The organism is Aeromicrobium erythreum (genome assembly GCF_001509405.1).
GTDB lineage: Bacteria > Actinomycetota > Actinomycetes > Propionibacteriales > Nocardioidaceae > Aeromicrobium > Aeromicrobium erythreum.
In genome coordinates this window covers 671832-784837 of sequence record NZ_CP011502.1, presented here as the reverse complement: position 1 = coordinate 784837, position 113006 = coordinate 671832, and the positions used below count along the sequence as shown (strand labels likewise).

At 71.7% G+C, this 113006-nt stretch carries 105 protein-coding genes, 4 tRNA genes and 1 pseudogene (2 of these 110 cut by a window edge); 34 read left to right on the top strand and 76 right to left on the bottom strand.

The features are described 5' to 3' along the window. Positions 1-873: the 5' portion of a cation:proton antiporter gene (locus tag Aeryth_RS03820; protein WP_067854845.1), read on the bottom strand. 846 nt of this gene lie to the left of the window's left edge; only the first 873 of its 1719 coding nucleotides appear in the window; it begins with the start codon at positions 871-873; its stop codon lies off the left edge, out of view. A 78-nt stretch (positions 874-951) separates the two neighbouring features. On the opposite strand from Aeryth_RS03820, the gene Aeryth_RS03815 reads away from it, so the two are divergent. Then, positions 952-1368, top strand: coding sequence for a hypothetical protein (locus Aeryth_RS03815; protein WP_144433652.1), 417 nt, complete (start codon positions 952-954; stop codon positions 1366-1368). Positions 1369-1377: 9 nt separating this feature from the next. Here Aeryth_RS03815 and Aeryth_RS03810 read toward each other — a convergent pair whose 3' ends face one another. After that, positions 1378-2025, bottom strand: a complete 648-nt coding sequence (locus tag Aeryth_RS03810; RefSeq protein ID WP_067854841.1) for a response regulator — start codon at positions 2023-2025, stop codon at positions 1378-1380. Further along, entirely contained in the window at positions 2022-3272 is a 1251-nt protein-coding gene (locus Aeryth_RS03805; RefSeq protein ID WP_067854839.1) for an ATP-binding protein, read from the bottom strand. Before Aeryth_RS03805 ends, Aeryth_RS03810 begins: the two co-directional genes overlap by 4 nt. Before the next feature lie 134 nt (positions 3273-3406). On the opposite strand from Aeryth_RS03805, the gene Aeryth_RS03800 reads away from it, so the two are divergent. After that, positions 3407-4699 carry a PspC domain-containing protein gene (locus tag Aeryth_RS03800; RefSeq protein WP_067854836.1) on the top strand — a complete coding sequence of 431 codons (1293 nt, stop codon included), beginning with the start codon at positions 3407-3409 and terminating at the stop codon, positions 4697-4699. 41 nt (positions 4700-4740) lie between these two features. Then, positions 4741-5037 carry a hypothetical protein gene (locus Aeryth_RS03795; RefSeq protein WP_067854833.1) on the top strand — a complete coding sequence of 99 codons (297 nt, stop codon included), beginning with the start codon at positions 4741-4743 and terminating at the stop codon, positions 5035-5037. Positions 5038-5040: 3 nt separating this feature from the next. On the opposite strand, the gene Aeryth_RS03790 is transcribed toward Aeryth_RS03795, so the two are convergent. Together Aeryth_RS03790 and Aeryth_RS17270 are read right to left on the bottom strand one after the other, a co-directional pair. Beyond that, complete coding sequence (locus tag Aeryth_RS03790) at positions 5041-6066, bottom strand: glycerophosphodiester phosphodiesterase family protein (RefSeq protein ID WP_083516235.1); 1026 nt, start codon at positions 6064-6066, stop codon at positions 5041-5043. 27 nt (positions 6067-6093) lie between these two features. Continuing rightward, a complete protein-coding gene (locus Aeryth_RS17270) occupies positions 6094-6735 on the bottom strand; it encodes a hypothetical protein (protein ID WP_083516234.1) in 642 nt (213 codons plus the stop codon). A 125-nt stretch (positions 6736-6860) separates the two neighbouring features. On the opposite strand from Aeryth_RS17270, the gene eat reads away from it, so the two are divergent. From eat to Aeryth_RS03770, 4 genes are read left to right on the top strand one after another with little or no spacing between them, the layout of a single operon-like run. Further along, complete coding sequence (eat, locus tag Aeryth_RS03785) at positions 6861-8291, top strand: ethanolamine permease (RefSeq protein WP_067854829.1); 1431 nt, start codon at positions 6861-6863, stop codon at positions 8289-8291. Beyond that, positions 8288-9697, top strand: a complete 1410-nt coding sequence (locus Aeryth_RS03780; protein ID WP_083516233.1) for an ethanolamine ammonia-lyase subunit EutB — start codon at positions 8288-8290, stop codon at positions 9695-9697. The genes eat and Aeryth_RS03780 overlap by 4 nt, the downstream gene beginning before the upstream one ends. Continuing rightward, positions 9694-10485, top strand: coding sequence for an ethanolamine ammonia-lyase subunit EutC (gene eutC, locus Aeryth_RS03775; RefSeq protein WP_067854827.1), 792 nt, complete (start codon positions 9694-9696; stop codon positions 10483-10485). The genes Aeryth_RS03780 and eutC overlap by 4 nt, the downstream gene beginning before the upstream one ends. 29 nt (positions 10486-10514) lie before the next feature. Then, on the top strand, positions 10515-11354 hold the full coding sequence (locus Aeryth_RS03770; RefSeq protein ID WP_067854825.1) for an EamA family transporter: 840 nt from the start codon (positions 10515-10517) through the stop codon (positions 11352-11354). Between the two features lie 44 nt (positions 11355-11398). Here the strand turns inward: Aeryth_RS03770 and Aeryth_RS03765 are convergent, their stop codons facing one another. The 8 genes from Aeryth_RS03765 to purS all read right to left on the bottom strand — a co-directional run bounded on the left by Aeryth_RS03765 (position 11399) and on the right by purS (position 18867). Next, positions 11399-12253: an Fpg/Nei family DNA glycosylase gene (locus tag Aeryth_RS03765; protein WP_470207143.1), complete on the bottom strand. Its 855-nt coding sequence runs from the start codon at positions 12251-12253 to the stop codon at positions 11399-11401. Between the two features lie 41 nt (positions 12254-12294). Continuing rightward, complete coding sequence (locus Aeryth_RS03760) at positions 12295-13374, bottom strand: alpha/beta hydrolase (RefSeq protein WP_067854821.1); 1080 nt, start codon at positions 13372-13374, stop codon at positions 12295-12297. 760 nt (positions 13375-14134) lie between these two features. Next, positions 14135-15352, bottom strand: coding sequence for an Nramp family divalent metal transporter (locus tag Aeryth_RS03755; RefSeq protein WP_067854820.1), 1218 nt, complete (start codon positions 15350-15352; stop codon positions 14135-14137). A 60-nt stretch (positions 15353-15412) separates the two neighbouring features. Then, positions 15413-16927 (bottom strand): DEAD/DEAH box helicase, encoded by a 1515-nt coding sequence (locus Aeryth_RS03750; RefSeq protein WP_236749810.1) that lies wholly within the window; start codon positions 16925-16927, stop codon positions 15413-15415. 198 nt (positions 16928-17125) lie between these two features. After that, the gene (locus Aeryth_RS03745; RefSeq protein WP_067854813.1) at positions 17126-17677 is read right to left on the bottom strand and encodes an NYN domain-containing protein; all 552 of its coding nucleotides are present in this window, start codon (positions 17675-17677) and stop codon (positions 17126-17128) included. Between the two features lie 45 nt (positions 17678-17722). After that, on the bottom strand, positions 17723-17941 hold the full coding sequence (locus Aeryth_RS03740; RefSeq protein ID WP_067854811.1) for an SCO4848 family membrane protein: 219 nt from the start codon (positions 17939-17941) through the stop codon (positions 17723-17725). A 1-nt stretch (position 17942) separates the two neighbouring features. Continuing rightward, positions 17943-18614 carry a phosphoribosylformylglycinamidine synthase subunit PurQ gene (gene purQ / locus Aeryth_RS03735; RefSeq protein ID WP_067854809.1) on the bottom strand — a complete coding sequence of 224 codons (672 nt, stop codon included), beginning with the start codon at positions 18612-18614 and terminating at the stop codon, positions 17943-17945. 10 nt (positions 18615-18624) lie between these two features. Further along, entirely contained in the window at positions 18625-18867 is a 243-nt protein-coding gene (gene purS / locus Aeryth_RS03730) for a phosphoribosylformylglycinamidine synthase subunit PurS (protein ID WP_067854807.1), read from the bottom strand. Positions 18868-18956: 89 nt separating this feature from the next. Here purS and Aeryth_RS03725 point away from each other — a divergent pair, with 89 nt between their 5' ends. Continuing rightward, a complete protein-coding gene (locus Aeryth_RS03725) occupies positions 18957-19814 on the top strand; it encodes an NAD(P)-dependent oxidoreductase (protein WP_083516232.1) in 858 nt (285 codons plus the stop codon). 7 nt (positions 19815-19821) lie between these two features. Further along, entirely contained in the window at positions 19822-20547 is a 726-nt protein-coding gene (locus Aeryth_RS03720; RefSeq protein WP_067854805.1) for a CPBP family intramembrane glutamic endopeptidase, read from the top strand. A gap of 78 nt (positions 20548-20625) precedes the next feature. On the opposite strand, the gene Aeryth_RS03715 is transcribed toward Aeryth_RS03720, so the two are convergent. The 6 genes and pseudogenes from Aeryth_RS03715 to Aeryth_RS03690 form a co-directional block, all read right to left on the bottom strand. Next, a complete protein-coding gene (locus tag Aeryth_RS03715) occupies positions 20626-22194 on the bottom strand; it encodes a long-chain-fatty-acid--CoA ligase (RefSeq protein ID WP_067854803.1) in 1569 nt (522 codons plus the stop codon). Between the two features lie 98 nt (positions 22195-22292). Further along, positions 22293-23144 (bottom strand): annotated as a pseudogene (locus Aeryth_RS03710) (phosphoribosylaminoimidazolesuccinocarboxamide synthase); the annotation flags it as partial. Between the two features lie 546 nt (positions 23145-23690). Further along, complete coding sequence (purB, locus tag Aeryth_RS03705) at positions 23691-25157, bottom strand: adenylosuccinate lyase (RefSeq protein ID WP_067861305.1); 1467 nt, start codon at positions 25155-25157, stop codon at positions 23691-23693. A gap of 39 nt (positions 25158-25196) precedes the next feature. Continuing rightward, positions 25197-25952, bottom strand: coding sequence for a DUF6891 domain-containing protein (locus Aeryth_RS03700; RefSeq protein WP_067854798.1), 756 nt, complete (start codon positions 25950-25952; stop codon positions 25197-25199). Next, positions 25952-27223, bottom strand: a complete 1272-nt coding sequence (purD, locus tag Aeryth_RS03695) for a phosphoribosylamine--glycine ligase (RefSeq protein WP_067861304.1) — start codon at positions 27221-27223, stop codon at positions 25952-25954. The genes Aeryth_RS03700 and purD overlap by 1 nt, the downstream gene beginning before the upstream one ends. A 53-nt stretch (positions 27224-27276) precedes the next feature. Next, on the bottom strand, positions 27277-28575 hold the full coding sequence (locus Aeryth_RS03690; RefSeq protein WP_067854796.1) for an adenylosuccinate synthase: 1299 nt from the start codon (positions 28573-28575) through the stop codon (positions 27277-27279). Positions 28576-28786: 211 nt separating this feature from the next. On the opposite strand from Aeryth_RS03690, the gene Aeryth_RS03685 reads away from it, so the two are divergent. Then, positions 28787-29701, top strand: a complete 915-nt coding sequence (locus Aeryth_RS03685; protein ID WP_067854793.1) for a diacylglycerol/lipid kinase family protein — start codon at positions 28787-28789, stop codon at positions 29699-29701. 43 nt (positions 29702-29744) lie between these two features. Here the strand turns inward: Aeryth_RS03685 and Aeryth_RS03680 are convergent, their stop codons facing one another. From Aeryth_RS03680 to Aeryth_RS03665, 4 genes are all read right to left on the bottom strand, one after another. Next, complete coding sequence (locus Aeryth_RS03680) at positions 29745-30146, bottom strand: DUF3151 domain-containing protein (RefSeq protein ID WP_067854790.1); 402 nt, start codon at positions 30144-30146, stop codon at positions 29745-29747. A 710-nt stretch (positions 30147-30856) separates the two neighbouring features. Further along, on the bottom strand, positions 30857-33763 hold the full coding sequence (locus Aeryth_RS03675; RefSeq protein WP_067854787.1) for an FAD-binding and (Fe-S)-binding domain-containing protein: 2907 nt from the start codon (positions 33761-33763) through the stop codon (positions 30857-30859). Then, the gene (locus tag Aeryth_RS03670) at positions 33760-35067 is read right to left on the bottom strand and encodes a hydroxyacid-oxoacid transhydrogenase (RefSeq protein WP_067854785.1); all 1308 of its coding nucleotides are present in this window, start codon (positions 35065-35067) and stop codon (positions 33760-33762) included. Before Aeryth_RS03670 ends, Aeryth_RS03675 begins: the two co-directional genes overlap by 4 nt. 10 nt (positions 35068-35077) lie before the next feature. Continuing rightward, positions 35078-35818, bottom strand: coding sequence for a GntR family transcriptional regulator (locus Aeryth_RS03665; RefSeq protein WP_067854783.1), 741 nt, complete (start codon positions 35816-35818; stop codon positions 35078-35080). A gap of 164 nt (positions 35819-35982) precedes the next feature. Between Aeryth_RS03665 and Aeryth_RS03660 the strand changes: the two genes are divergently transcribed. After that, on the top strand, positions 35983-37104 hold the full coding sequence (locus Aeryth_RS03660) for a hypothetical protein (protein WP_067854780.1): 1122 nt from the start codon (positions 35983-35985) through the stop codon (positions 37102-37104). A gap of 40 nt (positions 37105-37144) precedes the next feature. On the opposite strand, the gene Aeryth_RS03655 is transcribed toward Aeryth_RS03660, so the two are convergent. Continuing rightward, on the bottom strand, positions 37145-37639 hold the full coding sequence (locus Aeryth_RS03655) for an NUDIX hydrolase (RefSeq protein WP_067854777.1): 495 nt from the start codon (positions 37637-37639) through the stop codon (positions 37145-37147). Positions 37640-37678: 39 nt separating this feature from the next. Here Aeryth_RS03655 and Aeryth_RS03650 point away from each other — a divergent pair, with 39 nt between their 5' ends. Beyond that, positions 37679-38761, top strand: coding sequence for an acyltransferase family protein (locus Aeryth_RS03650; protein WP_067854774.1), 1083 nt, complete (start codon positions 37679-37681; stop codon positions 38759-38761). A gap of 507 nt (positions 38762-39268) precedes the next feature. Here the strand turns inward: Aeryth_RS03650 and Aeryth_RS03645 are convergent. From Aeryth_RS03645 to Aeryth_RS03570, 16 genes are all read right to left on the bottom strand, one after another. After that, positions 39269-43114: a DNA-directed RNA polymerase subunit beta' gene (locus Aeryth_RS03645; protein WP_067854771.1), complete on the bottom strand. Its 3846-nt coding sequence runs from the start codon at positions 43112-43114 to the stop codon at positions 39269-39271. Between the two features lie 88 nt (positions 43115-43202). Further along, positions 43203-46688 (bottom strand): DNA-directed RNA polymerase subunit beta, encoded by a 3486-nt coding sequence (gene rpoB / locus Aeryth_RS03640; protein WP_067854770.1) that lies wholly within the window; start codon positions 46686-46688, stop codon positions 43203-43205. A 325-nt stretch (positions 46689-47013) separates the two neighbouring features. Continuing rightward, positions 47014-47913 carry a hypothetical protein gene (locus Aeryth_RS03635; RefSeq protein WP_067854769.1) on the bottom strand — a complete coding sequence of 300 codons (900 nt, stop codon included), beginning with the start codon at positions 47911-47913 and terminating at the stop codon, positions 47014-47016. After that, positions 47910-48506 (bottom strand): hypothetical protein, encoded by a 597-nt coding sequence (locus Aeryth_RS03630; RefSeq protein ID WP_144433650.1) that lies wholly within the window; start codon positions 48504-48506, stop codon positions 47910-47912. The genes Aeryth_RS03635 and Aeryth_RS03630 overlap by 4 nt, the downstream gene beginning before the upstream one ends. Then, positions 48476-49690, bottom strand: coding sequence for an MCE family protein (locus tag Aeryth_RS03625; protein ID WP_067854767.1), 1215 nt, complete (start codon positions 49688-49690; stop codon positions 48476-48478). The genes Aeryth_RS03630 and Aeryth_RS03625 overlap by 31 nt, the downstream gene beginning before the upstream one ends. Then, a complete protein-coding gene (locus Aeryth_RS03620; protein WP_067854765.1) occupies positions 49687-51162 on the bottom strand; it encodes an MCE family protein in 1476 nt (491 codons plus the stop codon). The genes Aeryth_RS03625 and Aeryth_RS03620 overlap by 4 nt, the downstream gene beginning before the upstream one ends. Further along, complete coding sequence (locus Aeryth_RS03615) at positions 51159-52334, bottom strand: MCE family protein (RefSeq protein ID WP_067854763.1); 1176 nt, start codon at positions 52332-52334, stop codon at positions 51159-51161. Before Aeryth_RS03615 ends, Aeryth_RS03620 begins: the two co-directional genes overlap by 4 nt. Next, entirely contained in the window at positions 52331-53281 is a 951-nt protein-coding gene (locus Aeryth_RS03610; RefSeq protein WP_067854762.1) for an MCE family protein, read from the bottom strand. Before Aeryth_RS03610 ends, Aeryth_RS03615 begins: the two co-directional genes overlap by 4 nt. Further along, positions 53278-54381, bottom strand: coding sequence for an MCE family protein (locus Aeryth_RS03605; protein ID WP_083516230.1), 1104 nt, complete (start codon positions 54379-54381; stop codon positions 53278-53280). Before Aeryth_RS03605 ends, Aeryth_RS03610 begins: the two co-directional genes overlap by 4 nt. A 37-nt stretch (positions 54382-54418) precedes the next feature. Further along, the gene (locus Aeryth_RS03600; protein ID WP_067854758.1) at positions 54419-55882 is read right to left on the bottom strand and encodes an MCE family protein; all 1464 of its coding nucleotides are present in this window, start codon (positions 55880-55882) and stop codon (positions 54419-54421) included. Between the two features lies 1 nt (position 55883). Then, positions 55884-56714 (bottom strand): MlaE family ABC transporter permease, encoded by an 831-nt coding sequence (locus Aeryth_RS03595; protein WP_067854755.1) that lies wholly within the window; start codon positions 56712-56714, stop codon positions 55884-55886. Positions 56715-56716: 2 nt separating this feature from the next. Beyond that, on the bottom strand, positions 56717-57436 hold the full coding sequence (locus Aeryth_RS03590) for an MlaE family ABC transporter permease (RefSeq protein ID WP_083516566.1): 720 nt from the start codon (positions 57434-57436) through the stop codon (positions 56717-56719). Between the two features lie 53 nt (positions 57437-57489). Further along, positions 57490-58449 carry an ABC transporter ATP-binding protein gene (locus Aeryth_RS03585; protein WP_067854749.1) on the bottom strand — a complete coding sequence of 320 codons (960 nt, stop codon included), beginning with the start codon at positions 58447-58449 and terminating at the stop codon, positions 57490-57492. A 691-nt stretch (positions 58450-59140) separates the two neighbouring features. Further along, positions 59141-59533, bottom strand: coding sequence for a 50S ribosomal protein L7/L12 (gene rplL / locus Aeryth_RS03580; protein WP_067854746.1), 393 nt, complete (start codon positions 59531-59533; stop codon positions 59141-59143). A gap of 56 nt (positions 59534-59589) precedes the next feature. Further along, positions 59590-60195: a 50S ribosomal protein L10 gene (gene rplJ / locus Aeryth_RS03575; RefSeq protein WP_067854740.1), complete on the bottom strand. Its 606-nt coding sequence runs from the start codon at positions 60193-60195 to the stop codon at positions 59590-59592. Between the two features lie 232 nt (positions 60196-60427). Continuing rightward, positions 60428-61246, bottom strand: coding sequence for an SCO4651 family lipoprotein (locus tag Aeryth_RS03570; RefSeq protein ID WP_067854737.1), 819 nt, complete (start codon positions 61244-61246; stop codon positions 60428-60430). Positions 61247-61375: 129 nt separating this feature from the next. On the opposite strand from Aeryth_RS03570, the gene Aeryth_RS03565 reads away from it, so the two are divergent. From Aeryth_RS03565 to Aeryth_RS03540, 6 genes are all read left to right on the top strand, one after another. Continuing rightward, complete coding sequence (locus tag Aeryth_RS03565) at positions 61376-62548, top strand: sensor histidine kinase (protein ID WP_067854735.1); 1173 nt, start codon at positions 61376-61378, stop codon at positions 62546-62548. A gap of 121 nt (positions 62549-62669) precedes the next feature. After that, complete coding sequence (locus Aeryth_RS03560) at positions 62670-63197, top strand: TasA family protein (RefSeq protein WP_067854733.1); 528 nt, start codon at positions 62670-62672, stop codon at positions 63195-63197. 166 nt (positions 63198-63363) lie between these two features. Then, entirely contained in the window at positions 63364-63984 is a 621-nt protein-coding gene (locus tag Aeryth_RS03555) for a signal peptidase I (protein ID WP_067854726.1), read from the top strand. A gap of 70 nt (positions 63985-64054) precedes the next feature. Further along, the gene (locus Aeryth_RS03550; RefSeq protein WP_144433649.1) at positions 64055-65905 is read left to right on the top strand and encodes an Ig-like domain-containing protein; all 1851 of its coding nucleotides are present in this window, start codon (positions 64055-64057) and stop codon (positions 65903-65905) included. Between the two features lie 26 nt (positions 65906-65931). Next, positions 65932-66630: a response regulator transcription factor gene (locus tag Aeryth_RS03545; RefSeq protein ID WP_067854724.1), complete on the top strand. Its 699-nt coding sequence runs from the start codon at positions 65932-65934 to the stop codon at positions 66628-66630. Then, positions 66623-67483 (top strand): histidine kinase dimerization/phospho-acceptor domain-containing protein, encoded by an 861-nt coding sequence (locus Aeryth_RS03540; RefSeq protein ID WP_067854719.1) that lies wholly within the window; start codon positions 66623-66625, stop codon positions 67481-67483. The genes Aeryth_RS03545 and Aeryth_RS03540 overlap by 8 nt, the downstream gene beginning before the upstream one ends. 88 nt (positions 67484-67571) lie before the next feature. Here Aeryth_RS03540 and rplA read toward each other — a convergent pair whose 3' ends face one another. From rplA to Aeryth_RS03515, 5 genes are all read right to left on the bottom strand, one after another. After that, positions 67572-68288 (bottom strand): 50S ribosomal protein L1, encoded by a 717-nt coding sequence (gene rplA, locus Aeryth_RS03535; protein WP_067854716.1) that lies wholly within the window; start codon positions 68286-68288, stop codon positions 67572-67574. Positions 68289-68369: 81 nt separating this feature from the next. Next, the gene (gene rplK / locus Aeryth_RS03530) at positions 68370-68798 is read right to left on the bottom strand and encodes a 50S ribosomal protein L11 (protein ID WP_067854713.1); all 429 of its coding nucleotides are present in this window, start codon (positions 68796-68798) and stop codon (positions 68370-68372) included. Positions 68799-68871: 73 nt separating this feature from the next. Further along, positions 68872-69696, bottom strand: coding sequence for a transcription termination/antitermination protein NusG (nusG, locus tag Aeryth_RS03525; RefSeq protein ID WP_067854710.1), 825 nt, complete (start codon positions 69694-69696; stop codon positions 68872-68874). A gap of 30 nt (positions 69697-69726) precedes the next feature. Further along, a complete protein-coding gene (secE, locus tag Aeryth_RS03520) occupies positions 69727-69948 on the bottom strand; it encodes a preprotein translocase subunit SecE (protein WP_067854707.1) in 222 nt (73 codons plus the stop codon). 45 nt (positions 69949-69993) lie between these two features. Then, positions 69994-70069 (bottom strand) — tRNA-Trp (locus Aeryth_RS03515). 521 nt (positions 70070-70590) lie between these two features. Between Aeryth_RS03515 and Aeryth_RS03510 the strand changes: the two genes are divergently transcribed. The 4 genes from Aeryth_RS03510 to Aeryth_RS03495 are packed head-to-tail and all read left to right on the top strand — an operon-like array spanning position 70591 to position 73870. Further along, positions 70591-72030, top strand: a complete 1440-nt coding sequence (locus Aeryth_RS03510; RefSeq protein WP_067854704.1) for an NAD-dependent malic enzyme — start codon at positions 70591-70593, stop codon at positions 72028-72030. 27 nt (positions 72031-72057) lie between these two features. Next, positions 72058-72555 carry a hypothetical protein gene (locus Aeryth_RS17815; RefSeq protein WP_067854697.1) on the top strand — a complete coding sequence of 166 codons (498 nt, stop codon included), beginning with the start codon at positions 72058-72060 and terminating at the stop codon, positions 72553-72555. After that, entirely contained in the window at positions 72552-73562 is a 1011-nt protein-coding gene (locus tag Aeryth_RS03500) for an adenosine deaminase (protein WP_067854691.1), read from the top strand. Before Aeryth_RS17815 ends, Aeryth_RS03500 begins: the two co-directional genes overlap by 4 nt. Next, a complete protein-coding gene (locus Aeryth_RS03495; protein WP_067854688.1) occupies positions 73559-73870 on the top strand; it encodes a hypothetical protein in 312 nt (103 codons plus the stop codon). Before Aeryth_RS03500 ends, Aeryth_RS03495 begins: the two co-directional genes overlap by 4 nt. A 43-nt stretch (positions 73871-73913) precedes the next feature. Here Aeryth_RS03495 and Aeryth_RS03490 read toward each other — a convergent pair whose 3' ends face one another. The 10 genes from Aeryth_RS03490 to Aeryth_RS03445 form a co-directional block, all read right to left on the bottom strand. Continuing rightward, on the bottom strand, positions 73914-74939 hold the full coding sequence (locus Aeryth_RS03490; protein WP_067854686.1) for a UDP-N-acetylmuramate dehydrogenase: 1026 nt from the start codon (positions 74937-74939) through the stop codon (positions 73914-73916). A 133-nt stretch (positions 74940-75072) separates the two neighbouring features. Beyond that, positions 75073-75243, bottom strand: a complete 171-nt coding sequence (rpmG, locus tag Aeryth_RS03485; protein ID WP_055964149.1) for a 50S ribosomal protein L33 — start codon at positions 75241-75243, stop codon at positions 75073-75075. 44 nt (positions 75244-75287) lie between these two features. After that, a tRNA-Met gene (locus Aeryth_RS03480) sits at positions 75288-75361 on the bottom strand. Between the two features lie 27 nt (positions 75362-75388). After that, a tRNA-Thr gene (locus tag Aeryth_RS03475) sits at positions 75389-75461 on the bottom strand. A gap of 73 nt (positions 75462-75534) precedes the next feature. After that, on the bottom strand, positions 75535-76566 hold the full coding sequence (locus Aeryth_RS03470) for a quinone-dependent dihydroorotate dehydrogenase (protein WP_083516226.1): 1032 nt from the start codon (positions 76564-76566) through the stop codon (positions 75535-75537). A gap of 148 nt (positions 76567-76714) precedes the next feature. Next, entirely contained in the window at positions 76715-78061 is a 1347-nt protein-coding gene (locus Aeryth_RS03465) for an NAD-dependent succinate-semialdehyde dehydrogenase (RefSeq protein ID WP_067854683.1), read from the bottom strand. An 85-nt stretch (positions 78062-78146) separates the two neighbouring features. After that, a complete protein-coding gene (locus Aeryth_RS03460) occupies positions 78147-78947 on the bottom strand; it encodes an ABC transporter permease (RefSeq protein ID WP_067854680.1) in 801 nt (266 codons plus the stop codon). A 9-nt stretch (positions 78948-78956) separates the two neighbouring features. Continuing rightward, on the bottom strand, positions 78957-79877 hold the full coding sequence (locus Aeryth_RS03455; RefSeq protein ID WP_236749809.1) for an ABC transporter permease: 921 nt from the start codon (positions 79875-79877) through the stop codon (positions 78957-78959). A 1-nt stretch (position 79878) separates the two neighbouring features. Further along, a complete protein-coding gene (locus tag Aeryth_RS03450; RefSeq protein WP_067854677.1) occupies positions 79879-81054 on the bottom strand; it encodes an ABC transporter substrate-binding protein in 1176 nt (391 codons plus the stop codon). A gap of 36 nt (positions 81055-81090) precedes the next feature. Further along, a complete protein-coding gene (locus Aeryth_RS03445) occupies positions 81091-82122 on the bottom strand; it encodes an ABC transporter ATP-binding protein (protein ID WP_067854675.1) in 1032 nt (343 codons plus the stop codon). Between the two features lie 185 nt (positions 82123-82307). Here Aeryth_RS03445 and Aeryth_RS03440 point away from each other — a divergent pair, with 185 nt between their 5' ends. After that, positions 82308-83051 (top strand): FadR/GntR family transcriptional regulator, encoded by a 744-nt coding sequence (locus Aeryth_RS03440; RefSeq protein ID WP_067854672.1) that lies wholly within the window; start codon positions 82308-82310, stop codon positions 83049-83051. A 4-nt stretch (positions 83052-83055) separates the two neighbouring features. Continuing rightward, the gene (locus tag Aeryth_RS03435) at positions 83056-83739 is read left to right on the top strand and encodes a cache domain-containing protein (RefSeq protein ID WP_067854669.1); all 684 of its coding nucleotides are present in this window, start codon (positions 83056-83058) and stop codon (positions 83737-83739) included. Here Aeryth_RS03435 and Aeryth_RS03430 read toward each other — a convergent pair. Further along, the gene (locus Aeryth_RS03430) at positions 83723-84631 is read right to left on the bottom strand and encodes a LysR family transcriptional regulator (RefSeq protein ID WP_067854666.1); all 909 of its coding nucleotides are present in this window, start codon (positions 84629-84631) and stop codon (positions 83723-83725) included. The genes Aeryth_RS03435 and Aeryth_RS03430 overlap by 17 nt on opposite strands. A 140-nt stretch (positions 84632-84771) precedes the next feature. Here Aeryth_RS03430 and gabT point away from each other — a divergent pair, with 140 nt between their 5' ends. The 4 genes from gabT (at position 84772) to Aeryth_RS03410 (ending at position 89147) form a co-directional block, all read left to right on the top strand. Continuing rightward, entirely contained in the window at positions 84772-86109 is a 1338-nt protein-coding gene (gabT, locus tag Aeryth_RS03425; protein ID WP_067854664.1) for a 4-aminobutyrate--2-oxoglutarate transaminase, read from the top strand. A 23-nt stretch (positions 86110-86132) separates the two neighbouring features. After that, the gene (locus Aeryth_RS03420) at positions 86133-87377 is read left to right on the top strand and encodes a Glu/Leu/Phe/Val family dehydrogenase (protein ID WP_202967704.1); all 1245 of its coding nucleotides are present in this window, start codon (positions 86133-86135) and stop codon (positions 87375-87377) included. A 71-nt stretch (positions 87378-87448) separates the two neighbouring features. Beyond that, positions 87449-88864, top strand: a complete 1416-nt coding sequence (locus Aeryth_RS03415) for an NAD-dependent succinate-semialdehyde dehydrogenase (protein WP_417864592.1) — start codon at positions 87449-87451, stop codon at positions 88862-88864. Positions 88865-88904: 40 nt separating this feature from the next. Then, positions 88905-89147 carry a hypothetical protein gene (locus tag Aeryth_RS03410; RefSeq protein ID WP_067854660.1) on the top strand — a complete coding sequence of 81 codons (243 nt, stop codon included), beginning with the start codon at positions 88905-88907 and terminating at the stop codon, positions 89145-89147. A gap of 60 nt (positions 89148-89207) precedes the next feature. On the opposite strand, the gene Aeryth_RS03405 is transcribed toward Aeryth_RS03410, so the two are convergent. Both Aeryth_RS03405 and Aeryth_RS03400 read right to left on the bottom strand, forming a co-directional pair. After that, on the bottom strand, positions 89208-89411 hold the full coding sequence (locus Aeryth_RS03405) for a DUF4177 domain-containing protein (protein ID WP_067861297.1): 204 nt from the start codon (positions 89409-89411) through the stop codon (positions 89208-89210). Positions 89412-89714: 303 nt separating this feature from the next. After that, positions 89715-90248, bottom strand: coding sequence for an Lrp/AsnC family transcriptional regulator (locus Aeryth_RS03400; protein ID WP_067854658.1), 534 nt, complete (start codon positions 90246-90248; stop codon positions 89715-89717). Between the two features lie 113 nt (positions 90249-90361). On the opposite strand from Aeryth_RS03400, the gene ald reads away from it, so the two are divergent. Further along, positions 90362-91477 (top strand): alanine dehydrogenase, encoded by a 1116-nt coding sequence (ald, locus tag Aeryth_RS03395; RefSeq protein WP_067854656.1) that lies wholly within the window; start codon positions 90362-90364, stop codon positions 91475-91477. Positions 91478-91554: 77 nt separating this feature from the next. On the opposite strand, the gene Aeryth_RS03390 is transcribed toward ald, so the two are convergent. Together Aeryth_RS03390 and Aeryth_RS03385 are read right to left on the bottom strand one after the other, a co-directional pair. After that, positions 91555-93180, bottom strand: coding sequence for a RecQ family ATP-dependent DNA helicase (locus tag Aeryth_RS03390; RefSeq protein ID WP_067854653.1), 1626 nt, complete (start codon positions 93178-93180; stop codon positions 91555-91557). Positions 93181-93281: 101 nt separating this feature from the next. Continuing rightward, the gene (locus Aeryth_RS03385; RefSeq protein ID WP_067854650.1) at positions 93282-93647 is read right to left on the bottom strand and encodes a MerR family transcriptional regulator; all 366 of its coding nucleotides are present in this window, start codon (positions 93645-93647) and stop codon (positions 93282-93284) included. Positions 93648-93702: 55 nt separating this feature from the next. Here Aeryth_RS03385 and Aeryth_RS03380 point away from each other — a divergent pair, with 55 nt between their 5' ends. Beyond that, entirely contained in the window at positions 93703-94569 is an 867-nt protein-coding gene (locus tag Aeryth_RS03380; protein WP_067854647.1) for an alpha/beta fold hydrolase, read from the top strand. 91 nt (positions 94570-94660) lie between these two features. On the opposite strand, the gene Aeryth_RS03375 is transcribed toward Aeryth_RS03380, so the two are convergent. Continuing rightward, positions 94661-94742: transfer RNA gene (locus Aeryth_RS03375), tRNA-Tyr, on the bottom strand. Positions 94743-94868: 126 nt separating this feature from the next. Here Aeryth_RS03375 and Aeryth_RS03370 point away from each other — a divergent pair. The 3 genes from Aeryth_RS03370 to Aeryth_RS03360 all read left to right on the top strand — a co-directional run bounded on the left by Aeryth_RS03370 (position 94869) and on the right by Aeryth_RS03360 (position 96315). After that, on the top strand, positions 94869-95243 hold the full coding sequence (locus Aeryth_RS03370; RefSeq protein WP_067861295.1) for an ArsR/SmtB family transcription factor: 375 nt from the start codon (positions 94869-94871) through the stop codon (positions 95241-95243). 1 nt (position 95244) lies between these two features. After that, positions 95245-95730 carry an SRPBCC family protein gene (locus Aeryth_RS03365; RefSeq protein ID WP_067854644.1) on the top strand — a complete coding sequence of 162 codons (486 nt, stop codon included), beginning with the start codon at positions 95245-95247 and terminating at the stop codon, positions 95728-95730. Between the two features lie 93 nt (positions 95731-95823). Then, positions 95824-96315: a YajQ family cyclic di-GMP-binding protein gene (locus Aeryth_RS03360; RefSeq protein ID WP_067854641.1), complete on the top strand. Its 492-nt coding sequence runs from the start codon at positions 95824-95826 to the stop codon at positions 96313-96315. An 18-nt stretch (positions 96316-96333) separates the two neighbouring features. Here the strand turns inward: Aeryth_RS03360 and Aeryth_RS03355 are convergent, their stop codons facing one another. From Aeryth_RS03355 to Aeryth_RS18250, 4 genes are all read right to left on the bottom strand, one after another. After that, complete coding sequence (locus Aeryth_RS03355) at positions 96334-96699, bottom strand: hypothetical protein (RefSeq protein WP_067854638.1); 366 nt, start codon at positions 96697-96699, stop codon at positions 96334-96336. A gap of 119 nt (positions 96700-96818) precedes the next feature. After that, complete coding sequence (locus Aeryth_RS03350; protein WP_067854635.1) at positions 96819-97181, bottom strand: hypothetical protein; 363 nt, start codon at positions 97179-97181, stop codon at positions 96819-96821. Between the two features lie 81 nt (positions 97182-97262). Beyond that, positions 97263-97991 carry a YwaF family protein gene (locus tag Aeryth_RS03345; protein WP_083516224.1) on the bottom strand — a complete coding sequence of 243 codons (729 nt, stop codon included), beginning with the start codon at positions 97989-97991 and terminating at the stop codon, positions 97263-97265. 18 nt (positions 97992-98009) lie between these two features. Continuing rightward, positions 98010-98408 (bottom strand): class I SAM-dependent methyltransferase, encoded by a 399-nt coding sequence (locus Aeryth_RS18250; protein WP_236749862.1) that lies wholly within the window; start codon positions 98406-98408, stop codon positions 98010-98012. A 422-nt stretch (positions 98409-98830) separates the two neighbouring features. On the opposite strand from Aeryth_RS18250, the gene rarD reads away from it, so the two are divergent. Further along, the gene (gene rarD / locus Aeryth_RS03335; protein ID WP_236749808.1) at positions 98831-99742 is read left to right on the top strand and encodes an EamA family transporter RarD; all 912 of its coding nucleotides are present in this window, start codon (positions 98831-98833) and stop codon (positions 99740-99742) included. Between the two features lie 23 nt (positions 99743-99765). Here rarD and Aeryth_RS03330 read toward each other — a convergent pair whose 3' ends face one another. The 11 genes in view from Aeryth_RS03330 to nuoE are tightly spaced (at most 25 nt apart) and all read right to left on the bottom strand, a layout consistent with a single transcriptional unit that may run on beyond the window. Then, complete coding sequence (locus Aeryth_RS03330) at positions 99766-100752, bottom strand: polyprenyl synthetase family protein (protein WP_202967703.1); 987 nt, start codon at positions 100750-100752, stop codon at positions 99766-99768. 25 nt (positions 100753-100777) lie between these two features. Next, a complete protein-coding gene (gene nuoN / locus Aeryth_RS03325; protein ID WP_067854629.1) occupies positions 100778-102388 on the bottom strand; it encodes an NADH-quinone oxidoreductase subunit NuoN in 1611 nt (536 codons plus the stop codon). Further along, entirely contained in the window at positions 102388-103968 is a 1581-nt protein-coding gene (locus Aeryth_RS03320; protein WP_083516222.1) for an NADH-quinone oxidoreductase subunit M, read from the bottom strand. The genes nuoN and Aeryth_RS03320 overlap by 1 nt, the downstream gene beginning before the upstream one ends. After that, a complete protein-coding gene (nuoL, locus tag Aeryth_RS03315) occupies positions 103965-105845 on the bottom strand; it encodes an NADH-quinone oxidoreductase subunit L (RefSeq protein ID WP_067854626.1) in 1881 nt (626 codons plus the stop codon). Before nuoL ends, Aeryth_RS03320 begins: the two co-directional genes overlap by 4 nt. Positions 105846-105854: 9 nt before the next feature. Beyond that, a complete protein-coding gene (gene nuoK, locus Aeryth_RS03310; RefSeq protein ID WP_083516221.1) occupies positions 105855-106148 on the bottom strand; it encodes an NADH-quinone oxidoreductase subunit NuoK in 294 nt (97 codons plus the stop codon). After that, entirely contained in the window at positions 106145-106978 is an 834-nt protein-coding gene (locus Aeryth_RS03305; protein WP_067854623.1) for an NADH-quinone oxidoreductase subunit J, read from the bottom strand. The genes nuoK and Aeryth_RS03305 overlap by 4 nt, the downstream gene beginning before the upstream one ends. Then, on the bottom strand, positions 106975-107565 hold the full coding sequence (gene nuoI, locus Aeryth_RS03300) for an NADH-quinone oxidoreductase subunit NuoI (RefSeq protein ID WP_067854620.1): 591 nt from the start codon (positions 107563-107565) through the stop codon (positions 106975-106977). Before nuoI ends, Aeryth_RS03305 begins: the two co-directional genes overlap by 4 nt. Then, positions 107562-108815, bottom strand: a complete 1254-nt coding sequence (gene nuoH, locus Aeryth_RS03295) for an NADH-quinone oxidoreductase subunit NuoH (protein ID WP_067854617.1) — start codon at positions 108813-108815, stop codon at positions 107562-107564. Before nuoH ends, nuoI begins: the two co-directional genes overlap by 4 nt. After that, a complete protein-coding gene (locus tag Aeryth_RS03290; protein WP_067854614.1) occupies positions 108812-111304 on the bottom strand; it encodes an NADH-quinone oxidoreductase subunit G in 2493 nt (830 codons plus the stop codon). Before Aeryth_RS03290 ends, nuoH begins: the two co-directional genes overlap by 4 nt. Continuing rightward, entirely contained in the window at positions 111301-112611 is a 1311-nt protein-coding gene (nuoF, locus tag Aeryth_RS03285) for an NADH-quinone oxidoreductase subunit NuoF (RefSeq protein ID WP_067854611.1), read from the bottom strand. Before nuoF ends, Aeryth_RS03290 begins: the two co-directional genes overlap by 4 nt. Continuing rightward, positions 112604-113006, bottom strand: the end of a protein-coding gene (gene nuoE, locus Aeryth_RS03280; protein WP_067854609.1) for an NADH-quinone oxidoreductase subunit NuoE. It continues 461 nt past the right edge of the window; the window shows 403 of its 864 coding nt (coding positions 462-864); its start codon lies beyond the right edge, outside the window — the gene reads right to left on this strand; it ends in the stop codon at positions 112604-112606. The genes nuoF and nuoE overlap by 8 nt, the downstream gene beginning before the upstream one ends.

Genomic DNA, 113006 nt, shown 5'->3' with positions numbered 1-113006 from the left:
GTCGAAGTCGGCGAGGAGCGGACGCAGCTCCAGGCCCATCACCAGGAAGACCGCGCCCTCGAGGAGGAACGCGATGGTGCGCCAGTTCACGGCCTCGGCGATGCGGTCGTCGGCGCGCAGCTCCACGAGCGAGCGCGACCCGATCACGAGCCCGGCGACCACCACGGCGACCAGGCCCGACCCGCCCAGGTGCTCCGACGGCGCGTACGCGAGGAACGGCACCACGAACGAGATGGAGGTGGCGACGGTGGCGTCCTCGACGAGCGAACGGACGAACAGGCTGACGACCGCCACGAGCACTCCGACGACGACGGCCACGCCGACGGCCTGCACGAAGTCGAGGCCCACGTGCCAGAACGACACCGAGGCGCCGGTGGCGGCCACGGCGGTGCGCAGCAGCACGAGCGCGGTCGCGTCGTTGAGCAGGCTCTCGCCGTCGAGCACGGTGACGAGCCGGGGCGCGACCCCCGTCCGGCGGACGATCGACGTCGCGACGGCGTCGGTCGGGCTGACGATCGCACCCAGCGCGAACGCCTCGGCGAACCCGATGCCGGGGATGAGCCGCGGCAGCAGCCAGCCCAGCGACAGCGCGGACACCAGGACCAGCACCACCGACAGGCCGCTGATGGCCTTGAAGTCGCGCCGGAAGTCCATGGCCGGCATGTTCACCGACGCCGCGTACAGCAGCGGCGGCAGCACGCCCGCGAGGATCGCCTCGGGGGGCACCTCGATGCGCGGCATGCCGGGCAGGAAGGAGATGCCGACGCCCGCGACGACGAGCAGCAGCGGCGCCGCGACCCCGATCCGCCCCGCGACCGACGTGACCGTGACGATGACGAGGACACCGGCGACGGCGAGGAGCAGGAGGTCCATGCGGACCATCGTGACACCGGCGACCCATGGCGCACGGTTCCCAGGACCGGACCCGCGGTGTGGGCCTACGATCCGACCATGCGTCGCCTCACTGTGCTGCTCGTGGTCGGCCTCCTGCTCGGAGCCTGCGCGCAGGACCCCGAGCCGCCGCGCTCCTTCCCCCCGATCGGCGAGCGCGTGTGGCAGCGCTTCGACGGCACGGGCTCGGTCAGCGAGACCGCCAGGACCAACGAGCCGGTGCGCGTCGTCAGCGTGCAGCTGGCCTGCACGGGCGACAGCGGCGACCAAGAGCTGACGGTCACGACACCGCTCGGCACGGCTGGACAACCGTGCCCCAACACCTCGCGGGACGGATCGATCAGCCAGAGCCTGGACGAGGCGACCGAGCCCTACCCTGCAGGCGCCCTCCCCGTTCGCGTGGACGCCCCCGACGGAGTTCGCTGGTCCGTCGCCGTGACCGTGAACGCGGGGGACGCGGCCGACATCGTTCCGTGACGCCGTCCCTCAGATCAGTCGTCGGTCGCTCGCCCACTTCGTGAGCTCGTGCCGGCTCGAGAGCTGCAGCTTGCGCAGCACGCTCGACACGTGGGTCTCGACGGTCTTGACGGAGATGAACAGCTCCTTCGCGACCTCCTTGTAGGCGTAGCCGCGGGCGATCAGGCGCATCACCTCACGCTCGCGCTCGGTGAGGCGGTCGAGGTCCTCGTCGACCTGCGCGACCTCGATGGTGCCGGCGAACGCGTCGAGCACGAAGCCGGCGAGCCGTGGGCTGAACACGGCGTCGCCGGACGCCACCCGGTGCAGGGCGTCGACGAGCTCGGCGCCGGAGATCGTCTTGGTCACGTACCCGCGGGCGCCGGCGCGGATGACGCCGATGACGTCCTCCGCGGCGTCGCTGACCGACAGGGCCAGGAAGCGCACCTCGGGCGCCTGCGGCAGCACGCGGCGGATCACCTCGGCCCCGCCGCCGCCCGGCATGTGCACGTCGAGCAGCACCACGTCGGGACGCGCGGCCAGCACGGCGGGCACGGCCGTGTCGACGTCCTCGGCCTCGCCCACCACGACGACGCCCGGGTCCTTCTGGAGCTCGGCGCGCACGCCCGTGCGGAACATGGCGTGGTCGTCGACCACCAGGACGTGCAGGGGACTCATCGGGGCTCCTCGGGGCCGGCGGCGGGCGGGGGGGACAGGGGCATGGTGAGCGCGACCTCGGTGCCGTCGGGGCCGCTGCGCACGCGGGCGGTCCCGCCGTGGTTCTCGACGCGACCGATGATCGAGCCGCGCACGCCCATCCGGTCGTCGGCGATCGCGTCGGGGTCGAAGCCCGTCCCGCGGTCGCGGACGTAGACCTCGACCACGCCCCGCCCGACCTCGGCGTACACGTCGACCCGGTCGACGCCGGCGTGCTTGGCCGCGTTGACGACCGCCTCCCGCGCGGCGCGGACCACCGCGACCAGGCCGGCGTCGAGCGGCACGTCGCCGACGACGACCAGCTCGACGGCGATCCGGTGCGTCTCCTCGACGTCGGCCCGCACGTCGCGCAGCGCCGCCGCCCACGAGTCGCCGGGCAGCTCCTCCTCGCCGTACAGCCACGACCGCAGCTCGCGCTCCTGGCGCCGGGCGAGGGTCGCGACCGCGGCCGGGTCGGACGCGTTCTTCTGCAGGAGCGCGAGGGTCTGCAGCACCGAGTCGTGCAGGTGGGCGGCGACGTCGGCACGCTCCTGCGAGCGGATCCGCTCGCGACGCTCGCTGCCGAGGTCGGTGACGAGCGAGACGATCCACGGGCCGAGCAGCAGCAGGAAGCCGAGGACGGCGACGAGCAGCGCGACGCCGACGTCGCCGACGCCGGACAGGCCCCGCTCCTGCGTGATGAGGTAGAGGACGCCGAAGCCGACCAGGGCGAGGCCGGCAGCGACGCGCAGCACGAACCCAGCACCGGTGGTGCGCGTGAACCACGACTGCCACGACGCGTCGTCGATCTGCCGCCACACGACGGCCACGCCGACCACCACGACGAGCAGCGGCAGCACGGGCGACAGGCCGAAGGGACCACCGCCGTGCACGAGCAGCAGCACCCCGGCACCCACGGCGACGACGGCCACCGTCTGCAGCACCTCGACCGGTCCGGGACGGCCGACGGGACGCAGCCCACGTCGGGTGGCCGACTCCAGGCCGGGCGACAGCTCGGGCCGGCGCAGCGGCAGGAACCTCCAGAGCAGCAGGTAGGCGACCACCCCGGCCCCGTTCAGCCAGGTGGTCACGACGAACCCGACCCGCACCCACAGCACCGGCACGTCGAGGTGCTCGGCCACGCCCGCGGCGACCCCGCCGACGACGCGCCGGTCGGCCGGGCGGAACGCTCGGCGGGCGGGGCGCGACGGCGCGACGGTCTGGCTCACCTCGGCATCGTCACACGCGCGCGTGAGCCGCCGCCACCAGGTGACACCCTCGCTCCACCCGGGTCCGCGCACCAGGGTCGGACCAGGGTCTCGCCCGATGGTGGTGGGCGCGGCCTCCGACCGACGATGGGTCCATGAGCACCACACCACCGTCCAGCGGACCCACCGGCCCCGACGTCGACTCCGGTTCCGGCACCGACGCCCGCACCGGTCCCGACCACGACACCGACGCACGGTTGCGCCGCAGCCTGCAGTCCGTGTCGTCCGTGCGTCGCTCCAGCGACGAACGTCTGGTCGCCGGGGTGTGCGGCGGGGTGGCCCGCCGCCTCGACGTCGACCCCGTCCTGGTGCGCGTGCTCGCCGTCGTGCTCTGCTTCGTGGGTCTCGCCGGCCTGATCCTCTACCTCGCCGGCTGGCTGCTGCTCCCGTCCGACGACGAGCCGCGCAGCCTCGTGGGCCACTGGTTCTCGCTCGGGTCGGCCGAGGCCCAGGTGCGCGACCTCGGTCTGGTCGTCGCGGCCGTCCTGGCGCTGCTGGCCGTGGTCGGCGACGGCGGCTGGGGGCTCGGCAGCAGCGGTCCGTTCTGGCTGCTCGTCGTGGTGGGCGTGCCGGTCGCCTTCGTCGTCTGGCTCGTGCGCCGCGGTGCCGCCGACGACACCCACGACACCCTCGGCCCCGACGGGCCGCCACCGGCACCGGTCTCCTCCCCCGGCGCCGCGTCCTCGACGGCCGAGTGGCCGGGTGACCCTGCGGGGACCGCTCGTCTCGACCTCGGCCCGACGTCGCCCCCGACCCCGCCGACCGAGCCGCGCCGCCAGGTCCGGCCCGAGCCGCCCCGCCGCCCACGTGAGCCCTACAGCTGGGTCCCGACGCTGCTGGGCCTCTCGCTCACGGCGATCGCCCTCGCCGTCCTGCGCCTCACCGTCGCCCCGGACTGGCCCGCGTACGTGGCGCTCGCGCTCACGACGCTCGGCGCGGTGCTCGTGCTGAGCACCTTCACGCGCGGCGGCGGACCGCTCGTCGTCCTCGGCGTGGCCCTCCTCCCGCTGCTCGCGCTCGCATCGGTGCTGCCCACCCTGCGGGTCGGCGAGCAGGTGGTGCGTCCCACCTCGGCGGCCCAGGTCCAGAGCGACTACGAGCACGGCGTCGGCCGGTTCGAGCTCGACCTCGACGCGGTCTCCGACCCCGACGACCTCGTGGGGCGCACGATCCGCGTGCGGGCCGGGATCGGCGAGACGTCCGTCTGGGTGCCCGAGGGCACCCCGGTGGTGGCCCGGGCCTCGGTCGACGCCGGGGACCTCGAGATCCTCGACACTCGACGCAGCGGCGTCGGCCAGCGGGTCGGACCGTCCGGCGGCTCCCACCCCGACGCCCTCACCATCGTCGTCGACCAGTCCCTCGGCCGCGTGGTGGTGGACGCGCGATGAACAGCCCCGCCCACGGTACGACGACCCACGACAGGAGCACCATGAGCGCCCCCGAGCCCGACCTCGACCCGACGAGCGCGACGAGCGCGACGACCACCAGCTCCCCTCGCCGCCGCGTCCACCCGTTCAACACGTTCTTCGGGCTGCTGTTCCTCGCGGCGGCCGGCTCGTGGCTGGCCGACGACCAGGGCTACCTCCAGGGCGTCGAGCTGGGCCGGTTGGTGGCCGTCGTCCTGATCGTGCTCGGCGGTCTCGGGCTGCTGGCCACGATCGTCGTGGGACGTCGCGCACGACGAGGCCGCCACCCGGTCCAGGAGCCGGTCCCGGACGACCTCTGAGACCTAGTGGCCCGCCAGCCACGCCTGGCGTGCCGCGACGGCCGTGGCGGCGTAGTCGGAGAAGACCCCGTCGACCCCGGCGTCGAAGAACGCCCGGTACTCCGCCGCGGCGTCGCCGGCGGCGGCACGGTCGGTGCTGGTGCGGAAGTCCGCGGGCAGGAAGTTGTTCTCGTCGCGCATCGTCCACACGTGCACGAGCAGCCCGGCCGCGTGGGCGCGGGCCACGAGCCCGGTCTCACCGTCGAGCCAGTGGCCCGTCCGCCGGGCGATCACGAGGGTCTTGTTGGGGCCGATCCCGTCGACGTGCTCGGCCAGCTCGGCCAACGCCGCGCCGGTCGTCAGGTCGGCGTAGCTGCGCGGGTCGCCGGTGGACTCGAGGTCCCAGGGTGCGCCCTTGCGGTCCATGAGCTGCACGAGCGTCAGCGGCGTGCGTGGGCGCAGACCGCGCAGGTTCCCGGTCTCCATCGACTGGACGACGACCGGCACGTCGGCGTCGGCGCGGTTGAGGTCGGCCCTCTCCAGCACGTCGAGCAGCAGGTCGTCGAGGTCGAGCCCGCGCTCGCGGAAGTAGCTCGGGTGCTTGGTCTCCACGTACACCCCGACCCGGCGGGGCGCCTGCCGCGCGATGTCGACCACCTCCTCGAGGGTGAGCACCTCCTCGGTGCCGGCGAGGGCGAGGTTCTGGGGCCGCAGCTGCGGAAGACGCTCGCGGACCCGGAGCGTCTTGACCTCGGCGAGCGTGAGGTCCTCGGTGAACCAGCCGCTCGTCCACACGCCGTCGACCCGCTTGGTGGTGCGCCGGTCGGCGAGCTCCGGGTGGTCGGCGACGTCGGTGGTGTGGCCGATCTCGTTCTCGTGCCGCACGACCAGGTGACCGTCGCGGGTGGCCACGACGTCGGGCTCGAGGTAGTCGGCGCCCTGCTCGATCGCGAGCAGGTACGACCCGCGCGTGTGCTCGAGCCGGTGGCCGGGCACGCCGCGGTGCCCGATGACCGTGGGGACGGGTGGCCAGGGGGCTGGACCGCTCATCGGCTCAAGGCTCCAGCGGGCCGGGGCTCAGAGCGACCCGGCGATGGCGGCGACCGCGGTGAAGAACGCGAGCAGCGCCGAGATCGGCACCGACCACAGCGTCGCGATCGTGATCGAGACCGTCGTGCCGATCTTCGGCGGCACGAACCAGCGGGCACGAGGCAGGTCGTCGACGCCGTCGATCCAGCGGCCGGTCATGCCCACGCCGGACCACACGCCCTTGAGCCGTGAGACGAAGCGGAGCCCGCCGCCCCCGGCGATGCTGGTGAGCGCTCCGCGGGCCTCCTCGACCCTGTCGGACAGGCTCACCGCGATGCCGAGCTCGGTGGCCAGCTGCTCCGGCTCCTCCACCGCGCGCAGCAGGCGCAGACGCCGGACCGCGAACGCAGCCGGAGCCAGGGCCACCACCAGCGCGACGACGGCGAGCATCGTGCCCGTGGTGCCGCCGGCGGCCAGCCCGAGGACGACCGTGGCGACGAGGAAGGGCAGGGGTGCGACGGCGAGCACGAGCGAGGGGACACGCAGGAGCCGGACGGTCGGGACGATGACGGTCACGGCCCGCCGCGCCGCGTCCTCCGTCTGGCCGTCGACCCGCGCGGTCGCGCCGTGCACGGCGCGGTTGGTGCGGTCGCGCCAGCTGCGTCGTCGGGGTCCCTCCTGCGTCGCCATGCCCCCAGCCTAGACGTCGGTCCCACCTGGGCCTCGCCCGTAAGCGCGCGGCAACATCCGGGCAACACGGCCTCACTAGCGTCGTGCTCCGGTCGCACGACGCGGCGCGGGACGAGGGAGCACCCATGACACAGCAGCACGAGACACCGGTGACGTCAGGCTCCGGCGCGAGCGCCCAGGAGTACCTCGAGAAGCGCCAGCTCCAACGCGGCACGGCAGGCTGGGTCCTGCTCGCCGGGCTGGGCGTCAGCTACGTCGTGTCGGGCGACTACTCCGGGTGGAACTTCGGGCTCGCCGAGGGCGGGTTCGGCGGCCTCGCCATCGCGACCGTGGTCGTCGCGGCCATGTACCTGGCCCTCGTGCTCGGCATGGCCGAGCTGTCGTCGTCGCTGCCCGCGGCGGGCGGCGGCTACACGTTCGCCCGACGCGCCCTCGGCCCGTGGGGCGGGTTCGCCACCGGGACCGCCATCCTCATCGAGTACGCCATCGCCCCGGCGGCGATCGCCACCTTCATCGGCGCCTACGTCGAGTCGCTCGGACTCTTCGGCATCACCGACGGCTGGTGGGTCTACCTGGCCGTCTACGCCCTGTTCATCGGCATCCACCTGGCAGGGGTCGGCGAGGCGCTCAAGGTCATGTTCGTCATCACCTCGGTCGCGCTCGTCGGCCTCGTGGTCTTCGCCGTCGCCGCCCTGGGCGACTTCGACGTCTCGCGCCTGACCGACATCGCGCCGACCGGCGCGGCCGGCGCCTCCGAGCTCCTCCCCTTCGGCTACCTCGGCATCTGGTCGGCGATCCCGTTCGCGATCTGGTTCTTCCTCGCGGTCGAGGGCGTGCCGCTGGCCGCCGAGGAGACGGCCGACGCCGAGCGGAACGTGCCGCGCGGCATCATCGCGGCGATGGCGGTGCTGCTGTTCACGTGCGTGCTGGTGCTCGTCCTCGTCCCGGGCGCCGGCGGCGCCGAGGCGATGGCGTCGTCGGGCAACCCGCTGGTGGAGGCCCTCGGCGGGGGCGCCGCCGCCACGGTCGTGAACTACATCGGCCTGGCGGGGCTCGTGGCCAGCTTCTTCTCCATCATCTACGCCTACTCCCGTCAGCTCTTCGCCCTCTCCCGCGCGGGCTACCTGCCCACGTCGCTCTCGGTGACCAACCGACGCAAGACGCCGACGCTCGCGCTCGTGGTGCCGGGTGTCATCGGCTTCGGCCTGTCGCTGACCGGCGAGGGCGCGCTGCTGCTCAACATGGCGGTGTTCGGGGCGGCCCTCAGCTACGTGCTGATGATGGTCAGCCACGTCGTGCTCCGCGTGCGCGAGCCCGACATGCCCCGGCCCTACCGGACCCCGGGCGGCGTCCTCACGACCGGCTTCGCGCTCATGGTCGCGGCGCTCTCCGTCGTGGCGACCTTCCTCGTCGACAGCACCGCGGCGCTGTGGTGCGTGGGCGTCTTCCTCGCCTTCATGGCGTGGTTCGGCCTCTACAGCCGTCACCACCTGGTGGCCGCCTCCCCCGACGAGGAGTTCGCCGCGCTGGCCCGCGCGGAGGAGGACCTCGGGTGATCCGGCGGCACACCCTCGCCGGTCGGACCTACACGTTCGACGGGCTCGTCGACCTGATGGCGAAGGCCACGCCGGTCCGCTCGGGCGACCAGCTGGCCGGCTGCGCGGCCGAGTCCGACGCCGAGCGCGCGGCGGCCGCGTGGGCCCTCGCCGACGAGCCGCTCACCACGTTCCTGCAGGAGCAGGTGGTGCCGTACGAGAGCGACGAGGTGACCCGGCTCATCGTCGACACCCACGACGCCGAGGCCTTCGCGCCGGTGGCCCACCTGACCGTGGGCGGGTTCCGCGACTGGCTGCTGGCGACGGCGACGCGTCCCGATGCGGCCGCGACGCTCACGGCGGTCGCCCCGGGGCTCACGCCGGAGATGGTGGCGGCCGTCTCGAAGCTGATGCGCAACCAGGACCTCGTGCTGGTCGCGCAGGCCGCGCGCGTCACGTCGGCCTTCCGGACGACGATCGGCCTGCCCGGACGCATCGCGACCCGACTGCAGCCCAACCACCCCACCGACGACCCGGCCGGCATCGCGGCGGCGACCCTCGACGGTCTGCTCATGGGCTCCGGCGACGCCGTGATCGGCATCAACCCGGCCACGGACTCACCGCAGGCGACGGCGCGGCTGCTGCACCTCCTCGACGACCTGCGCCAGCGCTTCGACATCCCGATGCAGTCGTGCGTGCTCTCGCACGTGACGACGACGGTCGACCTGATCGAGCAGGGCGCGCCCGTCGACCTGGTGTTCCAGTCGGTGGCGGGCACCGAGGGCGCCAACGCGTCGTTCGGGGTCGACGTGCGCCTGTTGCTGGAGGCCAACGAGGCGGGTCGCTCCCTCGGACGCGGCACTGTCGGCGACCAGGTGATGTACCTCGAGACGGGGCAGGGTTCGGCCCTCTCGGCCGGCGCCCACCTCGGCACGGGTGGTCGTCCGGTCGACCAGCAGACGCTCGAGACCAGGGCCTACGGACTTGCCCGCGCTCTCGACCCGCTGCTCGTCAACACGGTGGTCGGCTTCATCGGGCCGGAGTACCTCTACGACGGGAAGCAGATCGTGCGGGCCGGCCTCGAGGACCACTTCTGCGGCAAGCTGCTCGGCCTGCCCATGGGGGTCGACGTCTGCTACACCAACCACGCCGAGGCCGACTCCGACGACATGGACACGCTGCTGACGCTGCTCGGCGTGGCCGGCGCGGCGTTCGTCATCGCCGTGCCCGGCGCCGACGACGTGATGCTCGGCTACCAGAGCCTGTCCTTCCACGACGCGCTCTACGTGCGGCAGGTCCTCGGGCTCAGGCCGGCACCGGAGTTCGAGGCGTGGCTCGCCGGTCTCGGCATGGCCGACCCGCAGGGTCGTGTGCTGCCCGTCGACCTCGACGCCTCGCCCCTGCTGTCGATCGCGAGCGGGGCGTGAGCGGCGGCGACGCCCGCACGCCCGACGTCGCGGCGAGCGACCCGTGGTCGGGCCTGCGCCGCACCACGCAGGCGCGGATCGGGCTGGGGCGGGCCGGCAGCTCCTTGCCGACGCGGCGCGAGCTGGAGTTCCGGGCGGCGCACGCCGCTGCTCGTGACGCCGTGCACGAGCCGCTCGACGTCGACGCGCTCGTCCCTGGCCTCGATGCACTCGGTCTCGGTGCCACGCTACGGGTGCGCAGCCTGGCCGAGGGTCGCGGCGAGTACCTCCGACGTCCCGACCTCGGGCGGCGCCCCGCGTCGCTCGACGGCCTCGACGCGAGCGGCGACGCCGACGTCGCCGTCGTGCTGGCCGACGGCCTGTCGCCGCGGGCGGTCGCCGAGCACGGCGTCGCGCTCGTGACGGCCCTCGTCGACGCGCTCGGCACGGGGTTGCGCGTCGCCGCCCCGGTGGTCGCCACCCAGGCACGGGTGGCGCTGGGCGACCACGTCGGCGCCGCGCTGGGCGTGCAGACGCTGCTCGTCGTCATCGGCGAGCGCCCGGGCCTGTCGGTCGCCGACAGCCTCGGGGTCTACCTGACGCACGACCCTCGCCCCGGGCGCACCGACGCCGAGCGGAACTGCATCTCCAACATCCACCCGCCCGACGGTCTGGGCTACGCGGCGGCGGCGCGGGTGGCTGCCGCGCTCGTCGACGGCTCCCGGCGTCTGGGCCGCTCCGGCGTCGCGCTCAAGGACTCCTCGGCCCTCGACGACGCCACGGCCGAGGCCCTGGACACCGGACCGTGAGGTCCGTCCCGTCCCACTAGGGTGCACGCGTGGCCGTCCTCCTCTCCCTGCTCTCCGCCCTGTCGTACGGGGTCTCCGACTTCCTCGGCGGGCTCTTCTCCAAGCGCTCCGGACCGTGGCAGACGGCCGTGGTCGGGCAGACGTCGTCGACGGTCTGCACCGTCGCCGTGGCGCTCTTCATCGCCGGCGACCCGGTCGGGGCCGACTGGGTGTGGGGCGTCGTCGGCGGGGCCGGGTCGGGCGTCGGTGCCGCGTTCCTCTACCGCGGGCTCGCCGGCGGGCGGATGAGCGTCGTCGCACCGCTGTCGGCGGTCGTCTGCGCGCTGCTGCCCGTGGCCGTCGGGCTCGTCACCGGCGACCGGCCGAGCGCGCTGGCCCTCGCGGGGATCGTCGTCGCGTTCCCGGCGATCGCGCTCGTGTCGCGCGTCGTCGAGGAGGACGCCGCAGCGCAGGCCGCGCACCGCGGCGGCGTGGTCGACGGCGTGCTGGCAGGGCTCGGGTTCGGCGTGCTGTTCGTCGCCCTCGGCCAGGTGCGCGACGACGCGGGCCTGTGGCCGCTGGCCGTCGCGCAGGGTGCCGCCGCCGTCGTCGTCGTGCTGCTGGCCCTGGCGCTGCGCGAGGCGTGGGTGCCGCGCGACCGGCTCGCCTGGCGCGCCGTGCTCATGGGGCCGCTCGGAGCCACCGCGACGACCGCGTTCCTGCTGGCGACGCGCGAGGGCCTGCTGTCGGTCGTGTCGGTGATCTCCTCCCTCTACCCCGCGACAACCGTCCTGCTCGCGACGCTCGTGCTCAAGGAGCGCATCCAGGCATGGCAGGGCGTCGGGCTCGCGCTCGCCGCGTCGGCCGTGACGCTCGTGGCACTGGGTTGATGACACTGGGCTGATGGCACTGGGCCGAGCAGCCGTCGAGCGGGCTACTTGAGGAACTTGCTCGTCGAGCGGTCCTTCAGCGGCTTCCCGCCCGTCTGGCACGTCGGGCAGTACTGCAGGGAGGAGTCGGCGAAGACCACCTCGGCGACCGTGTCGCCGCAGACGGGGCACGCCTCGCCCGCGCGGCCGTGCACCCGCATCCGCGAGCGCTTGCCGTCCTTCAGCTCCGACGCGGGCTTGCCGTGCGCCTCGGCCATCGCCTCGCCCAGCACGGTGCGGATCGCCACGTCGAGCCGCTCGACCTGCTCGGCGTCGAGCTCGGACGCGAGCGCGAACGGCGACAGTCGGGCCGCGTGCAGGATCTCGTCGCTGTAGGCGTTGCCGATGCCGGCGACGATCTTCTGGTCGCGCAGGAACCGCTTGACCTGCATGCGTCGACCCTCGAGCAGCGGCGCCACGGTGAAGCCGTCGACCATGGGGTCCGGGCCGAGGGCGGCGATCCCCTCGACGTCCTGCGGGTCGCGCACGACGTAGACGGCCAGGCCCTTGCGCGTCCCGGCCTCCGTGAGGTCGAACCCGACGTGCGGGCCGTCGCCGTGGTCGAGCCGGACCCGCGCGGCGAGCGGGCCGTTGCCCATCTTCAGCCGCTTGTCGGTGAGCTGGTCCGACCAGCGCAGCCACCCGGCCTTCGCGAGGTGCACGACGAGGTGCAGACCGTCGACGTCGAGGTCGAGGAACTTCCCGTGCCGCCGCACGTCGGTGACCTGCAGGCCCGCCAACGACGACACCGGCGGGTCGTAGGTCTTGAGCACCGCGAACGACGCCAGCTCGACGTCGGCCACGACGGCACCGACGGCACGCTCGCGCAGGAACGCGGCAAGCGCGTCGACCTCCGGCATCTCGGGCACGTCACGAGCGTAGTCCGAGACGCCTGCGGACGTCAGGGCGTGTCGTGGCGGGCGTAGAAGCCCTCCATGGCCGGCCAGGTGGTGCGGCGGGCCGCGCGGCCGGTGAGCACCCCGAGGTGGCCGCCGGGAGCCTGGACGAGCTGGACGTCCGGTGCACCCGTCAGCAGGTCGACGAGGTGGCTGACCGCACCCACCGGCGCGAGGGTGTCGTCGAGCCCGGCCACCACCAGCACGGGCACGTCGATGTCGGCGAGCCGCAGCTCGCGTCCGCCCAGCTCCACCACCCCCGTCGCGAGCGCGTTGCTGCGCACGACGACGTGGTACAGCTGCCCGAACGTGCGGCCCGGGTAGGCGTACATGTTGTCGGTGAAGCGGTCGACGGCCTCCAGCTGCGCGAGGAAGTCGCGGTCGTCGGCGTGCGCGAGGATCGCCAACGGCTTGGTGAGGTACTTGTCGAGCGCCGAGATCTGGAACCCGAGCCGGGTGAGCGGCGCGGGGACGCCGCCGAGGGTGCGGTAGGCGGCGCTCACCAGGCCGCTCGCCACGGCGTTGACCGGGCGGGTGATCGCGATCAGCGGCACCTGCGTCAGGTCGAACGGCGACGCCACGGCCGTCGCCGACGCGAGCGGCAGCGTCGGGTCGGACGCGGCGGTGAAGATCGTGAAGATCCCACCCAGCGACCAGCCGGCCAGGTGCACGGGCCGCTCCCCCGCGTCGTCGTGCACGTGCCGGACGGCCTGCGGGATCACCCGCCCGGTCCAGTGCTCGATGCCGAGGTCGCGGTGCTCGAAGCTCACCGGCCCGTAGTCGACGAGGTACACCGGCCGTCCCTGCTGCACGAAGTACTCGACCACGCTGCACCCGCGCCGCAGGTCGAACGCGAGCGCAGGCGCGGCGAGCGGCGGCACGAGCAGCAGCGGGTCGCCGTGCTGCTCCGTGCCCGGGTACGGGTCGTACCGGAACAGGCTCGCGTGCTCGGTGACCTTGACCAGCGTGCGCGGCGTCGTCCGCAGGTCGGCGATCCGCCGCCCCTGCACCACGTCGCGCAGGTTCCCCACCGCAGCGCCCAGGTCGTGCGGGACGTGCGGTCGCGGGACGAGCGGGAGGGGCATGGTTCCGGATGATGCCAGACGCGCCCTCCCCCCGCCGGGCTGGCGGGGCTGAGGGGTGCTGCGTCGTCGCAGGGAGTCTGTGCTTGCTGGCGCGCTGCCGCAGACGGCTTGTGCTTGCTGGTGCGCTGCCGCGGCCTTCGCTGGAGGTGGTCTCCGAAAGGGCCTCGACCGGCAGCGGGTCTGGGGCCGGTTCCGGGTCTCGGGGTCCGGTCTGAGCCTGCCCTCGACCCAAGGTTCTTCGTTTCTGCGTTCTTGGCCCACCGTTCTGCGTTCGCGCGTCCTATCGGTGGATCTGCAACCGCAGGAGCGCTTCTACGGTTGCAGATCCACCGATGGCAGGCGTCGCGCTGGAAGGATTCTGCCTTTGCGTGGACCGTTCCACGCGAACGCAGAATCTTGCGTCCCCCCAACGCAAAGAGCACTCACGACTCTGCATTCGTGCGTTCGAAGCCGAACGCTTCTGCGTTCGCGACGGGATCCCGTAGGCAACGCAGAATCCTTGCCCTCCCGCACACGAACGCAGAAGCTTGCGTCCACCCCAGAACCAACCCACAGCCCGAGACCCCAGACCAGCGTGGCCGCCAGCCGCCCGGTCGAGGCCCTTTCGGAGACCAACCTCAGCGAACGCCGAGGCAGCGCAGCCCTACGCCCAGACCCCCTGCGGCAGCGCACCAGCAAGGTCACGACCACCGCAGTCAGCGCACCACCAACCCCAGACCCCCCCCAGAGAAGCCCAGCAGCAGGACGAGCCCCGCCCACCTCACCCGAACGTCAGCACCAGCAGCGACACGTTCAGTGCGATGACGACGGCGGCGACGACGCAGGCGGCGGCGGTGGTGGCGGGGCGGTTCACGTGCTCGCCCATCACCGCGCGGCTGGCGGTGAGGCGGACGAGCGGGACGAGCGCGAACGGGATGCCGAGCGACAGCACCACCTGCGAGACGACGAGGGCGCGGCTCGGCTCGACCCCGAGCGCGAGGACGACGAGGGCCGGCACGACGGTGACCACGCGGCGCAGCAGCAGCGGGACGCGGACGCCTAGCAGGCCGTGCATCACCTCGGCGCCGGCGGCCGCTCCCACGGCCGTCGAGGCCAGCCCCGACCCGAGCAGCGCCACCGCGAAGAGCAGCGCCACGCCCGCGCCGAGCTCGGACGTCACGAGCGCGTGCACACCGGTCAACGTGTCGGTGCCCGGGAGGCCCTGCAGCCCGGCGGCGGCCACGAGCAGGAGCGAGAGGTTCAGCAAGCCGGCCAGCGCCAGCGCGAGCACCACGTCGGTGCGGGTGGCGCCGAGCAGGTCGCGCACCGACGTGCCGCGACCTCGGCCACCGAGCCGTCCCGACGTCAGGCCCGAGTGCAGGTAGATGACGTGCGGCATCACGGTCGCCCCGATGATGCCCGACGCGAGCAGCACGCTCTCCGCCCCGTCGAACGTCGGCACGAGGCCGCCAGCCACGTCGCCCGCGGCCGGTGGGTTCACCACCAGCCCGGCCACGAAGCCGACGGCGATCAGCGCCAGGAAGCCCAGGATGGTGCGCTCGAGGGCGCTCTGGCCGCGGACGTCGCCGATGCGCAGCACCAGCAGCGACACGGCCGCGGTCACGACGGCCCCGAGGACGAGGGGAAGGTCGAACAGCAGCGACAACGCGATCGCGCCGCCGACGACCTCCGCGAGGTCGGTGGCCACGGCGACGGCCTCCGCCTGCAGCCAGAACGCGACCCTCGGTCCGCGGCGCAGCCGGCCGCCCAGGTGCGACGCCAGCGACGTGCGCGTCACGAGGCCGAGCTTCGCCGACAGGTACTGGACGAGCACGGCCATCACGTTGGCCAGCACGACCACCCACACCAGTGCGTAGCCGAACCGCGCGCCCGCTGTCACGTTCGTGGCGACGTTGCCCGGGTCGACGTAGGCCACGGCGGCGACGAAGGCCGGACCGAGGAGGACGGCGCGGCGGCGCAACGACGTCGGCCCGAGCATCCCCGCAGCCTAGCTGCGAGGCCGCTCGGGCCGCTCGGACGAGGAGGTCCGGTGCTGGGGTCAGGCGACGGGACGCGCCTGGCCTCCCCCGCTACGACGACGGTTGCGGTTGCGGTTGCCGCCCTGACCAGCGGGGCGACCCTGGCCGCCGCCGGTGCCGCGACCCTGGCCGCCGCCCGAACGCTGACCGCCCGAGCGCTGACCGGCACCGGACCGCTGGCCGGCACCCGAGCGCTGACCGCCCGACCGCTGGCCACCGCCGGAGCGCTGACCGCCGCCGGAGCGCTGACCGCCGCGTCCACCGGCCGAGCCCGGCTCGGGGAGCGTGCCGCTGGCCGCCAGGGCCTCCGGGGTGAGCGGCGACGGCGCCGTCGCCGCGTCGTGCTGGCGGGCGGTGACGCCGGCCTTGGCCTGCAGCGCCATGACGTCGCGCAGGTCCTCGCGCGTCGTCATCGTGACGACGGTGCCCGCCTCGCCCGCGCGGGCGGTGCGTCCCGAGCGGTGGGTGTAGGCCTTGTGCTCGGCGGGCGCGTCGTAGTGGACGACGAGCTTGACGTCGTCGACGTGGATGCCGCGCGCCGCGATGTCGGTCGCGACGATGACGTCGGCCGCACCCTTGCTGAAGGCCGCCAGGTTCCGCTCGCGCTTGGCCTGGTTGAGGTCGCCGTGCAGGTCGACCGCCTCGATGCCGGCGGTGGTGAGCTGACGCGCCAGGCGCGTGGCGCCCCGGCGGGTGCGGGCGAACACGATGGTGCGCGGGTTGTGGGCCAGGAGCCGCGAGGCCGTGGCCAGCTTCTCGGTGCGGGGCGTCACGAGCACGTGGTGCTCCATGCGCGACTCCGGCTCCTGCGCCGACTCGATCTCGTGGAGGTCGTGCTGGGGCAGGTGACGCCGCACGAGGCGGTCGACGTCGCCGTCGAGCGTCGCCGAGAGCAGCAGCCGCTGGCTGGTCGAGGGCGTCATCGCGACGAGCGCGTCGACCGGCTTGAAGAAGCCGAGGTCGCAGAGGTGGTCGGCCTCGTCGAGGACGGTGATCTCGACGTGCTGGAGTGTGCAGGCACGGCGGTCGACGAGGTCGGCGAGCCGACCGGGCGTGGCGACGACGAGGTCGACGCCGTCGCGCAGCTGGTGGATCTGCTTGTTGATCGGGGTGCCGCCGAGCACCGTCATGATGCGCAGGTGCAACGGGGCCGCGAGCGGCGCGAGCGCACGCTGGACCTGCGTGGCGAGCTCACGCGTGGGCACGAGGATGAGCCCGCGCGGCGCCTTGGGACGACGGGTCCCGCCGGCGAGCTGGTCGAGCACGGGCAGGCCGAACGACAGCGTCTTGCCCGAGCCGGTGCGGGCGCGGCCCAGCACGTTGCGGCCGGCGAGCGCCGACGGCAGCACGGCCTGCTGGATCGGGGTCGGCTCGACGATGCCCTCACGGGCGAGGGCCTTGACGAGCGTCTTCGGCAGGCCGAGGTCGGCGAAGCCCGACGCGCGCGGACCGCCCGACGCGGCATCCGCGGACGAGGAGGTGGGGTGGGAGGAGGAAGGGGTGGGCAGCACACGGCCGCCGGCAGGCTGGTTCACAGAGCTCTCAGACATCGTGGGCCCGGGCCGCTCTGCGGCGCTCTCGTGACGAGGCGACGCGGCCTGCTCGGGCGGGAGGGGGAGGCCCTACCGAAGATGATCCGGGGCTCCCATGGAAGCTCCAGCCTAGCAGTCGACCACCCCGAACCCCGCATCGTCGCTGCGTGCGTCCCGTCACGACCCCACGCGGGCCGCCAGCTACAGGAACTGCAGCGGGTCGAACTCCTCGATCGGCACGACGCGGATGCGAGGCAGCTCCTCGTTGAAGGCCCGCACGTCGTACTCCAGGTCGTAGAACTCCAGGCCTCGCTCCACGAGGGGCACGAAGGCGCTGCTGCGCATCTCGCGGAACGCCAGGAGCGCGGTGCGTCGGGTACCGACGAGGGCGCCCAGCTGGGGCACGAAGTCGCCGTCGTTGCTGGCGAGGACCACGTCGTCCTCGCGCTCGGCGAGCGCCTCCAGCGTGCGCTGGATGGCGATGTCGACGACCTTCTGGTCCGGCGTGCCGGAGAGCAGCACGGGGCGGAAGTCCATGGCGGTCAGCGCCTGCACGAACGACATCGGCACCTCGCCGTTGGCGGCGATGAAGAACAGGCCCTGCGTCGGCTGGTCCCACTCCGACGCGACGAAGGACAGCACGCGGTCCCAGCGCGGTCGCTCGTGCGGGTGCGGGCGACGACCGAGGATCGACTGGCCGAGGGTCGCGTCGATGTTCTCGCCGTCGACGAGCACGTAGGTGCGGCGTTCCATGCGCCCACCCTAGTGCGATCCCGCCCTCGCTCGGGCGGACGCGCCTCAGAGCAGGGTGAGCAGGCCCAGCGCGCCGACCGCGAGACCGAGCGCCAGCGAGACGCCGATCAGCACGGCGTGCACGCGGTAGAACGTGGTGGTGCGTCCGTCGGCGTCGCGGGACCGGTCGTCCTTGGCGATCCGCTGCCAGAAGCGCGGCCAGATGAGCAGGTTCCAGGCGCCGGTCACGAGCAGCAGGACCGACCAGCCGAGGGGCAGCGTCACGTCAGACCGAGGTGAGCTGGCGGACGGCGGAGGTGAAGAACGCGAGCCCGTCGGTGCCGGGTCCGCAGAGGTCCTCGACGGCGTGCTCGGGGTGCGGCATGAGCCCGACGACGTTGCCGCGCTCGTTCGTGATGCCGGCGATGTCGCGCAGCGACCCGTTCGGGTTGGAGCCGACGTAGCGGAAGACGACCTGTCCCTCGCCCTCGAGCCGGTCGAGCGTGGGCTCGTCGGCGATGAAGCCGCCCTCGCCGTTCTTCAGCGGGATGGTGATCCGCTGGCCCTCCGCGTAGTCGCTCGTCCAGGCGGTGTCGGGGTTCTCGACGACGAGCACCTGGTCGCGGCACACGAACGTGCGGTGGTCGTTGCGGATGAGTGCACCGGGCAGCAGGTGCGACTCGCAGAGGATCTGGAAGCCGTTGCAGATGCCCAGCACGGGCATGCCCCCCTGCGCGGCCGTGACGACCTCGGTCATGACCGGCGCGAAGCGGGCGATCGCACCGCAGCGCAGGTAGTCGCCGTAGGAGAAGCCGCCGGGCAGGATGACCGCGTCGACGCCCTTGAGGTCGTGGTCGCCGTGCCACAGCGCGACCGGCTCGCCGCCGGCGAGTCGCACCGCGCGCTGCGCGTCGACGTCGTCGAGCGAGCCGGGGAAGGTCACGATGCCGATCTTCATGGCCGTGTCCTCACGCTTCGACGCGGACGGTGAAGTCCTCGATGACCGGGTTCGACAGCAGCGTCTCGGCGATCTGGTGCACCTCGGCGAGCGTCGACTCGTCGGCCAGCGCCACCTGCAGCTCGAACCGCTTGCCCTGACGCACGTCGGAGACGCTCTCGAACCCGAGTCGCGGGAGGGCGCCATGGACGGCCTTGCCCTGCGGGTCGAGGATCTCGGGCTTGGGCATGACGTCGACGATGATGCGGGCCATGGCCGCATCCTATCGGCGTGCCGGGCCGACCTCTGCACTCCGGCCCCCTTCACCCGGCGCGTCCGCGTCGGTCGACGTACCGTCGGAGCATGCGCGTGAGTGTGATCGGGCTGGGCGCCATGGGCGCCGGGATGGCCACGTCGACCCTGCGAGCCGGCCTCGCGACCACCGTCTGGAACCGCAGCCCGGAGAAGTCCGAGCCGCTGCGTGACGCCGGGGCCGAGGTGGGCGCGACCGCTGCCGAGGCGGTCGCCGACGCCGACGTGGTCGTCGTCTCGCTGTTCGACGAGGCGTCGGTGCAGGAGGTGCTGGAGCAGGCGCTGGCGGCGTCACCGCCGTCCGCGGTGTGGCTGCAGACCGCGACCGTCGGCCCCGAGGCCGCACGCCGGCTGCACGACCTCGCCGAGCGGCACGACCGGGTGCTCGTCGACTCCCCCGTCCTCGGCACGAAGAAGCCAGCCGCCGACGGAGCGCTGACCGTGCTCGCCTCCGGCCCCGACGACGCGCTCGCGACCGCGCGACCCGTGCTCGAGGCGATCGGCTCGCGGACCCTCGTCGTCGGCGACTCCGCCGGGCCGGCCAGTGCCCTCAAGCTGGCCTGCAACTCCTGGGTCGCGTCGGTCACCGCCGCGGCGGCGCAGGCGCTGACCCTGGCGCGGGTCCAGGGCGTCGACCCCGGCCTCTTCCTGGAGGCGATCGAGGGCTCGGCCGTCGACACCCCCTACGCCCACCTCAAGGGTCGCGCGATCCTCGACGACGACCTCACGCCGTCGTTCGGCGTCGACGGCGTCCTGAAGGACCTCTCGCTGATGCTCGACGCCGGCGCCGACGTCATGGACACCTCGCTGCTGCAGTCGGTGCGCGACCGGTTCGCGGCGGCCTCTGCAGCCGGGCACGGCGCCGACGACATGGCCGCCGTCGTCGTGGGCTTCGAGCCTCGCGACTGAGCCTGGCATGACGCGCCGCTACCCGGGCCGCCGTTGGCTCGACCGCTCGCTGCGGGACGTCGTGTCCCGCGACCACCGCATGTCACCTGCGGCGTTCCGACGTCGCCAGTGGGTGACCGCCGGCTTCGTCGTGCTGGGTGCCGTCGTGCTCGGCGTCTCGCTGCGCGTGGAGCCCGGCAGCCCGTGGTTCTACCCGCTCACGTTCGGGCTCGCGGCGGTCTGGACGGTCGGCGCCTTCGCGTCCGGTCGGCTCTATCTCGGACACATCGCCACCGACGACCCCGACGACGAGGACGGCCTCGTGCGCCCCGTCGTGCAGCCCATCGCCATCGGGCTGGCGCTCGCCGGTCTGTTCGTCGTCGGGGCGCTCGTCGTGCGCGAGATCCCCGTGCTGTCCGACCAGGTCGAGAAGGTCCTGGGGTTCGCGACGGAGGGGACGCTGCCCCTGCTGGTCGTCATCACCGCGGTCAACGGCGTGGCCGAGGAGCTGTTCTTCCGCGGCGCCGCGTACGCCGCGATCCCCCGGCACCCGGTCGTCTGGACGACGGTGGCCTACACCGCCGCCACGCTTGCCACGGGCAACGTCATGCTCGCGTTCGCCGCGGTCCTGCTCGGCGTCGTCGTGGGGCTGCAGCGTCGCGCGTCGGGCGGCATCCTCGCGCCCGTGCTCACCCACTGCACGTGGTCGCTGACGATGCTGCTCGCCCTGCCCCCGATCTTCGGGCTGCGCTAGCCGCTCCCGGCCGGCGCAGACACGACGAGGCCGGGCCCAGGAGCTCCTGGACCCGGCCGTCGGACGTCGGGCTGGCGCTCAGATCTCGCGCTTGAGGATCTTGCCGGTGGCCGTCATGGGCAGCTCGTCGCGGAACTCCACGATGCGCGGGTACTTGTACGCCGCGAACTGCTCCTTGCCCCAGGCCACCAGGTCGGCCTCGGACACGTCGTCGTGGTCCTTGTTCTTCACGACGACGGCCTTGATCTCCTCGCCGTGGCTCTCGTGCGGCACGCCGATGACGGCGACCAGCGAGACGGCCGGGTGCGTGATCAGCACCTCCTCGAGCTCGCGCGGGTACACGTTGTAGCCGCCGCGGATGATCATGTCCTTGCTGCGGTCGACGATGTAGTAGAAGCCGTCGGCGTCCTTGCGGCCGAGGTCGCCGGAGCGGAACCAGCCGTCGCGGATGGCCTCCGCCGTCGCCTCGGGACGGTCGTAGTAGCCCTTCATGACGTTGTGGCCCTTGATCGCGATCTCGCCGACGGCGGTCTTGCCGTCCTCCTCGAGGTCGTCGGGCACGTCGTTCCACTCCGCATCGATGAGCTTCATCTCGACGCCAGGGATCGGCACGCCGATCGAGCCGACCTTCGGCTCCTGCCCGTACACGGAGAACGAGGCCACCGGGGAGGTCTCCGACAGGCCGTAGCCCTCGAGGATGGTGACGCCGAAGCGGTCCTTGAACTGGCGGTGGATGTCGACCGGGAGGGCGGAGCCGCCGGCCGCGGCGACGCGCAGGCTGGCCGCGATCGCCTCGACGTCGACGCTGTCGTCCAGCGCGCCGAGCAGGCCCCAGTACATGGTGGGCACGCCCGCGAAGTAGGTGACCTTCTCCTTCAGCATGAGGCCGAGGGCGGCCTGCGCCTCGAAGCGCGGCAGCATGACCACGGTGCCGCCGAAGGCCATCGAGCCGTTCTGGATGCAGGTCTGGCCGAAGGAGTGGAACAGCGGCAGCACGCACAGGTAGGTGTCGGGGCGGTCGGCGTCGGCGCCGAACAGGTCGGCCCCGGCGAGCGCGTTGTCGCGCATGTTGCGGTGGCGCAGCTCCGCGCCCTTCGGCTGACCCGTCGTGCCCGAGGTGTAGAGGATGACGGCGGTGTCGTCGTCGTCGGTCTCGACCGTCTCGAACGTGGGCGGCTGCTGGGCGACGAGCGGCGCGTAGTACTCCGGCGGCTCCAGCGGCTCCGGCGCGGCGGAGTCGAGCTTGATGAGGAAGAAGTCCTTGCAGCCGTCGACGGCCTGGAAGCCCTCCCACGCGGCCTCGCCGATGGGCAGGTCGGGGGTGCCCTCGAACGCGAAGTAGGCGACCGCGTCGGAGTCGTCGAGGTGGTAGGCGACCTCGCGGCCCTTCAGCAGGACGTTGAGCGGGACGACCGTCGCGCCGGCCTTGAGGATGCCGTAGTAGACGATCGTGAAGTACGGCAGGTTCGGGCACGACAGCGCGACCTTGTCGCCGGGCTGGACCCCGCGCGAGACGAGCAGGTTGGCCACCTGGTTCGCGGCGCCGTCGACCTGCGCGTACGAGAGTCGGGTGTCACCGAAGACGATGGCGGTGCGGTCGGCGTACGTCGAGGCGGACTTCTCCAGCAGGGCGGCGAGGTTGGCCATCGCGGGCTCCTTCAGACGAGGGTGTGGGCGGCGTCACCACCCTACCCACGTCTCGGATACCGTCGGTACGCGAGTCCCGGACAGTCTCAGAAGGTGGAGCCGGTGAGCTGCTCGTAGGCGCGCACGTAGCGCTCGCGCGTGGCCTCGACGACGTCCGCGGGCAGGCTCGGCGGGGGCGTGTCGGAGGCCTTGTCCCACCCGGACGCGGACGAGGTGAGCCAGTCGCGCACCGGCTGCTTGTCGAACGACGGCTGCGGCCGTCCGGGCTGGTACGTCTCGGCCGGCCAGAAGCGGGACGAGTCGGGAGTGAGCACCTCGTCGGCCAGCACGATCGTGCCGTCCGGACGGGCACCGAACTCCAGCTTCGTGTCGGCCAGGATGATGCCGCGCGTGCGGGCGATCCGCTCGGCGCGGGCGTACACCTCGAGGGTCAGCGACCGCAGACGCTCCGCCACCTCGGAGCCGACCAGCTCGACGACGGCGTCGAAGTCGATGTTCTCGTCGTGGTCGCCCACGGCCGCCTTGGTGGCGGGCGTGAAGATCGGCTCCGGCAGCCGCGACCCGTCGACGAGCCCGTCGGGCAGCGGCACGCCGCACACCTCGCCCGTCGCCTGGTAGTCGGCGAGCCCCGACCCGGTCAGGTAGCCGCGCACGACGCACTCGACGGGGTACATGTCGAGCTTCTCGACGACGAGCGCACGCCCCCGCACCCGCTCGGGCACCTGGGTCGACACGACGTGGTGGGACACGACGTCGGTCAGCTGGTCGAACCACCACAGCGACATCCGCGTCAGCAGCTCCCCCTTGTCGGGGATGCCGGGGCTGAGCACGAAGTCGTACGCCGAGATCCGGTCCGACGCCACCATCAGCAGCCGGCCCGACTCGAGCTCGTAGAGGTCACGGACCTTGCCGGAGTGCAGGTGCACGGCACCGGGGACGTCAAGAGGCACGACCGACAGCCTAGGAGGTCCGCCCCCCTCCCCCGCCCACCGGCGTCCGAACGTCTCGCTCCTCGGGTGGGTGGGTCCTGTGCGTCGGTCAGGTTCGTCTCGTGCTGCGGCTGCGTCGGCGTGGCTTCGTCTCGTCCTGCGCTCCGAAAGAAGCCTCGACCGGGCGGCTGGCACCCGCGCTGGTCTGGGGTCTCGGGCTGCGGGTTGCGCTCGGGGTGGACGCAAGACTGTGCGTTGGTGCACTGACGGCCAAAGCTTCTGCGTTTGCGACGGGATCCCGTCGCCAACGCAGAACCGTGGCCCCAGAACGCAGAAACGAAGATTCCTACGTCACCCACGAGCCCAGACCAGACCCCGAGACCCCGAGCCGCCCCCAGGCCCGCTGCCGGTCGAGGCCCTTTCGGAGCCCATCCCCAGCGCCAGCCGAGGCAGCGCACCAGCAGGGCGAGACCCCCGCAGGCAGCGCACCACCAAGCCCAGACGCCCCGCGGCAGTCAACGAGCAGGCACAGAGCCCCTACGGCAGCGCACCAGCGAGGTCAGGACGTCAGAGGATCGCGCCCGGCGTGTACGCGGCGGCGGCCGGGTCGGCGGTGACGATCTCGTCGACCTGGGCGACGACGGCGGCGACCTGGGCGGTGGCGGCGCCGGTGAACTCGAGGGGGGCGGCGACGAGGGAGGCGAGGTCGGCCTCGGTGAGGGCGAGTCGCTCGTCGGCCGCGAGGCGCGCGAAGAGGTCGTTGCCGGCCGAGCCCTGCTCGCGCATCTCCAACGCGACGGCGACCGCGTGCTCCTTGATCGCCTCGTGGGCGGCCTCGCGACCCACCCCCGCGCGGACGGCGGACATCAGCACCTTGGTCGTCGCCAGGAACGGCAGGTACCGGTCGAGCTCACGCTGCACGACGGCCGGGAACACCCCGAACTCGTCGAGGACGGTCAGGAACGTCTCGAACAGCCCGTCCGCGGCGTAGAACGCGTCGGGCAGGGCCACGCGGCGCACGACGGAGCACGACACGTCGCCCTCGTTCCACTGGTCGCCGGCCAGCTCGCCCACCATCGACACGTAGCCGCGGACGATGACGGCGAGCCCGTTGACCCGCTCGCACGAGCGCGTGTTCATCTTGTGCGGCATGGCGCTCGAGCCGACCTGGCCGGGCTTGAACCCCTCGGTCACCAGCTCGTTGCCGGCCATCAGCCGGATGGTGGTCGCCAGGTTCGACGGCGCCGCCACCAGCTGCGCGAGCGACGTGACGACGTCGTAGTCGAGGGAGCGGGGGTACACCTGGCCGACGCTGGTGAGCACCCGCTCGAACCCGAGGTGCTCGGCCACGCGTTGCTCCAGCTCGGCCAGCTTGGCGAAGCCGTCTGCCGCCCCCGGCCCGGCACCCCCGCCGGGTGCACCACCCAGGAGGTCCAGCTGGTCCTGCGCGGTGCCGACGGGGCCCTTGATGCCGCGCAGCGGGTACCGGGCGAGGAGGTCGTCGAGCCGGCCGACGCCGGTCAGCAGCTCGTCGGCGACGGTCGCGAACCGCTTGCCGAGCGTGGTCGCCTGCGCCGCGACGTTGTGGCTGCGGCCCGCCATGACGAGCTCGGCGTGCTCGGCGGCGAGGCGTCCGAGCCGCGCGAGCGCCGCGACGGCCCGCGAGCGCAGCACCTGCAGCGAAGCCCGCACCTGCAGCTGCTCGACGTTCTCCGTGAGGTCGCGCGACGTCATGCCCTTGTGGATGTGCTCGCTGCCCGCGAGCGCGGCGAACTCCTCGATCCGTGCCTTCACGTCGTGCCGGGTCACGCGCTCGCGCTCGGCGATCGACGCGAGGTCCACCTGGTCCACGACGGCCTCGTACGCCTCGATCACGCCGTCGGGCGTCTCGACCCCGAGGTCACGCTGGGCCTTCAGCACGGCGATCCACAGCTGCCGCTCGAGCACGATCTTGTGCTCGGGCGACCAGATGCGCGCGATCTCGGGCGAGGCGTAGCGGTGGGCCAGAACGTTGGGCGTCGTCACGCCGCACATCATCCCACTCGTGCCACGGCAGGCGGACGGCCGTCCGGGTCAGACGGCGACGTAGTGGTCGACGTCCTCGAGGAGGATCCGCGTGCCGGTGTCGCCGTCCCACGACGCGCGGATGCCGTGTCGCTCGAGCACCGGCAGCACGTCGTCGCGCACGAGGGTGGTGACGAGCTCGGCGTAGGTGGCGTCCTGCTGCGCGGAGTCGAGCGCCTCCCACGCGTCGCGCGGCAGGTGCGCGCTGAGGAAGACGCCGTAGCCGACGTAGGTCTGCCGGGTCTCCAGCAGCGTCTCGGTGTCCTGCTGGTGGAAGTAGACGTAGCCGCGCCAGCGTCGGGAGTCGTCCCGCTCGGCGCCGATCTCGTCGGACGCGCAGCTGGCGCAGCACGTGAAGTCGGGTCGGGCCAGCACGCCGGCGGTCTCGAGGTCGTCGAACGCGGCCCGCAGGGGCGTGCGGGTGACGTCGTCGGTCCACGCCGCCTGCTGCTCGCGCCGGGCCCGCACCAGGTGCCGGAAGGCCTCGGTGGTCTGCTCGGGAGTGACGTCGAGCTCGTCGAGCTCGTCCTCGCGCACCTCGAGCAGGTCCTCGACCTCGGTCCGCCCCAGGACCACGTCCTGCCACAGCAGCTCGCGCAGCGCCTCCTCGACGTCGGCGGGCAGGCGCAGCGACGACGGCAGGACCAGCCCGGGCGGCTGGTCGTTGAGCCCTCCCGCCGGCGCCGGCGCGGTCGAGGTGGCCTGCTGCGGGCTGCGGCCACGCAACCGCGACCAGAACCCTCGACGCTGCCCCGACCCGGACATCAGACCTCGATCTCCCCGCGCTGCGCCGCCAGCGCGATGTCGCTGCGGAACTGGGCTCCGTCGAAGGAGATCGCGTCGACCCCGGCGTAGGCCCGGTCGCGGGCGTGCTCGAGGTCCTCGCCGACGGCGGTGACCGCCAGGACGCGTCCGCCGCTCGTCACGAGCCGGCCCCCACCCTCGACGCTGTCGTCGAGGGCGGTGCCGGCGTGGATGACGTCGACCCCCTCGATGGCGTTCGCGGCACCGACGCCGAGGATCACGTCGCCCGACCGCGACGACGCCGGGTAGCCGGCCGACGACATGACCACCGTGACGGCCGTGCCGTCGTGCCACGCGGGCAGCCCGACGGCGTCGAGGGTGCCGGTGGCGGCGCCGTGCAGCAGCGAGGCGAGCGGGGTGCGCAGCAGGGCCAGGATCGCCTGCGTCTCGGGGTCGCCGAAGCGGGCGTTGAACTCGACGACGCGCACGCCCCTCGACGTCAGGGCGAGGCCTGCGTAGAGGAGGCCCTGGAACGGGGAGCCCCGGCGGGCCATCTCCTGCACGGTGGGCACGAGCACGCGGCGGGTCACCTCGGCCACCAGGTCGTCGGGCGCCCACGTGAGGGGCGTGTACGCGCCCATGCCGCCGGTGTTGGGGCCGGCGTCGCCGTCGAGGGCTCGCTTGAAGTCCTGCGCCGGCTGGAGCGGGAGGACGGTCTCGCCGTCGGTGATGGCGAACAGCGACACCTCCGGGCCGTCGAGAAACTCCTCGATGACCACCCGGTCGCAGCCGGCCGCGTGGTCCACGGCCTCCTGGCGGTCCTCGGTGACGACGACGCCCTTCCCGGCGGCGAGCGCGTCGTCCTTGACGACGTAGGGCGGACCGAAGGCGTCGAGCGCGGCGGCCACCTCCTCGGCGGTCTCGCACACGTGCGCCATCGCGGTGGGCACCTCGGCGGCGGCCATCACCTGCTTCGCGAAGGCCTTCGAGCCCTCAAGCTGCGCGGCGGCCCGACTCGGCCCGAAGCAGGCGATCCCGGCGTCGCGCACGGCGTCGGCGACCCCGGCGACGAGCGGCGCCTCCGGGCCGACGACGACGAGGTCGGCACCGATCGACGTGGCGAGCGCGGCGACGGCGGCACCGTCGAGCGGGTCGACCTCGTGCAGCGTCGCGACGTCGGCGATGCCAGGGTTGCCGGGTGCCGCGTGCACCTCGGTGACCTGCGGGTCGCGGGACAGGGCCAGGGCCAGGGCGTGCTCGCGTCCGCCGGTACCGATCACCAGAGTCTTCACGCTGCCCGACCCTATCGCCCCGACGACCACGCCCGGACCGACGACCGCCCCGCTCAGAGCAGGTCGTGCAGGACCACGGTCTCCTCGCGGTCCGGGCCCACGCCGACCGCGGAGATGCGGGCGCCGGACATCTTCTCGATGGCCCGGACGTACGCCTGGGCCGCAGCCGGCAGGTCGTCCATGGTGCGGGCGCCGGAGATGTCCTCGCTCCAGCCGTCGAAGAACTCGTAGATCGGCTTCGCGTGGTGGAAGCCGGTCTGCGTCGTCGGCATCTCGTCGACCCGCTCGCCGTCGACGTCGTACGCCACGCAGACCGGGATGCGGTCCCAGCCGGTGAGCACGTCGAGCTTGGTGAGCACGAAGTCGGTGACGCCGTTGATGCGGGCCGCGTAGCGCGCGACGGGCGCGTCGTACCAGCCGCAGCGGCGCGGGCGACCGGTCGTGGTGCCGAACTCGCCGCCGTTGGTGCGCAGACGCTCGCCGTCCCCCTCAGGATCGTTGCTGCCGAAGAGCTCGGTCGGGAACGGTCCCTCGCCGACGCGCGTGGCATAGGCCTTGACGATGCCGATGACGCGGGTGATGCGCGTCGGCGGGATGCCCGACCCGGTGCAGGCGCCACCGGTCGTGGCCGACGACGACGTCACGAACGGGTAGGTGCCGTGGTCGACGTCGAGCAGCGTGGCCTGGCCTGCCTCGAGCAGCACCGTCTCGTCGCGGTCGAGGGCCTCGTGCAGCACGAGGGCGGTGTCGGCGACCATCGGGCGCAGCCGCTCGGCGTGCACGAGCAGCTGGTCGACGATCTCGTCGACGCTGACCGCACGGCGGTTGTAGACCTTGGTGAGCATCTGGTTCTTCAGCTCGAGCGCGCCCTCGACCTTGGCGCGCAGGATCTTCTCGTCGAAGAGGTCCTGCACGCGCACGCCGAGGCGGTTCATCTTGTCGGCGTACGTCGGCCCGATGCCTCGGCCGGTGGTACCGATCTTGCGGCTGCCGAGGAACCGCTCGGTCACCTTGTCGAGGGTGCGGTTGTAGTCGGCGATGAGGTGGGCGTTGGCGCTCACGCGCAGCTTGCTGGTGTCGATGCCGCGCGCCTCGAGCGCGTCGATCTCCTCGAACAGGACGTCGAGATCGATGACGACACCGTTGCCGATGATCGGCGTGCAGCCGGGGCTCAGGATGCCGCTGGGCAGCAGGTGCAGGGCGTACTTCTCGTCGCCGATGACGACGGTGTGGCCGGCGTTGTTGCCGCCGTTGAACTTGACGACGTAGTCGACGCGGCTGCCGAGCAGGTCGGTGGCCTTGCCCTTGCCCTCGTCTCCCCACTGGGCTCCGACGATGACGACTGCGGGCATGCGATGCACCCCTCGAGGTTGGTTCGTGCTGTGCGGTGAACAGGCGACAAGCCCCGGGCGTCCGGGGCCTGACAGCCGCATCGTATCGGGCCGGACGCCCCTCGGGCCAATGCACGACGGCCACGACGGTGCGTCCGGTGCGTCCGGGCCCTAGGCTCGCAGGGGCGCCGTCGTCGACGGTGCTCTCGGGGCCGCACGCAGAGGGAGCGCCATGACCGACAGCAGGCCGTGGGTGGCGGTGGTGAACGCCCAGGCGGGCAGCAGCGACGACCCGCGCCTCGAGGAGGCGCTCGACGTGCTGCGCGCGCACGCCCCGCTGGAGGTGCGGCGCACCGAGGACCGCGACGACCTGCAGGACGCGGTGGCCGCAGCGCGCGGTGGCGTCGTGGTGGCGGTCGGTGGCGACGGCAGCATCCACGCCGTCGTCACGGCGGTCGACGACCTCGACCTCTTCGACGACGTCGAGGTGGCGATCGTGCCGCTCGGCACCGGCAACGACTTCGTGCGCACGCTCGGCCTGAGCGACGACCCGGTCGAGGCGGCCCGTCAGGCCGTCGACTGCGTGGCCCGCCCTGCCGACGTGATCCGCGACGGCCAGGACCGGCTCGTGGTCAACGCCGCGCACGTGGGTCTGGGCGCCGAGGCGAACGTGAAGGCGACCCCGTGGAAGAAGGCGTTCGGCCCCGTCGGGTACGCCATCGGCGCGGCGATCACGGGCGTGGTGGGCAAGGGCTTCCGCGCGACGGTGCACGTCGACGGCCAGCGCATCGACTCGCCCCGCCGACTCATCCAGGTGGCCGTCGGCAACGGACGCTACGTCGGGGGCGGCGCGCCGCTGCTCCCCGCCGCGGACCCGTTCGACGGGAGCCTCGACGTCGCGGTCGTGTGGGCGCACGCCCGGTGGAAGCGGCTCGGGTACGCGTACCGCCTGCGTCGCGGCCGCCACCCGATGCGCGACGACGTCGTCTACCTCAAGGGTCGCGAGGTCGTGGTGCAGGGCGAGGCACTGCAGGCCAACCTCGACGGCGAGATCTGCGACGCGAGCCCCCGGCACCACTGGGTGGTCGAGCCGGGTCGGCTGAGGCTGCGCGCCCCCGCCGACGCGCCCCCGCCGCTGGAGGACTGACAGCGTCGACGAACGAAGGGGCCGACGATCTGGGCGGAGCGGCTCAGACGAGCTGCGCGTACGCCTCGGGGCTCGACTCGTGCAGGAACTCGCGGCAGCGGTGCGCCTCGGCGTCGTCGCCGAGCCGCTCGGATCCGGTGGCGAGCGCCGCGAGGGAGCGCAGGAAGCCCTGGTTCGGCGCGTGCGACCACGGCACGGGCCCGAAGCCCTTCCAGCCGTTGCGACGCAGCGCGTCGAGCGAGCGGTGGTAGGCCGTGCGCGCGAACGCATAGCCCTCCAGGTCGTCACCGGCGTCCAGAGCCTCCTGCGCCAGCAGCGCCCACGCCAGCACCGAGTCGGGGTGCTCCGAGGCCACGGTCCGCGCCGACGTGCCCGACGCCAGCTCCTGCGCGCCCGGGTCCTCGGGAAGGAACGTCTCCGGCGGCTCACCCAGCAAGTTCGTCATGCCGTGAACCCTACGCACCGCGCCAGCGGGTGCGTCGATGCGGCTTCTCCCTCGACCTGCGGCTGCGCCGGTGTGGCTCGTGTTGGGGTGGGGCTGCGCCGGCGCGGCTTCGCGCTCGGGTGGGGCTGCGTCCGCGCGGTTTCGTGCTCGGGTGGGGGTGCGTCGGCGCGGCTTCGTCCTCGGGTGGGGCTGCGTCGGCGCGGTTTCGACTCGTCCTGCGCTCCGAAAGGGCCTCGACCGGGCGGCTGGCAGCGGCGGCGGCTCGGGTTCTCGGGCTGTGGCCTGCTTGGGACGCAGGAGTTTGCGTTGGCGCGTCCTGAGCGGTGGATTTGCCACCGCATCGCCCTCGGCGGTGGATCTGTCACCTTCTCAGCGCTGTACAGGTGGAGAATCCACCGCCGACGTGGTCAGGCCTGGCAGGGCTTCTGCGTTCGCGAGGGGATCCCGTAGCAAACGCAGAAGCCTTGGCACTCCCGCACCCGAACGCAGATTCTTGTGTTCACCCGTGCCGAAGCCACAGCCCGAGTGCTCGACCCACCGCTGACGCCAGCCGCCCGGTCGAGGCCTTTTCGGAGACCAGACCGAGCGCGAGTCGAGGCGGCGCAGCAGCACGACGAGACTCCCCGCGGCAGCGCAGCAGCACGACGAGACCCCTGCGACAGCGCACCGGCAAGTCGTCAAGACCGCAACCGCACGACGAGCCAGTACCCCTACTCCCCCGGCGCGAGCAGCTCCGCGAGGTGAAGGGCCGGGACGTCGGCGAGGTCGTCGAGCTGGGTGCGGCAGGAGAAGCCGTCGGCGAGGACGACGGCACCCTCGCCCATGGCGCGGACGGCTGGCATGAGCTGCTGCTCGGCGACGGCGACGGACACTTCGTAGTGGCCGCGCTCGACGCCGAAGTTGCCGGCGAGTCCGCAGCAGCCGGAGAGTCGGGTGACGGTCGCGCCGGTGCGGCCGAGGACGTCGAGGTCGGCGGCGAAGCCGAGCACCGACGACTGGTGGCAGTGCGGCTGCACGACCACCTCGGTGCCGCTGAGGTCGGGGGCCTGCCAGCCCTCGGTACGGGCGAGCAGCTCCGCGAGCGTGAAGACCCCCTGCGCGACCTCGGCTGCACGCGGATCGTCGGTGAGCTCCACGGCGTCGGAGCGCAGCACCGCGAGGCACGACGGCTCGAGGCCCACGACCGGCACCCCGTCCGCGACGTACTCGTGCAGCACCCCGACCGTGCGCTCGACGAGCGAGCGGGCGGTGTCGAGCTGGCCGGTCGTGATCCACGTGAGTCCGCAGCATGCCTGCTTCTGGACGACCTCGACCCGGTAGCCGGCCGACTCGAGCAGCCGCACCGCGGCGTGACCGCCCGACGTCGAGAAGTACTCCGTGAACGAGTCCGCCCAGATCGCGACCCGGGGCCGGTCGGTGCGCGTCGCGGACGCCTCGAGGGCCGGCCGAGCGGCCCGGCTGAACCGACGCGTCGCGAACGACGGCAGGCTGCGACGCTGGTCGACGCCAGCCACCCAGCGTGCGACGTGGGCAAGCCCCGGCACCCGCAGGGCCAGGTTCGCAAGGGCCGCGACGGGCGACGTCAGCCGTGCCCAGAACGGCAGCTTCCCGAGGACGTAGTGGCTGCGCGGCCGCATCCGACCCTTGTAGGTCTGGTGCAGCACCTCGGACTTGTAGGTCGCCATGTCGATGCCCGTCGGGCAGTCGTTGAGGCAGCCCTTGCACGACAGGCAGAGGTCGAGCGCCTCGTGCACCTCCGGCGCGCGGTAGCCGCCGGTCACCAGCCGCCCGTCGACCATCTCCTGCAGCACGCGCGCGCGTCCGCGGGTGGAGTCCTTCTCGTCGCGGGTGGCCTGGAAGGAGGGACACATGACGCCGTGCGACGCCTTGTTGTCGGCGAGGCACTTGCCGACGCCCGTGCACCGGTGCACGGCCGCGCCGAGGTCGCCGTCGTCGTGCAGCAGCCGCAGGCCGCGGCGCGATCCCTGCAGGCCGGGCGCCCACCCTCGACCCTGCGTCCGCAGATCGGCGTCCAGCGCACGGACACCCGGCACGGGTGCCCGCCCCTGCGCGGCGGACGGCAGAGCAGCGGGGGCGACGAGCACGCCGGGGTTGAGCAGGTCGTCGGGGTCGAGGACGTGCTTGACGCCCCGGAACAGCGCGATGGCCTGCTCGGAGTACATGAGCGGCAGCAGCTCCGACCGGGCGCGACCGTCGCCGTGCTCGCCCGAGAACGAGCCGCCGTGGGTGGCGGTGAGCCGGGCGGCGTCCTCGATGAACGCGCGGTAGCCGGCGTGTCCCCCGGGCTCGGACAGCGGGAAGTCGATGCGCACGTGCACGCAGCCGTCGCCGAGGTGGCCGTACGGCTCGCCGTTCAGGCCGTGCTGCTGGAGGAGGGCGTCGAAGTCGCGCAGGTACTGCCCGACCCGCTCGGGCGGCACGGCCGCGTCCTCCCAGCCCGACAGGGCCGGTCGGTCCCAGATGCGCGACGCCAGGCCCGCACCCTCCTCGCGGATCCGCCAGAACGCGGCCTGCTCGGCCACCGACGTCACGTGCCGGTGCGACAGCGAGGCGGAGTCCGCGACGACGCGCTCGGCCTGGGCCGCGAGCTCGGCGGGGTCGTCGCCGGCGAGCTCGACGTAGAGGTAGCCGCCGCCGCGCGGGTAGTCGGGCACGCCGGCAGCCCCCTTGGCGGCGCGGTACACCTCGATGATCCGCTCGCCGAGGCCCTCGCAGGCGATCGGGCCGTGCGGGAGCATCGTGGGCACGTCGTCGCCGGCCTCGGCCATCGAGCCGTAGCCGAGGACCACGAGGTGCACGTGCCGCGGGGTCTGCACGAGGTCGACGGTGGCGCCGAGCAGGACGCCCAGCGTCCCCTCGGTGCCGGCCATGAACGACGCGACGTCGAAGCCGCGCTCGGGGAGCAGGTGCTCGAGGCTGTAGCCCGACACCTGGCGGCCGAAGCGGCCGAGCTCGGTGCGGACGGTCCCCAGGTCGGCCGCGACGACGTCGCGCAGCCGGTCGAGCGTCGGCGACGTCGTGGCGACGTCGCGTCCGATCGTCAGCCGCTCGCCCGTGCCGGTGACGACGTCGAGGGCCGCGACGTTGTCGGAGCTGCGGCCGTACCCGAGGGCGCGGTTCCCGCAGGCGTTGTTGCCGATCATGCCGCCGACCGTGCAGCGCGTGTGCGTCGACGGGTCGGGGCCGAAGCGCAGTCCCTGCGGCGCGGCGACCTTCTGCAGCGCGGCGTGCACGATGCCCGGGTCGACCCGCGCCACCCGCCGCTCGACGTCGACCTCGTGGACCCGGTTCAGGTGCTTCGCGAAGTCGACGACGATCCCGGTGCCGACCGCGTTGCCGGCGATGGAGGTACCTGCGCCGCGTGAGGTGACGGGCACCCCGGTGGCGCGCGACGCGTCGAGCACGGCGAGCACCTCCTCGACCGACCGTGGCCGGACCACGACCTGCGGCACGACGCGGTACAGCGACGCGTCGGTGCTGTAGAGCGCGCGGGTGGTGCTGGAGTCGTCGACGTCGACGACCTCGCGGCGGCGGAGCTCGGCGACGACGTCGGCCGGGGATGCGGCCACGTCGGGGCCGACGGTGTCGACGCTCACCAGAGCTCGAGCGAGGCGTCGAGGATGCCGGCGACGTCGTCCTCGGTGACGTCGCGGGGGGCGGTGGCCAGGAGTCGCTGCTGCTTCATGGCTCCGTCGACGAGCGGGTCGAGGTCGTTGCTGCCGAAGCCGACGGCGGAGAGCCCGGCGGGGATGCCGACGTCGCGCATGATCGCGGTGAGCACCTGCGGGAGCAGGTCGGCGGGGTCCGCGGGCATGCTCGCGTCGGGGTCGAGCAGACGCGCGGCGCGCACGTGACGCTCGGGCGCGGCCTCGAAGGTGAACCGGAAGGCGGCGGGCGCGGTGAGCGAGACGGCCATGCCGTGCGGCACGAGCCCCGCGTGCCCGGAGGCGCCGTCGTCGCCCGGGTACCCCTCGGGCCGGAACTCCCGCACCTGGCCGGCGATCGGATAGGCGTTGGCGTGCGGGATATGCACGCCCGCGTTGCCGAAGCCCAGTCCGGCGAAGGTGGCGGCCGTGGCCACCTCGGTGCGCGCGTCGAGGTCGTCGCCGTGGCTGACCGCGCGGCGGAAGGACCCTGCCATGAGCGCCAGCGCGCGCTCGGACCAGACGTCGGAGATCGGGTTCGACCCGCAGTAGGGCACGCGCTCACCGGCCTGCTTCGCCTCGTACGACGTGTAGGGGCGTGCCGTGTAGCTCTCGAGCGCGTGGCACAGGATGTCCAGGCCCGACGCGGCCGTCACCGACGCAGGCTGGGTGAGCGTCAGCTCGGGGTCGACGACGGCCAGGACCGGGCGCAGCCGCGGGTGCGAGATGCCGGTCTTCACGTGCTGGTCGACGACGTCGAGCACGCAGATGGTGGTGCTCTCGCTGCCGGTCCCCGTGGTCGTGGGCACGGCCACGAGTGGCAGGAGCGGCTGGCTCGGGGCACGCCCCTTGCCGACCGGCGCGTTGACGTAGTCCATCAGCTCGCCGTCGTTGGTGAGCAGGAGCGCGACGGCCTTGGCGGTGTCGATGCTGCTGCCGCCGCCGACCGCCAGGACGGCGTCGACGGGGCCGGCGTCGCGGGCGAAGGCGACCGCGTCCTCGAGACTGCCGTCGGTCGGCTCGACCCGGGCGCCGTCGAAGACGACGACGTCGAGGCCGTCGGCGGCCAGGCGGTCGGCGATCTCGGCCGGTCGACCGGTCGCGGCGACGCCGGCGTCGGTGACGAGCAGGACGCGGCGGGCGCCGAGCTCGGCGAGGTCGTGCCCGAGCTCGTGCCGGGCGCCGACGCCGAGCTTCAGGCGCGGGGCGCCGTAGGTGAAGACGGTCTCGGGGTGGTGGGGGGCGAAGCCGGACATGCCGCTCCTGTCAGCTCGGTTCCAGACGTGTCGAGGACGACGACGACAGTAGCATGCTACTGGCAGTGAGCGCCTGCGCTCGGGAGCGCCAGACGTCGACGTCGACGGCGGGGTCGAGCTGGCGCGCCAGCAGCTCCGCGGTGTGCTGGAGGTGCTCGCGCATGAGCGCAGCGGCCCGGCCGGCGTCCTGGTCGAGGACGGCCTGCACGATCGGCTCGTGCTCCTCGAGGATCTCGTGGGCCCCGCGGGAGCGGTGCAGGGTCACCGCGCCACGCGCCTGGATCGACGCGCGCAAAGCGAGCACCTCCTCGCCCAGCCGACCGTTGCCGCTCGCCGCGTGCAGCACCGCGTGGAGCGCCCGGTCGTGCTCCTCGAAGGCTCGCTCGTCGTCGGCGGCCGCGTCGGCCGCCATGGCCCGCAGCAGGGCGCGCAGCTCGTCGCGCTCTGCTGCGTCGGCGTGCAGCGCGGCGTACGCGGCGGCGGGCACCTCGAGCAGCAGGCGCAGCTCGAAGACCTCGAGCACGTCCTGCACGGTCACGCCCCGGACGCGCACCCCGCGGTTGCGCTCGACGGCCACCAGACCGGCGTCGGCGAGGCGCAGCACCGCCTCGCGGACGGGCGTGCGCGACGTGCCGAGCTCCTCGGCCAGCCGGTAGATCGAGTGCTGGGAACCCGGTTCGAGACGACCGGTGAGGATGTCCTCGCGCAGTCGGGCGAAGACGCGCTCGGCAGCCGTCGTCCGTCCTGCCATCGCCGCGCCTCCTCGCCCCGTCGGACCGTCCGGTGCTCGCAACCTACCGCGCCCGGTGCCGCACGACCTTGTCTGGCTGCGGCAGGATGGGGCCGATCGGTCCGCTCGGCCCGGTCGACCGACCACCCCGGCCCGGGGACCGCACGACCTCCCCGAGGAGACCCATGAGACGGATCGCGACCCCGCTCCTGCTCGTCGGCGTGCTCGCGCTGGGTGCCTGCGAGACGCGCACCCAGGCCGATCCGCGGCCCAGCGCCGGCGCCTCCTCCTCGGCGGCGGGGGCGTCGGACGCCGACGTGACCGAGCACGAGTCGGGGCCGCAGAGCCCCATCATCTACGGGCTCGAGGTCCCGTCGGGCGCCACGCAGCTGGGGCCGCTGGTGCGCTACCGCAGCGCTGCGCTGATCGAGGCCTTCCAGCCCGAGCTCGACGCTGCGAAGGCGGCGCAGCAGTCGGGCGAGGAGGACGGCGAGCTGCCCGAGGGCGTCGAGCCGACCCCGACCGAGACCACCACGCCCGCCACCCGCCCCAGCGACGACACCTTCTCGCTCATCGACGACGCCCCTCGCCCCGACGTCACGATCTCGCTGCTGCGCGTCGACGGCTCACCCACGCAGGTGCTGCGCCGTCTGATCGCCCAGGTGAATGCCGTCATCCCCGACGCCAAGCTCGACGAGGACGACCTCTCGACGTACTGCCAGTCGCAGGACCGTCGGATCACGGGCTGCACCGTCGACGCCGAGGGCAAGACCGCCGACCAGCGCGACATCCGCATCACGATCACCGCCGACCCCGGCGACGTCACGACCCGCACGGGCTACCCGGCGGCGCAGAAGCGACCGGTCATGACGGTGCGGGCGCAGTACGTGGGCGACCCACGCAGCGGCCAGCTCGAGCCGCGGGCGTCGACGGCGCAGGTGCCGCGCGACGTCGAGGGCAAGGACACGTCGGGGCTGATCTGGCCGAGCATGGACGTGTCCGCGCCGCGCGACTCGCCCCTGCTCGACGGGAAGTGGCGCGTGCCGGCCACCGGCACCCTGCTGCTCAGCGGCGAGCGGCCCCGGTTCGCGGCGGTCGTCGCCGACCGCGTCCGCGAGGCCGACGCGATCGCGGAGGACTTCGCCTCGAGCATCGGCACGCCGACGAAGGACGTCGTCGAGGACCTCAACGAGATCAGCACGACCTACACCGCCCGCGGCAAGGACGGCGGCGTGGCCCGCGCGACCTTCGTGCTCTCGGCGCGGGGCAGCTACGCGATGCTGTTCTACACGCCACCACGCTCCTGACCCTGCGCGTCGCACCGGGCGGCTCTCCCGCAGGACGGGCTCAGCGGTAGTCGGTGAGGTGCGCGAGCGCGTGCTGCGCGGCCGGCAGGAGCTGCCGGACGCCGTCGTCGACCTGGTCGAGCGGCAGCCAGGTGGCCACGTCGGTGGTGCCGTCGACCTCGACGACGTGCGGGGTGGGCAGCGGCGCTCCGGGCTCCACGCCCGCGACGCGGACGGCGTAGAGCAGGTGGACGCCGTGATAGTCCTCGAAGCGGTCGTCGCGGCCCGGCGCCACGGTGTGCACGTGGTGGACGTCGACGAGGCGCTTCTCCAGTACCGTCAGCCCGGTCTCCTCGTACACCTCGCGGACGACGGCGTCGTGCGGGGACTCGCCGTGGTCGACACCGCCGCCCGGCAACGCCCACCAGCCCGCCGGGTAGCCGGTCGGGGAGATGCGGGTGAGCAGCAGCCGGGGCGTGCCGGTCTCGTCGTCGGCGACGACGACGCCGTACGCGCCGAGCCGCTGCGTGCGGCGCGTCTCGCGGTGCTCGTTCATCGGGCTCCCTTCGGTGCGCTCCACTAGAGTCGGTGGACGATGAGTGCCCTCGACCCGTTGCCCGTGACGACCGCCGCCCCGAAGGAGCGCGTGGCCTATCTCGACAACGCACGGTACTGGGTGATGCTGCTCGTCGTGATCGGGCACTCCCTCACGCAGTTCGTGGCGATGGACTCCGCGCGCGGCGTGTACGTGTGGATCTACGCGTTCCACATGCCGTTCTTCATCCTGATCTCCGGCTACACGGCTCGGCGCTACATGGGCGACGCGCGGCAGGTGCGCCGCATCGTCAGCACCCTGGTGGTCCCGTACCTGATCATCGAGATCTCGATGCAGATGATCACCCGCCACTACACGGGTGAGCCGGAGCCGTACAAGTTCCTGTCGCCGCAGTGGCTGGGCTGGTTCATGGCGGCGCTGTTCGTGTGGCGGCTGACCACCCCGATCTGGCGTGCGCTGCGCTACCCGATCACGACGTCGATCGCGATCTCGTTGCTGGTCGGGCTCATCGAGGTGCCGAACGTGCTGGCGCTGCCGAAGATCCTCGGCTTCCTGCCGTTCTACGTGATCGGTCTGCACATGAGCCGTGAGCGCTTCGAGCGGCTCGCGGACCCCCGCATCCGGGTCGGCTCGGCGCTGCTGCTCGCCGGCAGCTTCGTCATCTGCTACCTCTACTCGGCGAACTGGACGCTCGACTGGCTGCTGTGGAAGCAGCGCTACGACGAGGACCCGCTCGGCGCCTCGCCCCTGGAGGGCATCACGCAGCGCGCGGAGCTGCTCGTCATCGGCCTGGTGCTCACCTTCGCCGCGCTCTCGCTCGTCCCCCGCCGTCGGTCGTGGACGACGCGTCTCGGCGGGCGCACGTTCTACTGCTACCTGCTGCACGGCTACGTGATCCTGCTGCTGCGCTACCAGTTCGGCGTGTTCGACTCCCTCGAGAAGTACGGCGCACCCGCGGTGGTGCTGACCATGGTCGTCGCCACGGTGGTCGCGAACCTGCTCATGACGCAGCTGGTCGCCACCGTCTTCCGCCCGGTCTTCGAGCCCCGCCTCCGCTGGCTGTTCCGCCCCGACCCCGAGACCAAGCCGGAGTCGTCGAAGGCCCCCGCCCCCACCGCCTGAGGCCTTCTGCCGGGACGCACAATGCTGCGTTCGCGCGCTCCATCGGTGGATCTCCAACCGCAGGAGCGCTCGTGCGGTTGATGTTCCACCGCCGACGGGGCTGAGCGTGGCAACGATGCTTCCTTCTCGCGGACCGTGCCACGCGAAGGGAGAAGCGCTGCCCACCCCACCCCCAAGCACACCCACGCTTCTTCCTTCGCGCGTGCGAGGCCGAACGCTTCTGCGTTCACGACGGGATCCCGTAGCAATCGCAGCATCCTTGACGTCCCAGCGCACGAACGCAGGTTCTTGTGTCCACCGAAGGCCACAGCCCGAGAACCCGAGCCACGGCGCCACCCGGCCGCCCGGTCGAGGCCCTTGCGGAGACCACCCCCAGCGCCAGCCGCGGCAGCGCACCAGCAACCCCAGATCCCCTACGGCAGCGCACCAGCGACGTCACGACGACCGCACCCATACACGACGACGGCCCCGGACCAACAGGTCCGGGGCCGTCGTGCGTTCAGTCCGTCAGGGCTCGTACGACGTGAAGTCGTAGTCCTCCAGCTGGACGGCGGGGCCGTCGGGCGAGCCGAAGCCGTAGTCGTAGGACTCGTAGCCCGTGACGGCGTAGGCGGCCTGGCGGGCCTCCTCGGTGGGCTCGACCCGGATGTTGCGGTACCGGTCGAGACCGGTGCCCGCCGGGATGAGCTTGCCGATGATGATGTTCTCCTTCAGACCGCGCAGCGAGTCCGACTTGCCGTGGATGGCGGCGTCCGTGAGGACGCGGGTCGTCTCCTGGAAGGAGGCGGCCGACAGCCACGACTCGACGGCCAGCGAGGCCTTCGTGATGCCCATGAGCACCGGACGGCCCGAGGCGGGGGTGCCGCCCTCGGCGACGACGCGTCGGTTCTCCGACTCGAACGTCGCCCGGTCCGCGAGGTCACCGGGGATCAGGTGGGAGTCACCCTGCTCGATGACCGTGACCCGACGCAGCATCTGCCGCACGATGATCTCGATGTGCTTGTCGTGGATCGCCACGCCTTGGCTGCGGTAGACCTCCTGGACCTCGTCCACGAGGTGCTCCTGCGCCCGACGGACACCGAGGATGCGCAGGACCTCCTGCGGGTCCGGCGTGCCGTGGGTGAGCTGCTGGCCGACCTCGACGTGCGAGCCGTCCTCGACGAGCAGGCGCGAACGCTTGCTGACGGGGTACTCCTGCACCTCCGAGCCGTCGTCGGGGGTGACGACGAGCTTGCGCGTCTTGTCCGTGTCGTCGATCGCGACGCGACCGGCGGACTCGGTGATCGGCGCACGACCCTTGGGCTGACGAGCCTCGAAGAGCTCGACCACGCGCGGCAGACCGTGCGTGATGTCGTCACCGGCCACACCACCGGTGTGGAAGGTACGCATCGTCAGCTGGGTCCCGGGCTCACCGATCGACTGGGCGGCGATGGTGCCGACCGCCTCGCCGATGTCGACGAGCTTGCCGGTGGCCAGCGAGCGGCCGTAGCACTTGGCGCACGTACCGGCTGCCGCCTCGCAGGTCAGGACCGTGCGGACGCGGATGGTCTCCACGCCGGCGGTCACGAGCTGGCCGATCTCGACGTCGCCGAGGTCGCCGCCGGCCTCCACCAGCACCTCGCCCGTCTCCGGGTGGGTGATGTCGGTGGCCGCGCTGCGCGAGTACGCCGAGGTCTCGACGTTCTCCGCCGGCACGAACGTGCCGTCGTCCAGGCGGGTCGCGATGACCTTCGGCAGACCACGCTCGGTGCCGCAGTCCTCCTCGCGGATGATGACGTCCTGGCTGACGTCGACGAGTCGACGCGTCAGGTAGCCGGAGTCGGCGGTGCGCAGGGCGGTGTCGGCCAGACCCTTGCGGGCACCGTGCGTCGCGATGAAGTACTCGACGACGCTGAGGCCCTCACGGAAGTTCGCCTTGATCGGGCGGGGGATGATCTCGCCCTTCGGGTTCGCCACGAGACCACGCATGGCCGCGATCTGACGGACCTGCATCATGTTGCCTCGCGCACCCGAGTGGACCATCATCCAGATCGGGTTGTCGGCGTTCGCGGTGAACTTCTTCTCCATCTCACCGGACACCTCGGCCGTGGCCTGGGTCCAGATCTCGATGAGCTCCTGACGACGCTCGTCCTCGGTGATGAGACCGCGGTCGAACTGCTGCTGGACCTTCGCCGCCTGACCCTCGTACTTGGTGAGGATCTCCTGCTTGGTCTCCGGCGTGACGACGTCCTCGATGGAGATGGTGACGCCCGAGCGCGTGGCCCAGTGGAAACCGGTCTCCTTGAGGTTGTCGAGCGCGACGCCCACGTCGATCTTGGAGTAGCGCTCGGCGAGGTCGTTGACGATGACCCCGAGCTCCTTCTTGCCGACCTGGTAGTTGACGTACGCGTAGTCGTCCGGCAGGGCCTGGTTGAAGATCGCGCGACCGAGGGTGGTCTCCCGCGACGCCACGACACCGTCGACGCCGGGGATGCGGATCCGCACCTTGCTCTGGAGGGTGATCTCCTTGCGGTCGAAGGCCATGACGGCCTCGGCGACCGAGCTGAACGCACGACCCTCGCCCGGGTGTCCCTCGCGCTCGAGCGTGAGGAAGTACAGGCCGATGATCATGTCCTGCGTCGGCATGGTGACCGGACGGCCGTCGGACGGCTTCAGGATGTTGTTCGTGCTCAGCATGAGGATGCGGGCCTCGGCCTGCGCCTCGGCGCTCAGCGGCAGGTGCACGGCCATCTGGTCACCGTCGAAGTCGGCGTTGAAGGCCGAGCAGACGAGCGGGTGGATCTGGATGGCCTTGCCCTCGATGAGCTGCGGCTCGAACGCCTGGATGCCCAGACGGTGCAGGGTGGGTGCACGGTTCAGCAGCACCGGGTGCTCGGTGATGACCTCCTCGAGCACGTCCCAGACCTCGGCGCGCACGCCGCGCTCCACCATCCGCTTGGCGGACTTGATGTTCTGGGCGTGGTTGAGGTCGACCAGACGCTTCATGACGAAGGGCTTGAACAGCTCGATCGCCATCTGCTTGGGCAGACCGCACTGGTGCAGCTTCAGCTGCGGGCCGACGACGATGACCGAACGGCCCGAGTAGTCGACGCGCTTGCCGAGCAGGTTCTGACGGAAACGACCCTGCTTGCCCTTGAGCATGTCCGAGATGGACTTGAGCGGACGGTTGCCCGGGCCCGTGACGGGGCGACCGCGACGGCCGTTGTCGAACAGCGAGTCGACGGCCTCCTGCAGCATCCGCTTCTCGTTGTTGACGATGATCTCGGGCGCGCCGAGGTCGAGCAGTCGCTTGAGGCGGTTGTTGCGGTTGATGACGCGGCGGTACAGGTCGTTGAGGTCCGACGTGGCGAAGCGGCCACCGTCGAGCTGGACCATGGGACGCAGCTCCGGCGGGATCACCGGCACGGCGTCGAGGACCATGCCCTCGGGGTGGTTGCTGCTGCCGAGGAACGCCGAGACGACCTTGAGTCGCTTGAGGGCGCGGGTCTTCTTCTGGCCCTTGCCGGTGGCGATGATCTCGCGCAACGACTCCGCCTCGGCGTCGAGGTCGAAGGACTGCAGACGCTTCTGGATGGCAGCGGCGCCCATGTAGCCCTCGAAGTACGCACCGAAGCGGTACGTCATCTCGCGGTAGAGCATCTCGTCGCCCTCGAGGTCCTGGACCTTGAGGTTCTTGAAGCGGTCCCAGACCTCGGTGAGGCGGTCGATCTCGCGCTGGATGCGGTCGCGACGCTGCTTGGCCTCACGCTCGGCGGCGTCCTTGACCTTGCGCTTGGCGTCGGCCTTCGCACCCTCGTCCTCGAGGGCCTTGAGGTCCTCCTCGAGCTTCTGCAGGCGCTGGTTGACCTCGTCGTCACGACGGGCCTCGAGCTGCTTGACCTCGAGGTCGATCTTGGACTCCAGCGAGGACAGGTCGCGGTGACGCGCCTCCTCGTCGACGTGCGTGATCATGTACGCCGCGAAGTAGATGACCTTCTCGAGGTCCTTCGGGGCGAGGTCGAGCAGGTAGCCGAGGCGGCTGGGGACACCCTTGAAGTACCAGATGTGGGTGACCGGCGCAGCGAGCTCGATGTGGCCCATGCGCTCGCGACGCACCTTGGAGCGGGTCACCTCGACGCCGCAGCGCTCGCAGATGATGCCCTTGAAGCGCACGCGCTTGTACTTGCCGCAGTAGCACTCCCAGTCCCGGGTGGGACCGAAGATCTTCTCGCAGAAGAGGCCGTCACGCTCGGGCTTGAGCGTGCGGTAGTTGATCGTCTCCGGCTTCTTGACCTCGCCGTAGGACCATCCGCGGATGTCGTCGGCGGTCGCGAGACCGATCCGGATCTGATCGAAGAAGTTCACGTCGAGCACGGTGTCTTCTTTCCCTTACTTTTCGAAATTCAGTGGTGAGCGGGGAGTGAGGGTGGGGGCGCCGTCGTGGCGACGGCGCCCCGCCGGCTCACACTTCTTCGACGCTGGAGGGCTCGCGACGCGACAGGTCGATGCCGAGCTCCTCGGCGGCGCGGAAGAGGTCCTCCTCCGCGTCGCGCATCTCGACGGCGGAGCCGTCGCTGGACAGCACCTCGACGTTCAGGCACAGCGACTGCATCTCCTTGACGAGGACCTTGAAGGACTCGGGGATGCCCGGCTCGGGCACGTTCTCGCCCTTGACGATCGCCTCGTAGACCTTGACGCGGCCGACGATGTCGTCGGACTTGATCGTCAGCAGCTCCTGCAGCGCGTACGCGGCACCGTAGGCCTCGAGGGCCCAGACCTCCATCTCACCGAAGCGCTGGCCACCGAACTGGGCCTTACCGCCGAGCGGCTGCTGGGTGATCATCGAGTACGGACCGGTCGAGCGGGCGTGGATCTTGTCGTCGACCAGGTGGTGCAGCTTCAGCAGGTACATGTAGCCGACGCTGATCGGGTCGGGGAACTGCTCGCCGGTACGACCGTCGAACAGGACCGCCTTGCCGTCGGGGCCGACCATGCGGTCGCCGTCGCGGTTGGGCAGCGTCGAGGCCAGCAGGCCCTGGATCTCGTCCTCGCGGGCACCGTCGAAGACGGGCGTCGCGACGTTGGAGTTCGCCGGGGCACGGTCGGCGCCGATGGCGCGCAGGCGGTCGGCCCACTCGTCCTTCAGGTCGCCGATGTCCCAGCCTGCCTTGGCCACCCACCCGAGGTGGGTCTCGAGCACCTGGCCGACGTTCATGCGGCCGGGCACACCCAGCGGGTTGAGCACGATGTCGACGGCGGTGCCGTCCTCGAGGAACGGCATGTCCTCGATCGGCAGGATCTTGGAGATGACGCCCTTGTTGCCGTGACGGCCAGCGAGCTTGTCACCGTCGGAGATCTTGCGCTTCTGGGCCACGTAGACGCGGACCAGCTGGTTCACGCCGGGGCTGAGCTCGTCGCCGTCGGCCGCGTCGAACACGCGGACGCCGATGACGGTGCCGGACTCGCCGTGCGGGACCTTGAGCGACGTGTCGCGGACCTCGCGCGCCTTCTCACCGAAGATGGCGCGCAGCAGGCGCTCCTCCGGCGTCAGCTCGGTCTCGCCCTTGGGCGTCACCTTGCCGACGAGGATGTCGCCGTTGCCCACCTCGGCGCCGATGCGGATGATGCCGCGCTCGTCGAGGTCGGCCAACATCTCCTCGCTGACGTTCGGGATGTCGCGGGTGATCTCCTCCGGGCCCAGCTTGGTGTCGCGCGCGTCGACCTCGTGCTCCTCGATGTGGATCGAGGTGAGCAGGTCCTCCTGCACGACGCGCTGGCTGAGGATGATCGCGTCCTCGTAGTTGTGGCCCTGCCAGGGCATGAAGGCGACGAGCAGGTTGGTGCCCAGCGCCATCTCGCCCTCGTCGGTGCACGGACCGTCGGCCAGCGGGGTGCCGACCTCGACGCGCTGGCCCTCGGCGACGAGGGGACGCTGGTTCGTGCAGGTGCCGTGGTTGGAGCGGCGGAACTTGGCGAGGCGGTACGTCGTGTACGTGCCCTCGTCCTCCATGATCTCGACCAGGTCGGCCGAGACCTCCTTGACGACACCCGCCTTCTTGGCGACCGTGACGTCGCCGGCGTCGACGGCGGCACGGAACTCCATGCCGGTGCCGACGAGCGGGGCGTCGTTGCGCACCAGCGGGACCGCCTGGCGCTGCATGTTGGCACCCATGAGGGCGCGGTTGGCGTCGTCGTGCTCGAGGAACGGGATGAGCGCGGTCGCGACCGAGACCATCTGGCGTGGCGAGACGTCCATGTAGTCGACCTCGGCGGCCGGGCGGAGCTCGGCCTCACCACCACGCTGGCGCACGAGCACCGCGTCGTCGACGAACGTGCCGTCCTCGGTGAGCGGGGAGTTCGCCTGGGCGACGATGAACCGGTCCTCGTCGGTGGCCGTGAGGTAGTCGATCTGCTCGGTGACCCGGCCGTCGACGACCTTGCGGTACGGCGACTCGATGAAGCCGAACGCGTTGATGCGACCGTAGGAGGCCAGCGAGCCGATCAGACCGATGTTCGGACCTTCAGGCGTCTCGATCGGGCACATGCGGCCGTAGTGCGACGGGTGCACGTCGCGGACCTCGTAGCCCGCGCGCTCACGCGACAGACCACCCGGGCCGAGCGCGTTCAGACGGCGCTTGTGGGTCAGACCCGCGAGCGGGTTGTTCTGGTCCATGAACTGCGACAGCTGGCTGGTGCCGAAGAACTCCTTCAGCGCCGCCACGACCGGACGGATGTTGATGAGCGTCTGCGGCGTGATGGCCTCGACGTCCTGCGTGGTCATGCGCTCGCGCACGACCCGCTCCATGCGCGCCAGGCCGGTGCGCAGCTGGTTCTGGATCAGCTCGCCGACCGTGCGGATGCGACGGTTGCCGAAGTGGTCGATGTCGTCGGCCTCGACGAGGGTGGTGCCCGCGGGCATCTCCAGCTCGGTCTCGCCGGCGTGCAGCGCCACGACGTACTTGATGGTGGCGACGACGTCGTCGATGGTCAGCGTCTGCTGGTCGAACGCCTCGTCGGCGCCGAGCTTCTTGTTGACCTTGTGACGACCGACCTTGGCCAGGTCGTACCGCTTCGTGTTGAAGTAGTAGTTGTCGAGCAGGTTCTGGGCGGCCTCGCGCGACGGCGGCTCGCCCGGACGCAGCTTGCGGTAGATGTCGAGCAGCGCCTCGTCCTGGGTCTGGACGTTGTCCTTCTCCAGGGTCAGGCGGATCGACTCGTACTGGCCGAACTCCTCGAGGATCTGCGCCTCGGTGAAGCCGAGCGCCTTGAGCAGGACGGTGACGCTCTGCTTGCGCTTGCGGTCCAGACGGACGCCGACGAGGTCACGCTTGTCGACCTCGAACTCCAGCCACGCGCCGCGCGAGGGGATGACCTTGGCCGTGTAGATGTCCTTGTCCGACGTCTTGTCGGGCGTGCGCTCGAAGTAGACGCCGGGGCTGCGGACCAGCTGGCTGACGACGACGCGCTCGGTGCCGTTGATGACGAAGGTGCCCTTGGGGGTCATGAGCGGGAACTCGCCCATGAAGACCGTCTGGCTCTTGATCTCGCCGGTCTCGTTGTTCATGAACTCGGCGGTGACGAACAGGGGCGCGGCGTAGGTGACGTCGCGGTCCTTGCAGTCCTCGACCGAGTACTTCGGGGGCTCGAAGCGGTGGTCGCGGAACGACAGGCTCATCGTCTCGGAGAAGTCCTCGATCGGGGAGATCTCCTCGAAGATCTCCTCCAGACCGGACTTGGTGGAGACGTCGGTGCGGCCGGCAGCGAGGGCGTCCTCGACCTCGGCCTTCCACTTCTCGCTGCCGATCAGCCAGTCGAAGCTGTCGGTCTGCAGGGCCAGGAGCTCGGGAACCTCGAGCGGTTCGGAGATCTTGGCGAAGGAGATGCGGCGGGGTGCGTTGGTGGCACTGTTGTTCTGGGCAGGTGCGGCGACGGTGCGCGAGGCGGCCAAGAGGGGTCCTTCCAGAGGCTCGCAAGGGTGTCACGTGATGGACTTGTGCGCATGACTGACGCCCCCAGTCAAGGGGCAACGAGGGCGACGAGGCGGGCGCGAAGATTCAGTCTAGCCCTTCCGTCCACACGCGCGCAAGCCTGGTCCTTGACAACCAGCCTGAGATGGGCCAAAGTATTCGGCCGCTCCGCAGGCTCACGGCCCGAAAGGACTGCAACGCCAGGGGTCGCCGGCCGTCCGCGCGGCGATCCGACGTGGCGTGGAGCCTGCGCAGCGCCCGCAGGAGGGACGGACCGGAGGCGCCCGGCGGGTCCGACGCGCCGGTTCAGAGCGCCTTGATGTCGCCGACGAGCCAGCGTCCGTCGCGCTCGACCATCGTCATCTCGACCCGGTTGCCGAAGACCGTCGGCACCTCGGAGCCGTCGGCCAGACGCGCCTGGTCGACGAAGACCAGCACGGTGGCGCGGTCGCGGCGGCAGTCGTCGCCGCACGACATCGCGGCGGAGTCGCGGGTCGTGGCCTTCACCTGGATCTTGCGCTGCGGCGCGAGGTCGCGCAGGGCCGGCGAGATGCTCTCGAAGTCCTTGGCGAACGAGGAGGTCATGACGTCGCTGGAGTCGTCGAGGTACTGCTGGATGCGGTCGTAGCGGTAGGTGAAGATCGTCTCCGCGGCGGAGGCGGCCGCCTCGGCGGCCTTGTCGTGGGCGCCGTCGACCCCGTGGGTCTCGCGCCAGTCGGCCACGCCGCGGTAGCCGAAGAACGCACCGAAGACGACGGCCAGGACGGCCACGCCCACCAGGACGATGCGCGCGGGGTCGAGGGCCCGGCGACCTGCGCCGGCACCCGCGTCGCTCGACTCGACGTCCGCGCGCGCATCGGAGCCCGACCGCTGGGCCTCGGCAGCGGCGTCGTCGACGCGCTCGTCCTCGACCGGCGTCGCACTCGGGGCGGACGCTGCGACGTCGCCGGCGGCACCGGTGCGCCGGTCGTTGCGCCGTCCCACCCGGGGTGCGACGCGGGGAGCCGTCGGGGGCGTGGGCTGCGCGGCCTCCTGCTCCTCGACAGTCGGCTCGTCGTCCGGGGTCGGCTCGGGTTCGACCGGCGCGCCCGGGCGTGCGACCGGGCGACGCACGACCTTCTTCGCCGGCACGGGCGGCCGCGCCGCACCCGGCGTCGACTCCCCCGCGATCCTGCGGCGCTTCTTCGGTCCCTCGGGCGTGCTCACTGACCCTCCTGCGACGCGGACGGCGAGGCCGACGGCGACGGGCTCGCGCCGCCGGACCCGGGATCGGTGGACGCGTCGAGCGGCACCACCGTGTCGAACTGGCTGACCCGCCAGTCGCCGTCGGACTTGGACAGCGTGACCTTCCAGCGGAACCGGCGCTGCACCGCGGTCTCGTCGGACGACGTCGTGATCGACGCGTCGACGGCCACGATCGCGATGGCGGAGTCCTTGTCGATCGAGTCGACGGCGACGGCGAGCACGTTCGCGTCGCCGCTCTTCTGGTCCTTGGACTCGAGGGCGCCGAAGACCGCGTTCGTGACGCGGACGAACTCCTTGTCGTAGGCCGGCGTCAGCAGCGGCTTCATCCGCTTCTGGTAGCTCGCGAGGTCGGCGACGTCGTAGGTGTTGTACGTCGTCGCGAAGTCGTTGACGCGCGCCACGACGGCGTCGCGCTCGGCGTCCTCGCCACCTCCCACGAACCGCGGCACGAGCAGCCCGGCCACCCCGACGAGCACGCCGAGGACGGCGATGACGACGAGGGGGGTGGAACTCCTGCGCGCGGTCAGCGGATCGCCGGTCCGAGCAGCAGCCACGTCCACGAGTCCTTTCCGGAGGCGTCGGCCCCGGTTCCCACGGCGGCCCGATCACGGTTGATCACGGTCTTGTCGGGCCCGCGCGGGACCTTGTCCTTGACGATACAGCCGGCGTCCACGTCGAACTGCATGTCGTAGACCTCGATCGGCTCGCGCCGCGGTCGCTGCCCGTTGTCGTCCTCGTCGCACGGCTTGGGGTTGCTCGTGTCGCTCGGGTTGGTGATGACCAGGCCGAAGCGGGCGTCCCACTCCCCCTTGGTGCTCTTGCTCGGGGCGACCACGCTGTAGGTGCCCTCGAGCACGTACGGGTAGACGATGGCGAGCGCCTTGAGGCTCTTGGAGTTGCGGGCCAGCGGCTCGGTCGCACTGCGCAGGTCGGCGAAGATCGTGCGCAGCTGCGCCGCGTTCTCCGCGACCGTGTCGTTGACGGTCTTGGCCGCCGACGGTCCCTCGTCGACCAGGCGTCGCAGGTCGCCGTCGGACTCCACGAGGGTGTCCGAGAGCAGCGCCAGGTTCTTCGCGAAGGTCTCGAGCTGGGGCTGCTTGTCGATCTGCGTCTGCAGGACGCCCGAGGAGCTGCGGATCAGCCGCTGCGTCACGCCGAGGTTCTCCTGCGCCGCGGTGATGAACTCCGAGGACGTGTCGAGGATGCGCTCGAGGTCGGGTCCGGTCCCCTCGAACGCGGTGCCGAGCTCGTCGACGACGGTCTTGAGGCTGCGGGTGTCGATGCTGGAGACGAAGGAGTTCAGGTTGAGCAGCAGGGTCGTGGTGTCGATCGGGATGCGCGTGTCCGAGCGCGGGATGGTGGTGCCCGCCTTCAGGTACGGTGCCTCGTTCGTACGCGGGGAGAGGTCGACGTACTGCTCGCCGATGGCCGACTTGTTGGCCACGGTGGCCACGACGTCGGAGGAGATCTTCGGCGCGTCCTTGTTGATGTCGAGCACCACGTTCACGCCGTCGTCGGTGAACTTCAGCTGCTTGACCTTGCCGACCGCGATGCCGCGGTAGGTCACCTCGGCCCCGGCGAAGATGCCGCCGGAGTCGGCGAAGTCGGCCGTGACGGGGAAGGTGCGGTCGACGAAGAGCCGGTCGAGCTGGGCGTACTTGCCGCCGACGAACGTCGCGCCGACGGCGACGATGATCGCGAAGATCGCCAGCTGGATCTTGGTCAGGCGAGTGATCATCGCTGCACCACCGGTCCGAGCACCAGCCGCGCGACGTCCTCGGTCTGCGTGGCCATGAGCTCACTCGTCGTCGTGACCCGGCAGTTGCCGAGCAGGGAACAGATACCGCCTCCACCGCCGGAGGACGAGCCGCCGCGGGACGACGTGGACGCCGACGGCGACGGGCTGGCCGACGGCGACGGCTGTGAGCCGGTGCCGTCGGAGGTGCCCGGCAGCGACGGCAGGCCGGTGTCGCCCTGGCTGGTCAGGCCCTCGACCAGCTCGACGAGCTGGTTGGCGGGAGCGCCGGCCGCGCCGGAGCCCGACCCGCCCGAGGCGGGCGCCGAGGAGCCCGTGGGCTTCGCCGAGCCGATCGTGTTGCCGAGCGACAGCAGGCCCTCCACGAGGTTCGTGAGCTGCCCGGTGTTCAGCGACAGGTTGATGTCGAGGTTCATGAAGTCGCCGTAGCAGGCGCCCTCGGCGACCTGCTTGCGCAGCAGCGCCTTGTTCTGCGTGGCCGGGACCGCGGGGTCGTAGGCCGTGCAGGGGCTGCTGGCACGCGCCGGCGACCCGCCGGCGATCGCGTCGGTGAACGGGTAGGTGAAGATCAGCTGGCTCGCCGTGGCGAGGTCGTCGCCGGCGTTCGCGAGCTCACGCAACGTGGGCTCGAGGTCGCGCAGCACGGCCAGCGTGTCGTCCTTGGAGCGTCGGATGACGCCCGTCGCGGTGTCGCTCAGCCGGTCCAGGGACTGCAGCAGGCCGACGAGGTCGTCACGCTGCGCGTCGAGGGTGCGCAGCGCCTCGGGCAGCTCGTCGAGCGCCTGGGTGATCGCGCCCTCCTGCGCCTTGGTCGCCTTGGCCAGGTTGTCGACCTTCTCCAGGGCGGTCAGGATCTCGCCCTTGTTCTCGTCGAGCTGCCCGATGAAGGTCGTGGTGCTCTGCAGCAGCTGCTTGACCTCGGGCTCGTTGCCGTCGAGCGTCTTGTTGAGCTCCTTGACGATCGTGTTCGTCTTCTCGAGGCCACCGCCGTTGAAGAGCAGCGAGGCCGCGCCGAGCACCTCCTCGATGTCGGGGTTGCGCCCCGAGCGGTCGAGCGGGATGCGGTCGCCGTTGCCGAGCCTGCCCTCGCCCCCCGTGGACGGCGGAGCCAGCGACACGAACTTCTCGCCCAGCAGGCTGGTCTGGCGGATCTGCGCCTCGGCGTTGTCGGGCAGCTCGACGTCGCGGTTGATCTCGAGGGTCGCGGTGGCCGTCCAGCCGTCGAGCCGGATCTTGGTGACCTTGCCGACCGCGATGTCGTTGACCCGCACGGCGCTCTGCGGCACGAGGTCGAGGACGTCGCGGAACTGGACGGTCACGGTGTACGGGTCGGACCCGAGGTCCGCGCCACCGGGCAGCGGCAGCTCGTAGGGCGAGAAGCCGCAGCCCGACAGGAGCACGGCGCTCCCGGCGGTCACGGCGGCGGCCCGCAGGCCGCGTCGGCGCAGGCTCATCGCTCCACCCCCAGCATCTGCGACAGCGACGTGTCGGTGCGGTCCGGCGACGGCGCGTTGGCCACGGCCGCGCGCGGCAGCGGCAGTCCGCCGGTGATCGGCTTGAGGAGGTCGTCGAGCACGCCGCCGAGGACGTCGCACGGCTCCTTGACGTCGATCGGCAGGTTCTCGCTGATGTTGCACAGCAGGTCGCCCGGGTCCTCCACGGCACCCAGCAGCAGCTGGAGCACGTCGGCGTGGTTGTCGAGCGTGCCCGTGTTGCCGTTGTAGGCGAGGGCGACGTTCGACAGGGCCGTCGGCGCGCTGATCGTGAACTGCTCGAGGTCCTTCTGGTGGTCGCCGAGCACGCGCGCGACCGTCGCCAGCTGCTTGACGTTGCCGCGCAGCTCCGAGCGGTTCTCGCGCACCAGTCGGCGGACCTCGACCAGCGCATCGCCGAGGGCCTTGATGGTGGCCTGCAGGTCCTCGCGCTCGCCCGCCAGGACGGTCGAGACCTGGGCGGTGCTGTCGAAGAAGTCGCGCACCGACTGGTCGTTGGTCTGCAGGAGCTGCACGAACTGGTCGACCTCGCGCATGCTGCCGAACAGCTCGTCCTTGTTGTCGGAGAGCGTCTGACTGAGCTTGCCGAAGTTGCGCAGCGTCTCGTTGACCTGGGCACCCTGGCCGTCGAGCTGCTTCGCGGTGTCGCGGACGAGGTCGCTGACGGCGCCGTTGCGGTTGGCGCCGTCTGGGCCGAGCGCCACCGAGAGGTCGTCGAGGGACTTGTAGACCTGGTCGAGCTCGACCGGGACGGCCGTCCGGCTCACGCCGAGGCGCGCGCCGTCCTTGAGGACCGCTCCCCCGTCGTAGGCCGGGGCGAGCTGGACGAACCGGTCGCCGACGATCGACGGGGAGACCACGACGGCCTTCACGTCGTCGGGCAGCTTGACCGAGGCGTCGTAGGAGATGGTCGCGCGCACCGTCTTGCCGCGGGGCACGAGCCGGTCGACGGTGCCGACGGCCACGCCGAGGATCCGGACGTCGGAGCCCTCGTACAGGGAGTTGGTCTGGGTGAAGTCGACGGTGATGGTCTTCTTCGCGTCGCGCTGCCCGAAGACGATCACGAGTCCGACGACGAGCACGAGGGCGACGAGCACCGTGAGGATGCGTGCGGCACCGGCGAGCCTGCTCATCCTGCCCCTCCGATCTTGACGTACGTGTCGAACCAGGGCCCGTTGCCGAGCGCGTTGGCGAAGACCCGCAGGAAGCCGGGCATCACGGTGAGCGCCCGGTCGAGGCTCTGCTCGTTGCGCGCCAGCATGGTGGTGACGGTGCGCAGCTGGCGCAACGCCGGCTGCAGGTCGGCCTCCGTGTCCTTGACCAGACCGGTCAGCTGGGCGGAGATCTCCTGCGTCGAGACGAGGAGGCGGTGGATCGCCTCGCGCCGGGCGCTGATCGCGTCGAAGAGCACCGAGGAGTCCTTGACGAGCGCCACGAGCTGGTCGTCGCGGGCGTTGATGACGCCGGTGACCTTCTTGAGGTTCTTCAGCAGGGTGTTGATCTGCTCATCGCGCGCCGCGAGGTTGCGGGAGAGGTCGGAGACGCCGCGGATGGCCCCACGGAACTCCTCCGGCGTCTGCGCGGCGACGTCGGAGAGGGTCTCCAGCGCCTGGGAGATCTGGTCGACGTCGAGCGCCTCGGTGGTGGTGCTGAGGTCGGAGAACGCCTGCACGACGTCGTAGGGTGGCGTGGTGCGCGACTCCGGGATCGTGCCGCCCTTCTCGAGGCGACCCGAGCCCGACGGCTGCAGCGCCAGGAACTGTGCACCGAGCAGCGTGCGGATGCGGATCTCGGCGGCGGTCTCGCGGCCGAGGCGGGTGCCCTTGTCGACCTTGAACGTCACCTTGACCTTGTTGCCGTCGAGCTCGATGTCGCGGACCTTGCCGACGGGGACGCCCGCGACGCGGACCTCGTTGCCGGACTTCAGGCCACCGATCTCGGCGAACTCGGCGTGGTAGGTGTCGCCCGCGCCGATGATCGGCAGCCGGTCGGCACGGAAGGCGGCCACCAGCAGCATGGCGATCACGGCGAAGCCGATGAAGCCGATGATGACAGGGTTGCGCTCGCGGAACGGCTTCATGACGCGGCCTTCCCGTACTCGTTGCCGCCGGTGCGGCAGCGGTCGCCACCGGCCTTGAGCGAGCCGAGCTGCTTCAGGAGACCGTCGAGCAGGCCGTCGAGCGGCGTGCCGGTGAGCTGGCTGACGTCGACGTTGAGCTCGCAGACGTAGAAGTTGAACAGGCTGCCGTTCGACGCCAGGTTGCCGAGCTTCTCCATCTTGATCGGCAGGATCTGCAGCGCCGACTCGAGGGTGTCGAGGTTGCGCTTCTTCGACAGGTTGCCGGTCAGTCGTCGCAGCTGCTTGACGTCGGCCGTCAGGTCGGGGCGGCCCTCGACGAGCAGGTTCGAGGTCTCGGTCGTGAGGTCGGAGATCGAGTCGAGCGAGCCGAGGATGGCCTCGCGGTCGCCCTTGAGCCCGGTGATGAACTGCTGCAGCGTGTCGATGGTCGCCGTCAGCTGCTGGTCACGGCTGCCGATCGTGTCGAGCACGTCGGAGAGGTTCACGACGACGTCGCCGATCAGCTGGTCGCGGTCGGCGAGCGTGCTGGTGAGCGACGCGGTGCGCGCCAGCAGGTTCTGCACGTTGCCGGACTCGCCCTGCAGGGTCTGCACGATCTCGAAGGCGAACTTGTTGGTGTCCTCCGGCGAGAGCGCCTGGAAGACCGGCTTGAACCCGTTGAGCAGCACGTTGAGGTCGAGCGCCTCCTCCGTGCGGTCCTGCGGGATCGTCGACCCGGGCGCGAGCCGTGACGTGTCGCCGTCGCCGCCCTGGAACAGCGCCAGGTAGCGCTGGCCGACGAGGTTGCGGAAGCGCAGCTGGGCGATCGTGTCCTTCGTCAGCGGCGTGGTCGAGCGCACCGAGAAGGTCACGATGGCCTCGTCGGTGTCGTGGATCTTCACCGACTTGATCGAACCGACCGAGACGCCCGCGATGCGCACGTCGTCGCCCTTCGCGACGCCGGTGACGTCGGAGAAGACGGCCTTGTACTCGTTGCTGGCACCGAGGCTGCCGTTGCTCAGCGTGAGCATGAGCATGGCGGTGGCGGTGCCGGTGACGACGAAGAACACCGCGAGCTTGACGATCGCGCTGATCGACTCCTTGTCGAGCATCCTGCTCATCGGCTCACCTCCTCGGCGCGGACGGTCTGACGGCGGTTCACGGCGCCTTCACCTCCGTGCCTCGCAGGATGGGGCTGAGCAGCAGCGAGGCGGCGTCGGGGACCTGGTCCTCGTCGACGCCGGCCATCGCGGCGGCGAGGCTGCGCACCTCGGCCCGCTGCTGGGGCGTGTCGGTGTCGGCGAGGCTGGGGTTGAAGAAGCCTGCCGCGTCCAGGCTCGACACGGCGGCACGCTGGTAGTCGGCATCGGTGCCGAACTTGCCGTTGTGGCTGTTCCGCACGCCGATCAGCTTGAACACCTCCGGGGAGACCTCGAACGGGTCGGACTTGCTGTAGGGCCACTTCGACGGGTCGTCGGCGTTCTGCTTGAAGATCTTGAGGTCCTCGCAGACGGCGCCGATCGTGTTGGGCAGCTTGCCGCGCTTCTTGTCGGGCGCGTCGATGTACTCGACCTTGCTCGGGTCGGCCTGCGGGGCCTGCTCGATCTGCCGGTTGCTGGGGATGCGGGCGTTCTCGTCGAAGCCGAAGTACGTCGGCTGCTGCGGCAGCGTCTCGAGGTCGATGTGCACCGTGTTGTTGCGCAGCACGCTGTTCAGCTTCGGCAGCACGGTGGCCATGCCGCCGGTGAAGCACGGGAAGCTGCTCGCGTACTCGGCGGTGACGCCGAGGATGACGCGGTTCTGCTTGGCCAGGACCTCGAGGTTGTCGCCGTTGGCCTTCGTGAAGTCGGTCAGGGTGTTCGCCAGGCGCGTGCCCTCGTTGTAGAACGCCGCGAGCTGGGTGCGCTTGGCGACCACCGTGTTGCCGGTGACGACCGTGTTGCGCAGCAGCCGGCCGAGGGTCGGCATCTGCGCGGCGTAGCCGTCGGAGACCGTGCCGAGCTTGGTGAGGTCCGTGACGAGCGTCGGGACGTCGGGGTTGAGGGCGGTCAGGTACTCGTTGGCCTGGACCAGCGTCTGGCCGAGCTTCTCGCCGCGACCCTCGAGCGCCTGCGACACCGCGGTCAGCGTCGAGGACAGCTCGGCGGGCTCGACGGCCTGCAGCAGCGGGTAGAGGTCGTTGAGGAGCTGCTCGACCTCGATCGGCACCTCGGCCCGCGCGATCATGTCGCCGGCCTTCAGCTTCTCCGGCCCGGCGTCGTCGGCGGGGATGAGGGCGATGTACTTCTCACCGAACAGCGTCTTCGGGACGATCTCGGCCGTGACGTCGGCCGGCACCTCGTCGATGAGGTCGGGCTTCATGCCGAGCACGATGCGCACCCCGCCGTCGTGCGGCTCGACCTTGCGCACCTCGCCGACGATCATGCCGCGCAGCTTCACGTCGGCGTTCTCGGGCAGGTTGAGGCCGGCGGTGCCGGTGTCGACGGTGACGTCGTCGTAGGCCACGAAGGTCTTGGAGAAGAACGCGAACGTCAGCCAGATGAAGAACAGCATGATCGCGACCAGCGCGGCTCCGAGGAGCTTGAGGCTGGTGGGGCGCTCGGCGAGGGGTGTGGCAGCCATGTCAACCCGCCAATCTGACGGTGACGGTCGTGCCCCAGATCGCCATGGAGGCGAGCAGGTCGACGACGTTGACCGCGACGATCGAGGTTCGGACGGCGCGCCCCACGGCCACGCCGACGCCGGCGGGGCCGCCGGAGGCGTAGTAGCCGTAGTAGCAGTGGATGAGGATGACGACGACGGCGAAGATCAGCACCTTGCCGAAGGACCACAGCACGTCGCCCGGGGGCAGGAACGTCTGGAAGTAGTGGTCGTAGGTGCCGGTGCTCTGGCCCAGGAACTGGGTGATGGTCAGCCGGGTCGCGAAGTAGGAGGACAGCAGGCCGACCACGTACAGCGGGATGACGGCGATGAGGCCGGCGAGCACGCGGGTCGTGACGAGGAACTGCATCGACGGCACGGCCATGACCTCGAGCGCGTCGACCTCCTCGGAGATCCGCATGGCGCCCAGCTGGGCGGTGAAGCCGCAGCCGACGGTCGCGGCCAGGGCGATGCCGGCCACGATCGGCGCGATCTCGCGGGTGTTGAAGTAGGCCGAGACGAAGCCGGACAGGGCCGACGTGCCGAGCTGGTCGAGCGCGGCGAAGCCCTGGATGCCGACCTCGGTACCGGTGAAGAAGCACATGGCCACGATGACGCCGACGGTGCCGCCGATGACGGCGAGCGCGCCGGAGCCGAGCGTGACTTCGGCGAGCAGCCGCAGGATCTCGCGGCTGTAGTTCTTGATGGTGAACGGCACCGCGCGCAGGACGCGCAGGTAGAAGAGCAGCTGCGTGCCCATGCCCTCCAGGGCGGCTGCGGGGCGCTCGTAGAGCGCGCTGACCTTGGTCGCCATGCTCACATCCCCTTCGGCGGCACGAGCTGGATGTAGATGGCCGAGACGAAGAAGTTCACGATGAACAGCAGGAGGAACGTGATCACCACGGCCTCGTTCACCGCGTCGCCCACGCCCTTCGGCCCGCCCTTGGCGTTCATGCCCTTGTAGGAGGCCACGATCGCGGCGATGTAGCCGAAGATGACGGCCTTGACCATGCCTTGGTAGATGTCGGGCAGCTGCGCGAGTGCCGTGAACGACGCCAGGTACGCCCCTGGTGTGCCGTCCTGCAGGACGACGTTGAAGACGTAGCCGCCCGCCACGCCGACGATGGTCACCAACCCGTTCAGGAAGACGGCGATGAGCATGCAGGCGAGCACGCGCGGCACGACGAGGCGCTGGATCGGGTCGATGCCCAGCACCATCATCGCGTCGAGCTCCTCGCGGATCTTGCGCGAGCCGAAGTCGGCGGCGATGGCCGAGCCGGCGGCGCCCGCGATCAGCAGGGCCGTGGCGATCGGGCCGGCCTCGCGCACCACCGCGAGCACGGCCGCGGAGCCGGTGAACGACTGGGCGCCGAACTGCTTGATGAGGCCGCCGACCTGCAGCGCGATGACCGCGCCGAAGGGGATCGAGACGAGGGCGGTGGGCACGATCGTCACGGTGACGATGAACCACGCCTGCGTCAGGAACTCCTTGAGCTGGAACGGACGCCGGAACAGCGCGACGGTGACGTCGAGCATGAAGGCGAACAGCCCACCCGCGACGCGTGCGGGAGCCGTCAGCTTCGTTGCGCTCACGCCGTGGCACCCGGCGCGAGGCTCATGTTCTCCTCGAAGGAGCCGGGGGGCGGCGTGATCCCGTGCTCGCGGCACCAGGCGCCCGGCTCGCGCTGCCCGGCCCGCGGACGACCGTCGGAGGGCTCGAGCTGGCGCGGGATCGGCGGCAGGGGCGGCATGTCGAGCTCGGCCTCCGCGGCCAGCTCGGCGGCGTCCTTCTCCTCGGACATGCCGATCGGGCCGACGCGCTGGGCGTTGAGGAACTGCGCCACGACCGGCTCGGTCGAGGACAGGAGCATCTCGCGCGGGCCGAACATCGCCAGGTGCTTGTGGTAGAGCAGGCCGATGTTGTCCGGGACGGTGCGCGTGGAGTTGATGTCGTGCGTGACGATCAGGAACGTCGCGTCGATCTGCGCGTTCAGGTCGATGAAGAGCTGGTTGATGTAGGCGGTGCGCACCGGGTCGAGGCCGGAGTCGGGCTCGTCGATGAGCAGGATCTCCGGCTCCAGGACGAGGGCGCGCGCCAGGCCGGCGCGCTTGCGCATGCCGCCGGAGATCTCGCCGGGCAGCTTCATCTCCGCGCCGGCCAGACCCACGATGTCCATCTTGTCCATGACGATCTGTCGGATCTCGGACTCGGACTTGCGGGTGTGCTCGCGCAGCGGGAACGCGCAGTTGTCGAAGAGGTTCATCGAGCCGAACATGGCGCCGTCCTGGAACAGCACGCCGAACAGCTTGCGGATCTCGTAGAGGTCCTTCTCCTTGCACGTCGCGATGTCGACGCCCTCGATCCAGATGTGGCCCTCGTCGGGCTTCAGCAGACCGATCAGCGACTTCAGGAACACCGACTTGCCCGTACCCGACGGACCCAGCATCACCGAGATCTCACCCGCGGGCAGCGTCAACGAGACGTCTCCCCAGATCAGCTGCGACCCGAAGCTCTTCGTCAGGTTCTCGACCTTGACCTCGACGCCCACGGACCCCTCCTCCACTCCAGCGCGACCCGGACACTCACCACGGGGTCCGGGTCGATGTGACCCGGACCACCTATTGTAACGACACTGTGCGACGCCGGTTACGAGAACTCCCTCATGAGTTGACTCGTCAGTAACGTGTCGCAGGTCTCAGCGACCGTACCTCATGCAACTCGGGGTGACAAAGGTGGCATCCGTCACGTGGACGGCACCGTCATGACTCGTCGCCCGCGCCGTCACGGGGCTGCTACCCGGCCGTCGTCGAGGCCGGCGCAGGGACTTTCGACCCGTGACCGGTGGGTCCGCGGGGTGCGGTCGTCGGCGGTCCGCTCCCGCAGCGGTGTGGGTTCGTGTGGAGGTGGGAGCGAGCCGCGGTGCACGTGATCTCGGACCGGGGTCGCGTCGAGCACGAGGTTCCGCGTCCGTGCGCTGGGACCCCAGGGATGCTGCGTCCGCTGCGGTATCCCGGCGCGGACGCAGAGAGGTTCGCCCTGGTACGCACGAATGCAGGGTCGTGCGTCTGCGGTGCTGTGGATCTCGAGCAGCGTTCTGCGTCCGCGTGCCGACGACACAGGGACGCTCGGGACGAGCGGCTCTACCGGCAGGACGCGAAGGACCCCCGCCGCACCCGGTGTCCCGGGGCGACGGGGGTCCTCGTCGACGTCACTGCGGACGTCAGGCTGACAGCCTCAGATCACTTGAGCGTGACCGTGGCGCCGGCGGCCTCGAGGGCCTCCTTGGCCTTGTCGGCGGTCTCCTTGTTGACCTTCTCCAGGACGGGCTTCGGAGCGCCCTCGACGAGGTCCTTGGCCTCCTTCAGGCCGAGGCTCGTGAGACCGCGCACCTCCTTGATGACCTGGATCTTCTTGTCGCCGGCCGACTCGAGGACGACGTCGAACTCGTCCTGCTCCGCAGCCTCCTCGGCGGCGCCGCCGCCGGCCGCGGGGGCGCCCGCAGCAGCCACGGCCACGGGGGCAGCAGCGGTGACCTCGAAGGTCTCCTCGAAGGCCTTCACGAACTCGGAGAGCTCGATGAGGGTCAGTTCCTTGAATGCGTCGAGCAGCTCGTCGGTGCTGAGCTTCGCCATGATTGGCGTCCTTTCGTTGGTGAGACCCCGAGGGGGTCCCGATGTGAATCGGGCGTTCAGCCCTCGGAGTCGGTCTCGGCGGAAGCCTCGACCTCGGGCGCCGTCTCGGCCGCGGGGGCCTCGTCGGCAGTGTCGGCGGCAGGCGCCTCCTCGGCCTTCTTCGCCTCGAGGGCCGCCACGAGGCGGGCCGTCTGGGCGAGGGGGGCGTTGAAGAGCGACACGGCGTTCTGAAGGCTGCCCTTCATCGCGCCCGCGAGCTTGGCGAGGAGGACCTCGCGCGACTCGAGGTCCGCCAGCTTCTTGACCTCGTCGGCGTCGAGAGCCTTCCCGTCGAGGAAGCCTCCCTTGATGACGAGGGTGGTGTTGGCCTTCGCGAAGTCACGCAGACCCTTCGCCGCCTCGACGACATCGCCCTTGATGAAGGCGATGGCGGTCGGACCCGTCAGCAGGTCCTCGGACAGCTCGACCCCGGCCTCGCGGGCCGCGATCTTGGTCAGCGTGTTCTTGGCGACGGCATAGCTCGCACCCTCACCGAGCGAGCGCCGCAGTTCCTGCAGCTGCTTCACGGTGAGACCGCGGTACTCGGTGAGGACGATGCCGTCCGACTCGCGCAGGCTCTGCGCGAGCTCGGCGACGGCGGCGACCTTCTCCGCGTTTGCCATGGGTCTCCTTCAGGTGGTCGTTGCCTACGACCGACGCCATGCAGGGATGCGCACGTCGGGAGGCTCTGGGAACCCACCACCATGAGGACACCTGCGCGGGCCGCCTCGTTCGAGGCACTTCACGGGACCCAGGTGGGACCCGACCAGCGGTCTTCGGCTGCACCAGTCTACGCACGAGCCCCCGCAGCACCAAATCCGGTGCGACGGGGGCTCGGCGAGGGCGTGCAGGGACCTACAGGGAGCCTGCGCCCATCTGGCCGAGGTCGACGTCGGAGATCTGGTCCTGGGCGGGCGCCTCGATGGAGACGTCCTCGCCCCACTTGCTGTAGTCCATCGTCATCGCCGTGCCCGCGAGGTCCAGCGTGATGCGACGCGGGAGGTTGTCGGGGCCGATCCACATCGTGTAGACGATCTCCTTCGGCAGCTGCGACGACGCGCCCGCGCCGGCCGCGCCCAGCTGGGAGACGATCTTCTGGGAGTCGACGCCGACGACGTACGGCTTGGCCTCGACGCCGTCGATCTGCTTGGCCGCGCCCTTCTGCTCGAAGCTCGTGATCGAGCCCTGCAGCTGCTCGATCTGCTTGGAGGGGTCGACGCTGTCCAGCAGGCCGCTGAACTGCTTGCCGATCGGGTTGCTCGTGTCGTTGAGGTCGATCTTCGCGAACTTGTTCTGCGTCATCGGGCCCATGTTCATGTAGAACACGCCGTCGACGAGACGCATCTCGATGTCGCCCTGCGCGCCGGCGGACATCTTCATCGCCATCTTCGTGTCGGCGACGTCCTTCGCGACCGCGACGTCGCCGCTGGCCTTGATCTCCTGGCCGCTGACGCCGAAGTCCATCTCGACGTGGCTGGTCTTGGCGTCCTGCTGGGCCTGGGAGACCTCGGTGAAGAAGTTGTCCTTCGTGAGCGTGGTCGACGCCTTCTCGCCGACGGAGGACGAGTCGCCCTTCGCCTGGGAGGAGTCGTCACCGCCGCACGCGGCGAGGGTGGTGCCGGCGGCCAGCACGAGGGCCAGCGCCGCGGTGGTCTTCTTGAGGCGAAGGTTCATGTTTGGAGCGTACCTGCCGCTCGAAGGGGTACGCGAGGTGACGGATGGTCTCCCGCGGGGGCATCCTGGCATGCTCGACGAGACCCCCGTCACACGCAGCGGCGTCGTGACGTACGGCGAGGAGGACACGTGATCGAGGTCGTCGGAGGCACCACCGACCAGCAGGAGCAGGAGCTCGCGCGCTACGCGGTGCTCACCGAGCCGGTCGGTCGCGACCTGCAGGCGCTCGTCGACCTCGCGGCGCAGGCCTGCGACGTGCCCAGCGCGGCCATCAACATCATCACGCGTGACCAGCAGCACCAGATCGTCGCCACGGCGGGGATCGCACCGTCGGTGTGCTCGCGGTCGGACTCGATGTGCGCGGCGGTGATGGCCGAGCGCGACGCCGTCGTGGTGCCGGACGCCACCGTGGACGAGCGCTTCCGGACCAACCCGTTCGTCACGGGCGTCATCGGAGCCGTTCGGTTCTACGCGTCGGCCCCGCTGGTGACGCCCGACGGCGTGCACCTCGGACGGCTGTGCCTGTTCGACGAGTCCGCGCGCGAGCTCACCCCGGAGCAGGAGACGTCGCTGCGCACCGTGGCCGAGCAGGTCATGGACGTGCTGGAGCTGAGGCTGCGCACCCGGGAGCTCGAGCGCGCCAACCACCACCTGGCGCTCTTCGCCGGGCAGGTGAGCCACGACCTGCGCAGCCCGCTCACCGCGATCCTCGCCAACGTGGAGCTTCTGGAGACCGAGCCGGTCGTCGCCACCCGCGGGGACCTCGGCACGGTCGTGCGGGCGGTCTCCGACGCCGGCCGTCGCATGAACCGGATGATCGAGGAGATGCTCGAGTTCGCCGTGCGCGGCGGACGCCTCTCCCTCGTCGACACCCCGCTGGAGCACGTCTTCACCCTCGCCCTGACCGACCTCGAGCCCGTGGTGCGCCAGGGTGGCGCGACGGTGACGGTCGGGATGCTGCCGACGGTCCGCGCCGACGCGGACATGCTGTACTCCGTCGTGCTGAACCTGCTCACGAACGCGCTGAAGTTCACGCGCCCCGGCGTCCCGGCACAGGTGAGCGTGACCGCGCACCGCCACGGCGACGCCTGGCGGGTGACGGTGGCCGACAACGGCCGGGGCATCGAGCCCGAGCGGCGACGGGAGGTCTTCGACCTGTACGACCGCGGCGACGACCCCGACAGCCACGGCATCGGCCTGGCGACGACGCGTCGGCTCGTGCAGGCCCACGGCGGCCGGGTCGGGGCGGAGGACTCCCCGGCCGGTGGCGCGGCGGTGTGGTTCGAGCTTCCCGCGGGGTAGCCGCCGACCGGTTCCCAGACGTGGAGTGCGTGGGGATCTCGTGGGGGACTTCTGTGGATCTCGGCTCCGTAGCGTCGTCGACATCACCTCGACCACGCAGCACCGCACAGGAAGCCACACCATGAACACCAAGAAGGTCCTCCTCCCCCTCGCCACCCTGCTCGCCGCCGGCGCCGTCGCCATCGGCTCGGGCGCGACGTTCACCTCCAGCACGGCGAACACGATCAGCTCGGTGACGTCGGGCACCCTGACGCACACGAACTCCAAGAACAACGCGGCGGTCTTCTCGCTGTCGAACATCAAGCCCGGCGACGTCGTCAACGGCAGCCTCACCATCACGAACACCGGTTCGCTGCCGGCCTCGTTCAGCCTGACCGAGACGTCCTCGACGAACGGCTTCGCCGACAACGCGCTCTCGCTCACCATCACCAACACCACGACGGGCACGAAGGTCTACGACGGCAACTTCGGCGGCCTGACCGACGGCCAGAAGAACCCGCTCGGCACCGTCGACCCCGGCGTCGCCAGCTCCTACACCTTCTCGGTGCGCCTCGCCGACACGGCGGACAACACGCAGCAGGGCAAGACCGCCTCGGCCGCCTACAGCTGGGACTCCACGCAGCTCGCCGCCACCACCACCAACCAGTGAGACCAGCCCGGACGTGACGTGGAGGGAGGGTCACGTCCGGGTCGCCCGGCACGCGGGGAGGGCCGCAGCGCCGGGCCCGAGGGGGCGCGCTCGTCGCGCGCCTCCTCGAACCACCTCCACCGCCACCAGCCACCACGGCCCGTCCACCGCCAGCAGGGAGAGCACCATGAGCACCTCAGCGCAGCACCGCGTCGAGCGTCGCACCGCACGCCGCGTCACCTCCTCGGCGGTCAACGCGCTCCTGGTCGTGGCGACCCTCGCCGGTCTGGCCTACCTCGCGCCGAGCCTCCTGGGCTACCAGCGCTACGTGATCACCGGTGGCTCCATGACCGGGACCATCGACAAGGGCTCGATCGTCCTCGAGAAGGCCGTGCCGGTCGCGGACCTCGCCGTCGGCGACGTGATCACCTACCAGCCTCCCGCCGACAGCGGCGTCCCCAACCTCGTGACGCACCGCATCATCGAGATCGGCACCGCGGAGGGCGGTGGCCGCCTGCTCCGGACGCAGGGTGATGCGAACCCGCAGCCCGACCCCTGGCGGTTCTCGCTCACCGCGCCCACGCAGCCCGTCGTCCGGCACCACGTGCCCCACGTCGGCTGGGTGCTCGTCGCCCTCGCCGACCGCGACGTGCGCGTGCTCGTCCTCGGCGTGCCCGCCGGCCTCGTCGCGCTCGCCAGCGCCGTGGAGCTCCTCCGGGCCCTCCGCGAGGGTCGACGCGGCCGCGACCGTCGGGCGCGGGCCGAGCAGGTGCTGGCACCGTCGAGCGTCGCGCCCGCCACCCCCTGACCTGCTTCGTGGAGCGCGCGTGACCTGCGCGTGACCGTCCTGTGGAGCCCCTCTTCGTAGCGTGGGAGACATGCCGATGAACGCCCGCCACCTCGCTCCGGCGCCTGCCCGGCGCCGCCTGCCCCTGGTAGGTCTCGTGGCGGTCCTCGTCGCCGTCGCGGTCTCCGCGACCGGCTTCTCGTCGGCGACGTTCACGGCCCGCACGATGAACTCCGTTAGCACCGTGACCGCCGCGGCGGACTGGACGCCGCCCACCGTGGCCGTCACCCCGCCGACCGGCGGCAGCGTGAGCGGCACGGCGACGATCGCCGCGACCGCGAGCGACGCACAGTCCGGGGTCGCGCAGGTGGTCGTGCAGTACCAGGCCGCGGACGCCGCCACCTGGACGACGCTGTGCACCGACACGACGGCGCCGTACTCCTGCGCGTGGGACACCCGCACGGGCACCACCCCCGACGGTCCGTACGACCTGCGCGCGGTCGCCACCGACCGCGCCGGCTACAGCACGACCTCCGACGTCGTCCGCACCTACGTGGCCAACAGTTTCGCCATCGCGCTGTCGCCCGTCGCCGACGCCGTCAGCGGCACCGTCACGGCGACCATGACCGTCTACAACGCGGGCCTGCCGTTCGGCACACCGCGCCTGGAGTACGCACCGGCCGGCTCCGGCCGCTGGACGACGGCCTGCACCGGGGTCCTGCTGGTCTCGAACGTCGCGACCTGCCAGTGGAGCACCGCGAGCCTCGCCGACGGGTCCTACGACCTGCGCGCCGCGGTCGTGGCCGGCGTGACGACCTACACGTCCGTCGTGCAGACCGACGTGCTCGTCGACAACACCCGCCCCACGGTCACCATGGTCGACCCCGGCACGCCGCTCAGCGGTGTGCGCACGTTCGCGGCGACGGCGTCGGACGCCGGAGCGGGCGTCGACACGGTCGACCTGCAGTACGTGGCGGGGACCTCCGGCACCTGGCGCTCGCTGTGCACCGTCACGGCCGCTCCGTGGTCGTGCCGCTTCGACACCACCGCACTGCCCGACGGCACCTACTCCGTCCGCGCCGTCGCGACCGACGGCGTCGGCCTGCAGACCACCTCCGCGGTCGTGACCGGACGCGTCGTCGACAACACCGTCTCCTCGGTGTCGATGACCGACCCGGGCACGTACCTCACCGGGACCGTCACGCTCGCCGCGAGCGCCAACGCCCCCGCCGGCGCGACGTCGGTGCGGATCCAGCGCGCCGTCGCCGGCAGTGGAACCTGGACCGACGTGTGCACCGACACGACCGCGCCCTACAGCTGCGCCTTCGACACGAGGACGGTCGCCGACGGCAGCATCGACCTGCGCGCCGTGCTGCTGGACGCCCGCGGCACGACGACCGTCTCGAGCATCGTCGCGGGCCGGGTCGTCGACAACAGCCCGGTGCGCGCCCTCGACGTGCAGGCCGCCAACGGCGGCGGGACCGTGGGCCGGCTCGACAGCGGCGACACCGTCACGCTCACGTACAGCGAGAAGGTCTCCCCCGCGTCGCTCGTGGCCGGGTGGGACGGGACGGCGCGGGCCGTCACGGTGCGGCTTCGCGACGGGGCGGTCTCCTCCGTCGGCTTCGGCTCGAGGGACGACACGCTCGACGTGCCCGGCCTGAACCTCGGCAGCATCAACCTGCGGGCCGACTACCTGAAGAACGGCAAGACCCTGCAGTGGAACGGGACCGTCACGGCCAGCACCGTCACCGTGGGCACGGCGACGCGCACGGTGGTGACGATCCGGCTCGGTGCGGTGAGCTCGGGGACGGGCCTGCGCACCGTGACCACCGCGGCCACGATGGTCTGGAGCCCCTCGGCCAGCGCCACGGACCTGACCGGTCAGAAGTGCTCCACCGCGCCGGCCACCGAGACCGGCACCGCCGACCGAGACTTCTGAGGCGGACCGACCGTATGCTTCCTGAGATGTCGCCCACCCTGCTGGTCGTCGAGGACGACGACCAGATCGCCGCCCCGCTCGTGCGCACCCTGGAGCGCGAGGACTACGTCGTCGAGCGTGTCGCGACCGGCGGCGAGGCCCTCGAGCGGCTCGCCGCCGAGACCGTCGACCTCGTCCTGCTCGACCTCGGCCTGCCCGACGTCGACGGGCTCGAGGTCTGCCGGCGGGCCCGGGCGTCCGGCTACGACGGCGGCGTCATGATCCTGACCGCGCGTGGCGGCGAGCTCGACCGCGTCGTCGGCCTCGACGTCGGCGCCGACGACTACCTGCCGAAGCCGTTCGCCCTCGCCGAGCTGCTGGCCCGGGTGCGTGCCCTGTTGCGGCGCACGGCGCGGACCGCACCGGCCGTCCCCGACGACCCGGTCGCCGGCGGCGTCCGGGTCGACCGTGACACGCGCCGCGCCTGGGTCGACGGCACCGAGCTCGGGCTGACCGTCAAGGAGTTCGACGTGCTCGCCCTGGTCGAGTCCGCGGGCGGGAGCGTCGTCACGCGCGAGCGCGTGATGGACGAGGTGTGGGACGAGAACTGGTTCGGCTCCACGAAGACCCTCGACACGACGATCGGACGGCTGCGCCAGAAGCTCGAGGACGCCGACGCACCGGCGCGGCTCGTCACCGTGCGGGGCGTGGGCTTCCGCTGGGAGACCGGCGGCGCCGATGCGTGAGCGGCTGGTCGCAGCGTTCGTCGGCCTGGCCCTGCTCGTGCTGCTGCTGTCGACGACGTCCGACCTCGCCGACCACGGCGTGCTCGCGCACGTGGCCGCCGCGCTCGCAGCCGCCGTGCTCGCGGGAGTGGTCGGCCTCGTCGCCGCCCGGCACGTGACCCGACCGTTCGACGACCTCGGCCGCACCCTGCAGGAGACGACCGACCGGCTCGACGGCCAGGTCGACCGCGAGCGCGCGATCGCCGTGAGCGCCTCCCACGACCTGCGCACCCCGCTCACCGCCCTACGCCTCTCCCTGGAGGACCTGACCCGCTGGGAGCAGGTGCCGGCCGAGATCACGGTCGAGCTGGAGCGCGCCATCGGCGAGGTCGACCGGCTGGGCGCGGCGGTCGCCGACCTGCTTGAGGAGCGACGCGACGTCAGCACGGCCGAGGAGCTCGACGTCGACCTCGTCGCGCTGACCTCCACCGTCGTCGACCGGTGGCGCGAGCCGCTGTCGGACCAGGGCCGCGGGCTGGTGCTGGGCGCGGCGGCGCCCGTGCGGGCGCGCGTGGCCTCCGAGCCGGTGCGCCAGGTCGTCGACGCCCTGGTGGCGCACGCCGCCACCCGGGGCAGCGGCACGGTGACCGTCGACGTGGCGCAGCTGCGCGACGTCGTGCACGTGCGCGTCGGCGACCTCGGCGGACGACGGGTGCCCGTGGGCATCCTGCACGGCGACGACGCGGCCGCCGAGGACGCGGGCCTGACCGCCGCGGCCACCACCGCCGAGGCCGTCGGCGGCTACCTGACCGTCCCGGACGCCCCCGGGTCGCAGCTGCAGCTGATCCTCCCCCGGCGCTGCCCGTCAGCCTGACCAGGGACGGCAGCCACAAGGGGGCCGCCCTCACGCACAGGACCCCCTCCGCCGATGGCGGAGGGGGTCCTGGTGGGACGACGCAGGCTCAGGCCTCGTCGGCCGCCGCGAAGTTGCGCAGGTGCGACGGGTCGACCGGAACGCCCGGACCCTGGGTCGTGGAGACCGTGATCTTCTTCAGGTAGCGGCCCTTGGAGCTGGCCGGCTTGAGACGCAGGATCTCCTCGATGGCGGCGCCGTAGTTCTCGGCGAGCTGCTCGGCGGAGAACGAGGCCTTGCCGATGACGAAGTGCAGGTTCGCGTGACGGTCGACGCGGAACTGCACCTTGCCGCCCTTGATGTCGCTGACGGCCTTGGCGACGTCGACGGTCACCGTGCCGGTCTTGGGGTTCGGCATCAGGTTGCGCGGGCCGAGGACGCGGCCGAGGCGACCGACCTTGCCCATCATGTCGGGCGTGGCGACGACGGCGTCGAAGTCGAGCCAGCCGCCGTTCACCTGCTCCACGAGCTCGTCGGCACCCACGTGGTCGGCGCCGGCCTCACGGGCGGCGTCGGCGTTGGCGCCGGTGGCGAAGACCAGGACCCGGGCGGTCTTGCCGGTGCCGTGGGGCAGGTTGACGGTGCCGCGCACCATCTGGTCGGCCTTGCGAGGGTCGACCCCGAGACGCACGGAGACGTCGACGGTGGAGTCGTAGTTCTTGCTGCCCGACTCCTTGGCCAGCGTGGTGGCCTGGAGCGGGGTGTAGAGGGCGTCGCGGTCGATCTTCTCGGCGACGGCGCGGTACGCCTTGCTGCGCTGTGTCATGTCTGGCTTCCTTCGGTTGTGCACCAGGTGTGGTCTCGCGGGCCCAGCCGGCCCTGCCACGTACTGCTCGGTGGGGGTTGGTCAGTCGGTGGTGACGCCCATGGAGCGGGCGGTTCCCTCGACGATCTTCATGGCCTGGTCGATGTCGTTCGCGTTCAGGTCCGGGAGCTTCGTCGTGGCGATCTCGCGGATCTGGTCCTTGCTGAGCTTGCCGACCTTGTCCTTGTGCGGGACGGGCGAGCCCTTCGCGAGGCCGGCGGCCTTCTTGATCAGCTCGGCCGCGGGCGGCGTCTTCGTGACGAACGTGAACGAACGGTCCTCGTAGATCGTGATCTCGACGGGGACGACGTTGCCGCGCATGGACTCCGTGGCGGCGTTGTACGCCTTGCAGAACTCCATGATGTTGACGCCGTGCGGGCCGAGCGCCGTGCCGACGGGCGGCGCGGGGTTGGCCTGGCCGGCCTGCAGCTGCACCTTGACGAGCGCTGCGACCTTCTTCTTGGGAGGCATTCTTCTTCGGGTCCTTCTGGTGGATGGGTGGTGCGGGTCGAGGTGGCGGACGTCGGCCGGGCCGACGTCGGGGTCACACCTTCTGGATCTGGGTGAAGCTCAGCTCGACCGGGGTCTCGCGACCGAAGATCTCGACCAGGGCCTTGACCCGCTGAGCGTCGAGGTTGATCTCCGTGATGGTCGCGTGCAGCGTGGCGAACGGACCGTCGACGACCATGACGGAGTCGCCCGTCGCGAAGTCGGCGAACTCGACCTTGGGGGACGAGGCCGTCTGCTGCTGCTCGGGGGCGTCGGCCGCCTGCTGGGCGACCTCGGCCTCCACCGCCGGGGCGAGCATCTGCTCCACCTCGGCGAGGCTGAGGGGCACGGGCTGGTGGGAGTTGCCCACGAAGCCGGTGACCGACGGCGTGTGGCGCACGACGCCCCACGACTCGTCGGTGAGGTCCATGCGGACCAGGACGTAGCCGGGCAGGACGGTGCGCTTGACGAGCTTGCGCTGGCCGTTCTTGATCTCGGCGACCTCCTCGGTCGGGACCACGATCTCGAAGATGTAGTCCTCGGCGTTGAGGGAGGTGATGCGGTTCTCGAGGTTCGCCTTGACCCGCTTCTCCATGCCGGAGTACGTGTGCACGACGTACCAGTCGCCGATCTGGCTGTGCAGGCGCTCGCGGAACTCCGCCAGGGCGTCGACCGGGGCGGCGTCGACGGGGGCGTCGGCCTCGAGGTCGGCGTCGACCTCGGCCTCGTCGGCCTGGTCGGTGTCGACCGTCTCGTCGGGTGCGTCGAGCGTGTCGAGGTCGTCGGTGGTCTCCTCGACCTCGGGCGCCTCGTCGGCGGCCTCGACGTCGGAGAGCTCCTCGACCTCGACGGGGCTCGTCTCGGGGGACTGTTCAGTCACAAGGTTCCTCTGCGGGTGTGCGTCTGGGGTTCACGCGAAGACGGCGAACATCGCCTTGCCGAACCCGTAGTCCAGGCCGGCGACGAACGCCATCATGATCAGGACGAAGACGAGCACGACGAAGAAGTAGTTGACGACCTGCGGTCGCGTGGGCCACACGACCTTGCGCAGCTCCGCGACGACCTGGCGGTAGAAGGTCAGCGGGGAGGTGCGCCGCTCCTTCGTGGCCGACGTCTCGTGGCTCTCGCTCACGGTGTTCCCTTCGTTGGATCGTGCTGGTCTGGTGGTGCGTCGTGCTGGCACGGCACGAGGGACTTGAACCCCCAACCTTCGGTTTTGGAGACCGATGCTCTGCCAGTTGAGCTAGTGCCGTCTGCCGGTGACCCTGGTCGACCACGCCCGTCCTGCAGGCAGGGACGAGGGCATGACGAGACAGCGTGACTTTCTCACCGGTCAGACCAGTGTACGGGGTGGGAGGCGGCGGAGTCGAACCGCCTCGGGACGGACGGGCCGGTGCGCTGCGCGCGGGTTCGTCGACGTCGCCGGTGCGCCGGGTGCGGTGGGCCTCGTCCCGCTGCTGCGCTGCCTGCCTTCGTCGTGACCTTGGTGGGGGCCGGCCTCGGGTCTCGGGCTGTGGCCCGCGTGGACGCAAGAATCTGCGTTCGCGTGCGGAAGATCGAAGGCTTCTGCGTTGACTACGGGATCCCGTCGTGAACGCAGAAGCGTTCGACCGGCCGGCCCCCTCGTCAGTGGATTGCACCCGGCCACCCGGTCGAGGCACTTTCGGAAGCCACCCCCAGCGCGAGCCGAGCAGCGCAGCAGCAAGGTCACCCGGCGTGAACACAATGTGCGCGACTGGCCGGTAACCGGCGGGCGGGCGTATGACTGGGGATCGTGACTCACTCGACGACCGAGAGCGCGGTCGGGGCCTCCCCCGCGCCGAACGTGTCCCACTCCATCACCGTCCGCCTGGAGGTGCCCGCCGGCGGCACCGCCGTCGGCCACCTCACGACCACGGTCGAGCAGAGCGGCGGCGTCGTGACCGCGCTCGACGTGGCCGCGTCGCGCGGCGACGCGCTGCGCATCGACCTGACGATCGCCGCCGGCGACACGCACCACGCCGACCGCATCACCGACGCGCTGCGCGCGATCCCCGACGTCGAGGTCAAGAAGGTCTCCGACCGCACGTTCCTCATGCACCTCGGCGGCGTCATCGAGACCGCGTCGAAGCACGCCCTGCGCAACCGCGACGACCTGTCGATGGTCTACACGCCCGGCGTCGCGCGCATCTGCCAGGCGATCGCCGCCGACCGCGAGGACGCGCGCCGACTCACCATCAAGCGCAACAGCGTCGCCGTCGTCACCGACGGGTCGGCCGTGCTCGGCCTCGGCAACATCGGCCCGCACGCCGCCCTGCCGGTGATGGAGGGCAAGGCCGCCCTGTTCAAGACCTTCGGCGGCATCGACGCCTGGCCGCTGTGCCTCGACACGCAGGACGTCGACCAGATCGTCGAGATCGTCGCCGCCGTCGCCCCCGGCTTCGCCGGCGTGAACCTCGAGGACATCTCGGCGCCCCGCTGCTTCGAGATCGAGGCACGGCTGCGCGAGCGCCTGGACATCCCCGTCTTCCACGACGACCAGCACGGCACCGCCATCGTCGTGCTCGCGGCCCTGCGCAACGCGCTGCGCGTGGTCGAGAAGTCGCTCGAGGACGTGCGCGTGGTCCTCGTCGGCGCAGGCGCCGCCGGCACCGCCATCCTGCGGCTGCTGCTCGGTGCCGGCCTGAGCGACGTCGTCGTGTGCGACGTCGACGGCATCGTCTCGACCGAGCGCGGCGACACCGACCCGACCCTCTGCTGGATCGGCGAGAACACGAACCCGCGCGGGGTCACGGGGACCCTCAAGGACGCCCTGCGCGACGCCGACGTCTTCATCGGCGTCAGCGCGCCGCGCCTCATCGACGCCGCCGACGTCGAGACCATGGCCGACGACGCCGTCGTGTTCGCCCTGGCCAACCCCGACCCGGAGATCGACCCGTCGCTGGCCCGCCAGCACGCGCGGGTCGTCGCCACCGGACGCTCGGACTACCCCAACCAGATCAACAACGTGCTCGCGTTCCCGGGCATCTTCCGCGGTCTGCTCGACGCGCACAGCCACGGCATCGAGGTGCCGGTGCTGCTCGCGGCGTCGGAGGCCATCGCCGCGTGCGTCGAGGACGACGAGCTGAACGCCGACTACATCGTCCCGAGCGTGTTCCACCCGGAGGTCCACCACCGGGTCGCCGACGCCGTGGAGAAGGCCGCCCGCGCGGTGGAGAAGGCACACGAGGCCTGAGCGGCGCGGGACGGCTACCGTGGCTCCATGAGTGCCGCGAACGCCGTCCCGTCGCCCGGCCGGACGTTGCGCGTACTCGCGCTGGCGCTCTGCTCGTCGCCCCTGTTCGTGCTCGTCGCCGTGCTCGTGGTGCTGCCACCGTCCGAGGGTCGGCTCACCCTCCCGGTCGCCCTGGGCGTGCTGGCGCTCGTCGCCGCGGCGTTCGCGTTGGCGCAGGCCGTCGGCTACCGCGCCGCCCCGCTGCCGCCCGGGCTCGGCGAGGCGGAGGCACGCCGACGCTCCGTCGCCACCTACCAGACGCTGATGATCCTGCGCTTCGTCGTCACCGAGGTGCCGGTGATCCTCGGTATCGCGCTCGCGTTCACGCTCGACGAGGGGCCCTGGCCGTTCGTGCTCGCCGTCGTGGCCGGGGTGCCCTCGATGCTGTTCCACGTGCTCGTGCTCCGCTCCACCGTCGACCGGGTGCGCGCCGGGCTCGAGTCCGGCGGAGCCCGTTCGTACCTCGACGAGGCGCTTGCCGCGTGAGGCCGGTCGCCACGCTGCCGAAGGCGCACCTGCACCTGCACTTCACCGGGTCGATGCGGCACGCCACGCTGGTCGAGCTCGCCGACCGCGACGGCATCCGCCTCCCGCCGGCGCTCGTCGAGGAGTGGCCCCCGCAGCTCGTCGCCACCGACGAGAAGGGCTGGTTCCGCTTCCAGCGGCTCTACGACGTGGCCCGGTCGGTCCTGCGCACCGAGGCCGACGTCCGCCGGCTCGTGCTCGAGGCCGCCGAGGACGACGCGCGCGACGGCTCGGTGTGGACCGAGATCCAGGTCGACCCGTCGGGGTACGGGGCCCGGTTCGGGGGGATCACCGCGTTCACCGACCTCGTCATCGACGCAGCCCGCGACGCGACCGAGCGGACCGGCACGCACGTGGCCGTGGTCGTCGCGGCCAACCGCACGCGCCACCCGCTCGACGCGCGGACGCTGGCCCGCCTGGCCGCCCAGTACGCGGGCCGCGGCGTCGTGGGCTTCGGTCTCTCCAACGACGAGCGACGCGGCGACACGGCCGCCTTCGCGCCCGCCTTCTCCATCGCGGAGCGGGCAGGCCTGTCGCTCGTGCCGCACGGCGGCGAGCTGCTCGGCCCCGCGCACGTGACCCAGTGCCTCGACCACCTGCATCCCACGCGCATCGGGCACGGGGTCCGCTCCAGCGAGGATCCTGCGGTGCTGTCGCGCGTCGCCGACGCCGGGGTCGCGCTCGAGGTGTGCCCGACGTCGAACGTCTCGCTGGGCGTCTACGCCACGCTCGAGGAGGTGCCGGTGCGCACGCTCGTCGAGGCCGGCGTCGACGTCGCGCTGGGCGCCGACGACCCGCTGCTGTTCGGCTCGCGCCTGGCGGGCCAGTACAGCGTGCTGCGCGCCGCCCAGGACTTCAGCGACGACGAGCTAGCGACCCTCGCGGCGATGTCGGTCCGTCGCTCCCACGCCCCCGACGACCTCAAGGCCGAGGCACTCACCGGCATCGAGCGCTGGCGGACCTCGTGAGCCCGTTGGGGCCTGGCGCGGCCGAACGGCACCCCGCCGCCGAGCGCGCCTACGCGACGGGGCTCGCGTCGGTCGTCGGCGGACTGCTCGTGGTGCCGCTGCTGCTCGGCCCTTGGGCCTGGTACCTGGGCGCCGGCGTGCTGCGCGACGTCGAGCGCGAGCCGGGACGTTGGACGGGAGCGAGCCGCGCCCGCGCCGGCGTCGTCCTGGGCGCGGTGGCGACCACGGCGCTCGGCCTCGCCGTGCTCGCCCTGGTCGGCTGGGCCGTCGTCGAGCTGGTGGCGCTGCGCCGCGACACCGGCTACTGAGAGGCCGTCCGCCCGCTGGTGCGCGACGCGGCGCAGGGACGTCTCAGAGCGCGCAGCCGACGAGCACCGGCTCGGGCACCAGGGTGACGCCGAACGCGTCGCGCACGCCGTCGCGGACCTCGCGGGCGAGCGCGAGGACGTCGGCGCTCGAGGCGTCGCCGCGGTTGGTGAGGGCCAGCGTGTGCTTCGTGGAGAGGCTGGCTCGGCCGTCCGCCGTGGCGTGGCCGCGCTCGAACCCCGCCGCCTGGATCAGCCATGCCGCGCTCGTCTTGACGCTGCCGTCGGGCTGCGGGAACCGGGGGGCGGCCTCGGGCAGCCGCTGGGCCGCCTCGGCGTCGAGCACGGGGTTGGTGAAGAACGAGCCCGCGCTCCAGGTGTCGGGGTCGTCGGCGTCGAGCACCATGCCCTTGGAGCCGCGCAGGGCGAGCACCGTGCGTCGCACGTCGGCGAGCGGGGCGCGGTCGCCGACGTCGACACCGAGCCGCGTCGCGAGCTCGGCGTAGGCGATCGGGGCCGACAGGTCGCCGAGGCGCAGCTGGAAGGCGACGGCCAGGACGACGTAGCGTCCCGGCTCGGCCTTGAACCGGCTGTGCCGGTAGCCGAAGCCGCAGTCGACGGCGAAGATCGTGCGCACCTTCTGCTGGGTGCGGTCGTACACCCGCACCCAGGCGATCGTCTGCGCGACCTCCTGTCCGTAGGCACCGACGTTCTGCACCGGGGTCGCGCCCGTGGATCCGGGGATGCCCGACAGCGCCTCCATGCCGACCCAGCCCGACTCCACCGCGAGGGCGACGAGGTCGTCCCACGGCTCCCCCGCCTGCACGACGACCTGCGCACCGCTGCACGCGTCCGCCTCGACCTGGACACCGCGGGTGCGGACCAGCACGACCGTGCCGTCGAACCCGGCGTCGTCGACGACCAGGTTGCTGCCGCCCGCCACGAGCAGCAACGGCGTCGCGGCGGCGTCGGCGGTGCGGACGGCGTCGACCAGCTCGGCCTCCGTCGTCACCTCCACGACGTCGCGGGCGGGACCACCCAGGCGCAGCGTGGTGACGTCGGCGAGCTCCATGCGTCGAGCCTAGGACCTCACCGCCAGCACGCCTCCCCGCGGTCCACCCCCTCCCGTGCGGGACGCGTCGCGGGAGGGCGTCAACGCACGAGACCCCCGACCATGCGGTCGGGGGTCTCGGGAGGAACGAGGTTCAGCGGGTCTCGCGGTGGACCTGGTGGGTCTTGCAGCGCGGGCAGAACTTCTTGAGGTCGAGACGATCGGGATCGTTGCGACGGTTCTTCTTGGTGATGTAGTTGCGCTCCTTGCACTCGGTGCAAGCCAAGGTGATCTTGGGTCGAACGTCGGAGCTCTTGCTCGCCACGGGTCTGCCTCTTCTGGTCTGGGGGTGGTGCTGCCGGGATGCGGTAGCTGGGGCGGGACTCGAACCCGCGACACCACGATTATGAGTCGTGTGCTCTAACCACCTGAGCTACCCAGCCACGGAGGGACGAGTTCTCGTCTCTCAGAGCCCCTTTACGGAATCGAACCGTAGACCTTTTCCTTACCATGGAAACGCTCTGCCGACTGAGCTAAAGGGGCAAGCCGAGAAGCAACACTACAGGTAGTCCCGTGCAGGACGAAATCGGGGGTACCCCCCTCGACCGTGACGCCCTCAGGGCCTGCAAGCGCGCGCGAGACGCGCCGGCCACAGCGGTCCGCCGTAGATGAAGCCGGTGTAGGCCTGCACGAGGTCGGCACCCGCGGCGAGCCGGTCGCGGACGTCGTCGGGCGTGGTCACCCCCCCCACCCCGACGAGCGCCACCTGCTCCCCCACGCGGTCGCGCAGACGGGTCAGCACCTCGGTGGCCCGGTCGGCCAGCACGGGGCCGGACAGGCCGCCCGCGCCCGCCGCGTCGATCGTCGCGCGGTCGGCCAGCAGCGAGGCGGGACGCTCGATGGTCGTGTTCGTGGCACTGATGCCGTCGAGCCCCAGCTCGAGCGCGAGGTCGGCCACCGCGTCGACGTCGGCGTCGGCGAGGTCGGGGGCGATCTTGACGACCAGCGGCACCCGCCGACCCTGCGGGAGACGCTCGGTGACGTCGCGCACGGCGGCCAGGATGGGGCGCAGCGCGTCGACCGACTGCAGGTCGCGCAGACCCGGTGTGTTGGGGCTGGAGACGTTGACGACCAGGTAGCTCGCGTAGGGCGCGAGCAGCCGGGCGCTCTCGACGTAGTCGGCGACGGCCTCCTCGGCCGGCACGACCTTCGTCTTGCCGATGTTGACGCCGACCACGGCGTCTGCCCCGACCGCGGTGCGCCGCAGACGGTGCAGCCGGGCCGCGACGACGGCGGCGCCGTCGTTGTTGAAGCCCATCCGGTTGATGACGGCGCGGTCGTCGACGAGCCGGAAGAGCCGGGGGCGTGGGTTGCCGGGCTGGGGGCGGGCGGTCACGGTGCCGACCTCGACGTGGCCGAACCCGAGGCCCAGCAGCCCGGGCACCGCGCGGGCGTTCTTGTCGAAGCCGGCGGCCAGGCCGAAGGCGTGCGGGAACGTCAGCCCCATCACCGTGCGCGGCGCGGGCGGGACCGCCGTGAGCGGTCGCGCGAGCCGACCTCCGAGGCGGATGGCCCGGAAGGCCTGCTCGTGCGCGACCTCCGGGTCCATGCGGGCGAAGACCGTCGAGAACAGCGCGTCGTAGACCACGACCGCCAGCCTAGTGCCGGCGCCGGACCGACCCCGACGACGACGTCGGTCCCGCCCTCCCTGTTGAGGAGCGGGACCGACGCACCCAGGAGACGCCGCCCGCGGCGTCCCATGACGCGCGACGACGCTGGTGTCTCGCAGGGCGAGATCAGGCGATGGTGCGGATCATCTTCTTGTTGACGAACTCGTCGATGCCGAAGCGTCCGAGCTCGCGACCGAACCCGGACCGCTTGACGCCGCCGAACGGCAGCTCGGCACCCTCGGCTCCGACGCCGTTGACGAACACCATGCCCGCCTCGATGCGGTCGGCGACGCGCTGCGCCTGGTCGGGGTCGTCGGTGAAGACGTAGGAGCCCAGGCCGAAGGGCGTGTCGTTGGCGAGCTCGACCGCCTCGTCCTCCGAGCTGACCTTGAACACGATGCCGACCGGTCCGAACAGCTCCTCGTGGAAGGCGTCGTCACCGGGCTTCACGCCCGTGAGCACGCCGGGCGGGAAGAACGCACCGTCGCGCTCGCCGCGGCTCTCCAGGTGGGCGCCCTGCTCGACGGCGCGGTCGACCTGGTCGGCGAGCCGCTCGGCGGCCTCCTTCGACGAGAGCGGTGCGATGCCGTCGGCCGCCTCGAGGATCTTGGCGGTGAACTTCTCCAGGAAGGAGTCGTAGAGGTCCTCGACGACGATGAAGCGCTTGCCCGCGTTGCAGGCCTGGCCGGTGTTGTCGAGCCGCGCGTTGACGGCCTGCTCGACGGTGGCGTCGAGGTCGTCGGCGCCGAGCACGATGAACGGGTCGGACCCGCCGAGCTCGAGCACGACCTTCTTGAGGTGGCGTCCGGCGATCGCGGCGACGGCGGCGCCGGCCCGCTCGGAGCCGGTCAGGGACACGCCCTGGACGCGCTTGTCGCCGATGATCTCCTCGATCTGCTCGTTGGTCGCGTAGATGTTGACGTACGCGCCCTCGGGGAAGCCGGCGTCGAGGAAGATCTTCTGCAGCGCCTCGGCCGACTCCGGGCACTGCGGGGCGTGCTTGAGCACGATCGTGTTGCCGAGCGCCAGGTTCGGGCCGGCGAAGCGGGCGATCTGGTACGACGGGAAGTTCCAGGGCATGATGCCGAGCAGCACGCCGACGGCGCTGCGCTTGACGACGGCCGAGCCCTCGCCCTCGAGCAGCTCGAGCGGCTCGTCGGCCAGGAAGCGCTCGGCGTTGTCGGCGTAGAACTCGTAGATGGCCGTGCAGAAGTCGACCTCGCCCAGGCACTCCTCGAGCGGCTTGCCCATCTCGCGCTGGGCGATCTCGGCGAGCTCCTGGCGGCGCTCGGCGTGCAGCTCGCCGACGCGGCGCACGAGCGCGGCGCGCTCGGCCACCGTCGAGCTCTTCGACCAGCCGCGGTAGGCCTCGTGGGCCGACGCGAGCGCGGCCTCGATGTCGGCGTCGGTGGCGGTGGGGTACTCCTTGACGACCTCGCCGGTGGCGGGGTTCGTGACGGCGTACAGGCTCATCGGTGCTCCTTCGAGGGGGTGGCGGTGTCGGCACGGCCGACGTTACGGGAGGGCGCGGAGGTCGGCCCGGTGACGAGGCGTGCGCTCATCGGACGGTCTCGGCCTCGCCGGCGATGCGCTGGGCGATCCAGATCGGCACGACGGACACAACGATGAGCACGACCGCGACGACGGCCACGACCGGCGCCTGGTTGGGCCGGAACAGGTTGTTGAGGATCCAGATCGGCAGCGTCGTGGTGCCGGGGCCCGCGGTGAACGTGGTCACGATGATCTCGTCGAAGCTGAGCGCGAACGCGAGCAGGCCGCCGGCGAGCAGCGCCGAGCGCAGCTGCGGGAACGTGACCAGCCGGAAGGTGGTCCAGAGCCCCGCGCCGAGGTCGGCCGAGGCCTCCTCGAGGTTGCCGCCCATCCGCCGCAGCCGGGCGACGACGTTGTTGAACACGGTGACGATGCAGAAGGTCGCGTGCGCGACCACCAGGGTCGCGACGCCGAGCTCGATGGCGAGGATGCCGCGGAACGCGTTGTTGAGCGCGACGCCCGTGACGATGCCGGGCAGCGCGATCGGCAGGATCACCAGCAGGTTCACGGTGTTGCGCCCGAAGAACCGGAAGCGCTGCAGCGCGAACGCCATGAGGGTGCCGAGCACCAGCGCGACCGCCGTCGACGCGAGCGCCACCTCGACGCTCGTCAGCACCGCGTCACGGGCGCCCGCGCTGTGGAACGCCCGGACCCACCACTCGGTGGTGAAGCCGTCGGGCGGCCACGTCATCGACGGGTCGGGGTTGAAGGAGTTCGCGACCACGACGAGCAGCGGCGCGTACATGAGCACGAGCACGAGGGCGGTGACGGCGAGCAGGGCTCGGCGCGAGGTCGGGCTGAGGGTCACGGCGCGCTCCTAGAGGTTGTCCAGGGCGCCCGTGCGACGGACCGCCGCGAGGTACCCGAGCATGATGACGATGGGCACGAGCGCGATGGCGGCGGCGAGCGGCAGGTTGTTGGCCGCGCCGACGTTCGTGTAGACGAGGTTGCCGAGCATCTGGTTCGCGCCGCCGACGATGTTGACGCTGATGTAGTCGCCCAGCGTGAGTGAGAAGCTGAAGATCGAGCCGGCGACGATCGCGGGCAGCAGCAGCGGCATGACGACCGTGCGGACCGTCGTGCCGGCCGAGGCGCCGAGGTCGCCCGCGGCCTCGAGCAGCGCGTCGGGGACGCGCTCCATGCCCGCGAAGATCGGCAGGATGACGTACGGCAGCCAGATGTAGGCCTGCGTCATGACGACGGCCGTGAGCCCGTAGCCGGGGCTGTGCGCGCCGAACGGGTCGAGCACCCAGTCGACGAGACCGCCCTCGCTGAGCAGCGAGCGCCACGCGAAAGCCTTGACGAGGTAGCTCGCCCACAGCGGGGTCAGGACCGCGACGACGAGCATCCGTCGAGCGCGCGGCGAGGCCACCTTGGCCATGGAGAAGGCGATGGGCAGCGCGATCGCGACGTCGATGACGGTCACGAGCGCCGCGACGCCGAGCGTGCGGAGCGTGACGGTGCGGTACAGCGACTCGGTGGCCACCTCGCGCAGGTTGTCGAGCGTGAGACCGCGGACGATCTCGCCGGTGAAGGCGTCGACCGACCAGAGCGCGGTGACGAGCAGGGCCGCGAGCGCGACGACGTACACCAGCACGAGCCAGGTGAGCGGTGCGGAGAGGAGGAGGCCGAGCCGCAGCCGTGGCCGGGTGGCGAGGAAGGAGGAGGCCCGGCGGGTGGCCGCCCCGGCCCCGGAGGGGGACGGAGCGGCCACCACGGGCGCGTTCGGCTGGGTCACGTCAGCCCTTGATCTCGGTCCAGGCCTTGGTCCAGTCCGAGTAGTCCGTGCACGTCACGTCGGTGCGACCGTCGAGGCACTGCTCGATGGGCGTGCGCCAGTACCAGATCTTGTCCGAGTAGGCCTTGTCGCCGGCGTGGTACGTCTCGCAGAAGCCCTCGCTGGCGAACTCGCACGCCTCCTCGGAGTTCGGCGACTCACCGAAGTACTCGGTGGCCTGGGCGTTCGTCTCCGGGTCCTCGATGTGGTTCAGCCAGGCGTAGGCACAGTTCGGGTGCTTCGCCTTGGCCGCGATCATCCAGGTGTCGTTCCAGCCGGTGACGCCCTCCTCGGGCACCGTCGTCTTGACGTTGTCCTGGTCGATCGTGTTCGCGATGACCTGCCACGTGGTGCCGACCACCGAGTCGCCGGTCTTGAACGCCGACGCCTCCTTCAGGTAGTCCGACCAGTACTCGCCGACGTTGGCGCGCTGCTCCTTGAGGAGGTCGACCGCCGCGGCGAGCTGCTTCTCGTCGAGCGCGTACGGGTTCTCGATCTTCAGCTCCGGCTGCTTGGCCATGAGGTACATGGCGGCGTCGGCGATGTAGATGGGCGAGTCGTAGGCGGTGACCTTGCCCTTGTACTGCGCACCCTTGTCGAACACGACGTCCCACGACGTCGGCTCGTCCTTCACGACGTCGCTGTTGTACATCAGCAGGTTGGCGCCGTAGCCGTGCGGCACGCCGTAGTTCTTGCCGTCCACGGTGTTCCACTCCTGGTCCTTCAGGAAGTCGAAGACCTTGGCGTAGTTGGGCACGAGGTCGGTATTGACCTCGGCCGCGGCCTTGGCGGCGACCATGCGCAGCGTGAGGTCGCCGGACGCGGCGACGACGTCGTAGTCGCCGGACTTGGCGAGGTTGAACGCCTCGTCGGACGTGCCGTAGACCTTGCTCGTGACCTTGCACCCCGTCTCCTTCTCGAAGTCGGTGACCCAGTCGGCGTCGGGGTCGTTGCTGCCGTCCTCGACGTAGCCGGGCCACGCGAGGATCGAGACCTGGCCCTCGTTCTTGCCGAGCTTGGTGGGTGCCTCGGTGGCGGCGTCGTCGCTGCCACCCCCGCCACAGGCGGCGAGGGCGAGGCTGCAGGTGACGGCGGCGGCGAGTGCGCCGACGCGTCCTCTCCTGGTCGTGGGGATCATCTCGGTTCCGTCCTCTTCGATGGGTGTGGGTGGGGGTCAGGCGAGCGTCACGAGGTCGGCGTGACGCCAGGAGGCGACGACCTGGTCGCCCCGCTCGACGGCGGCGGGCGCCGTCGACGGCTCGAGGACGACGAGGCGGGCCCCGTGCTCGGTGTCGACGACGACGCGGCGGCCGATGCCGAGGTAGATGGTCTCGGCGACGACGCCGCGGACGCGGTCGTGCTCCGGGGTCGCGGCACCGGCGTCGGGCTCGGCGGCGAGGTGGATCTTCTCCGGGCGCAGCGCGTAGCGACCGTCGCGGCCGAGGACGGCGCGCGCAGCCTCGGCGTCGAACAGGTTCGAGGTGCCGACGAACGAGGCGACGTACTCGTCGACGGGCCGCTCGTAGACCTCCTGGGGGCTGCCGAGCTGCACGATGCGGCCGTCGTTGAACACGGCGACCCGGTCGCTCAGCGTGAGCGCCTCCTCCTGGTCGTGCGTCACGAAGACGAAGGTGATGCCGAGCTCGCGCTGGAGCTGCTTCAGCTCGACCTGCATCTGCTCGCGGAGCTTGAGGTCGAGGGCGCCGAGGGGCTCGTCGAGCAGCAGGACCTTGGGACGGACGACCACCGCGCGGGCGAGGGCGACGCGCTGGCGCTGCCCGCCGGAGAGCTGGGTCGGTCGACGGTCGGCGACGTGGTCGAGGCGCACGGTCGCGAGGGCCTCGCGGGCGCGGCTGCGACGCTCGGCCTTGCCGACCCCGCGCACGCGCAGCCCGTACGCGACGTTCTCGAGCACGCTCATGTGCGGGAAGAGCGCGTAGTCCTGGAAGACGGTGTTGACGTCGCGCTCGAAGGGCGCCGTGCCGGTGACGTCGCGACCGGCGAGCTCCACCGTGCCGCCGGTCGGCTGCTCGAAGCCGGCCACGAGACGCAGCACCGTGGTCTTGCCCGACCCGGACGGTCCGAGCATCGAGAAGAACTCGCCGTCGGCGATCTCGAGGTCGACGCCATCGACGGCACGGACGTCGCCGAAGTGCTTCTGGAGCCCGGTCAGGCGGATCGCGGGGGTGGTGCCGGTGCTGCTCATCGGTCTCCTTCGGCGGGCGTCCCGACGCCGTGCGCGCCGGGGCGGGAGGGTTGGTGAGCCCTGTCCGCGTCGAGAAACCTATGGCTTCAGATGTTAAATGTAAACAGCTTTCTGTCACCATCCGGTAAACAGGTGCCACCGTCGTCCCGCACCGACCGAGCCTGGACGTCGACCCGAGGAGATGCATGGCCGCCGTCCGACGCCGCTCGACCCGAGCGCGCACGGCCGTGTTCGCGCCCATCGGCGACCTGGGGCGTGCCGTGCGCGTCGAGCAGCGGCTCGCGCAGGCCATCCGCTCGGGGATCCTGGAGGACGGCGAGCGGCTGCCGAGCGAGTCGGAGCTGGCGGCGATGCTCGGCGTCGCCACGGTCACCGCCCGCGAGGCGCTCGTGTCGCTGCGTGCGCAGGGACTCGTCACGACGACGCGGGGGCGCGGCGGCGGCTCCTTCGTCACCCGTCCGGTCGGCGCGGCCGACGAGATGCTGGAGCGGCGCGTCGCGGCGATGACCCGCGTCGACATCGCCGACCACGGCATCCACTACGCGACCGTCCTCAGCGGCTGCGCCGAGCTCGCCGCGGAGCGTGCGAACGTGGAGGAGGTCGAGGACCTCCGCGAGATCCTCCCCGACCCGGGCACGACCGACGCGACCACCCTCCGCGCCGCCGACACCGAGCTGCACCTCGCCGTCGCCGCGCTCTCGCACTCCGCGCACCTCGCCCGTGAGGTGATGCGTCTGGAGATGGAGCTCGGGGCCCTGCTGCGGCTCGGGCTGCGCGACCCCGACCGGCAGGCGGAGCTGCGCGAGCACCACGCGGCCCTGCTGGCCGCGATCGCCGCGCACGACGGGAACGAGGCACGCGCGCTCGTGCGCCGGCGCGTCCGACGACTCCTCGGCGAGCTCGCCGAGCTGCACGCGAGGATCAGGTGAGCCCATGACCGACCGCACCCCCGTCCCCACGCCCACCCCCACCCCTGTCGGCCTCGGCGCGTGCGTCGAGGCCGTCGAGGCGCTGTTCCACCCGCTGCTGCACAGCCTGCGCGAGAGCGGCGACGCGCTCGCGCCCCTGTTCGACGGCGACGTCTCCGCCGCGCGGGTCCTCGACGCCGTCCGTCCGCACGCGCTCGAGGTGCTCGCCGACGCGCACACCGTCGGCGCCGGGTTCGTCGTCTCCCCCGGCCTGCTGACCGACGAGGAGTACCTGCTGGCCTGGTGGCAGGGCGACGACCAGGGGCGCATCCCCGACTCGATCGCCCTCGTGCAGTCGACCGACTACAGCCGCCAGGAGTGGTTCCGCACGCCGCAGCGCAGCCACGCGTCGCACGTGACGGGCCCCTACATCGACTACGTCTGCACCGACGAGTTCATGCTCACCTCGACCGTCCCCGTCGAGCGCGACGGTCGGATGCTCGGCGTCATGGGGGCCGACGTGCTCGCCGAGACGGTCGAGCGCACGTTGCTCGACACCTTCCGCGCGGCGCACGCCACGCTCGTCAACGACCACGACCGCGTCGTGCTGTCCTCGCAGGTGCACCTGTTCGCGGGCGAGCCCGTCGACCGCGACGCGTTCGGCACGCACGTGCCGTGCGCGGGCCTGCCGTTCACCGTGCTGGCGTGACCCCCGTGGCCCTCGTCTCGTCGGGGTAGGCGGCGACGACGAACGTGCGCAGCCGCTCGGCCAGCGCGGCCAGCGACGCCTCGGCGGGGTGCGTGGACGACCAGGCCACGAACAGCCGCACCGCGAGGTCGGCCCCGCCGGAGCGCACGCGCAGGCCCCGCAGGCCGTACCGGACGTCGTCGGACACGACGGCCACCCCGCGCCCGGCCGCCGCGAGCGCCTGCGCCACCGTGCCGCTGCTCGCCTCCACGAGCGAGGCCGGCCAGCGCTGCTCGCGCTCGACGGCCGTGTCGAGCACCTGACGCGCGGCGAACGTCGGCGGCACGGTGACGACGTCGTGCTCGAGCAGCTCGGCCAGCCCCACGCTGCTGCGGTCGGCCCACGCGTGGTCAGCTCGCACGTACGCCCACACCGGGAGCTCGGGCAGCGCCGCCGAGCGGAGCGGACGACGGGGGCGACGGGTGGTGACGACGAGGTCGGCACCGCGGCGCATCGCGTCGTCGACGTCGAGCGCGGCCGTCTCGACGACGGACGGCGTGGGGTCGTCGTCGCGCAGGCTGGCGAGGAACGGCGAGACGACGTCGGCGAGCGTCGTGGCCGGCGCCGCGATGGTGACCCGGTCGAGGCCGCCCTCGGCCTGCACGCGGGCGGCGGTGCGCAGCGTCTCGGCCGACGCCAGCACGTCGCGGGCCAGCGGCAGGAGGCTGCGTCCCGCGGCGGACAGCACGAGCCGTCCGGCCACGCGCTCGAAGAGGTCGACGCCGAGCTCGCGCTCGAGCTGGCGGAGCTGGCGCGAGAGGGCGGGCTGCGTGACGCGCACCCGCTCGGCGGCCGCGCTCACGGTGCCCGCGTCGACGACGGCGACGAAGGACGTGAGCGTCCGGATCTCCATGGCGCCATTTTATGCACTGGATGCATGGATGTGATCGTCGATCGGCATTGGACGGCATGGGTGGGACGGGGCGAGACTGGGCACGCCGCAGCTACGGCAGCACGCCTGGACCCGTCAGGCCGACCGCGAGAGGACCCGCCATGTCCGTGCCCCAGAGACGTCACCTCACCACCCCGCTCCCCGGACCTCGGTCGCAGGAGCTGATGGCCCGCAAGAGCGCGGCCGTCGCGGGCGGCGTGGGCACGACGATGCCGGTCTTCGCGGCCCAGGCCGGCGGGGGCGTCGTCGTCGACGTCGACGGCAACAGCCTCATCGACCTCGGGTCGGGCATCGCCGTGACGACGGTCGGCAACAGTGCGCCGCGGGTAGTCGCGGCCGTGCAGGAGCAGGTCGCCGCGTTCACCCACACGTGCTTCATGGTGACCCCCTACGAGGGCTACGTCGCCGTCGCCGAGGCCCTCAACCGGCTCACCCCCGGTGACCACGAGAAGCGCACCGCGCTGTTCAACTCCGGCGCCGAGGCCGTCGAGAACGCGGTGAAGATCGCGCGCGCGCACACCGGCCGCCAGGCGGTGGTGGTCTTCGACCACGCCTACCACGGCCGGACGAACCTGACGATGGCCATGACGGCGAAGTCGATGCCGTACAAGCAGGGCTTCGGGCCGTTCGCGTCCGAGGTGTACCGGGCTCCTCTGTCGTACCCGTTCCGCGACGGCGGCCTCGACGGTGCGACTGCCGCGGCCCGCGCACTCGACGTGGTCGAGAAGCAGGTCGGCGCCGTCAACGTGGCCGCGGTCGTCGTCGAGCCCATCCAGGGCGAGGGCGGGTTCATCGAGCCCGCCCCGGGCTTCCTGCCCGCCCTGGCCGCCTGGTGCCGCGAGAACGGCGTCGTGTTCGTGGCCGACGAGGTGCAGACCGGCTTCGCCCGCACGGGCGACCTCTTCGCCTGCGACCGCGAGGGGGTCGTGCCCGACCTCGTCGTGACCGCCAAGGGCATCGCGGGCGGTCTGCCGCTCTCGGCCGTGACCGGCCGCGCCGAGATCATGGACGCACCGCACGCCGGCGGCCTCGGCGGCACGTACGGCGGCAACCCGCTCGCGTGCGCTGCGGCGCTCGCCGCGATCGAGACCGTCGAGCAGGACGGCCTGGTCGAGCGGGCCCGTGCGGTGGAGGCCTTCCTGAAGGAGCGCCTGCACGCCCTGCAGGCGCGCGACGCACGCGTGGGCGACGTGCGTGGACGCGGTGCGATGATCGCCGTCGAGCTCGTCCGCCCGGGCACCACCGACCCCGACCCCGACCTCGCCCGCGCGGTGTCGGCGGCGGCGCACGCCGAGGGCGTCATCGTGCTCACCTGCGGCACCTACGGCAACGTGCTGCGCCTCCTGCCGCCGCTGGCCATCGACGACACGCTCCTCGGCGAGGGTCTCGACGTGCTCGAGGCGGCCTTCGCCTCCACGCTGGTGGGCGCGGCCCAGTGACCACACCGACCGAGGAGCACCCCGTGACCGGAAACCCGCTCGACGACGCCCGCTCGCAGCTGCGCGAGGCGATCGACCTGCTCGGCCTCGACGAGGGCATGTACGAGCTGCTCGCCGCCCCGCGCCGCGAGATCACCGTGAGCATCCCCCTGCGCCGCGACGACGGCAGCGTCGAGGTCATCACCGGCCACCGCGTGCAGCACAACTACTCCCGCGGCCCCGGCAAGGGCGGCCTGCGGTACGCGCCCGACGTGGACCTCGACGAGGTGCGTGCGCTCGCCATGTGGATGACCTGGAAGTGCGCGCTGCTCGACGTGCCGTACGGCGGCGCGAAGGGCGGTGTGGCCATCGACCCCCGGCACTACTCGGCCGCCGAGCTGGAGCGCGTCACGCGGCGCTACACGTCGGAGATCGCGCCACTGATCGGTCCGGCGCACGACATCCCCGCCCCCGACGTCGGCACCGACGAGCAGACGATGGCCTGGATGATGGACACCTACTCGGTGAACTTCGGCCACACCGTGCTCGGTGTCGTGACCGGCAAGCCGATCAGCCTGGGCGGGTCGCTCGGGCGCGCGTCGGCCACGTCGCGCGGGGTGGTCATCGTCGCGTTGCAGGCCCTCGCCCACGTCGGCCTCGACCCTCGCGCCGCGACGGCCGCCGTGCAGGGCTTCGGCAAGGTCGGGCGCGGCGCTGCCCGCTTCCTCGCCGACGCCGGCGTCACCGTGCGTGCCGTGAGCGACCAGTACGGCGGAGTGCAGCGCGCCGACGGCCTCGACGTCGCCGCGCTCGAGGCGCACGTCGACGCGACCGGCTCCGTCGTCGGGTTCGCCGGCGCCGAGCCGATCGAGAACGCCGACCTCCTGGAGCTCGACGTCGACCTGCTCGTGCCCGCCGCGGTGGAGGGCGTCATCAACGGCTCGAACGCCGAGCGGGTCCGTGCGCGCCTCGTCGTCGAGGGCGCGAACGGCCCGACGACGGCCGAGGCCGACGCGGTGCTCGCCGAGCGCGGCGTCGTGGTCGTGCCCGACATCCTCGCGAACGCGGGCGGCGTGATCGTCTCCTACTTCGAGTGGGTCCAGGCCAACCAGGCGTACTGGTGGACCGAGGACGAGGTCGAGGGACGCCTCGCCGACCGGATGACCGCGGCCTGGCGGCACGTGCTCGCGCACTCGCGCTCCCTCGACCTGACGCTGCGCGCGGCCGCCACCAGCCTGGCCGTCAAGCGTGTCGCCGACGCCCACCTCCAGAGAGGCCTCTACCCGTGAGCACCCGTGCCGCCGTACCCGAGTCCGACCTGTCCGACCTCGACCTGCACCTGATCGATCCCGGCAGCGGCGTGCTGGTCGGCGGGCAGTGGCGCAAGGGCGGCAACGGCACCTTCGACGTCGTCGACCCGGCCGACCTGACGGTCGTGGCGCAGGTGTCCGACGGCGACCTCGCCGACGCTACGGCCGCGGTCGACGCGGCGGAGGCCGCCTTCGCCACCTGGCGCCGGACGGCACCGCGCGAGCGGTCGGTCGTGCTGCACCGTGCGTTCGAGCTGATGCACGGCGACGTCGACCGCCTCGCCGCGCTGATCGTCCTCGAGAACGGGAAGTCGCTCGCCGACGCACGCGGCGAGGTCGTGTACGCGGCCGAGTTCTTCCGCTGGTTCGCCGAGGAGGCCGTGCGCCCCCACGGCGACTACGGCTCCTCCCCCGCCGGCGGCACGCGCACGATCGTCACGCACCGCCCGGTCGGCGTGGCTGCGCTGGTGACGCCCTGGAACTTCCCCGCGGCGATGGCCACCCGGAAGATCGCGCCCGCGCTCGCCGCCGGGTGCACCGTGGTGCTCAAGCCGGCGGCCGAGACGCCGCTGACCGCGCTGGCGGTCGCCCGCCTGCTCGCGGAGGCCGGCGTGCCCGACGGCGTCGTCAACGTCGTGCCCACCACCGACGCGGCAGGCGTCGTCGGCCACTGGCTCGGCGACCCGCGCGTCCGCAAGATCTCGTTCACCGGGTCCACCCGGGTGGGCTCCATCCTCCTGGGCCAGGCGGCGGAGCGTGTCGTCAACGCCTCGATGGAGCTGGGCGGCAACGCACCGTTCGTCGTGGCCGACGACGCCGACCTCGACGCCGCCGTGGCCGGGGCGATGGTCGCCAAGTTCCGCGGCGGCGGGCAGGCCTGCACGGCCGCCAACCGGTTCTACGTGCACGCCGACGTCGTCGACGCGTTCGTCGAGCGCTTCGGAGCCGAGGTCGAGCAGCTGACGGTCGGTCCGGCACGGTCGGGCGCGGCGGTCGGCCCGCTGATCTCCGCAGCCGCCGTCGAGACGCTCGCCGACGTGGTCGGCGACGCCGTGGTCGCCGGGGCCCGGATCAGCCACCAAGCGCCCGTCCCCGATGCGCCGGGCCACTTCTTCGCGCCGACCGTGCTGGTCGACGTCCCCGCCGACGCCGCGATCCTCGACCACGAGCTGTTCGGGCCGGTCGCGCCGATCGTCACGTGGCGCACCGACGAGGAGCTGCTCGCCCTCGTGAACGCGAGCGAGATGGGGCTGGCCTCCTACGTCTTCTCCCGCGACCTGCAGCGAGCGATCCGCCTCGGGGAGGCGTTCGACGCCGGCATGGTCGGCGTGAACCGCGGGCTCGTCTCCGACCCCTCCGCCCCGTTCGGCGGGGTGAAGCAGAGCGGCCTCGGCCGCGAGGGCGCCCGCGAGGGCCTGGCGGAGTACACCGAGACGCAGTACCTCAGCGTCGACTGGCCGGGCTGACCCGACGATTCACGCGGGCGTGGCGGGGAACGATGCAGGCATGAGCGAACCGCAGACCGTCACCCCACGCCACCTCCGCAACCTCCTCGCCGCGTCACCCGACTGCTTCCTCGGGCTCGTCGAGGGCGAGGTCAGGGTCGTGGACGGGGGTGACGACGAGGGAGCCCTCGAGATCGTCTCCGCCGCCGACCTGCGCGACCGGGTCGGCGACGACCCGGACGATTACGTGCTGGAGGACGAGGCGGAGTCGCTCACCGTCGCCACCCAGCAGCGCGGCGGGTAGGCGGGTCGGCGGACGTCCGACTGCAGGCCGACGAGTCGGACCGGCGGACCGACGCCGCGATCAGAGCTTCTCGAACACCATCGTCGCCTGGATGCGGTCGCCACCACCGAAACCACCGCTCGCGGCGGAGGCGGTGGTGATCGTGTGCAGGCGGTAGCCCTTCGCGGCCTGCGCGTTGATCGCGTTCTCGAGCTCGGCGAGGTTCCCCGACCTCGAGCTGAGCAGCTTCTCCTTGAGCGTCACCTGCAGGACCACGTAGTTCATCGTCGACACCTCTCGTCACGGGAGCGCGACGGTCGCGGTCCTCAGCGGATGTCTACCGCCGCCAGGGGTCCGAGCGTGGCCGAACGGACGAAGGTCCGGCGAATCCCGGGGTGCGCGTTTCGGCCCAGTCGATGGGACGGATGGCTGGCGGAGGCCCGGGGTCTACTTCTGGAACCTTCTCCCTCGCGGGACCCGTGGCAACCCTTACCGTCCAGTCGGCCAGCTGAGCGTGGGGCGACGTCCACCTCGCACCGTCGTCACCAGTATCCGGAGCCGGGGCCATGTGCCCCACCGTCGAGGACCTCAGGCCGGACGGACGTCCCACGTCGATGCCGACCCGCGCACGTGCTCGAAGACCAGGCTCGTCTCGGTCGACGTGAACTCCCGCGAGGCGCTGAGGTGGTCGATGACGAAGGCGCGCAGGGCGTCCGGCGACGGGAGCGCCACCTGGATGAGGAAGTCGTCGTCGCCGGAGAGGAAGAAGACGTTGAGCACGCCGGGGAGGGCGGCGAGCCGGGGCGCGACCGTCCCGATGTCGGCGCGGGCCGCCGGCTGCAGCCGCACGGCGATCATCGCCTGGATCGGCCGACCGACGGCGGCCGGGTCGAGGTCGGCGTGGAAGCCGCGGACCACCCCGCTCGACACCAGGCGGCGCAGACGCAGCGAGCACGTCGACGGCGCGATGCCGACCCGCTCGGCGAGCACGTTGTTCGGAACGCGGGCGTCGTCGGCGAGCACGTCGAGAAGACGACGGTCGATGTCGTCGAGCGTGATGGCTCGCGAGCCGGGCGCGCCCGTGCCCGAGCCGTTCGACGGACCGCCCGGGACACCAGCCATGGACGAACGATAGTCGGCATCGGCGCCCCATCTCGACGATCGTGCGGACTTTTCTCCGGCACGGGACAGGAATCCCCAGGATGGTCACCACCAGTCGATCGTCGAGGAGTGCCATGCGCGTCGGAGTGCCGAAGGAAGTCAAGAACCACGAGTACCGCGTGGCCCTCACGCCCGTGGGCGTCCACGAGCTCGTGGCCCACGGGCACGACGTGCACGTGCAGAAAGGCGCGGGTCTCGGCTCGTCCATCACCGACGAGGAGTACGAGCGGGCGGGCGCACGCCTCCTCGACCGTGCGGAGGACGTGTGGGGCGAGGCCGAGATGGTGCTCAAGGTCAAGGAGCCGGTCGCGTCGGAGTACCCGCTGCTGCGCGACGACCTGACCCTCTTCACCTACCTGCACCTCGCGGCCGACCGCCCCCTCACCGAGGCGCTCGTCGACGCCGGCACCACCGGCATCGCCTACGAGACCGTGCAGCTGCCGAGCGGCGGCCTCCCGCTGCTGTACCCGATGTCGGAGGTGGCCGGATGCCTCGCGCCGCAGGTCGGCGCGCACTCGCTGCTCAAGGCGCAGGGCGGACGCGGCGTGCTGCTCGGTGGCGTGGGCGGTGTCGCCAACGCCAAGGTGGTGATCATCGGCGCGGGCGTCTCCGGCCAGAACGCCGCCAACATCGCGCTCGGCATGGGCGCCGACGTCACCCTCCTCGACACCGACCTCGAGAAGCTGCGCATGTCGTTCTGGCGCTACAACAACCAGGTGCACGGGCTCGCGTCGTCGACCTACGTCCTGGAGGAGCAGGTCCGCCAGGCCGACCTGGTCATCGGCGCGGTGCTGGTCGCCGGCGCGGCCGCCCCGAAGCTGGTGAGCAACGACCTCGTCGCGCAGATGAAGCCGGGGTCGGTGCTCGTCGACATCGCCGTCGACCAGGGCGGCTGCTTCGAGGACACCCGACCGACCACGCACGACGACCCCACGTTCACGGTGCACGGCTCGACGTTCTACTGCGTGGCGAACATGCCCGGCGCCGTCCCGCACACGTCGACCTACGCGCTGACCAACGCGACGCTGCCGTACACGGTGGCGCTCGCCGACCGGGGCTGGCGCGAGGCCCTGCGCGCCGACGCGAGCCTGGCCAAGGGCCTCAACACCCACGCCGGCTCGGTCACCAACACCCCCGTGGCCGAGGCGCACGGACTCACCCCGGCGTCGCTCGAGGAGGCGCTGGCCTAGACCTCCCCCGTTGCGGAACGTCATCGCCCTTTCTGAGGACGAGAACGGGCGATGACGTTCCGAAACGAGGGAACTGCTCACGCGGGCTCGGGCTCGGCCTCCGGCTCGTCGAGCAGGTGCGACGCCTCCACGAAGTCGCGCGAGAGGGTCTTGTAGCCCTCGTGGTCGAACAGCACGGTCACGTGCTCGGCGTCGGCGTCGACGACGGCGCCCGGGCCGAAGGTCGGGTGCTCCAGGTGGGCGCCATGAGTGCCTGCGTCCGCGGACTCGACGACGCCCTCGAGGCAGCGGTCGCACACACCGCAGTCGTCGGCCTGCTGGCCGAAGTACCCGGCGACCCATGACCAGCGGCAGCGGCGGGTCTCGGCGTACTCGCGCACCATCTCCACCCGCGACTCCTCCAGCCGACGCCGTTCCTCCGCGCGCTCGACCAGCTGCTGCGCTGTCACGTCGTCCAGGCTCTCGTCCAGGTCGAGGAGGTTGAGCACGCGCGCCGCCGTGGCCCGACCGACCCCGGCGGACTCCGCGACCTCGCGCGGATCGGTGCCGACGTCGCGCGCCGCCCGCAGCACCTTCGAGACCGTGCCCCGCTTCGGCACCGCGGCCGCGAAGAAGCGTCCGAGGGCGCGGTCCTCCGGACGGTGCACGAGCGTGGCGACGGCGGGCTCCCCGTCGCGGCCCGCGCGTCCGGCCTCCTGCACGTAGGTGTCGACGGACGCCGGCGCACCGGCGTGCACGACCCAGCGGACGTCGGGCTTGTCGATGCCCATGCCGAACGCCGAGGTCGCCACGACCACCTCGACCTCGTCGGCGAAGAAGGCGTCCTGCACCTCCTGACGACGTCTGCGCGACAGGCCCGCGTGGTACGCCACGGCGTCGCGCCCCTCGGCGACCAGCAGGTCCGCCACCTCCTCCGCCGCTCGGCGCGTCCGGGTGTAGACGAGGGCCACGCCCTCGCCGACGCACTCCAGCACCTGGCGGCGCACCGCGTCGTCGTCGGACGCCTGACGCACCCGCAGCTCCAGCGTCGGCCGGACGATCGACGTCGAGACCAGGGTCGGGTCGTGCATGCCGAGCCGCTCGGAGATCGAGTCGAGCACCGGCGGCGCGGCCGTCGCGGTCAGCGCCAGGCGGACGGGCCGCCCCGACCTGTCACCGTCCGACCCGTCACGCCCCGACTCGTCGCCGCCGGAGGCGTCGAGCCGCGTGAGGAGCTCGCCCAGTCGCAGGTAGTCGGGCCGGAAGTCGTGCCCCCACTCCGACACGCAGTGCGCCTCGTCCACCACGACGAGGCCAGGCGGGCAGGCGGCGAGCGCGTCGGCCACCTCGTCGTTGGCGAGCTGCTCGGGCGAGAGGTAGAGGTAGTCGACGGAGCACGCGGCGACGTCGTCGAGCAGCGCCTGGCGCCTGCGACTGCGCACGGAGCCGTCGAGGCACTCGGCCCGGACGCCCTCGGCCTCCTCGGCGTGCGCCTGCTGGTCCGACTGCAGCGCCAGGAGCGGCGAGACGACGAGCGTCCAGCCGCCCGCGCACCGTCCGGCGACGAGGTAGACCAGCGACTTGCCCGACCCCGTCGGCGCGAGCACGACCGTGTCCCGCCCCGAGCACGCCGCGTCGATCGCCTCGGCCTGCCAGTCCTCGAGCCGTTCCACCCCGAACAGCCGAGCGATGTCGTCGTGGCTGCAGCGCGTCGTCCCCGTCATGGATCGACGGTAGGTCGGGTCGGGCGAGGCCGCCCCTCGACGTCGGGTGACGAACTCGCACGCGTGACGAGGGCCGTCGTGGGTACACGGCCGCGCGGCGGTCAGTCGGACGGAAAGGCCGAGCAGCGCTCGCACCGGCTCATCAGGTCGTGCTCGCACGTGAGCACGTGCGTGAGGAAGGCCTCGGCCGCGTCGAGCTCGGCTCTCTGGCGTCGCAGGTGCTCGAGGTGCTGCGCGATGACGTCGTCCCGGCCCTCCGCGTCGCGGTGCAGGACCAGCCGGATCTGCCACAGGCGCAGGCCGACGCGCTGGCACGACCGGACGATCTCGAGACGGTGCAGATGCTCGTCGGTGTAGACGCGGTGCCCGGCAGGCGTGCGGTCGGGCACGACAACGCCCTCGTCCTCCCAGTGCCGCAGGACGTGGGCTGCGACGCCGACCCGCTCGGCGGCTGCTCCGACTCTCACGGGACCATCGTGCCACCTTGACTTCAGGTCGACCTGAAGTCCTAGCGTGCGACGCATGTCCCCTCCCGGCCGTCTTCCTGCACCGCGGTACGTCGACCTCGACGGGGTCCGCGTCGCCACCTACGTCCTCGAGCCGTCGCGGACCGAGCCCGTCGGCGACGTCGTCCTGTGCCACGGCACGCCGTGGTCGGCGGCGGTGTGGGCGCCCGTCGCGCACGCGCTCGCGGCGACCCACCGCGTGCTGCTGTGGGACATGCCCGGCTACGGCGCCTCGATCCCCACCGGTCCCCCCGGACAGGACCCGGCGGTCGACCTCGAGGCGCAGCGACGCCGGCTCGTGACGCTCCTGCAGCACTGGGACCTGAGGGCCCCGCACGTCGTCGCGCACGACGTCGGGGGCGCCGTGGCCCTCGGAGCGCACCTGCTCGAGGGGTCGGCGTTCGCGTCGCTGTACCTGCTCGACGTCGTGACGCTCGACCCGTGGGGCTCGCCGTTCTTCCGGCTGGTCGCGGAGCACGAGGCAGTGTTCGCCGCCTTGCCCGCGCCGCTCCACGCAGCCCTCGTGCGGGAGTACGTGGCTGGCGCCATCCGGGGGTCGCTCGACGCCCACCAGGTCGACGAGCTCGTCGCCCCGTGGACCACCCCGCACGGCCAGCGCGCCTTCTACGCACAGGTCGCACGGCTGGGCCCCGCCCACACGCGGCCGGTCGTCGAGCGGCTCGGGCACACGCGCTGTCCGGTGCGCGTCGGCTGGGGTGAGCAGGACCCGTGGCTCCCGGTGGAGCAGGCGGACGAGCTCGCGGACCGGCTCGCGGGCCCCGTCGACGTGTTCACGCTCCCCGGGGCCGGGCACCTGGTGCCCCTCGAGGCACCGGACCTCCTCGTCGACGACCTCAGGCTCTGGCTCGCCCACGTCCGATGACGGCACTGGCGTCGGAGAACGTCGGGGACAAACCCGACGGCCCCGGCGGGCTCTCGCCCGACGGGGCCGTCGGTTCCAGCGTCTGGCGCTGTGGCAGGTAGAGGATTCGAACCTCTGAAGGCAATGCCGGCTGATTTACAGTCAGCTCCCTTTGGCCGCTCGGGCAACCTGCCAAGGGTGTCGACCACCGAGGTGGGCAACGACGAGAAACCATACCGCAGGCGGCTCGCCAGGGCCCAACCGGATCCGTCCGTCCGCAGGATTGACAATCTACAACCGTTTGGTTGTAGATTGTGGTCATGAACAGCGAGCAGGACGAGGACCGGGCCGACGCCCTGTTCCACGCCCTGGCCGACCGGACCCGACGCGACATCCTGCGGCGCGTCCTGGCCGGCGAGCACTCGGTGAGCACCCTCGCCGAGCGCTACCCGATGAGCTTCGCGGCCGTGCAGAAGCACGTCGCGGTGCTCGAGCGCGCCGGTCTCGTCACCAAGCGACGGGTCGGCCGCGAGGCGCTCGCGAGCGGCGACGTCGAGGCCGTCCGGTCGGTCGGCACCCTGCTCGACGAGCTCGAGCACGTGTGGCGCGGACGCGTCGCCCGCATCGACGACCTCCTGCTCAGCACGCCCGAGGACCCCCAGCACCACACCGAACCCCCTCCCGAGGAGACCTGACATGCCCGTCACCGACGTCCAGAAGGACCTGGACCAGCGCACCCTGACCATCACCGCCGAGTTCGCCGCACCCGTGGATCGCGTGTTCGCGATCTACGCCGACCCGCGCCAGCTCGAGCGGGTGTGGGGACCGCCCTCCTTCCCCGCCACGTTCGTCGACCACGACCTGCGCGAGGGCGGCCGGGTCACCTACTACATGACCGGCCCCGAGGGGCAGCGCTTCGGCGGCTGGTGGGAGGTCACGGCGGTCGACGCCCCGCACGGCTTCGACTTCCGCGACGGGTTCGCCGACGACGACCTCCAGCCCGTCGAGGGCATGCCGGTCTCGACCAACACCTTCCGCTTCGAGCCCATCGAGGGCGGCACGCGTGCCGTGTACACGTCGACCTACGCGACGCTCGAGGCGCTGCAGCAGGTCATCGACATGGGCGTCGAGGAGGGCAGCCGCTCGGCGATCGACCAGATCGACGTGCTGCTCGCCGCCTGAGCGACGACCGGGCGCGCGCGAGCGCCTAGGCTGAGGGGTGGGACCTGCGGGTCCCACCCCTTCGCCGTCCCGACACCCATCAGGAGAGAACCCGTGGCCGACTCCTCGTTCGACATCGTCAGCAAGCTCGATCGCCAGGAGGCCGACAACGCGCTCAACCAGGCGATGAAGGAGATCTCGACGCGCTACGACTTCAAGAACACCGGCGCGCTGCTGGAGTGGAAGGGCGAGGAGGGCATCGAGATCACGGCGAACGCCGACGAGCGGGCCCTCGCCGTCCTCGAGGTGTTCAAGGAGAAGCTGATCAAGCGCGGCATCAGCCTCAAGGCGCTCGAGACCGGCGACCCGCGCCAGAGCGGCAAGGACGTCAAGATCAACGGCAGCTTCAGCCAGGGCATCAGCACCGAGCAGGCCAAAAAGGTCTCCAAGCTGATCCGCGACGAGGGCCCGAAGGGCGTCAAGGTGCAGGTGCAGGGCGAGGAGCTGCGCGTCACCAGCAAGAAGCGCGACGACCTCCAGGAGGTCATCGCGCTCCTCAAGGGCGCCGACCTCGACTTCCCCCTGCAGTTCGTCAACTACCGCTGACACGCTGCGGCGAGGCCGTCAGGTCACGACGTCCCAGAGCCAGCCGACGCTGACCACCGCGCCGACGACGAGCAGCACCAGGAGGACCGCGGCGAGCAGGAAGCAGCCGAACGCCCCGAGGGCGCCGTCGTGAGACTCGAGCACCTCGCTGTCCGGCCACTCGTCCCGCAGCGGGTGCTCGGCGAGGTGAGCGTTGGCGTGCTCGAGGTGGCAGAACGTCAGCACCTGCTCGTGACGGAAGCAGCGCTCCCCCTCGGCGTCCAGGCGCTCGGACCGGCCCACCACGATCGTGATCGCCAGGTCGGCCGTGGGGTCGACCTCACGACCGCAGCGAGCGCACCCCACGGCGGCGATCGTCCCGGCGGTGTCGGCGTGCTCGTCCATGCGTCGACCCTAGGGACCCGACCGACGATCGACCCAGCGACTTTCCTGGTCTCGGCCCGACACGACGCCCCCGCCGGACTGGTCCGGCGGGGGCGCTCTGCTGCTCGGGGTGCGAGGCGTCAGCGGTCGACGCGCACGACCGACTTGTCCTCGGCGATCTCGACGGTGACGTCGTCGTCGTTGCCGAGGTCGACCTCGACCTCGTAGGCGTGGTCGCGGTCGTCGCTGTACTCCACGTCGGTGACCCGACCCTCGCCGACCTCGTCGAGCGCGATCTTCTCCAGCTCGCTGCGCAGGTCGGCGTCGTCGACCGGGCCGTCGAGCGGCGCGGCCGAGGCCGAGGTGTCGGCCGTGGCTGCCGGGGCCGACGTCGCGGCGGGACGGACGTCGTCGTCATCGTCGTCGTCCGAGCCGCAGGCGCTCACGCCGAGCGCGAGGACGAGGGCGGTGGCGGTCGCGGCGAGGGCGCGCAGGGTCGTCATGGAGAGCTCCTTCGTTCGGTGGATGACCCTCATCGAATCGGTGGACCGTGAGAACCGCATGACGAACGGATGAGAGCGTTCTCACGCAGCGGCCCGAGCGGGCGCCCTCCCTCGCGTCCACGGCCACACCAGCAGCGCCCAGACCGCGGCGACCACGACGATCTCGACCGCCACGTACCAGGGCCATGCCGGGAGCACGTCGAGCAGCGACGCCCGGTTCGGCTTGCCGTTGAGGTAGCCGTAGTTGGTGTCCATCAGCGCGTTGTAGGCCATGACCGACGCCGCCCAGACGAGCGTGACCACCACCGTGCGGCGGTACGTCGCCCACGTCGGCAGGACGCGCAGGCCGGCGACCAGGTACACCGCGGCCCACACGATCAGCACGTGCATGGCCCAGAACATGATGAAGCGCGGCTCGGGCCAGTTCGACGACAGGTCGGGGGTGGCCATGCCCTGCGTCGTCAGCGTGAGCCCCCACAGGTAGGTGACCGTCGACGTGAGGCGCGAGCGCGTCCAGAGCGCGTGGACCGCGAACATCCAGGCGAGGTCGCACAGCTGGAACGGCAGGGACGTCCGCGGGTTCCACTCGTCGGGCAGGAGCTGCAGCACCTGCAGCGGGACGGTGACGGCCACGATGCCGAGCGCGAGCGCCCGGCTCGTCGTCGCCTCCGCGGTCGTGCCGCGGACCCGACGACCGAGCAGGACCACGGGGACCAGACCGATCGCGAACAGCGCCAGGACGACCAGGTGGCTCGTGCCGTACGCCTGGAAGTCGCCTGAGGCCAGCAGCGTGGTGCCGTCGATGTCCACGCGCGCAGCGTAGCCCGGTCAGGTGGCGCGGCGGGCGATCGTGACCGCGAAGTCGGCGCCCTCGCCGAGCGGCCGCAGGTCCCACGTGGAGAAGCGTTGCTCCACCGCGAACCCGGCGGCCGCGAGGTGGTCGTCGAGGTCGGCGAGGCCGTAGTGCCGGTCGAGCCGGAAGCCGAGCACGAGCGCACCGTCGTCGGCCACGTGGCGGGCGAGGTTCGCGACAACGTCCTGCTCCGTGCCGGGCGCGAGGAAGACCATCACGTTGCCCGCCGCGACGACGACGTCGAACGTCGCGCCGAGGTCGACGTCGAGCAGGTCGGCGACCAGCCACGTCGGGCCCGGACGCGTCGCGCGGGCCTCCGCGACCAGCACCTCGTCGGCGTCGACACCGACGACGTCGTGGCCGCGGTGGTGCAGCGCGCCACCGAGGCGACCGGCCCCGCAGCCGGCGTCGAGGATGCGCGCGCCCCCGCCGGGCCGATCAGCCGCCCCCGGCCCGGCACCCCGCCGGGCCGATCAGCCGCCCCCGGCCCGGCACCCCCGCCGGGCCGCGGCGCCAGAGCGTCCACGAACCGCGCCTCCCCCTCCAGGTCGGCACCCTCGGCCTCGAGGTCGCGGAAGCGGTCGCGGTACCAGGTCGAGTGACCCTCGTCGGTGTCGGTGAACCAGCGCGGCGTCGGCATGCGTCCATGGTCGCGCAGGTTGATCCTCGCCGGGCGTGCGCGCTTACGTGGGGCCCCACCCAAACCCACTCCCCCCACCGCAAACACCCGCCCCAACCGCACGTTTACGTGGGGCCCCACGCAAACGCGCACCGGGGGCGGGCCTAGGCTGCGCTGGTGGCGGAGGTGGAGGAGCGGACCGGGAGCGGGTTGCCGTACGGGATCGGGGCGTACCTCTGCTGGGGGCTGTTCCCGCTCTACTGGCCGCTGCTGGAGCCGGCCGGGCCGCTCGAGGTGCTCGCGCACCGCATCGTCTGGTCGCTGGCGTTCGTGCTCGTGCTCATCGGCGTCACCCGACGCTGGGGCCGCTTCCGTGACATCGCCCGCGACCGCACGCTCATGCTGTTCCTCGCGCTCGCGTCGGTGACCATCGCCCTGAACTGGGGTGGATTCATCTGGGGCGTCACGAACGGGCACGTCATCGAGACGTCGCTCGGATACTTCATCAACCCGCTCGTCACCGTGCTGCTCGGCGTGCTCGTGCTCAAGGAGACGCTGCGGCCCGCGCAGTGGGTGGCCGTCGGCATCGGGTTCGTCGCCGTCGTCGTCCTCACCGTCGACTACGGACGACTGCCGTGGATCGCACTGCTCGTCGCCGGCTCGTTCGCCACCTACGGATTCCTCAAGAAGCGCGCGTCCCTCGGCGCGTTCGAGGGCCTCGGCATGGAGACGCTGATCCTCGCGCCGTTCGCGCTCGCCTTCCTCGTCGTCCTGCAGCTGCGCGGCGACCTCACGTTCGGGCACGCCGGGGCCGGCAACGCCGCCCTGCTGGCGGGCACGGGCGTCGTGACGGCCATCCCGCTGCTGATGTTCGCCGCCGCCGCCACCCGGCTCTCGCTCACGACGATCGGCCTGCTGCAGTACCTCGGCCCGTTCATCCAGTTCCTGCTCGGGCTCCTCGTGTTCCACGAGGCCATGAGCACGGCGCGCTGGATCGGGTTCGCGCTCGTGTGGGCGGCGCTCGTCATCTTCACCGTCGACGCGATCACGAGCCGACGTAGAGCACCGCGGCCGGTCGTCACCGCCTGAGCAGCACCCCGGCGACGCGACGCTCAGGCGACGCGGTCGGCCAGGCTGTCGCAGAGCGCCTCGAGGGCGCGGCGGGCCGGCACGTCGGGCAGGTCGGCCAGCAGGGCGCGCGCCGCGTCGGCCTCGGCCTGCACGTACGCCCGCGCCTGCGCCATCGCCGGGTGCACCCGCAGCGCGGCCAGCACCTCCGCGACGACCGTCTCGTCCTCGATCGGGCCCGACAGCCGCTCGCGCAGCTGCGCGTCGGCCGGGTCGTCGCCGCGCAGCGCGAGCAGCGTCGGCAGCGTCGGCACGCCCTCGCGCAGGTCGGTGCCCGGCGTCTTGCCCGAGTCGTCGCTGTCGCTCGCGATGTCGAGCACGTCGTCGCTCAGCTGGAACGCGACCCCGATCCGCTCGCCGAACTCGGTGAGCGCCGCCTCCACGTCGTCGCCCGCACGCGACGCCCGCGCGCCGAAGCGCGCCGACGTGGCGATCAGCGACCCGGTCTTGTCGGCCACCACGTCGAGGTAGTGCTGCAGCGCGTCCTCGCCCTCGGCCGGACCCACGGTCTCGCGGATCTGCCCCCGGACGAGACGCGAGAAGGTCTCGGCCTGGATGCGCACGGCCTCGGTGCCGAGGGTCGAGACCAGCTCCGACGCCTGCGCGAACAGGTAGTCACCCACGAGGATCGCCAGCGAGTTGCCCCAGCGGTCGTTCGCGCTCGGAGCGCCCCGGCGCAGCGGAGCCTCGTCCATCACGTCGTCGTGGTACAGCGTGGCCAGGTGGGTCAGCTCGACGACGAGCGCCGACGGGACGACGTCAGGGTGGTCGGCGTCGCCCAGCTGCGCCGCCAGCACGACGAGGAGCGGGCGGAAGCGCTTGCCCCCGGCGTTCACGAGATGGGCGGCGGCCTCCGCGATGAACGCGTCGGGACTGTCGACGGCCGCGGCGAGCCGTGCCTCGACGGCCTCCACGCCACGGCGCACGCGCTCCTCGAGCTCCGGCTCGTCGAACGAGAATCCCAGCGACACGTCCCGGCTCCTGGTCACAGTCGGCTCAGCGCACGAAGGTTCCCGCGTGCTGAGCGAGGTCGAGCACCGGACCTGGGAGGATGCCCAGGACCAGCGTGCCCGCAGCGGCTGCTGCGATGACCACCGTAGTCAAGACGCTGGGAAGCGCCACGGTCGGGCCGTCGCCGACGGGGTCGGTGAAGAACATCAGCACGATCACCCGCACGTAGAAGTAGGCCGCCACGGCACTCGTCAGGACGCCCGCGACCACCAGGGCGCCGTAGCCGCCCGACCATGCCGCGCTGAACACGCTCCACTTGCCGATGAAGCCGCCGGTGAGCGGGATCCCCGCGAACGACAGCATGAACAGCGCGAAGGACCCGGCCAGGAACGGCGACTCCTTGCCCAGTCCCGCCCAGCGCGACAGGTGCGTGGTCTCGCCTCCCGCGTCACGCACGACCGTCACCACCGCGAACGCGCCGATCGAGGAGACACCGTAGACGCCCAGGTAGAACAGCAGGCCGGAGACCGACGTGATGCGCTCGGAGTCGGCCACGTAGGCGCCGGCCAGACCGACCAGGAGGAACCCGGCGTGCGCGACGGAGGAGTAGGCCAGCATGCGCTTGACGTCCGTCTGCGCGATCGCGACCAGCGAGCCCACCACCATCGTCAGCAGCGCCACGACCCACAGCAGCGGCCGCCAGTCCCACGACGCCCCGCCGAACGCGACGAACAGCACGCGCATGAACGCGACGAACGCCGCCGCCTTGGTGCCCGCGGCCATGAAGGCCGTCACCGGCGTCGGCGCACCCTGGTAGACGTCGGGCGTCCACTGGTGGAAGGGCACCGCGCCGACCTTGAACAGCATGCCGACGCTGATCAGGCCGATCGCCGCGAGGAGCAGGTGCTCCCCGCCGGTGCGGCTGGTCACCGCCGTGTCGACGTCGGCCAGGCGGAAGCTGCCCGCGTAGCCGTAGGCGAGCGCCACGCCGTAGAGGAAGAACACGGACGAGAACGCGCCGAGCAGGAAGTACTTGAGCGACGCCTCCTGGCTGATGAGCCGCCGACGCCGGGCCAGCCCGCACAGCAGGTACAGCGGCAGGCTCATGACCTCCAGGCCGACGAACATCGTGACGAGGTCGTTCGCCGACGCGAACAGCATCATGCCCGCGAGCGCGAACAGCAGCAGGGGGAAGGTCTCGGTGTGCTCGAGGCGCAGGCGGGTCGCCTCCGCCTCGCCGCCCGACCCCGGCGGGTCGACCGCGCGACCCGTGAAGGCGCTGAGCCCGCCGTCGAGCCGCCGCTCGGCGAAGAGCGCGAGGCTGAGCAGCGCGAACACCAGCAGCAGCCCCCACGTGAGCACGCCGGGTCCGTCGACCGTCACCGCGCCCTCGGCCACGGGGGTGCCGCGGCCGACGACGTCGCCGTCGACGCGGTCGAGCGACACGTACACGCGGACGGTGTCGAGGAGTGCGGCGAGCAGGCCCAGGCCGGCCAGCACCGCCTGCGCGGTGAACCGGGTGCGCCGCGGCCAGAACGTCTCCACGAGCACGGCGACCATGGCGACCCCCGCGACGACGAGCAGCGGGGACAGCAGCGACCACTCGATCGTGGGCGCGGGGATGTCGGGCCGGTCGGCCAGCAGCAGCGTCGCCATCAGTGACCACCCTCCGTCGCGGGGAGCTCGCTCATCGGCGCGTAGGAGCCGGAGAAGGAGATGCCGTCGAGGTCGGCCGGGGTGCGGGGCGGCGGGTCACCGACCCCCACGTGGCTCACCACCTCGTCGACGGCGGGGTTCACGAGGTCGAGCAGCGGCTGCGGGAAGAAGCCGAGCCCGACGATGAGCACGACCGCGGGGGCCAGCGCCGCCACCTCGCGGTGGTCGAGGTCGCGCAGGTGCTCGACCTCGGGCTGCAGCGGACCGGTCATGGTCCGCTGGTACATGATGAGGATGTACAGCGCCGCGAGCACGATGCCGAGCGTGGCGAGCACCGCCGCCGGCACCGAGCGCGTGAACGTGCCCGCGAGCACCATGAACTCGCTCACGAACGGCGCGAGTCCCGGCAGCGACAGGCTCGACAGGCCGGCCAGCAGGAGGATGCCGGACAGCACCGGCGCGACCTTCTGCACGCCGCCGAAGTCGCTGATGCTGGCGGAGCCACGACGGGCGACCATCATGCCGGTCACGAGGAACAGCGCCGCGGTCGAGAGCCCGTGGTTGAACATGTAGAGCGTCGACCCGGCCGTCGCCGTGTGGGTGAAGGTGAAGATGCCGAGGATGATGAAGCCGAAGTGCGACACCGACGTGAACGCCACCAGCCGGCGGACGTCGTCCTGGCCGATCGCGAGCAGCGCGCCGTAGAGGATGCTGACCACCGCGAGCGTGATGACCACGGGGCTGGCCCACTCCGACGCCCCCGGGAACAGCTCGAGGCACCACCGCAGCATGCCGAACGTGCCGACCTTGTCGATGATGCTGACCATCAGCACCGACGTCGCCGGCGTGGCGGTGCCGGCAGCGTCGGGCAGCCACGTGTGGAACGGGAACAGCGGGGCCTTGATCGCGAACGCCGCCATGAACCCGAGGAACAGCAGCCGCTCCGTGGTCGTGCCGACGTCGAGCCCCGAGAGGTCCGACAGCAGGTAGGTCGGGTCGCCGGCGCGGGCGGTGACGACGTACAGGCCGACGATCGAGGCGAGCATGAGCAGGCCACCGACCAGGTTGTAGATGAGGAACTTCACGGCGGCGTAGGTGCGACCCGCGCCGCCGTAGGAACCGATGAGGAAGTAGATCGGGATCAGCGTCGCCTCGAACAGCACGTAGAACAGGAAGGCGTCGGTCGCGCAGAAGACACCGATCGCGAGCGCCTCCAGGACGAGCATCCAGGCGAGGTAGGAGTTGACGCTGCGGGCCGCGGGCAGGCGGTCCGCCCACGCGGCGAGGAGGACGATCGGCACGAGCACCGTCGTGAGGAGCACGAGCGTGAGGCCGATGCCGTTGACCCCGAGCGCGTAGTGCACGCCGAGCGGACCGATCCACTCGTGCTGCTCGGTCAGCTGGTAGCCGCCGGCCCCGACGTCGAACCGCGACGTGACGTACAGCGCGAGCGCGAGCGCCACGAGCGACGTCGCCAGCGCGACGACCTTGACCGCCCGGGCGGCGGCGGCCGTGCGCGGCATCAGCGTGACGACCAGCGCACCGACGAGCGGGGTGGCGGCGAGGACGGACAGGATCATGCGAGCGTCACCGCCAGGAGTGCGAGCACCACGACGAGCGAGCCGACGAGGATGCTGAGGGCGTAGCTGCGGACGTAGCCCGTCTGGGGCGTGCGCAGGAACTGGGACGTGTCGCCGAGCCGGTCGGCGAGTCCACGGACGAGGCCGTCGACGAGCCGTGCGTCGAGGAAGACCAGCACCCGCGTGAGGTGTCGCACGGGCCGCACCACGAGCGTGTCGTTGACCGCGTTGCCGTAGAGCTCGTGTCGGCCGGCGCGGGTGAGCACCGAGACGTCGGCGTCGGCGGGCGCGGTCGGGGCGATCGGCGAGCGCGTGTACGTGGACCAGGCGAGCGCGACGCCCACCGCGACCACCGCCGTGACGATGATCGACATGCCCCAGGCGGGCACCGCGAGCTCGTGGTGCTCGGTGTGCCCGACCACCGGCTCGAGCCAGTGCTCGATCCACCCGCCCAGCACGAGCACGCCGCCCAGGACCGACAGCGCGGCCAGCACCACCAGCGGCACCGTCATCACGCGCGGCGACTCGTGAGGGTGCACGTCGTCGAGCCAGCGCTTCGGCGACGTGAAGGTCATGACCATGAGCCGCGTCATGTAGAACGCCGTCACCCCGGCGCCGAGCAGGGCGGCCAGGCCGATCCAGAACGACTCCCCGAAGGCCGCCTCGATGATCTTGTCCTTGGAGAAGAAGCCCGAGAAGCCGGGGAAGCCGATGATCGCGAGGTAGCCGAGCCCGAAGGTCGCGAACGTGACAGGCATCGCCCGACGGAGCGCGCCGTAGTGCCGCATGTCGACGTCGTCGCTCATCCCATGCATGACCGAGCCGGCACCGAGGAACATGTTGGCCTTGAAGAAGCCGTGCGTGATGAGGTGGAAGATCGCGAACGCGTAGCCCGCAGGTCCCAGCCCGGCCGCCAGCATCATGTAGCCGATCTGGCTCATCGTGGAGCCGGCGAGCGCCTTCTTGATGTCGTCCTTCGTGCAGCCGATCCATGCACCGGCGAGCAGCGTGACCAGGCCGACCACCACCACCGCCGTCTGCGCGACCGGCGCCGCGTCGAAGATGCCGTTGCTGCGGACCACCAGGTAGACGCCGGCGGTGACCATGGTGGCCGCGTGGATGAGCGCCGACACCGGCGTCGGACCCTCCATCGCGTCCAGGAGCCAGGCCTGCAGCGGCACCTGGGCGGACTTGCCGCACGCGCCCAGCAGCAGGAGCAGCCCCAGCGCCGTCGCGACCGACTCGCTCGCCTGCCCCGCGACCGTCGCGTTCACCACCTGGATCGACGACGTCCCGAGCTGCGCGAACATCAGCATGATCGCCAGCGCCATGCCGACGTCGCCCACGCGGTTGAGCACGAACGCCTTCTTGGCCGCCGCGGCCGCCGACGGCTTGTGCTGCCAGAACCCGATGAGCAGGTACGACGCCAGCCCCACGCCCTCCCAGCCGAGGAACAGCACCAGGTAGTCGTCGGCCAGCACGAGCGTGAGCATGGCCGCGACGAAGAGGTTCAGGTACGCGAAGAAGCGACGACGGCGCACGTCGTGCGCCATGTAGCCGATCGAGTAGACGTGGATGAGCGTGCCCACCCCGGTGACCAGCAGCACGAACAACGCCGACAACGGGTCGAACCGGTACGCCATGTCGACGTGGAACGGCCCCGACGAGATCCAGGTGAACAACGTGCCGGCCACCGACCGGTCGCCCTCGGGACGACCGAGCAGCTGCACGAACGCCACCAGGCCGATGCCGAACGACACCGCCGACGCGACCGTGCCCACCAGATGACCGACCCGGTCACCCTCCTTGCCCCACACGAGCAGGCCGAGACCGCTCACGAGCGGCACCACCACGACCAGCCAGACGAGATCGAGCACGCCCGCCCCCTAGAGCTTCAGCAGGCTCGCGTCGTCGACCGAGGTCGTGCGACGCGTGCTGTAGATGGACACGATGATCGCCAGCCCCACCACGACCTCGGCGGCCGCGACGACCATGACGAAGAACGCCGCGATCTGGCCGTCGAGCGTGCCGTGCTGGCGCGAGAACGTCACGAGCGCGAGGTTCGTCGCGTTCAGCATCAGCTCGACGCACATGAACACGACGATCGCGTTGCGGCGCACCAGCACGCCGACGGCACCGATGGTGAAGAGGATCATCGACAGGGTCAGGTACTCGTTCACTCGTCCCCCTCCCGGCCCACGGCCCCGGACCCCCGCCGAGGCCCACCGTCCCGGCCCACGGCCCCAGCCCCGGCGTCCTCGTCGTCCTCGCGACGGAGCTGGCGCGAGACCACGTGGATATCGTCGTCGAACCCGTCGCGCAGCTGCCCGCGCGCCACGATGCTCGGCGACACCGAGTCCGTCGCCGGGCTGCCGTCGGGCAGCGGGGCGGGGGTGTCGACCGCGTTGTGCCGCGCGAACACGCCAGGCGTCGGCGGGTTGCCGGGGTGGCGGCCCGTCGTCGCGTACTCGGCCATGCGGTCGCGCGCGATGTCGGCCTGGCTGCGCCGCGGCGTCAGCGCCTCGCGGTGCGCCAGCACCATGGCCCCGAGCACCGCCGTCACCAGCAGGGCCGCGGTGAGCTGCATGGCCACCACGTACGGGCCGAACATCAGCGCGGCCAGCCCGTAGACGTTGCCGTCCTCGTTCGCCGAGCGCAGACCCGTCACCGGCCCCAGCGTCGTCTGCCCGACCGCCGTCACCAGCACGAACCCGAAGCCCAGACCGGCCACCGTGGCCGCCAGCCGCTGGCCGCGGATCGTCTCGGTCAACGACTCCCGCGACTCGACGCCCACCAGCATGAGCACGAACAGGAACAGCATCATGATCGCGCCGGTGTAGACGATGATCTGCACCGCGAACAGGAACGGGGCACCCTGCGCCGCGTACAGCACCGCCAGCCCCACCATCACGACGGCCACGCTGAGCGCGGCGTGCACGGCCTTGCGGGCGAACAGCAGCCCCAGGGCCGCCACCACCACGACGGGCGCGACGATCCAGAACGCGGTCACTCGGTCGCCTCCCCGTGCGTGACCTCGACGACCGGCAGCGTCTTGCCCGCGTAGTAGTCGTGGTGGTCGTCGCTGATCAGCATCGCGTGCGGCGGCTCGACCATGCCGGGCAGCAGCGGCGCCAGCAGGTCGGACTTCTCGTAGATGAGGTCGGCGCGGTTGTCGTCGGCCAGCTCGTACTCGTTGGTCATCGTCAGGGCGCGCGTCGGGCACGCCTCGATGCACAGCCCGCAGAGGATGCAGCGCAGGTAGTTGATCTGGTAGACGCGGCCGTACCGCTCCCCCGGGCTGAAGCGCTCCCCTCCCCCGTCGGTGCCGTCGGAGGTGCCGTTCGAGGCGCCCTCGACGTAGATCGCGTCGGCCGGGCACGCCCAGGCGCACAGCTCGCAGCCCACGCACTTCTCGAGCCCGTCGGGCCAGCGGTTCAGCTGGTGCCGGCCGTGGAACCGGGGCGCCGTGGGCCGCTTCTCGAACGGGTACTGCTCCGTCACGGGCTTGCGAAACATCGTGCGGAACGTGACGCCGAAGCCGGCGATCGGGTCCCACAGCGTCTCCTTCAGGCTGCCTCCGCCGTTGGTGTCGCTCATCGTCGGACGCCCTCCTTCTGGTTCCAGGTCTGCTCGGGCATGGGCGGCGTGGGGTAGGAGCCGCCACCGTGGTCGGTCGGCGCAGGCGCGTCGACCTCCGCCGTCTGCTCGGGGTCGGACGGCTTCCGCTCGGGCAGGAGCAGGCTCACCAGCAGCACCGCGGCGGCCACCCCGGCCGCGACGAACAGCGTGCGCTGGTCGAAGGTGCCGTCGGTCATGCCCTTGCGGACGACGATGACGGCGACGATCCAGACCAGCGAGATCGGGATGAGCACCTTCCAGCCGAAGGCCATGAACTGGTCGTAGCGCATCCGGGGCAGGGTGCCGCGCAGCCAGATGAACAGGAAGATGAAGCCCAGCGTCTTGCCGAGGAACCACAGCACCGGCCAGTAGCCCTCGTTCGCACCCGGCCACAGCGTGCCGATGCCGAACGGGGCGCGCCAGCCGCCGAGGAACAGCGTCGTCGCGATCGCCGAGACCGTGACCATGTTGATGTACTCGGCCAGGAAGAACAGCGCGAACTTCAGCGACGAGTACTCGGTGTGGAAGCCGCCGACCAGCTCGCCCTCGGCCTCCGGCAGGTCGAACGGGGCCCGGTTCGTCTCCCCGACCATGGCGATGACGTAGATGATGAACGACGGCAGCAGCGGCAGGAAGTACCAGACGTCCTCCTGGGCGGCGACGATCTCGCTCGTCGACATCGTGCCCGCGTAGAGGAAGACGGTGACGAAGCTCAGGCCCATCGCCACCTCGTAGGAGATGACCTGGGCGCTCGAGCGCAGCCCGCCGAGGAGGGAGTAGGTGGAGCCCGACGACCAGCCGGCGAGCACGATCCCGTAGACGCCGATCGAGGTGACCGCCAGGACGTACAGCACGGCGACCGGCATGTCGGTGAGCTGCAGCGGCGTGACGGTGTCGGTGAACGGGATCCGCACCTCCGGACCGAACGGGATGACCGCCCAGGCCAGGAACGCGGGGATGGTGGCGATGATCGGCGCCAGCACGTAGACGACCTTGTCGGCCGCCTTGACGACGATGTCCTCCTTGAGCGCCAGCTTCACGCCGTCGGCCAGCGACTGCAGGAGCCCGAAGCGTCCGTGCACGTTGGGGCCGACGCGGTGCTGCATGCGCGCCACCACGCGGCGCTCGAACCAGATGTTGAACAGCGTGTAGACCACGAGGATCACGAAGACCAGCAGCGCCTTCAGCGCCACCACCCAGAACGCCTCGTTGCCGAATGCCTCGCTCATGCCTGCTCACCTCCTGGCAGCAGGCGGACGGTGGAGCCGTGGTCGGCGCCCAGCGTGCCGCGCAGGTGGACACCGTTGTTGCCCGGTGCCCACACGACGCCGTCGGGCAGGTCGGCCACCTCGGTGGGGAACGACGCGCTGCCGAGGTCGGTGGCGATCGTGGCGACGTCGCCCACCTCGACGCCGGCAGCGGCGAGGGTGGCGGCGGAGGCCTTCAGCACCGCACGACGGGCGGTGGCGCGGTAGCGGTCCTGGCCGTCCTGGAGCCGTCCGTCGTCGACGAGCTGGCGCCAGGTGGCGAGCACGACCGCGCCGCCGGGCCGCGGCTCCTCGAGGGCTGGCTGCTCGCGGGCGGGCACGTCGGGGGCGGGCAGCGGCTCGCCGTCCCAGGGGCCGAGGTCGCGCATGCTCCGCATCGCGCCCGCCGTGGTGCGAAAGCCCAGCGGCGCACCGAGCTCCTCGGCGACGCCTGCGAGCACGCGGACGTCGGTGAGCGAGCCGGGCACCTCCAACACGGTGCCGAACGGGCGCAGGCGACCCTCCCAGGTGACGAACGTGCCCGACTTCTCGACCGGCGGCGCCACCGGGAGGACGACGTCGGCGACACGGGTCACGTCGCTCTCACGCACCTCGAGGCTCACGACGAAGTCGGCGGCGGCCAGGGCCTCGCGCGCCAGGGCGGCGTCGGGGAGGTCGTCGAGCTCCACGCCGCCGACCACCAGGGCACGCAGCTGCCCCTCGGCCACGGCCCGGAGCATCGCCGTGGTGTCGCGCCCGGTCTGCGCGGGCACGGAGCGCACGCCCCACGCCGCGGCGAGGTCGGCGCGTGCCTCGGCGTCGGCGACGGGCCGGCCGCCGGGCAGCAGGGTCGGCAGGCAGCCGGTCTCCACGGCGCCGCGGTCGCCGGCGCGGCGCGGCACCCACGCGAGACGGGCGCCGGTGCGCTCGGCCAGCCGGACCGCGGCGCTGAACGCACCGGGCGACGACGCGAGCCGCTCTCCCAGCAGCACAACGGCGCGGGGGTCGAGACCCACGCCGGCCGAGCCGTCGCCGTCCTGGATCGCGTCGAGGGCCGAGGCCTCCTCGCCAGGTCGGGCGGCCAGCAGCTCGCCACCGCACTTGGCGAGGCCGCGCGTGGTGTGCGAGCCGACCGCCACGACGCGCACGCCGTGCCGCGACGCCTTGCGCAGCCTCAGGAACAGCGTGCCGGCCTCGTCCTCGGGCTCGAGTCCGACGAGCAGCACGGTCGACGCCGACTCGAGGTCGCGCGTGGCGACGTCCTGGCGGGTGGCCACGCGAGCGGCGAGGAACGCCGACTCCTCCGCCGAGTGCGGACGTGCGCGGAAGTCGATGTCGTTGGTGCCCAGCGCCACCCGGGCGAACACGCTGTAGGCGTAGGCGTCCTCGGCGGTCAGGCGTCCGCCGGGCAGCACGCCGACCTTGCCTGCGGCCTCGCGCAGCCCTGCTGCGGCTGCGGCGAGGGCCCCGGGCCACGACGTCGGCACGAGCTCGCCGGTGCCGGGGTCGCGCACCAGCGGCGTGCGCAGCCGGTCGTCCTGACGGCTCCACGTGAACGCGAAGCGGTCCTTGTCGGTGACCCACTCCTCGTTGACCTCGGGGTCGTCGCCGGCGAGGCGCCGCATGACGGCACCCCGGCGGTGGTCGACGCGGATCGCGGCACCGCACGCGTCGTGCTCGGCCACGCTCGGCGTCGAGACGAGGTCGAAGGGCCGCGAGCGGAACCGGTAGTCGGCGCTGGTGAGCGCGCCCACGGGGCAGATCTGGATGGTGTTGCCCGAGAAGTAGGAGTGGAACGGCTGCTCGCCACCCCCCTCACCGTCAGCACCGGCACGGTCGCCGAACGCCTCGGCGTCGACGGACGGCCCGATCCCGACCTGCTGGCGCGCGCCACGCTCGACGAGCGCGATGAACGGGTCGCCCGCGATCTGCTCGGAGAACCGCGTGCAGCGTGCGCACAGCACGCAGCGCTCGCGGTCGAGCAGCACCTGCTCGGAGACGGCCAACGGCTTCGGGAACGTCCGCTTGGTCTCCGCGAAGCGGCTCTCGCCCCGCCCGTGACTCATCGCCTGGTTCTGCAGCGGGCACTCCCCGCCCTTGTCGCACACCGGGCAGTCGAGCGGGTGGTTGACGAGGAGGAGCTCCATGGTGCCGTGCTGCGCCTTCTCGGCCACCGGCGACGTCACCTGCGTCCGCACGACCATGCCGGGCGCCACCTCGAGCGTGCAGGAGGCCTGGGGCTTGGGGAACCCGCGCCCGTTGCCCGCGTCGGGCACCTCGACGAGGCACTGCCGGCAGGCGCCGACCGGCTCGAGCAAGGGGTGGTCGCAGAATCGCGGGATCTCGGTGCCCACCAGCTCGGCGGCGCGGATGACGAGCGTGCCCTTCGGCACGCTCACCTCGACGTCGTCGATGGTCAGGGTGACGAGGTCGACCGGGGTCTGGGTCTCGCGGGACGCCTCGACGGTCATGCGCTCACCTCCGCGGCGAAGAGCGTGGACGCGGCGGGCGGGAACAGCTCCGCCGACGAGGTGTGCATCCCCGCCTCGAACTCGTCGCGGAAGTGCCGGACGGCCGAGGTGATCGGACTGGTCGCGCCGTCGCCGAGGGCGCAGAAGGACCGGCCGAGGATGTTGTCGCAGAGGTCGAGCAGCAGCTCGACGTCGCCCGCACGACCCTGGCCCGCGTCGAGACGCTGCAGCACCTGGACCAGCCACCAGGTGCCCTCACGGCACGGCGTGCACTTGCCGCACGACTCGTGCTTGTAGAACTCCGTCCAGCGCAGCACGCACCGCACCACCGACGTCGTCTGGTCGAAGACCTGCAGCGCCTTGGTGCCGAGCATCGAGCCGGCTGCGCCGACGCCCTCGTAGTCGAGGGGGACGTCGAGGTGCTCGGCCGTGAGGATCGGCGTGGACGAGCCGCCCGGGGTCCAGAACTTCAGCTCGGCACCGTCGCGCAGGCCACCGCCGAGGTCGAGCAGCTCGCGCAGCGTGGTGCCGAGCGGCGCCTCGTACTGGCCGGGCCGCTTCACGTGGCCCGACAGCGAGTACAGCGTGAACCCCTTGGACTTCTCGGTGCCCATCGAGCCGAACCACTCGACGCCGCCGCGGACGATGGCCGGCACCGACGCGATCGACTCGACGTTGTTGATGACCGTCGGGCTGGCGTAGAGACCCTCGACCGCGGGGAACGGCGGCCGCAGCCGCGGCTGGCCGCGCCGACCCTCGAGCGAGTCGAGCAACGCCGTCTCCTCGCCGCAGATGTAGGCGCCGGCACCGGCGTGGATGACCAGGTCGACGCGCCGGCCGGAGCCCATCACGTCGGCCCCGAGGTAGCCGGCCTCGTAGGCCTCGCGGCACGCGGCACGCAGGCGTCGCACGACGTGCAACACCTCGCCGCGCACGTAGACGAACGCCTGCTCCGCGCGAATGGCGAGGCTGGCGATGACGACGCCCTCGATCAGCTCGTGCGGGTTGGCCATCATGAGCGGGATGTCCTTGCAGGTGCCCGGCTCGGACTCGTCGGCGTTGACCACCAGGTACTTGGGGTTCGGGTTCTCCTGGGGGATGAAGCTCCACTTCATGCCCGTAGGGAATCCGGCGCCGCCGCGCCCGCGCAGCCCGGCGTCCTTGACGAGCGTGACGATCTCGTCGGGCGCCATGTCGAGGGCGGTGCGCAGCGCGCTGTAGCCGTCGCGCGCCTCGTAGGCCTCGCGTGTCCACGAGCGCTCGTCGGCCCAGCCCCGGCTCAGCACCGGTGTCAGTGTGTCAGCCATCCGCGGAACCTCCGCCCTTCACGTCGGCGGCCGACTCCTCGGCCACCGTCTCGTCCTCGGCCCGACGCGTGTCGGCCTCCGCTTCGGCTGTGTCCTTTTCCGCCCACGGCCCGGAACCCCCGCCGGGCTCCTTCTCCGCCCGCGGCCCGGAACCCCCGCCGGGGCCGTGGTCCTGCGTCCCGGTGTCGGCCACCGGGGGGATCGGGGGTGCCGACCAGCCGCGCTCCTGGGCGATCCGCAGACCGGCCAGGGACGCGTCGCCCGCCGACGGGCCCTCGTCGGCGCGGCCGTCCTCGAACCCGGCCAGCACGCGCTCGGCGTCGCGCCAGCTGGTGATCGTGGCGCCGCGGGAGGCCTGCACCGGCTCGCCCGCACGCAACCGGTCGACGAGGTCG

Coding starts and splice junctions, on each gene's coding strand:
- Aeryth_RS03815 (WP_144433652.1), top strand. CDS start 952: ATGCGTCGCCTCACTGTGCTGCTCGTGGTCGGCCTCCTGCTCGGAGCC.
- Aeryth_RS03810 (WP_067854841.1), bottom strand. CDS start 2,025: ATGAGTCCCCTGCACGTCCTGGTGGTCGACGACCACGCCATGTTCCGC.
- Aeryth_RS03800 (WP_067854836.1), top strand. CDS start 3,407: ATGAGCACCACACCACCGTCCAGCGGACCCACCGGCCCCGACGTCGAC.
- Aeryth_RS03795 (WP_067854833.1), top strand. CDS start 4,741: ATGAGCGCCCCCGAGCCCGACCTCGACCCGACGAGCGCGACGAGCGCG.
- Aeryth_RS03790 (WP_083516235.1), bottom strand. CDS start 6,066: ATGAGCGGTCCAGCCCCCTGGCCACCCGTCCCCACGGTCATCGGGCAC.
- Aeryth_RS17270 (WP_083516234.1), bottom strand. CDS start 6,735: ATGGCGACGCAGGAGGGACCCCGACGACGCAGCTGGCGCGACCGCACC.
- eat (WP_067854829.1), top strand. CDS start 6,861: ATGACACAGCAGCACGAGACACCGGTGACGTCAGGCTCCGGCGCGAGC.
- Aeryth_RS03765 (WP_470207143.1), bottom strand. CDS start 12,253: ATGCCGGAGGTCGACGCGCTTGCCGCGTTCCTGCGCGAGCGTGCCGTC.
- Aeryth_RS03760 (WP_067854821.1), bottom strand. CDS start 13,374: ATGCCCCTCCCGCTCGTCCCGCGACCGCACGTCCCGCACGACCTGGGC.
- Aeryth_RS03755 (WP_067854820.1), bottom strand. CDS start 15,352: ATGCTCGGGCCGACGTCGTTGCGCCGCCGCGCCGTCCTCCTCGGTCCG.
- Aeryth_RS03745 (WP_067854813.1), bottom strand. CDS start 17,677: ATGGAACGCCGCACCTACGTGCTCGTCGACGGCGAGAACATCGACGCG.
- purQ (WP_067854809.1), bottom strand. CDS start 18,614: ATGAAGATCGGCATCGTGACCTTCCCCGGCTCGCTCGACGACGTCGAC.
- purS (WP_067854807.1), bottom strand. CDS start 18,867: ATGGCCCGCATCATCGTCGACGTCATGCCCAAGCCCGAGATCCTCGAC.
- Aeryth_RS03725 (WP_083516232.1), top strand. CDS start 18,957: ATGCGCGTGAGTGTGATCGGGCTGGGCGCCATGGGCGCCGGGATGGCC.
- Aeryth_RS03720 (WP_067854805.1), top strand. CDS start 19,822: ATGACGCGCCGCTACCCGGGCCGCCGTTGGCTCGACCGCTCGCTGCGG.
- Aeryth_RS03715 (WP_067854803.1), bottom strand. CDS start 22,194: ATGGCCAACCTCGCCGCCCTGCTGGAGAAGTCCGCCTCGACGTACGCC.
- purB (WP_067861305.1), bottom strand. CDS start 25,157: ATGTGCGGCGTGACGACGCCCAACGTTCTGGCCCACCGCTACGCCTCG.
- Aeryth_RS03700 (WP_067854798.1), bottom strand. CDS start 25,952: ATGTCCGGGTCGGGGCAGCGTCGAGGGTTCTGGTCGCGGTTGCGTGGC.
- Aeryth_RS03690 (WP_067854796.1), bottom strand. CDS start 28,575: ATGCCCGCAGTCGTCATCGTCGGAGCCCAGTGGGGAGACGAGGGCAAG.
- Aeryth_RS03685 (WP_067854793.1), top strand. CDS start 28,787: ATGACCGACAGCAGGCCGTGGGTGGCGGTGGTGAACGCCCAGGCGGGC.
- Aeryth_RS03680 (WP_067854790.1), bottom strand. CDS start 30,146: ATGACGAACTTGCTGGGTGAGCCGCCGGAGACGTTCCTTCCCGAGGAC.
- Aeryth_RS03670 (WP_067854785.1), bottom strand. CDS start 35,067: ATGTCCGGCTTCGCCCCCCACCACCCCGAGACCGTCTTCACCTACGGC.
- Aeryth_RS03665 (WP_067854783.1), bottom strand. CDS start 35,818: ATGGCAGGACGGACGACGGCTGCCGAGCGCGTCTTCGCCCGACTGCGC.
- Aeryth_RS03660 (WP_067854780.1), top strand. CDS start 35,983: ATGAGACGGATCGCGACCCCGCTCCTGCTCGTCGGCGTGCTCGCGCTG.
- Aeryth_RS03655 (WP_067854777.1), bottom strand. CDS start 37,639: ATGAACGAGCACCGCGAGACGCGCCGCACGCAGCGGCTCGGCGCGTAC.
- Aeryth_RS03650 (WP_067854774.1), top strand. CDS start 37,679: ATGAGTGCCCTCGACCCGTTGCCCGTGACGACCGCCGCCCCGAAGGAG.
- Aeryth_RS03625 (WP_067854767.1), bottom strand. CDS start 49,690: ATGATCACTCGCCTGACCAAGATCCAGCTGGCGATCTTCGCGATCATC.
- Aeryth_RS03620 (WP_067854765.1), bottom strand. CDS start 51,162: ATGAGCCTGCGCCGACGCGGCCTGCGGGCCGCCGCCGTGACCGCCGGG.
- Aeryth_RS03615 (WP_067854763.1), bottom strand. CDS start 52,334: ATGAGCAGGCTCGCCGGTGCCGCACGCATCCTCACGGTGCTCGTCGCC.
- Aeryth_RS03610 (WP_067854762.1), bottom strand. CDS start 53,281: ATGAAGCCGTTCCGCGAGCGCAACCCTGTCATCATCGGCTTCATCGGC.
- Aeryth_RS03605 (WP_083516230.1), bottom strand. CDS start 54,381: ATGAGCAGGATGCTCGACAAGGAGTCGATCAGCGCGATCGTCAAGCTC.
- Aeryth_RS03600 (WP_067854758.1), bottom strand. CDS start 55,882: ATGGCTGCCACACCCCTCGCCGAGCGCCCCACCAGCCTCAAGCTCCTC.
- Aeryth_RS03595 (WP_067854755.1), bottom strand. CDS start 56,714: ATGGCGACCAAGGTCAGCGCGCTCTACGAGCGCCCCGCAGCCGCCCTG.
- Aeryth_RS03590 (WP_083516566.1), bottom strand. CDS start 57,436: ATGCTCGACGTCACCGTCGCGCTGTTCCGGCGTCCGTTCCAGCTCAAG.
- rplL (WP_067854746.1), bottom strand. CDS start 59,533: ATGGCGAAGCTCAGCACCGACGAGCTGCTCGACGCATTCAAGGAACTG.
- rplJ (WP_067854740.1), bottom strand. CDS start 60,195: ATGGCAAACGCGGAGAAGGTCGCCGCCGTCGCCGAGCTCGCGCAGAGC.
- Aeryth_RS03570 (WP_067854737.1), bottom strand. CDS start 61,246: ATGAACCTTCGCCTCAAGAAGACCACCGCGGCGCTGGCCCTCGTGCTG.
- Aeryth_RS03560 (WP_067854733.1), top strand. CDS start 62,670: ATGAACACCAAGAAGGTCCTCCTCCCCCTCGCCACCCTGCTCGCCGCC.
- Aeryth_RS03555 (WP_067854726.1), top strand. CDS start 63,364: ATGAGCACCTCAGCGCAGCACCGCGTCGAGCGTCGCACCGCACGCCGC.
- Aeryth_RS03550 (WP_144433649.1), top strand. CDS start 64,055: ATGCCGATGAACGCCCGCCACCTCGCTCCGGCGCCTGCCCGGCGCCGC.
- Aeryth_RS03545 (WP_067854724.1), top strand. CDS start 65,932: ATGTCGCCCACCCTGCTGGTCGTCGAGGACGACGACCAGATCGCCGCC.
- Aeryth_RS03540 (WP_067854719.1), top strand. CDS start 66,623: ATGCGTGAGCGGCTGGTCGCAGCGTTCGTCGGCCTGGCCCTGCTCGTG.
- rplA (WP_067854716.1), bottom strand. CDS start 68,288: ATGACACAGCGCAGCAAGGCGTACCGCGCCGTCGCCGAGAAGATCGAC.
- rplK (WP_067854713.1), bottom strand. CDS start 68,798: ATGCCTCCCAAGAAGAAGGTCGCAGCGCTCGTCAAGGTGCAGCTGCAG.
- Aeryth_RS17815 (WP_067854697.1), top strand. CDS start 72,058: ATGAGTGCCGCGAACGCCGTCCCGTCGCCCGGCCGGACGTTGCGCGTA.
- Aeryth_RS03490 (WP_067854686.1), bottom strand. CDS start 74,939: ATGGAGCTCGCCGACGTCACCACGCTGCGCCTGGGTGGTCCCGCCCGC.
- Aeryth_RS03465 (WP_067854683.1), bottom strand. CDS start 78,061: ATGAGCCTGTACGCCGTCACGAACCCCGCCACCGGCGAGGTCGTCAAG.
- Aeryth_RS03450 (WP_067854677.1), bottom strand. CDS start 81,054: ATGATCCCCACGACCAGGAGAGGACGCGTCGGCGCACTCGCCGCCGCC.
- Aeryth_RS03445 (WP_067854675.1), bottom strand. CDS start 82,122: ATGAGCAGCACCGGCACCACCCCCGCGATCCGCCTGACCGGGCTCCAG.
- Aeryth_RS03440 (WP_067854672.1), top strand. CDS start 82,308: ATGGCCGCCGTCCGACGCCGCTCGACCCGAGCGCGCACGGCCGTGTTC.
- Aeryth_RS03435 (WP_067854669.1), top strand. CDS start 83,056: ATGACCGACCGCACCCCCGTCCCCACGCCCACCCCCACCCCTGTCGGC.
- Aeryth_RS03430 (WP_067854666.1), bottom strand. CDS start 84,631: ATGGAGATCCGGACGCTCACGTCCTTCGTCGCCGTCGTCGACGCGGGC.
- gabT (WP_067854664.1), top strand. CDS start 84,772: ATGTCCGTGCCCCAGAGACGTCACCTCACCACCCCGCTCCCCGGACCT.
- Aeryth_RS03410 (WP_067854660.1), top strand. CDS start 88,905: ATGAGCGAACCGCAGACCGTCACCCCACGCCACCTCCGCAACCTCCTC.
- Aeryth_RS03405 (WP_067861297.1), bottom strand. CDS start 89,411: ATGAACTACGTGGTCCTGCAGGTGACGCTCAAGGAGAAGCTGCTCAGC.
- Aeryth_RS03400 (WP_067854658.1), bottom strand. CDS start 90,248: ATGGCTGGTGTCCCGGGCGGTCCGTCGAACGGCTCGGGCACGGGCGCG.
- ald (WP_067854656.1), top strand. CDS start 90,362: ATGCGCGTCGGAGTGCCGAAGGAAGTCAAGAACCACGAGTACCGCGTG.
- Aeryth_RS03390 (WP_067854653.1), bottom strand. CDS start 93,180: ATGACGGGGACGACGCGCTGCAGCCACGACGACATCGCTCGGCTGTTC.
- Aeryth_RS03380 (WP_067854647.1), top strand. CDS start 93,703: ATGTCCCCTCCCGGCCGTCTTCCTGCACCGCGGTACGTCGACCTCGAC.
- Aeryth_RS03370 (WP_067861295.1), top strand. CDS start 94,869: ATGAACAGCGAGCAGGACGAGGACCGGGCCGACGCCCTGTTCCACGCC.
- Aeryth_RS03365 (WP_067854644.1), top strand. CDS start 95,245: ATGCCCGTCACCGACGTCCAGAAGGACCTGGACCAGCGCACCCTGACC.
- Aeryth_RS03355 (WP_067854638.1), bottom strand. CDS start 96,699: ATGGACGAGCACGCCGACACCGCCGGGACGATCGCCGCCGTGGGGTGC.
- Aeryth_RS03350 (WP_067854635.1), bottom strand. CDS start 97,181: ATGACGACCCTGCGCGCCCTCGCCGCGACCGCCACCGCCCTCGTCCTC.
- nuoN (WP_067854629.1), bottom strand. CDS start 102,388: ATGGCGACGCTGCTGCTGGCCGACCGGCCCGACATCCCCGCGCCCACG.
- Aeryth_RS03320 (WP_083516222.1), bottom strand. CDS start 103,968: ATGATCCTGTCCGTCCTCGCCGCCACCCCGCTCGTCGGTGCGCTGGTC.
- nuoI (WP_067854620.1), bottom strand. CDS start 107,565: ATGAGCGACACCAACGGCGGAGGCAGCCTGAAGGAGACGCTGTGGGAC.
- nuoH (WP_067854617.1), bottom strand. CDS start 108,815: ATGAGCGAGGCATTCGGCAACGAGGCGTTCTGGGTGGTGGCGCTGAAG.
- Aeryth_RS03290 (WP_067854614.1), bottom strand. CDS start 111,304: ATGACCGTCGAGGCGTCCCGCGAGACCCAGACCCCGGTCGACCTCGTC.
- nuoF (WP_067854611.1), bottom strand. CDS start 112,611: ATGGCTGACACACTGACACCGGTGCTGAGCCGGGGCTGGGCCGACGAG.